General features: G+C 55.2%; 112 protein-coding genes, 3 tRNA genes and 1 pseudogene (1 of these 116 running past the window's edge). 70 read left to right on the top strand and 46 right to left on the bottom strand.

The annotated features are described in order from the left end of the window. Positions 1–724: the 5' portion of a hypothetical protein gene (locus AC3GOJ_RS03300; protein WP_488236039.1), read on the bottom strand. Its footprint begins 221 nt before the window's first position; the window shows 724 of its 945 coding nt (coding positions 1–724); it begins with the start codon at positions 722–724; its stop codon lies off the left edge, out of view. Further along, positions 721–1,959 (bottom strand): glycosyltransferase family 2 protein, encoded by a 1,239-nt coding sequence (locus AC3GOJ_RS03295; protein ID WP_488236038.1) that lies wholly within the window; start codon positions 1,957–1,959, stop codon positions 721–723. Before AC3GOJ_RS03295 ends, AC3GOJ_RS03300 begins: the two co-directional genes overlap by 4 nt. 201 nt (positions 1,960–2,160) lie before the next feature. Here AC3GOJ_RS03295 and AC3GOJ_RS03290 point away from each other — a divergent pair. Then, positions 2,161–3,302 (top strand): IS3 family transposase gene (locus AC3GOJ_RS03290; protein WP_488236037.1). Its coding sequence is split into 2 segments (ribosomal slippage): positions 2,161–2,404 and positions 2,404–3,302, totalling 1,143 coding nucleotides; the frame shifts between segments, so codons are not numbered across the junction. A gap of 335 nt (positions 3,303–3,637) precedes the next feature. On the opposite strand, the gene AC3GOJ_RS03285 is transcribed toward AC3GOJ_RS03290, so the two are convergent. From AC3GOJ_RS03285 to AC3GOJ_RS03275, 3 genes and pseudogenes are all read right to left on the bottom strand, one after another. Then, positions 3,638–4,075: a hypothetical protein gene (locus AC3GOJ_RS03285; RefSeq protein ID WP_488236036.1), complete on the bottom strand. Its 438-nt coding sequence runs from the start codon at positions 4,073–4,075 to the stop codon at positions 3,638–3,640. An 88-nt stretch (positions 4,076–4,163) separates the two neighbouring features. Next, on the bottom strand, positions 4,164–5,159 hold the full coding sequence (locus AC3GOJ_RS03280) for an NAD(P)/FAD-dependent oxidoreductase (protein ID WP_488236035.1): 996 nt from the start codon (positions 5,157–5,159) through the stop codon (positions 4,164–4,166). A 96-nt stretch (positions 5,160–5,255) separates the two neighbouring features. Continuing rightward, positions 5,256–5,718 (bottom strand): annotated as a pseudogene (locus AC3GOJ_RS03275) (SOUL family heme-binding protein). Between the two features lie 87 nt (positions 5,719–5,805). On the opposite strand from AC3GOJ_RS03275, the gene AC3GOJ_RS03270 reads away from it, so the two are divergent. Then, the gene (locus AC3GOJ_RS03270; protein ID WP_488236034.1) at positions 5,806–7,062 is read left to right on the top strand and encodes a DASH family cryptochrome; all 1,257 of its coding nucleotides are present in this window, start codon (positions 5,806–5,808) and stop codon (positions 7,060–7,062) included. 40 nt (positions 7,063–7,102) lie between these two features. Here AC3GOJ_RS03270 and AC3GOJ_RS03265 read toward each other — a convergent pair whose 3' ends face one another. From AC3GOJ_RS03265 to AC3GOJ_RS03255, 3 genes are read right to left on the bottom strand one after another with little or no spacing between them, the layout of a single operon-like run. Beyond that, positions 7,103–7,726 (bottom strand): ABC transporter permease subunit, encoded by a 624-nt coding sequence (locus tag AC3GOJ_RS03265; RefSeq protein ID WP_488236033.1) that lies wholly within the window; start codon positions 7,724–7,726, stop codon positions 7,103–7,105. After that, complete coding sequence (locus AC3GOJ_RS03260; RefSeq protein WP_488236032.1) at positions 7,726–9,366, bottom strand: transporter substrate-binding domain-containing protein; 1,641 nt, start codon at positions 9,364–9,366, stop codon at positions 7,726–7,728. The genes AC3GOJ_RS03265 and AC3GOJ_RS03260 overlap by 1 nt, the downstream gene beginning before the upstream one ends. Continuing rightward, entirely contained in the window at positions 9,359–9,826 is a 468-nt protein-coding gene (locus tag AC3GOJ_RS03255) for a formyltransferase family protein (RefSeq protein ID WP_488236031.1), read from the bottom strand. Before AC3GOJ_RS03255 ends, AC3GOJ_RS03260 begins: the two co-directional genes overlap by 8 nt. A 110-nt stretch (positions 9,827–9,936) precedes the next feature. Here AC3GOJ_RS03255 and AC3GOJ_RS03250 point away from each other — a divergent pair, with 110 nt between their 5' ends. Then, positions 9,937–11,472 (top strand): TAXI family TRAP transporter solute-binding subunit, encoded by a 1,536-nt coding sequence (locus AC3GOJ_RS03250; RefSeq protein ID WP_488236030.1) that lies wholly within the window; start codon positions 9,937–9,939, stop codon positions 11,470–11,472. A 26-nt stretch (positions 11,473–11,498) separates the two neighbouring features. Here AC3GOJ_RS03250 and AC3GOJ_RS03245 read toward each other — a convergent pair whose 3' ends face one another. The 5 genes from AC3GOJ_RS03245 to AC3GOJ_RS03225 all read right to left on the bottom strand — a co-directional run bounded on the left by AC3GOJ_RS03245 (position 11,499) and on the right by AC3GOJ_RS03225 (position 15,023). Beyond that, positions 11,499–12,119 carry a hypothetical protein gene (locus AC3GOJ_RS03245; RefSeq protein ID WP_488236029.1) on the bottom strand — a complete coding sequence of 207 codons (621 nt, stop codon included), beginning with the start codon at positions 12,117–12,119 and terminating at the stop codon, positions 11,499–11,501. Next, entirely contained in the window at positions 12,109–12,702 is a 594-nt protein-coding gene (locus AC3GOJ_RS03240) for an RNA polymerase sigma factor (RefSeq protein ID WP_488236028.1), read from the bottom strand. Before AC3GOJ_RS03240 ends, AC3GOJ_RS03245 begins: the two co-directional genes overlap by 11 nt. A 93-nt stretch (positions 12,703–12,795) precedes the next feature. Beyond that, entirely contained in the window at positions 12,796–13,104 is a 309-nt protein-coding gene (locus tag AC3GOJ_RS03235; RefSeq protein ID WP_488236027.1) for a P-II family nitrogen regulator, read from the bottom strand. Continuing rightward, positions 13,101–14,042, bottom strand: a complete 942-nt coding sequence (locus AC3GOJ_RS03230; RefSeq protein WP_488236026.1) for a sodium-dependent bicarbonate transport family permease — start codon at positions 14,040–14,042, stop codon at positions 13,101–13,103. Before AC3GOJ_RS03230 ends, AC3GOJ_RS03235 begins: the two co-directional genes overlap by 4 nt. 162 nt (positions 14,043–14,204) lie before the next feature. Continuing rightward, complete coding sequence (locus AC3GOJ_RS03225) at positions 14,205–15,023, bottom strand: DUF2189 domain-containing protein (protein WP_488236025.1); 819 nt, start codon at positions 15,021–15,023, stop codon at positions 14,205–14,207. Positions 15,024–15,141: 118 nt separating this feature from the next. Here AC3GOJ_RS03225 and AC3GOJ_RS03220 point away from each other — a divergent pair, with 118 nt between their 5' ends. Next, positions 15,142–15,477 (top strand): hypothetical protein, encoded by a 336-nt coding sequence (locus tag AC3GOJ_RS03220; RefSeq protein ID WP_488236024.1) that lies wholly within the window; start codon positions 15,142–15,144, stop codon positions 15,475–15,477. Positions 15,478–15,588: 111 nt separating this feature from the next. Here AC3GOJ_RS03220 and AC3GOJ_RS03215 read toward each other — a convergent pair whose 3' ends face one another. Further along, the gene (locus AC3GOJ_RS03215) at positions 15,589–15,975 is read right to left on the bottom strand and encodes a BLUF domain-containing protein (RefSeq protein ID WP_488236023.1); all 387 of its coding nucleotides are present in this window, start codon (positions 15,973–15,975) and stop codon (positions 15,589–15,591) included. 218 nt (positions 15,976–16,193) lie between these two features. Between AC3GOJ_RS03215 and AC3GOJ_RS03210 the strand changes: the two genes are divergently transcribed. Then, positions 16,194–17,243, top strand: coding sequence for an NAD(P)-dependent alcohol dehydrogenase (locus AC3GOJ_RS03210; RefSeq protein WP_488236022.1), 1,050 nt, complete (start codon positions 16,194–16,196; stop codon positions 17,241–17,243). 83 nt (positions 17,244–17,326) lie between these two features. Here the strand turns inward: AC3GOJ_RS03210 and AC3GOJ_RS03205 are convergent, their stop codons facing one another. The 4 genes from AC3GOJ_RS03205 to AC3GOJ_RS03190 are packed head-to-tail and all read right to left on the bottom strand — an operon-like array spanning position 17,327 to position 19,931. Then, positions 17,327–17,602 carry a YMGG-like glycine zipper-containing protein gene (locus tag AC3GOJ_RS03205; RefSeq protein WP_488236021.1) on the bottom strand — a complete coding sequence of 92 codons (276 nt, stop codon included), beginning with the start codon at positions 17,600–17,602 and terminating at the stop codon, positions 17,327–17,329. Between the two features lie 23 nt (positions 17,603–17,625). Beyond that, a complete protein-coding gene (locus tag AC3GOJ_RS03200; protein WP_488236020.1) occupies positions 17,626–17,988 on the bottom strand; it encodes a Rap1a/Tai family immunity protein in 363 nt (120 codons plus the stop codon). 44 nt (positions 17,989–18,032) lie between these two features. Further along, positions 18,033–19,265: a DUF3300 domain-containing protein gene (locus AC3GOJ_RS03195; RefSeq protein WP_488236019.1), complete on the bottom strand. Its 1,233-nt coding sequence runs from the start codon at positions 19,263–19,265 to the stop codon at positions 18,033–18,035. A 60-nt stretch (positions 19,266–19,325) separates the two neighbouring features. Beyond that, on the bottom strand, positions 19,326–19,931 hold the full coding sequence (locus AC3GOJ_RS03190; protein ID WP_488236018.1) for a COG3904 family protein: 606 nt from the start codon (positions 19,929–19,931) through the stop codon (positions 19,326–19,328). Positions 19,932–20,238: 307 nt separating this feature from the next. On the opposite strand from AC3GOJ_RS03190, the gene AC3GOJ_RS03185 reads away from it, so the two are divergent. From AC3GOJ_RS03185 to AC3GOJ_RS03175, 3 genes are all read left to right on the top strand, one after another. Then, complete coding sequence (locus tag AC3GOJ_RS03185) at positions 20,239–20,445, top strand: hypothetical protein (RefSeq protein ID WP_488236017.1); 207 nt, start codon at positions 20,239–20,241, stop codon at positions 20,443–20,445. A gap of 39 nt (positions 20,446–20,484) precedes the next feature. After that, on the top strand, positions 20,485–21,222 hold the full coding sequence (locus AC3GOJ_RS03180) for a prepilin peptidase (RefSeq protein ID WP_488236016.1): 738 nt from the start codon (positions 20,485–20,487) through the stop codon (positions 21,220–21,222). A 95-nt stretch (positions 21,223–21,317) separates the two neighbouring features. Continuing rightward, on the top strand, positions 21,318–22,607 hold the full coding sequence (locus tag AC3GOJ_RS03175; protein WP_488236015.1) for a patatin-like phospholipase family protein: 1,290 nt from the start codon (positions 21,318–21,320) through the stop codon (positions 22,605–22,607). A 133-nt stretch (positions 22,608–22,740) separates the two neighbouring features. Here the strand turns inward: AC3GOJ_RS03175 and AC3GOJ_RS03170 are convergent, their stop codons facing one another. Then, complete coding sequence (locus tag AC3GOJ_RS03170; RefSeq protein ID WP_488236014.1) at positions 22,741–23,616, bottom strand: Tim44 domain-containing protein; 876 nt, start codon at positions 23,614–23,616, stop codon at positions 22,741–22,743. Between the two features lie 191 nt (positions 23,617–23,807). Between AC3GOJ_RS03170 and tig the strand changes: the two genes are divergently transcribed. From tig to AC3GOJ_RS03130, 8 genes are all read left to right on the top strand, one after another. Further along, positions 23,808–25,139, top strand: a complete 1,332-nt coding sequence (tig, locus tag AC3GOJ_RS03165) for a trigger factor (RefSeq protein ID WP_488236013.1) — start codon at positions 23,808–23,810, stop codon at positions 25,137–25,139. A gap of 236 nt (positions 25,140–25,375) precedes the next feature. Next, complete coding sequence (gene clpP / locus AC3GOJ_RS03160) at positions 25,376–26,029, top strand: ATP-dependent Clp endopeptidase proteolytic subunit ClpP (protein ID WP_488236012.1); 654 nt, start codon at positions 25,376–25,378, stop codon at positions 26,027–26,029. 34 nt (positions 26,030–26,063) lie between these two features. Then, on the top strand, positions 26,064–27,338 hold the full coding sequence (gene clpX, locus AC3GOJ_RS03155; protein ID WP_488236011.1) for an ATP-dependent protease ATP-binding subunit ClpX: 1,275 nt from the start codon (positions 26,064–26,066) through the stop codon (positions 27,336–27,338). A gap of 261 nt (positions 27,339–27,599) precedes the next feature. After that, on the top strand, positions 27,600–29,975 hold the full coding sequence (gene lon / locus AC3GOJ_RS03150) for an endopeptidase La (protein ID WP_488236125.1): 2,376 nt from the start codon (positions 27,600–27,602) through the stop codon (positions 29,973–29,975). Between the two features lie 226 nt (positions 29,976–30,201). Next, on the top strand, positions 30,202–32,001 hold the full coding sequence (locus tag AC3GOJ_RS03145; RefSeq protein ID WP_488236010.1) for a DEAD/DEAH box helicase: 1,800 nt from the start codon (positions 30,202–30,204) through the stop codon (positions 31,999–32,001). A 159-nt stretch (positions 32,002–32,160) separates the two neighbouring features. After that, complete coding sequence (locus tag AC3GOJ_RS03140) at positions 32,161–33,216, top strand: DnaJ C-terminal domain-containing protein (protein WP_488236009.1); 1,056 nt, start codon at positions 32,161–32,163, stop codon at positions 33,214–33,216. 8 nt (positions 33,217–33,224) lie between these two features. After that, entirely contained in the window at positions 33,225–33,545 is a 321-nt protein-coding gene (locus AC3GOJ_RS03135; protein ID WP_488236008.1) for a chaperone modulator CbpM, read from the top strand. A gap of 28 nt (positions 33,546–33,573) precedes the next feature. Beyond that, positions 33,574–33,649: transfer RNA gene (locus tag AC3GOJ_RS03130), tRNA-Val, on the top strand. 23 nt (positions 33,650–33,672) lie between these two features. On the opposite strand, the gene AC3GOJ_RS03125 is transcribed toward AC3GOJ_RS03130, so the two are convergent. Genes AC3GOJ_RS03125 through AC3GOJ_RS03115 form a run of 3 tightly spaced genes read right to left on the bottom strand, consistent with a single transcriptional unit; the run spans position 33,673 to position 36,438 of the window. After that, positions 33,673–33,990 carry a hypothetical protein gene (locus tag AC3GOJ_RS03125; RefSeq protein ID WP_488236007.1) on the bottom strand — a complete coding sequence of 106 codons (318 nt, stop codon included), beginning with the start codon at positions 33,988–33,990 and terminating at the stop codon, positions 33,673–33,675. Positions 33,991–34,009: 19 nt separating this feature from the next. Beyond that, entirely contained in the window at positions 34,010–35,248 is a 1,239-nt protein-coding gene (locus AC3GOJ_RS03120) for an MFS transporter (protein WP_488236006.1), read from the bottom strand. 8 nt (positions 35,249–35,256) lie between these two features. Then, complete coding sequence (locus tag AC3GOJ_RS03115; protein WP_488236005.1) at positions 35,257–36,438, bottom strand: MFS transporter; 1,182 nt, start codon at positions 36,436–36,438, stop codon at positions 35,257–35,259. Positions 36,439–36,616: 178 nt separating this feature from the next. On the opposite strand from AC3GOJ_RS03115, the gene AC3GOJ_RS03110 reads away from it, so the two are divergent. Further along, positions 36,617–37,354, top strand: coding sequence for a 3-ketoacyl-ACP reductase (locus AC3GOJ_RS03110; RefSeq protein ID WP_488236004.1), 738 nt, complete (start codon positions 36,617–36,619; stop codon positions 37,352–37,354). A gap of 56 nt (positions 37,355–37,410) precedes the next feature. On the opposite strand, the gene AC3GOJ_RS03105 is transcribed toward AC3GOJ_RS03110, so the two are convergent. The 11 genes from AC3GOJ_RS03105 to AC3GOJ_RS03055 all read right to left on the bottom strand — a co-directional run bounded on the left by AC3GOJ_RS03105 (position 37,411) and on the right by AC3GOJ_RS03055 (position 46,447). Continuing rightward, positions 37,411–37,836: a DUF1841 family protein gene (locus AC3GOJ_RS03105; RefSeq protein WP_488236003.1), complete on the bottom strand. Its 426-nt coding sequence runs from the start codon at positions 37,834–37,836 to the stop codon at positions 37,411–37,413. A 9-nt stretch (positions 37,837–37,845) separates the two neighbouring features. Continuing rightward, positions 37,846–38,505 (bottom strand): endonuclease III, encoded by a 660-nt coding sequence (gene nth, locus AC3GOJ_RS03100; RefSeq protein WP_488236002.1) that lies wholly within the window; start codon positions 38,503–38,505, stop codon positions 37,846–37,848. A gap of 29 nt (positions 38,506–38,534) precedes the next feature. Then, positions 38,535–39,224 carry an electron transport complex subunit E gene (locus tag AC3GOJ_RS03095; RefSeq protein WP_488236001.1) on the bottom strand — a complete coding sequence of 230 codons (690 nt, stop codon included), beginning with the start codon at positions 39,222–39,224 and terminating at the stop codon, positions 38,535–38,537. A 15-nt stretch (positions 39,225–39,239) separates the two neighbouring features. Next, on the bottom strand, positions 39,240–39,902 hold the full coding sequence (gene rsxG, locus AC3GOJ_RS03090) for an electron transport complex subunit RsxG (RefSeq protein WP_488236000.1): 663 nt from the start codon (positions 39,900–39,902) through the stop codon (positions 39,240–39,242). Continuing rightward, on the bottom strand, positions 39,899–40,930 hold the full coding sequence (locus AC3GOJ_RS03085) for an RnfABCDGE type electron transport complex subunit D (RefSeq protein ID WP_488236124.1): 1,032 nt from the start codon (positions 40,928–40,930) through the stop codon (positions 39,899–39,901). The genes rsxG and AC3GOJ_RS03085 overlap by 4 nt, the downstream gene beginning before the upstream one ends. Before the next feature lie 44 nt (positions 40,931–40,974). Continuing rightward, positions 40,975–42,651 (bottom strand): electron transport complex subunit RsxC, encoded by a 1,677-nt coding sequence (rsxC, locus tag AC3GOJ_RS03080; RefSeq protein WP_488235999.1) that lies wholly within the window; start codon positions 42,649–42,651, stop codon positions 40,975–40,977. 1 nt (position 42,652) lies between these two features. Continuing rightward, positions 42,653–43,237: an electron transport complex subunit RsxB gene (gene rsxB / locus AC3GOJ_RS03075; protein ID WP_488236123.1), complete on the bottom strand. Its 585-nt coding sequence runs from the start codon at positions 43,235–43,237 to the stop codon at positions 42,653–42,655. Positions 43,238–43,247: 10 nt separating this feature from the next. After that, positions 43,248–43,829 (bottom strand): electron transport complex subunit RsxA, encoded by a 582-nt coding sequence (gene rsxA, locus AC3GOJ_RS03070; RefSeq protein ID WP_488235998.1) that lies wholly within the window; start codon positions 43,827–43,829, stop codon positions 43,248–43,250. Positions 43,830–43,984: 155 nt separating this feature from the next. Then, a complete protein-coding gene (locus AC3GOJ_RS03065; RefSeq protein ID WP_488235997.1) occupies positions 43,985–45,034 on the bottom strand; it encodes a quinone-dependent dihydroorotate dehydrogenase in 1,050 nt (349 codons plus the stop codon). After that, positions 45,031–45,795 (bottom strand): arginyltransferase, encoded by a 765-nt coding sequence (locus tag AC3GOJ_RS03060; RefSeq protein ID WP_488235996.1) that lies wholly within the window; start codon positions 45,793–45,795, stop codon positions 45,031–45,033. The genes AC3GOJ_RS03065 and AC3GOJ_RS03060 overlap by 4 nt, the downstream gene beginning before the upstream one ends. An 82-nt stretch (positions 45,796–45,877) precedes the next feature. Beyond that, a complete protein-coding gene (locus tag AC3GOJ_RS03055) occupies positions 45,878–46,447 on the bottom strand; it encodes a C40 family peptidase (protein WP_488235995.1) in 570 nt (189 codons plus the stop codon). A 279-nt stretch (positions 46,448–46,726) separates the two neighbouring features. Between AC3GOJ_RS03055 and AC3GOJ_RS03050 the strand changes: the two genes are divergently transcribed. From AC3GOJ_RS03050 to AC3GOJ_RS03015, 8 genes are all read left to right on the top strand, one after another. After that, positions 46,727–49,336, top strand: coding sequence for a bifunctional aconitate hydratase 2/2-methylisocitrate dehydratase (locus AC3GOJ_RS03050; RefSeq protein ID WP_488235994.1), 2,610 nt, complete (start codon positions 46,727–46,729; stop codon positions 49,334–49,336). 136 nt (positions 49,337–49,472) lie between these two features. Further along, positions 49,473–49,724, top strand: coding sequence for a type II toxin-antitoxin system CcdA family antitoxin (locus AC3GOJ_RS03045; protein ID WP_488235993.1), 252 nt, complete (start codon positions 49,473–49,475; stop codon positions 49,722–49,724). 3 nt (positions 49,725–49,727) lie between these two features. Then, a complete protein-coding gene (locus AC3GOJ_RS03040) occupies positions 49,728–50,039 on the top strand; it encodes a CcdB family protein (protein WP_488235992.1) in 312 nt (103 codons plus the stop codon). Between the two features lie 29 nt (positions 50,040–50,068). Continuing rightward, positions 50,069–50,470 (top strand): surface-adhesin E family protein, encoded by a 402-nt coding sequence (locus AC3GOJ_RS03035; protein ID WP_488235991.1) that lies wholly within the window; start codon positions 50,069–50,071, stop codon positions 50,468–50,470. A 121-nt stretch (positions 50,471–50,591) separates the two neighbouring features. Further along, positions 50,592–50,873 (top strand): helix-turn-helix domain-containing protein, encoded by a 282-nt coding sequence (locus AC3GOJ_RS03030; protein WP_488235990.1) that lies wholly within the window; start codon positions 50,592–50,594, stop codon positions 50,871–50,873. Continuing rightward, positions 50,870–52,174 (top strand): HipA domain-containing protein, encoded by a 1,305-nt coding sequence (locus tag AC3GOJ_RS03025; RefSeq protein ID WP_488235989.1) that lies wholly within the window; start codon positions 50,870–50,872, stop codon positions 52,172–52,174. Before AC3GOJ_RS03030 ends, AC3GOJ_RS03025 begins: the two co-directional genes overlap by 4 nt. A gap of 50 nt (positions 52,175–52,224) precedes the next feature. Continuing rightward, the gene (locus tag AC3GOJ_RS03020) at positions 52,225–52,626 is read left to right on the top strand and encodes a hypothetical protein (protein ID WP_488235988.1); all 402 of its coding nucleotides are present in this window, start codon (positions 52,225–52,227) and stop codon (positions 52,624–52,626) included. Next, positions 52,619–53,755, top strand: coding sequence for a patatin-like phospholipase family protein (locus AC3GOJ_RS03015; protein WP_488235987.1), 1,137 nt, complete (start codon positions 52,619–52,621; stop codon positions 53,753–53,755). The genes AC3GOJ_RS03020 and AC3GOJ_RS03015 overlap by 8 nt, the downstream gene beginning before the upstream one ends. Positions 53,756–53,763: 8 nt before the next feature. Here the strand turns inward: AC3GOJ_RS03015 and AC3GOJ_RS03010 are convergent, their stop codons facing one another. Both AC3GOJ_RS03010 and AC3GOJ_RS03005 read right to left on the bottom strand, forming a co-directional pair. Further along, complete coding sequence (locus tag AC3GOJ_RS03010; RefSeq protein WP_488235986.1) at positions 53,764–55,656, bottom strand: potassium transporter Kup; 1,893 nt, start codon at positions 55,654–55,656, stop codon at positions 53,764–53,766. 131 nt (positions 55,657–55,787) lie between these two features. Continuing rightward, complete coding sequence (locus AC3GOJ_RS03005; RefSeq protein ID WP_488235985.1) at positions 55,788–58,664, bottom strand: adenosylcobalamin-dependent ribonucleoside-diphosphate reductase; 2,877 nt, start codon at positions 58,662–58,664, stop codon at positions 55,788–55,790. A gap of 382 nt (positions 58,665–59,046) precedes the next feature. Here AC3GOJ_RS03005 and aroC point away from each other — a divergent pair, with 382 nt between their 5' ends. The 21 genes from aroC (at position 59,047) to acuI (ending at position 80,054) form a co-directional block, all read left to right on the top strand. Continuing rightward, a complete protein-coding gene (gene aroC, locus AC3GOJ_RS03000) occupies positions 59,047–60,165 on the top strand; it encodes a chorismate synthase (protein WP_488235984.1) in 1,119 nt (372 codons plus the stop codon). A 32-nt stretch (positions 60,166–60,197) separates the two neighbouring features. After that, complete coding sequence (locus tag AC3GOJ_RS02995) at positions 60,198–61,397, top strand: MFS transporter (protein WP_488235983.1); 1,200 nt, start codon at positions 60,198–60,200, stop codon at positions 61,395–61,397. A 51-nt stretch (positions 61,398–61,448) separates the two neighbouring features. Next, positions 61,449–62,870 (top strand): 3-isopropylmalate dehydratase large subunit, encoded by a 1,422-nt coding sequence (gene leuC / locus AC3GOJ_RS02990; protein WP_488235982.1) that lies wholly within the window; start codon positions 61,449–61,451, stop codon positions 62,868–62,870. After that, positions 62,870–63,511 (top strand): 3-isopropylmalate dehydratase small subunit, encoded by a 642-nt coding sequence (gene leuD, locus AC3GOJ_RS02985; RefSeq protein WP_488235981.1) that lies wholly within the window; start codon positions 62,870–62,872, stop codon positions 63,509–63,511. The genes leuC and leuD overlap by 1 nt, the downstream gene beginning before the upstream one ends. An 18-nt stretch (positions 63,512–63,529) precedes the next feature. Then, the gene (gene leuB / locus AC3GOJ_RS02980; RefSeq protein ID WP_488235980.1) at positions 63,530–64,609 is read left to right on the top strand and encodes a 3-isopropylmalate dehydrogenase; all 1,080 of its coding nucleotides are present in this window, start codon (positions 63,530–63,532) and stop codon (positions 64,607–64,609) included. A 45-nt stretch (positions 64,610–64,654) separates the two neighbouring features. Further along, positions 64,655–65,794 carry an aspartate-semialdehyde dehydrogenase gene (gene asd / locus AC3GOJ_RS02975; protein ID WP_488235979.1) on the top strand — a complete coding sequence of 380 codons (1,140 nt, stop codon included), beginning with the start codon at positions 64,655–64,657 and terminating at the stop codon, positions 65,792–65,794. A gap of 69 nt (positions 65,795–65,863) precedes the next feature. Further along, the gene (locus tag AC3GOJ_RS02970; protein ID WP_488235978.1) at positions 65,864–66,091 is read left to right on the top strand and encodes a hypothetical protein; all 228 of its coding nucleotides are present in this window, start codon (positions 65,864–65,866) and stop codon (positions 66,089–66,091) included. A 4-nt stretch (positions 66,092–66,095) separates the two neighbouring features. Further along, positions 66,096–66,758, top strand: coding sequence for a CbiQ family ECF transporter T component (locus AC3GOJ_RS02965; protein ID WP_488235977.1), 663 nt, complete (start codon positions 66,096–66,098; stop codon positions 66,756–66,758). Next, positions 66,755–67,615: a tRNA pseudouridine(38-40) synthase TruA gene (truA, locus tag AC3GOJ_RS02960; RefSeq protein ID WP_488235976.1), complete on the top strand. Its 861-nt coding sequence runs from the start codon at positions 66,755–66,757 to the stop codon at positions 67,613–67,615. Before AC3GOJ_RS02965 ends, truA begins: the two co-directional genes overlap by 4 nt. Before the next feature lie 18 nt (positions 67,616–67,633). Next, entirely contained in the window at positions 67,634–68,269 is a 636-nt protein-coding gene (locus tag AC3GOJ_RS02955) for a phosphoribosylanthranilate isomerase (protein WP_488235975.1), read from the top strand. A gap of 35 nt (positions 68,270–68,304) precedes the next feature. Then, the gene (gene trpB, locus AC3GOJ_RS02950) at positions 68,305–69,579 is read left to right on the top strand and encodes a tryptophan synthase subunit beta (protein ID WP_488236122.1); all 1,275 of its coding nucleotides are present in this window, start codon (positions 68,305–68,307) and stop codon (positions 69,577–69,579) included. Next, entirely contained in the window at positions 69,579–70,388 is an 810-nt protein-coding gene (gene trpA / locus AC3GOJ_RS02945; protein WP_488235974.1) for a tryptophan synthase subunit alpha, read from the top strand. The genes trpB and trpA overlap by 1 nt, the downstream gene beginning before the upstream one ends. A gap of 36 nt (positions 70,389–70,424) precedes the next feature. Next, a complete protein-coding gene (gene accD, locus AC3GOJ_RS02940; protein ID WP_488235973.1) occupies positions 70,425–71,291 on the top strand; it encodes an acetyl-CoA carboxylase, carboxyltransferase subunit beta in 867 nt (288 codons plus the stop codon). Further along, positions 71,291–72,634 carry a bifunctional folylpolyglutamate synthase/dihydrofolate synthase gene (locus AC3GOJ_RS02935; RefSeq protein WP_488235972.1) on the top strand — a complete coding sequence of 448 codons (1,344 nt, stop codon included), beginning with the start codon at positions 71,291–71,293 and terminating at the stop codon, positions 72,632–72,634. Before accD ends, AC3GOJ_RS02935 begins: the two co-directional genes overlap by 1 nt. Then, entirely contained in the window at positions 72,631–73,443 is an 813-nt protein-coding gene (locus tag AC3GOJ_RS02930; RefSeq protein ID WP_488235971.1) for an SPOR domain-containing protein, read from the top strand. Before AC3GOJ_RS02935 ends, AC3GOJ_RS02930 begins: the two co-directional genes overlap by 4 nt. A 49-nt stretch (positions 73,444–73,492) precedes the next feature. Continuing rightward, positions 73,493–74,041, top strand: coding sequence for a CvpA family protein (locus AC3GOJ_RS02925; RefSeq protein ID WP_488235970.1), 549 nt, complete (start codon positions 73,493–73,495; stop codon positions 74,039–74,041). A gap of 12 nt (positions 74,042–74,053) precedes the next feature. Continuing rightward, positions 74,054–75,604, top strand: coding sequence for an amidophosphoribosyltransferase (purF, locus tag AC3GOJ_RS02920; protein ID WP_488235969.1), 1,551 nt, complete (start codon positions 74,054–74,056; stop codon positions 75,602–75,604). An 11-nt stretch (positions 75,605–75,615) separates the two neighbouring features. Then, positions 75,616–76,809 carry an O-succinylhomoserine sulfhydrylase gene (locus AC3GOJ_RS02915; protein WP_488235968.1) on the top strand — a complete coding sequence of 398 codons (1,194 nt, stop codon included), beginning with the start codon at positions 75,616–75,618 and terminating at the stop codon, positions 76,807–76,809. Positions 76,810–76,890: 81 nt separating this feature from the next. Further along, positions 76,891–78,864 carry a DEAD/DEAH box helicase gene (locus AC3GOJ_RS02910; RefSeq protein ID WP_488235967.1) on the top strand — a complete coding sequence of 658 codons (1,974 nt, stop codon included), beginning with the start codon at positions 76,891–76,893 and terminating at the stop codon, positions 78,862–78,864. Positions 78,865–78,888: 24 nt separating this feature from the next. Further along, positions 78,889–78,976: transfer RNA gene (locus tag AC3GOJ_RS02905), tRNA-Ser, on the top strand. Positions 78,977–79,070: 94 nt separating this feature from the next. Further along, a complete protein-coding gene (acuI, locus tag AC3GOJ_RS02900; RefSeq protein WP_488235966.1) occupies positions 79,071–80,054 on the top strand; it encodes an acrylyl-CoA reductase (NADPH) in 984 nt (327 codons plus the stop codon). On the opposite strand, the gene AC3GOJ_RS02895 is transcribed toward acuI, so the two are convergent. After that, positions 80,044–81,042, bottom strand: coding sequence for a GSU2403 family nucleotidyltransferase fold protein (locus tag AC3GOJ_RS02895; RefSeq protein ID WP_488235965.1), 999 nt, complete (start codon positions 81,040–81,042; stop codon positions 80,044–80,046). The two genes, acuI and AC3GOJ_RS02895, sit on opposite strands and share 11 nt — an antisense overlap. A 100-nt stretch (positions 81,043–81,142) precedes the next feature. Between AC3GOJ_RS02895 and AC3GOJ_RS02890 the strand changes: the two genes are divergently transcribed. Beyond that, positions 81,143–81,550 (top strand): PGDYG domain-containing protein, encoded by a 408-nt coding sequence (locus AC3GOJ_RS02890; RefSeq protein ID WP_488235964.1) that lies wholly within the window; start codon positions 81,143–81,145, stop codon positions 81,548–81,550. 14 nt (positions 81,551–81,564) lie between these two features. Here the strand turns inward: AC3GOJ_RS02890 and queD are convergent, their stop codons facing one another. Then, entirely contained in the window at positions 81,565–82,032 is a 468-nt protein-coding gene (gene queD, locus AC3GOJ_RS02885; RefSeq protein ID WP_488235963.1) for a 6-carboxytetrahydropterin synthase QueD, read from the bottom strand. A gap of 50 nt (positions 82,033–82,082) precedes the next feature. On the opposite strand from queD, the gene AC3GOJ_RS02880 reads away from it, so the two are divergent. Further along, positions 82,083–82,958: a radical SAM protein gene (locus tag AC3GOJ_RS02880; RefSeq protein ID WP_488235962.1), complete on the top strand. Its 876-nt coding sequence runs from the start codon at positions 82,083–82,085 to the stop codon at positions 82,956–82,958. Positions 82,959–82,976: 18 nt separating this feature from the next. Here AC3GOJ_RS02880 and AC3GOJ_RS02875 read toward each other — a convergent pair whose 3' ends face one another. Beyond that, the gene (locus AC3GOJ_RS02875; RefSeq protein WP_488235961.1) at positions 82,977–83,321 is read right to left on the bottom strand and encodes a transcriptional regulator; all 345 of its coding nucleotides are present in this window, start codon (positions 83,319–83,321) and stop codon (positions 82,977–82,979) included. 189 nt (positions 83,322–83,510) lie between these two features. On the opposite strand from AC3GOJ_RS02875, the gene AC3GOJ_RS02870 reads away from it, so the two are divergent. The 10 genes from AC3GOJ_RS02870 (at position 83,511) to AC3GOJ_RS02825 (ending at position 90,864) form a co-directional block, all read left to right on the top strand. Further along, positions 83,511–84,746, top strand: a complete 1,236-nt coding sequence (locus AC3GOJ_RS02870) for an aspartate kinase (protein WP_488235960.1) — start codon at positions 83,511–83,513, stop codon at positions 84,744–84,746. A gap of 79 nt (positions 84,747–84,825) precedes the next feature. Next, positions 84,826–84,916 (top strand) — tRNA-Ser (locus AC3GOJ_RS02865). Between the two features lie 442 nt (positions 84,917–85,358). Next, positions 85,359–86,243 carry an SDR family NAD(P)-dependent oxidoreductase gene (locus tag AC3GOJ_RS02860; protein WP_488235959.1) on the top strand — a complete coding sequence of 295 codons (885 nt, stop codon included), beginning with the start codon at positions 85,359–85,361 and terminating at the stop codon, positions 86,241–86,243. 178 nt (positions 86,244–86,421) lie between these two features. Beyond that, positions 86,422–87,045, top strand: a complete 624-nt coding sequence (locus tag AC3GOJ_RS02855; RefSeq protein WP_488235958.1) for a carbonic anhydrase — start codon at positions 86,422–86,424, stop codon at positions 87,043–87,045. A gap of 26 nt (positions 87,046–87,071) precedes the next feature. Further along, a complete protein-coding gene (locus tag AC3GOJ_RS02850) occupies positions 87,072–88,454 on the top strand; it encodes a TAXI family TRAP transporter solute-binding subunit (protein ID WP_488235957.1) in 1,383 nt (460 codons plus the stop codon). Between the two features lie 39 nt (positions 88,455–88,493). Beyond that, positions 88,494–88,946, top strand: a complete 453-nt coding sequence (locus AC3GOJ_RS02845) for a hypothetical protein (RefSeq protein ID WP_488235956.1) — start codon at positions 88,494–88,496, stop codon at positions 88,944–88,946. After that, positions 88,947–89,294, top strand: a complete 348-nt coding sequence (locus tag AC3GOJ_RS02840) for a nucleotide pyrophosphohydrolase (RefSeq protein ID WP_488235955.1) — start codon at positions 88,947–88,949, stop codon at positions 89,292–89,294. Next, entirely contained in the window at positions 89,284–90,057 is a 774-nt protein-coding gene (locus AC3GOJ_RS02835; RefSeq protein WP_488235954.1) for an N-acetylmuramoyl-L-alanine amidase, read from the top strand. The genes AC3GOJ_RS02840 and AC3GOJ_RS02835 overlap by 11 nt, the downstream gene beginning before the upstream one ends. A 151-nt stretch (positions 90,058–90,208) precedes the next feature. Continuing rightward, positions 90,209–90,403 carry a hypothetical protein gene (locus tag AC3GOJ_RS02830; protein WP_488235953.1) on the top strand — a complete coding sequence of 65 codons (195 nt, stop codon included), beginning with the start codon at positions 90,209–90,211 and terminating at the stop codon, positions 90,401–90,403. Continuing rightward, entirely contained in the window at positions 90,400–90,864 is a 465-nt protein-coding gene (locus AC3GOJ_RS02825; protein WP_488235952.1) for a hypothetical protein, read from the top strand. The genes AC3GOJ_RS02830 and AC3GOJ_RS02825 overlap by 4 nt, the downstream gene beginning before the upstream one ends. Here the strand turns inward: AC3GOJ_RS02825 and AC3GOJ_RS02820 are convergent, their stop codons facing one another. After that, the gene (locus tag AC3GOJ_RS02820) at positions 90,865–91,323 is read right to left on the bottom strand and encodes a c-type cytochrome (RefSeq protein ID WP_488235951.1); all 459 of its coding nucleotides are present in this window, start codon (positions 91,321–91,323) and stop codon (positions 90,865–90,867) included. 118 nt (positions 91,324–91,441) lie between these two features. Between AC3GOJ_RS02820 and AC3GOJ_RS02815 the strand changes: the two genes are divergently transcribed. The 8 genes from AC3GOJ_RS02815 (at position 91,442) to AC3GOJ_RS02780 (ending at position 102,112) form a co-directional block, all read left to right on the top strand. After that, entirely contained in the window at positions 91,442–92,335 is an 894-nt protein-coding gene (locus AC3GOJ_RS02815) for a LysR substrate-binding domain-containing protein (protein ID WP_488235950.1), read from the top strand. 134 nt (positions 92,336–92,469) lie between these two features. Beyond that, positions 92,470–95,274, top strand: coding sequence for a phosphoenolpyruvate carboxylase (ppc, locus tag AC3GOJ_RS02810; protein WP_488235949.1), 2,805 nt, complete (start codon positions 92,470–92,472; stop codon positions 95,272–95,274). Positions 95,275–95,378: 104 nt separating this feature from the next. Further along, positions 95,379–96,839, top strand: coding sequence for an FAD-linked oxidase C-terminal domain-containing protein (locus AC3GOJ_RS02805; protein ID WP_488235948.1), 1,461 nt, complete (start codon positions 95,379–95,381; stop codon positions 96,837–96,839). A 17-nt stretch (positions 96,840–96,856) separates the two neighbouring features. Beyond that, positions 96,857–97,972, top strand: coding sequence for a glycolate oxidase subunit GlcE (gene glcE / locus AC3GOJ_RS02800; protein ID WP_488235947.1), 1,116 nt, complete (start codon positions 96,857–96,859; stop codon positions 97,970–97,972). A gap of 10 nt (positions 97,973–97,982) precedes the next feature. After that, positions 97,983–99,227, top strand: a complete 1,245-nt coding sequence (gene glcF, locus AC3GOJ_RS02795) for a glycolate oxidase subunit GlcF (protein WP_488235946.1) — start codon at positions 97,983–97,985, stop codon at positions 99,225–99,227. 7 nt (positions 99,228–99,234) lie between these two features. After that, positions 99,235–100,008 carry a (Fe-S)-binding protein gene (locus AC3GOJ_RS02790; protein ID WP_488235945.1) on the top strand — a complete coding sequence of 258 codons (774 nt, stop codon included), beginning with the start codon at positions 99,235–99,237 and terminating at the stop codon, positions 100,006–100,008. Next, complete coding sequence (locus AC3GOJ_RS02785) at positions 100,005–100,676, top strand: LutC/YkgG family protein (protein WP_488235944.1); 672 nt, start codon at positions 100,005–100,007, stop codon at positions 100,674–100,676. Before AC3GOJ_RS02790 ends, AC3GOJ_RS02785 begins: the two co-directional genes overlap by 4 nt. Further along, on the top strand, positions 100,673–102,112 hold the full coding sequence (locus AC3GOJ_RS02780) for a LutB/LldF family L-lactate oxidation iron-sulfur protein (RefSeq protein WP_488235943.1): 1,440 nt from the start codon (positions 100,673–100,675) through the stop codon (positions 102,110–102,112). The genes AC3GOJ_RS02785 and AC3GOJ_RS02780 overlap by 4 nt, the downstream gene beginning before the upstream one ends. Before the next feature lie 16 nt (positions 102,113–102,128). Here the strand turns inward: AC3GOJ_RS02780 and AC3GOJ_RS02775 are convergent, their stop codons facing one another. The 4 genes from AC3GOJ_RS02775 to AC3GOJ_RS02760 form a co-directional block, all read right to left on the bottom strand. Next, on the bottom strand, positions 102,129–102,914 hold the full coding sequence (locus AC3GOJ_RS02775) for a sulfite exporter TauE/SafE family protein (RefSeq protein ID WP_488235942.1): 786 nt from the start codon (positions 102,912–102,914) through the stop codon (positions 102,129–102,131). 67 nt (positions 102,915–102,981) lie between these two features. Continuing rightward, positions 102,982–104,079: a TRAP transporter substrate-binding protein gene (locus AC3GOJ_RS02770; protein ID WP_488235941.1), complete on the bottom strand. Its 1,098-nt coding sequence runs from the start codon at positions 104,077–104,079 to the stop codon at positions 102,982–102,984. 35 nt (positions 104,080–104,114) lie between these two features. Continuing rightward, on the bottom strand, positions 104,115–105,623 hold the full coding sequence (locus AC3GOJ_RS02765; RefSeq protein ID WP_488235940.1) for a TRAP transporter large permease: 1,509 nt from the start codon (positions 105,621–105,623) through the stop codon (positions 104,115–104,117). A gap of 12 nt (positions 105,624–105,635) precedes the next feature. Then, positions 105,636–106,226, bottom strand: coding sequence for a TRAP transporter small permease subunit (locus AC3GOJ_RS02760; protein ID WP_488235939.1), 591 nt, complete (start codon positions 106,224–106,226; stop codon positions 105,636–105,638). 395 nt (positions 106,227–106,621) lie between these two features. Here AC3GOJ_RS02760 and AC3GOJ_RS02755 point away from each other — a divergent pair, with 395 nt between their 5' ends. Both AC3GOJ_RS02755 and AC3GOJ_RS02750 read left to right on the top strand, forming a co-directional pair. After that, the gene (locus AC3GOJ_RS02755) at positions 106,622–108,421 is read left to right on the top strand and encodes an AsmA family protein (protein WP_488235938.1); all 1,800 of its coding nucleotides are present in this window, start codon (positions 106,622–106,624) and stop codon (positions 108,419–108,421) included. Between the two features lie 14 nt (positions 108,422–108,435). Beyond that, positions 108,436–108,819 carry an MliC family protein gene (locus tag AC3GOJ_RS02750; protein WP_488235937.1) on the top strand — a complete coding sequence of 128 codons (384 nt, stop codon included), beginning with the start codon at positions 108,436–108,438 and terminating at the stop codon, positions 108,817–108,819. Here AC3GOJ_RS02750 and AC3GOJ_RS02745 read toward each other — a convergent pair. Further along, on the bottom strand, positions 108,788–109,660 hold the full coding sequence (locus AC3GOJ_RS02745) for a fused MFS/spermidine synthase (protein WP_488235936.1): 873 nt from the start codon (positions 109,658–109,660) through the stop codon (positions 108,788–108,790). The genes AC3GOJ_RS02750 and AC3GOJ_RS02745 overlap by 32 nt on opposite strands. Positions 109,661–109,711: 51 nt before the next feature. Here AC3GOJ_RS02745 and AC3GOJ_RS02740 point away from each other — a divergent pair, with 51 nt between their 5' ends. Together AC3GOJ_RS02740 and AC3GOJ_RS02735 are read left to right on the top strand one after the other, a co-directional pair. Beyond that, positions 109,712–110,254, top strand: a complete 543-nt coding sequence (locus tag AC3GOJ_RS02740; RefSeq protein ID WP_488235935.1) for a TIGR00645 family protein — start codon at positions 109,712–109,714, stop codon at positions 110,252–110,254. 16 nt (positions 110,255–110,270) lie between these two features. Further along, on the top strand, positions 110,271–111,104 hold the full coding sequence (locus AC3GOJ_RS02735) for a hypothetical protein (protein ID WP_488235934.1): 834 nt from the start codon (positions 110,271–110,273) through the stop codon (positions 111,102–111,104). Here AC3GOJ_RS02735 and AC3GOJ_RS02730 read toward each other — a convergent pair whose 3' ends face one another. After that, positions 111,105–111,434: a DMT family transporter gene (locus AC3GOJ_RS02730; protein ID WP_488235933.1), complete on the bottom strand. Its 330-nt coding sequence runs from the start codon at positions 111,432–111,434 to the stop codon at positions 111,105–111,107. Between the two features lie 8 nt (positions 111,435–111,442). Beyond that, positions 111,443–112,858 carry a DUF2252 domain-containing protein gene (locus AC3GOJ_RS02725; RefSeq protein WP_488235932.1) on the bottom strand — a complete coding sequence of 472 codons (1,416 nt, stop codon included), beginning with the start codon at positions 112,856–112,858 and terminating at the stop codon, positions 111,443–111,445. Positions 112,859–113,042 lie beyond the last annotated feature (184 nt).

Below are 113,042 nucleotides of genomic sequence, written 5' to 3'. Positions count from 1 at the left end.
TCTTGCGAATACCAAGCGCCAGCATGCCTTCGTAATAGTCTTCCGGATTAAAGTAGTTGTTGGTCACGTTGACATTACTGTCATGATATTGACGATATCGTGCCTGAAGCGTCACCCCATAATCCGGGATCAGATCATAGACAGCCTTTAGACGCATAAACGCTCTGGTATTTGTATCCGAAAAGAACATGTCGCCGCCCATACCAATCAGCGTGAGCCGTTCGAATGGCTTGTATTCAAGACTCGCGCCGGTCATGGTGTAGTAGACGTTGTTGTTGATCGCATTTTGAGTTTCTACCCGATCACGGGTCACCATAAGCTCAGCATTGACCTTATCAGTCAGGTTAAGACTGTACTGACTGTCGGTAGTTAATAGACCGAAACTGTTTTCACGGTTGTAACCAAGATTCAGGTTGTATCCAAGTCCAGAGCGTGGATTTATGGCCTTGGTGACAATTCGGGTTTCGTTAGCAAAGGAGTGCCAGCCGTTCTGGGAAAACTGATTGCGCTGATATTCAACCCCTGTATAGCGGTCGCCGTGTTCATAAAGGGGGAGTATCCCTGTTTTGTAACGATAGGTACTGAAACCTTCACTATCAGCCATTCCAAAAAAACTGGGTATCAATATTGCCTGTCGCCAGTTTGTGCTGTCGTTCGGTTCATCGGCCTGTGCTGCTATCGTTGCCGATAGCAGCAAGCAAAGCACTATAAAATGGCGACTCACTTTGTGCCCCAAGACTTGCGTAGCTTCAGCAGTTCAGAGAGATAACCGAAAACGCACGCCGGTTGCAGGATCATGCTATACGCCAGCATGTAAAAGAGAAAACCGAATAAATTTTTACGAATCACAAGACCTTCAGACCTGAACATCTTTTCGCTGGCATGCAGCATGATCCGATTAAGAACGGCTGCTACTGGCAAAAGTGCCAGTGTCATCGGACCAACAATCCAGAAGTAACCGAAGCAGGCAAGCAAGATCCCTGGAATAAATCCAATGGTGTAGGCCAGATCCATCAGCGGGAATAGAAGGTTCCACCAAATAAATATCGTGGTCATTCTGGGTTTGAAAAGGATACAGGGGTTAGCATTGAAGGCTTCTATAAGCCCACGGGACCAGCGTTGCCTCTGGCGAACAAAGCCTTTTAGGGTATCTGGGCATCGTGTAAACACGCAGGCATCTTCCGCATGGCCCACCCGGTAGCCTGCATCAAGAATCTTCCAGGTAAGCACAATATCTTCGCCGACCGTATTCGGCCAGCCTCCCAGAGATTCAATGACCTTTCGGTCATAAAGTGAAAATGCGCCCTGTGCGACGAGCGTGCCCTGAAATAGTGATTGAATTCTTTTAATTGATGCAATCCCAAGAAAATAATCCCATTCCTGAGCTTTAGTAATCCAGTTTTGGCGCGAGTTTCGTATCAGTATTTCACCGGCTACGGCAGCCGTGTTGGTGGGGTCTGATAAATATCGCTCCACGAGGTTTCTGACAGCATTGCTTTTCACATAGCAGTCTCCATCCACGGTTAGAACAATGTCCGTAGTGGCATTTTTTAGGCCGATATTGAGTACGTAGGCTTTGCCGTGGTTCTGGTCGAAATTAAGAATTTGTAACTCATCGCTTTCCCGTTGGCATGACCTTGCAATGCTCGCCGTTTCATCTGATGAGCCATCGTTCAGAACAATAATACGCATAGGCGCAGGGTAATCTTGGCACCCAAGGCTCGTTAGGGTGTCGTGGATGCCCTTTTCTTCGTTGTATGCGGCAACAAGCACTGTAATGGGTGGAAATAGCCGTGGCAGGGTATGTGTCGGCCGACGATCCAGTATGAGTGATGCCACAACAAAAGCATTCATGAAGCCAGGAATAATGGCAATAAAACCAATCAGGTAGGCCGCTACCCATGGTCCTGTCACAGCCGTTAGATCATTAAACCAGGGTTTGGCCAGATATAAGGACAAGATCGCCCACCAGCTGGCAAGCAGCAGTACGATGATAAATTTAGTTCTGATTGAAATGTAAAGTAGGCTCAGACACTATTCCTTGAAGTGAAAATCTAAAAATTTAAGACGCACTAGATTCTTGTAACAGTCTATACCTATTGGACTTCACCCGTTTCGGTAGACAACTCATAATGTCTAAAACGGAATGGAGGAAGCGGTATGAAGGGAATGAGATATCCGGACGAATTTAGGTCCGAGGCAGTCAAGCAAATCACGGAACGCGGTCACTCAGTGGCCGATGTTGCCAAGAACCTGGGTGTTTCTACCAAAAGTCTTTACAAGTGGCGGAAAGAGTTTGCGGCACTCAATGAGCCGAAGTTAAGTTCCGATGTAATTGCTTTGAAACAAGAGGTTACCAGACTAAATGCAGCCTTGCGGCGCGCTACTGAAGAGCGAGATATATTAAAAAAGGCCGCCGTGTACTTTGCCAGTCAGCCAGAGTGAAGTACACGTTCATAGAACAGCATCAGACGCAATTTAAGATCAGCAGCATGTGCCGTGTCTTAAAAGTGCATCGTAGCGGGTATTACGCCTGGAAAGCTGCACCGCTATCCAATCGGGCACTTGAAGACGAACGTATCTTGATTGAGATCCAGCGGTCTTATGAAGATAGCTATGGCATCTACGGTAGCCCACGCATCCATCGCGATTTGCGTGAAGCTGGACATCATTGTGGTGTTAAACGGGTGGCTCGCTTGATGAGCGAAGCTAAAATCAAGTCAGTACGGGGTTACAAACGACCCCGTCACCTATCCGGGAAGCCCGCAAAAGCAGCGCCCAACCGCCTATCGCAGCAGTTGACGATGGACAAACCAGACGCAGCTTGGGTCACGGATATTACCTATATCCGCACCTATGAGGGCTGGTTGTATCTGGCGATAGTGATTGATCTGTACTCGCGAACGGTCGTCGGTTGGTCAATGAAGCCCACCATGAAGACGGACATTGTTCTGGATGCATTACTTATGGCGGTTTGGCGGCGCAAGCCTAAGCAACCTGTCATCATTCATTCAGACCAAGGCAGCCAGTTCGCAAGCGATGACTTTGCAAGATGGTGCAAAGACAACCGACTCATCCCCAGCATGAGCCGTCGCGGCAACTGCTATGACAATGCCGTTGCTGAATCATTCTTTAGCAGCTTGAAGAAGGAAATCATCAAGAAGAAGATTTACGCAACCAGGGAGGAAGCCCAATCAGAAATCTTTGAGTACATCGAAGTGTTCTACAATCGCAAGCGGCGTCACAGCCACCTGAATCAGCTCAGCCCAATGCAGTTCGAGCAGTTACAATTTGGAAGCTGATATTTGTCTAGTAAAGCGGGTGAAGTCCATAGATCAAAGTCTGAAACTCAACACAGAGGCGGGTTTCAGAAAAATGAATTTCTCAGTATTTAAGATTTAGGTTCTGGCGCCGTAAGGTGTGGAGGTTCGAGTCCTCTCCTGGGCGCCATAAAATTAAAACAATAAAAACAAATACTTAAACAGGTGAGATGCGACGTAATCACCGAGTCGCTTTTGTCAACCTCCCACAATTTATCATTCAACTTTACGCATGATCACCCATTTTCAGGGGGCGAGTGTGGAAAGACTGTGGGAAACTCCCTTGTTCCGCAGAATAAGAAATTTGGGTTTTTAGGCTAAGTGGTTCCAAGCATTCTTCTTAGAAGCGAGAGATCTTTCTCATACTTGGATTTGTCAATTGCGGACTCTGTTTTGGAAAAATGGTCGAGAAGAGCAATAATTGAATTGTGAAACTGCGAATTAGCTTTCACGGCAGGTACGATCTTGCTGAAGAAGCTGTCCAATGACTGATGCTGCCCTTGCTTCTGAGCTTCATAGACGTAATCAACCAAGGTCCTCAGCGCGGTCACTTCTCCCGCGTTTTTAGAAGATTCCGCACGGACACGTTTATCGTCAATAGTGATGGCAAATTTGATGGCATTGTCGAACAGCGCTGCAACTAAACCGTTGATTTCTTCCTCGTCAAAGCGTTCAGACTCCAGGACCAGTAGCCATGCCTTTTCATGAGCCGCCATCATGTATGGGGCTGCTTTTTTTGCGATCTCGTCACTCATTGGCTAAAACTCAAAAGTATTCATGCGGATAAAAATAGGCTGACTCAGAAAACAGTGGGCTTACAGGATTCTGAGTTGGCCACCCTGATCAGGTTTGTGAATGGTGCTTCGGCTCGCACTTGCTAATTGTTTCCGACAAATTCAAGCCACTCAGCCAGGCACCTTCGACCTTGCCACCATTGATCCAGTCGCCACAAATTCCGAGCTTGCTTGAATCATCCCAAAAACAGGCTTCCGTCAGCGGGGTCGGGATGTCTGCATAGCGCCAACGATGAGCGATACATTCTTGTGGGTCTGTGCCGCCTAAATCCTTGAAGGCAGCCAAGAGTTCAGGAATGACAGCCGTAGGAGTTGCCTCGATGTAACGTTCGCTCCACGTGGCAGAGGCTTGCAGAACCCAGGTTTCGTTGTCAGCGTTGCGTCCAGGCTTACTGCTGTCGCGAGCAATCCAGCTAAGTGGGCCTTGATTGATGAATGCTGCGTCAAAACCGATATTCTGGCGTTGCTGATAACGTAGCATCAGCGTCCAGCTACCAACCATTTTGACACTGGCTGTTTGCTCGGCGAACGGGTGATCCAGTGGTGTTAGCAAAGGGGTGGCCTGAGGTGCGGGAATGGCCAGCACCAGTACATCAAACAAGGTACCCATGTCACCCTGCTCGAGCGTTGTCACTAACCACTTGGAGCCAGTCATCCTCACTGAAATAACGGTATGTTGAAGTTCAAGCGTCAAGGATTCAGACAGCCACTTTCCCGGCGAGGTCATTCGAGGAGTGCCAACATATCGAACGAGACCGGCTTCTTGAACATGAGCCGCTGCTTCTCCAATCACCGCGATATCAATTGGCCAAGGGGCTACGGCATCACCTTGGATCCAACGGAAAACCTCCGCCTTAAAACGCGGATCACGCGCAGTAAAATATTGGGCACCATGATCCCATTGAGAATGATCCGCTCGTCGGGTACTCATGCGACCAGAGGGCCCGCGGCTCTTATCAACAATAACGACCGTATGCCCCGCTGACTGCAAAGAACGGGCACAGGATAAGCCAGCGATACCGGCACCAACAACAATGACATTCATTTTGTTCGTTTCTGAAAATTATCTTTGGTGACCAAGTGCCGATAAAATAAAATGCTGGTCGACCGCCATGGATTTTCGACCCTCTGCCCGAGGCGATTAGTTAGGAAGACTGGATGAGGTTGCTGGACTGTTAATAATGGGAATCAGGATTTCATTGCGCCTGAACATCGGCAAAGTCCAGGGCGGGTTGTATCTGGCTAATTCAGGGGTTCCGATCGCATGCACCTTCTGGCTACCGATCCAGTCAACTAGCCGTCGTGTTTCTTGATTGATCCGATGTTCTGTATTTAATCCGGCGTAACGAACGACGGCATAAGTGCTCGTAGGAATCTCTTTGATGTGTATAGCGGAATTGTTGGGTGTAGGCAGGGTTTTCATGGTGTACTGACGAGGCATTGTAAACTCAAATGAAGCTTGCCAGTGTACGGAATCCCTCACTGGAGGCGGCATCAATGTCTCCAGATACGGATATTTCGGCGATGATGCGCGGCTCGTACTGACGTATTTCAAAATCGCCGTCTTGAACGATTACTGCATATTTAGGGGTTTCAGTGGCCATGGTCATTGTTGTTGCATGATGCTCTCCGGCATTCGGTGTGTACAGGGATCTGCGAAAATCTGCACCTATCTTCAATAGGAGTGTCTCGTGAGTTTAACGGTTTTCTGGTTTAGAAATGATTTACGTCTTGCGGATAACCCGGCGTTTGTCAGCGCCTGTGACGCGAGTCAGACATTGTTGCCGATGGTCACTCACGATCCGCAGATTTTCATGCATACCCCATGGGGCTTTGTGCGCGAAGGTCAGCATCGTAGGCGATTTTTTCAGGAATCTATCCTGGATCTCCGCTCACAGTTAGAACAGGCTGGCTCCGGATTGTGGGAGTTTTACGGAAATCCTGCCGATATATTTATGAGCCTCGCATATCAGTACGGTGCTCTGACCATATATACCCAAGAGATCGAGGCTCCAGAAGAGAAAGCGCAGATTCAGATACTCAAAAACCTCGGAATAAAGGTGCATACATTCTGGCAATCCAGCATGCTTGAGCCGAATGATCTCCCCTTTGCGTTGACCTCAATGCCGGATGTCTTTTCCCTGTTCCGGAAAAGCATTGAAGCGGAAAATCTGTATGCAGCAGACCCGCTCTCGATACCCAGAATGATTCCGCCACCACCTGCTGATACACCCTCATCGGCATGTAACCATCAAACCCGGTATGGAAGATCAGGTGATCGTCTTTTCAGCGGCGGTACCACAGCGGGCTTGGCCCACGTCCACAGCTATTTTCTCAGGCGTTTACCTGACACCTATAAACAGACTCGCAATCAGATTATCGGTTTTGATGCATCAAGTAAGTTTTCACCCTGGTTGGCGATGGGTTGTGTGTCGGCCAGACAGATCGCCAGAGACCTCAAAGCCTATGAGTCTCACTATGGTGCCAACGAGGGGACCTATTGGCTTTGGTTTGAGTTGCTTTGGCGGGATTATTTTCAATTTCTGGCGACCAAATATGGCATTTCGCTTTTTAATGCACGGGGTTTGAGTCATGAACCCGTCAATAGAAACTCACCATATGCCCTTGAACAATGGACTACGGGCGAGACCAATGAACCATTCATCAATGCCGGGATGAAAGAACTTTCTGAAACGGGGTTCCTGTCAAACCGTATGCGGCAGATCGTGGCGAGTTACTGGATATACGATATGCACGGAGACTGGCGACAGGGTGCTGCATGGTTCGAGTCGCAACTCATGGACTTTGATGTCTATAGCAACCAGGGAAACTGGCTGTATATCGCCGGTCGTGGCACAGATCCCCGAGGTGGCCGTCATTTCAACGTGGGCAAACAAATGAACGAACATGACCCACTGGGCATGTATCGCAAGAGGTGGCTAGGTTGACCAATACAAGCTATCAAAAAATCGCTGATAACATATAGCGTTAGATGCGTGATCGCATGATGACACGTCTAAGTTGGCCGAGTAGGGCGCTGACACTGAAGCAGAAACCGAAGAACATGCACATGGCCAGCAGGTAAACCGGGATCATGTAGCGGTTATCTGTTGCATTGATCACACTATTGCTGCGCCCAACAAGCTCATCCACGCCAACCAGCGACGACACGCTTGAAGCAAGCGTGGTGACCAGAAATGCACCCATCCAGTTAGGGATAAAAAGCATGGCTGCATGATGATCTCCCTTTTTCCAGTTCTCGATGGATGCAAAAAGATTCCATGCGGTAAAACCGAGAGGTGAGCTGGCGAGTGCCAGGCTGGCCTTCAAGGACGGAGACAAGGGAATAACAAAGCCATCCATCAGCGTCCAATGATTCGGTAGGAGTGTCGCAAGGTAGAACAGAATGACCAGTGTGGGCACATTACGAAAAAATGACGTTGTGGCATCTACGGAAAGCTGAACACTACGTTTCGGGGAGAATCTCAACAGCGCTAATAGCGCCCCGAGAACACTGCCAATCGCCATGGCGAGGAGTGCGATATGGATGTTTTTGAGGAAGCCGCCCAGCAGATAGGGAAGCCAGGTTAGCAGGGTGTTCAAGGTCTCCATTAGCGGCCTCCCTGGCTCAGAAGTATGACTCTACGTTCCACCCAGAAAACGACCGATAACCACATCGCGGAGAGGAGATAAAAAACGATGAGCAGTAGATTCATCATCACGTCGGCGTTGCCCTGGTCTGCAATGATGGCAATTGTTGCCGTCAGCAACTCAGGGACTGCTATTGCAGAGGCGATGGTTGTTGCTTTCGTCAGATTGTTCACGGCTGTCCGCAGACCAATCGCCGAGTGTTCTATAAGACTGGGCAAGTTTGCTAGGGTCAGTCGGAAGTCCGGCGCAGATTTCTGCTTAAGCCTGGCCGATTCCAGGAAGGTAAAGACGATCATCCCGCCGTGATAGAAACTGAGCGCCCACACAGCCACCAGAAAGGGTGAAAGTGTGATGTCAAAAGCGTTATGCAACAGACCTCCTAGGCCAAAAAAGACCAGATACATCTGAAGCAAGGGGGGCGTCATACGCGCAAAATTGGCAATGAGCTTAACGATCCCGTTTGTGAGTCGCGAACCCGTTATGATTCTTTGAGCTCCCCAGTAGCCTAGCAGCAGAGCACCCAGAATGGAGAATGCCGACAACGCCAAAGTCCAAAGTGCACCAAAAACGTACCGCTGCGCGTCAAAAGGGTCATAAATGATGGAGAGTGGTAAACCCAGCGTCTCCTTAATCCAAAGACCAAATCCGGTGATGCCCGAGACCTGTTCGGAGGTAACGAATGCCTTATTGCGACACTCAACCGGCCATTCTCCGGACGAGTTTCGTTGACATACGTAGTGTCCGGCAGCATCTTTCTGGTTCCAAAGCAGATGTGCCTGTTGCAAAAAAGGGGTCGGTTGCAATCCCCAGGTGGATTCAAGTTTGATCAGCGTTTGATCCCGATGCCACTGGCCAACCAGATTTCCCAGGCGTTGATCTAGTTCAGTGCCCTTTTCGGATCGATTGAGGTAAATGGCCCATGGCGCGTTCATGCTGGGCGGCAGCGTTAAGACATAATCGGACCATTCGGGTTGTTTGATCAGGTATTGAAGTGCCGAGTTGGTATAGAGAAAACCGCTGCACCGCTGGTCGCGAAGCGCCATCTCTGCATCACGTACGTTGCGGTACATCTGCAATTCAATGATGTGACGCTGCGAAATCGGTTTATTGAAATAGGCCCCTTGAAGCGCGCAAAGTGTTTGCCCACGGATATCGGACCATTCTCTCGCTCTTGTGTTTTTGGGCAGAAGAACATTAACGCTTTCGGCATAATAGTTGGGTTCAATGGCCGTTGCGATACTCCGGCGCTCTTTGGTATCCGCCGCTGTTGCCAGAAGAATGTCGATGTTCCCTTGTTCCAGACGTTGAAAGCGGTTTTCAGCTGATACACCCTTAGTCACGAGCCGAACATTAAGTGCATCGGCAATTTTTTTGGCTAATTCGATCTCCATGCCAATGGGTTTGCCTGAGGTATCGACAGAGCCAAAGGGTGCCAGATCGGATTTAACACCGATCGTAACTTCGCCACGGGCGCGGATGTTTTCCAGGGTCGGGCTTGGTAAAAATGCGGACGATCCGGCCTGAGCAAAACCACAAGCCAACAACGTGACTGCAAAATGGAGAATGTTAAGGATTGCGCGCGGTCGTAAGAATTTAGACATGATTCGTCGACCCTGTGAACGAAGATGATTGAAGCGTACTTTTCAGGTGGGCGCGAACAAGCAGTGCTGCCAGAGGTGAGGTCGCTTTGTGCATATCGGTTACGCTCGCCCCCGGCGGAATATAGATACGATCTGAAATGGCAATCCGTTCTCCCGTATCAAAACCATCATCAACGCGATGAAGCGTCATCACGCAATCACGGGCGCCGTCTTCAATCAGCTGCTTGAATGGATTGCCACCAGCATAACGCGATGGCCACACATCATCATCACTCGGGTGCAGGTTGTAAAAGCCGGCATAGGGGTACGAGAACAACCGTTGGTCAATCCGCTGACCGAACGTTGCCATAATGCAGTATTCGGGGTGCCAAACCTGCTCAAAAAGGTCGTAAAACTCAGGTGATTTAACGCGGCCGGTAAAAACGGGCACGTCATGCTGATAGGCTAGGTCAGCCACCATCTGGGCTTCTGCAGGTGTATGTGGGTATTGCCAAACCCGTTTGTCACGACTGATAAAACTGGATCCAGTGTTGTCGGTAGCGACGCCAACCAATTCCAGTTGGTCATGCAATGGACCATAAAGAATTTCATTTAATACATGAAACCCACGGTAATAGCTTCCAAACAGAGCGACTTTTATTTTCTTATGAGCGTTTGTCACCAGACTTCTCTGCAAAATTGGGGAGTTTTTTTACTCGTTTATCAATCTTCTTTATAATTATACGGGGCAAAAGCAAAGGTGTGCGGATGAAAAAGAAAGACATATTGCAACCGGATCACATGGGGCATCTCAAAGAGATTGCCAAGGATGAGTTGCGGGCGATTCGAATCATGTTGCTTAATCAGTGGCAGTGGCTTTTGCTATCCCTCGTCGGCTTGCTAGCGCTACTCTATTTCTTTAGTCCTTTACCACCTTCTAAGATCACCATTGCCAGTGGGCAGCCTAACTCATCGCTGGAGATCTGGGCAAAGCGTTATCAGAAATATTTCAGTGATAACGGTGTTCAACTCGAATTGGCAACAACAAATGGTGCCGCTCAGAACATCGAACTCCTTGAAAGCAAAAAGGTGCACGTGGCCCTTTCGCAGGGGGGTATGACTGTCAAGCGTGAAGGTATTTATTCGCTTGGGAGCATCGGCTATATGCCGCTCTGGCTCTTTTACCGTAATGGGAACTTTGATGATCCGAACGAATTTCTAGCTAAGAAAAAAATCTCCATTAATGTTCCGGGCAGTGGGACTCATACGCTCGTTGAAACTATTTTAAGACAGCACGAACTCAATCTTCCACAACAGGCCAACTTTATAGAAATCCCTTCGGTTGCAAGCGTTAAGAAATTGCTGGCTGGTCAAATTGATGCGGTCGCTCTGGTTGCCGGGATGGAATCGGGCAACGTACTGAATATTCTGCAAGACCCTGAAATCAAGATTTATGATTTCGGTATGGCAAAAGCTTACGCGAAGCATCTCGACTACATCGATGTGGTGACCGTGCCACGGGGTGCGCTCGATATGAAGCCTGTCACCCCCGCTCAAAATGTCGAAATGCCTGCCACAACGACCGTCTTGCTTGTTGATGACGACATTCACCCGGCAATTGAATATCTGTTCCTCAAAGCATCAAAAGATCTGAACAAGGAATACAAACCTTTTTTTAATCGCCCTGGTGGATTTCCTGTCTACATGGACCCGACAGTTCCTGAAAGTGATATTGCCGAACGTTTCTACGAGCATGGGCTTCTGCCATTAGATCGCTTCGTTCCTTTCTGGCTGGCGAGTTTTCTAGATCGTGCCTGGTTTTACCTCGTAGCGGGGTTGGCAATAATTTATCCCTTACTTCGCATTTCTCCCCAGTATCGGCTGGTCGATTTCAAACTCTCCCTCGATCGTGCTTATAGCGTTCTTAAAGGAATCGAAAAAGAAGTTGCTAAGTCAGAAACAGTGGTCGAGCTTCATGCCCAAGAGCACGAGCTTGACCAGTTGATTCTCGCGTCGCAGAAACTCTGGGTGCCCAATGGCTGTAAAGAAGCGTACTTCCAGCTTATGCAGAATATCGGCATCGTGGAAGACGAAATTCACAAGAAGCTGAAAGAAAAGACCCCCTAGGCTTTGGGCAGCGGTTCCGATTGCAATTACAGCAAAACGGCTACAGATTCGATCAGGCCAATTTCTAACAGTGCATCGATCAGTGCCTGAATCTGTGTTTTGTCTACAATAGAAACGATGAGCTTGGCACCCTGGGTGGCCATGTCGGAGTGAACAATCTGTGCCCCAAACCGATCGAGAACAGCGACAACAGCGGCGATTTCAGAGCCGCGCTTCAGCGTAATACGAAGATCCCCTTTGGCGGGCGCTGTGAGTGTCGTCTCTGTTTGACTGAACAGCCCCATCTTGTATGCGCCATAGCCAATCCCTTGTCCAAGTATCACAAGGAAGGCAACTGCTAAAGGTGTTGATATACCAAAAGTCCGCAGCTTGGCTAAAATGCGCTGGCGTAAACTCAGGCGTCTTCCTGGTTGAATATGACCGAGTAGTCTTTGTAAAGCCTGATCTGGATTTCGGTGTGCGCCAGTTTCTCGGATGATCTTCCCCAGCCGTTCGGTAAATACTAGTGCTTTACGTGCCTCGGGATTCTGCACAACATAAGTTTGCACAAATAACATGTCAGCATCTTGTAGTCGACGAGTGACATAGAAAGGCAATAACGCTTCAAAGCGCGCTTTGTCTTGGGGTGTCGTTAATTCAGGTGACACAGGCAGTTCCTTCCCCGAAAGCATTTTTTACGCAATCAGCAATTTTTGCGCGCGCATTGAACAAACGACTTTTTATCGTCCCAACGGGGCAGGACAGACGTTCCGCAACGAGGTCCATGGGTAGTTCTTCAAACCAGGTCCAGAAAAAAGCCTCACGATGCGTGATGGGGAGACTGTCGATACATTCTCGCAGAATCTCATCCATTTCCTGGGACTCCAGGCGTGAGACCACGTCCCAGTCTGGATCAGGGAGATTATCGAATAGCGCTTCGTCGATCTCGATGGTAGCGCGGGCCATACCCGTGTTCTGTTTGCGGATCCAGGTGCCACAGACATTTTTGGCAATACCGAATAGCCAAGTTTTGAACTCGGATTTGCCGTCGTACTGAGCCGTTTTCTGAAAAGCGATCATAAAGGTATCGTTAAGAATCTCTTCGGCAGCGCTATCGTCTCTTACCCGCAGACGGATAAAGGCAAACAGGGCTGACTGATAATGACGAAAAATAACTTCTACCGCTTTATTGTCACCAAGGGCAATTTGGTTCAGCAGTTTTGTCACATCTTCTGGCGGCAGGTTTTTCATGCAGAACTGGCTTGTTGGTGAATCGGCCAGAATTTAGCACAAAAGCTCAGTTAGCCCTTTATATCTTTTTTAAAAAGACTGAAAAATCACGGATCAAAATTTGGTAGGCCTTAAGACACCCACATCGCTGACAAACGTCACAAGGGTGTAGTGCGAGTAATAAGTATCGATTAGTAAATCGAGAATCCGGCGGGCAATCGAGTCATCGCACAGAACTTCAATACGGATATTGGCATTTTCAGGCCATGAAGCATCACGTACACCGTGAGCCCCTTTGCCACGAGCGTCACTTACGGTGTAACCGCTGGCACCAAGTTTCGATACAGCCTGAGTTAGCTCATTTTCAAGCGTGCTTTCACAAATTAACGTTATCAGTTTGCGAACCACAAGACGAGATGTCATCCTGCTACTCCAAGTAGCCATTGGCTTGCCGCATAGTAGAGCGGTATACCGATAGTGATGTTGAACGGAAAGGTGATGCCAAGACTGGCACCAATCGAAAGGGAAGGATTCGCCTCAGGCACGGCCATGCGTACGGCGGCTGGCGCTGCAATGTAAGAAGCGCTGGCAAAAAGTGTTGCAAGTAACGTTGCACCACCCACACTCAAATTGAGAGCCATAGACGTGATAAGACCCAGGGATGCTGCCACTAGTGGCATGACAACGCCGAAGCCGACAAGAAAAATACCGGAGCGCTTTAGATCGGTCATGCGTCCTGCTGTCACTAGACCCATTTCCAGCAGGAAAATCGCCAATAAACCTTTGAAAAGACCGAAGAAAAGTGGGGAAATCGAAGTGGTGCCCTCTTCACCGGACAGATAGCCAATCACCAATCCACCGACCAGTAAGACAATGCTCTTACCTGTTACGATTTCGTGTATCAAAGGCTGCCATCGGGTTTTGGTGGAACCAATGCGCGCAAGCGCAACGCCGATAAGTAGCCCCGGGATCTCGAGAATCACTAGAAACACCGGCATGTATCCTTCGAATGCTACTGCCTGACGAATCAAAAAACTTGAAGCCACCGCAAAGGTTACAACACTGACAGATCCATAATGAGCGGCGAGGGCACCTGCATTGGCTCGGTCGTAACGACCTACGTAACGAGTAACCAGAAAAGCAATGATTGGCACCAGCGATGCTGCGCTTACGACCAAGGCTATTGGACCAATAAGTTCCCCAGGCTGCTGCTTGGAGAGCGCCACACCTCCTTTGAGCCCGATCGCCAGAAGTAGAAAAATACTCAGGCTATCGTACAGTACACCCGGTATTTTCAGGTCTGAGCGGATTAATCCTGCTCCTAAGCCAAGGATGAAGAAAAGTATTACAGGGTCAGACATAGTGCCAAGCCAAAAAACAACGTCAATAATTTACTAAAATAGTGGGATTTGTAAAAGATATGTCCCCAACGCTACCGCACACTTTTTATAAATTGACCGCCAACAATGCGGTGACGATAGCAATAAAGAGGCTTCAACGGATTGGATGATTAAGACTTTTCATCATGGGCTAGGGTTGTTGCCATTCTTTACAATAAGACTTCGGTAAGCATGCCAAGTGGCATGGCCAGCAATGGGTGCCGTGTAGATTAAGCCGAGAAATCCAGTCAAGAAACCAATCGAGATAAGAATAACCAGAAGCGCTGCCCAGATCAGCATGGCCATCGGATTTTTAGCAACAACTGCAAGGCTTAGTAACACGGAAGTGACGGCATCTCTTCTTTGATCATACATTAGAGGAACAGCAATGACGCTAATCGCGAAAATGAATCCGGCGAATAACAAACCAACACCAAAATAGACCACAATGAAATCCAGATTATCAAGTGTGAGAGCGGCATTTGCGAACTCACCCATACTGGGAAGACTTGTATTGTAGAACACAGCAAATATCACAGCCGAGGCTCGAGCCCAAACCAGAGCAACAATAAGACTCACCAATCCAAATAATGCAAGATTGTTCATGTTGCCACGCCAAACGGTCAGAGAAGCTTTGAGGCTGGGGGGTTTACCTTCTTCTATCTGGTCTGATAAGTTATACAAACCAATAGCCAAAATTGGTCCGAGTAACATGAATGCGCTTGTGGCCGCTAAAGTCAGCCCGAACGATGCACCGTTGAAGAATGCGATCGTCCATCCCATCAAAGAAAAACAAACCCCATAAAAAAGACTGGAAAACTGTGACCTCAACAGGTCTTGGAATCCATACTTGAGCCAGTGAAAAGGCGTTGCCCAGCCGATTTTTCGAATGCTTGGCCATTGAGAACGTTCCTCTGGATGGGGAACTTGGTCGCGCGGGGCTATTGGATTCGCATTACTCATGGCGTACTCCCACTAAAAACACCGTCATAGCATAGGCCTTGTTCTTCAATTTGTCTAGGACAAATTGACAATCGATCTATTTATGCCTACCTTATAAAAGAATGGAGGCAAATCAATCATGCAAAACTTGGGAACACGTTTACCTGGACCACGTCCAGAACCACCAGGCCGAGAAACTCGTATCCTCAGATCGCTTCCATGGTGGTGGCTTTGGGGCTCGCTTTTCCTTGTCGAACCCTCAATTTTTTCAAGACTTTTTCAATGGAACCCACGTCTCATAGACATTGAACTCACCCACATCAGCATTGATATTGCCGTAATTGCAATCTTGGTATTTTACTGGACGGCCTTGTTTACTGTTGCAATTGTGGCTGTCATTGTCAAAGTTATGAAAGGCCATGGTTACGTTGCAGATCAATATCCGCTTCAGGATTCGGAGCGCCCCTATCTTTGAAGCAATTTCAAAGTAAGGTGTCAGAGGGTTTCAGTAGTTCAGGCGATGTACGTCATAAAGATCAATAGGTGGTGTGAATAATCGAAAACGCAGGCGTTCTCTCGAGTCCTACTAATCTATGGGGCTTGTAAGACCCTCTATCGCTTGCTGAATCGATGCTTGATCTACAGGAAAGAAACCCGAAATTTTGAAGTTGTTAAGCGATGAATAACTGCTAAAAGCCATGGTCCACGATCCAAATCGGCGCTCGTCTGTGGCTGTACGAGAAATCAGCATAATCTCCGTGTGTCGCTCGTCTTTGAGCAGAGATTGCCAGAGCGCATCCAGAGACGCACTTGGGCCTTCAATCCATTGCGTAAAATACTCCCCGTCAAAAATGAGATGCCCTGTAATATCGAGTTGGGCATTTTTGACGCGCGCTTGCGAAAGCAGATTAAAAAGGCTCAGGCTTCCAATGCTGCCCGCACCTTTGGAGCGGTAAACCAGTCTCTCTAACATAATATTAAGTCAATTTATTGTTCTGTAAAGAATATTGAAGAATAGTTGGTTTGTCCATCCAAAAATTGAACATTTTGATAAAAACACCCAAAAATATCTTTTTTGAGCAATAGGGTGTGTTTCAAATGAAAGTGAGAAGGCAGTCACTTATCTGATACTGAAGAGGCTTAGGGGAACTTGCAGTATCATCAAAATTTTTAAAGTGGTAGGGTGAGTTCATGCGTAAAGTAAAAGCCTTTGGCGCACAAAGCGCTTCCAGCCCTCTGGCATTCATGGAGATTGAGCGCCGCGCACTGTCTGCCGATGACGTTCAGATTGATATTCTTTTCTGTGGTGTCTGCCACTCCGACCTGCATACTGCCCGTAACGAATGGAAGAACACCATCTACCCATCGGTGCCGGGCCACGAAATTGTTGGCCGTGTCACGGCGATTGGTGCGAATGTCACCAAATTCAAAGTCGGTGATCTGGCGGGTGTCGGGTGTATGGTCGATAGCTGTGGTCGTTGTGTTTCCTGCACAGAGGGTGAAGAACAATATTGTGAATCCGGTTTCACGGGCACCTATAACGGCCCCGTCTTCGGTGGCGAGAACACGTTTGGCGGCTATTCGCAGCAAATTGTGGTCAAAGAGTCCTTTGCCCTCCAAGTCACCCATGACGAAAAGGACCTCGCTGCCGTCGCGCCTTTGCTCTGCGCAGGTATTACGACATACTCACCGCTTAAGCATTGGGGGGCCGGTCCCGGCAAAAAAATTGGGATCGTTGGTCTGGGTGGGTTAGGGCACATGGGTGTTAAGATCGCCCATGCTATGGGGGCTCACGTAGTGCTATTTACTACATCCGCCAGCAAAGTCGAAGATGCGAAACGCTTGGGGGCCAGTGAAGTTTGTATCTCTAAGGATCCGGTGCAGATGGCCAAGTATGCCGGTCAATTGGATTTTATACTCAACACCGTTGCCGCCCCGCATGAGCTGGATCCCTATATGCAGCTCCTGAAAAAAGACGCCACCATGACATTGGTTGGCGCACCCGATCGACCCCATCCCGGTTTTCAAGTATTTAGCCTGATCTTCAAGCGCCGTCATCTTGCCGGCTCACTGATTGGCGGCATTGCAGAAACGCAGGAGATGCTTGATTTCTGTGCAAAGCACGGCATCGTCTCGGATATTGAAACAATTCCGATGGACTATATCAATAAAGCATATGAACGTATGCTGAGAAGCGATGTCAAATACCGCTTTGTCGTGGATATGCAGTCTTTAGGATGACATCTCGTTGACGTTCACATTGACATAAAAACATAGGCACCCTCAGGTGCCTATGTTTTTGTTGGAACTCACAACAAGAAGACTTAATTCGAACTCTTGCCGGCTTGGTAGCCTTCGTTGTATTCACGTTGCTTGGACTTCTCGTACTGGTCATACACGTAACCACCAGCGGCACCGACAACCGCACCACCCAGGGCACCCCAGATCGGATTGGCGCCGGCAATGGCGACGATGCCAGCTCCGGCGGCTGCGCCAATAGCACCACCTGATAGCGTGCGTTGTTGTGTGTCACTCATACCTGAGCAACCAGTCAGAGCCAGTGCGGCAACAGGCACCATTAACAGGGATTTCTTAATCATATTGAATGTTCCAATCTAAATGCTTACTTGCCAGCCTTGCCACAGGGGAAGCGACCACCCAGAAAGCGCAGGATAGTGTCGGCTGCCGGTGCCTTGGCATATTTCGGGTTGGCTTTAGCCCAATTGACGTATTCCTGGATGACCTCTTTACGCGGGGGAGCTGGCTGGTTTACGCAGATGAACTTGGGTGATTTTCTGTGCTGGCTGTAAACCAGATAGGTGTCGTACACAGCTTGGCCGTAGATTTCACAAGTGACAAAGGTGCCGTCTGTGCCCGAACAATAGCTGACCAGCTCTTCGGTGCTCATCGCTTTATTGGCGTGTGCGCTGGCAGTAAAGCCCAGCGTCAGTGCTGCAGCAGTAGCGGTGAGAAGTGTTTTTTTCATGGGATATTCCTTATCTGAAAGATTATTCTGTATACATAGGGAGATTAGCGACGTCCGCCGCCGCCAAAGTGACCGCCACCACCGCCGCCACCGCCGAAGTGAGATCCACCTCCGCTACCACCACCGCCGAAGTGAGATCCGCTGCCACCAAAATTGGCATGGTGTGTGTCACCGAATCCGCCTGGGTCTCGGCTGCCGCCCGTGCGGTCGCCACCCGAGCGATCACCCCCGCTAAATCCACCACGGTCACCACCAGTGCGCTCTCCACCTCGATCAGCGCCTGAGCGATCACCGCCACTCAGGCCGCCGCGATCCAGATTCTGCCGTAGCTGGTCTCGTTCAGCGTCGCGGCTGCCTGCGCCGCCACCCGACCCACCCATACGATTGCCGCCACCACTCATGTTATTTGCACGGCGTTGGGAATCGGCTTGCCAATTACTCGTGCCACTGCGGTTACCGCCGGACCAGTTGTTATTGGTGTTGCGGTTAAAGTTGTTAAAGTTGTTGTTGTTGACGGTGAGAGAGTTCCCGCCCCCCCAACCACCACCACCCCAGTGGCAGCCACCCCAGAGAGCCGCGCCAACTGCCATGCCGACACCAAAGGAAAGCAGGGCGGTGCCAGCGACATAACCAGGCGGGTAGTAGGCATAGGGTGGGTAGGCAGGGTAAGGCCATCCACCGTAAACAACGCTCGGGTTATACGAAGGAACGTATACCACCTGCGGGTTAGCCGGTTGAATCACAATGGTTTCATTGCTGCCGCTGCCCTGAGTGCTGACAGTCTGCTGGCTGTTTGACTGGAGTGCACCCGAGGCCTTGGCCTTGGCCCGCAGCGCCTGAATGGCGTTCATGACATCGGATTGCTGGGCCAGAACGGCATTACCAAGCTCCTGCGTCCAGCTCAGCTGTGATCCCATCATGCCAAGTACTGGCGGGAAGGATACGAGCGACTTGACGCTGGCATCCCAGTTCTGCTGTTGCAGCGCCTGGTTGAGCGCATCACCTTTAAGGCGACTGTTGGCTTTCTGCCAGTTATACGCTTCAGCCACTTCCAGCGGGTAGGTGGATGCCATCAGTACCTGAGCAACAAGCGGATCCGGGTAAAGCGCAATCGGTGCGACCAGAGCAGCCAGTTGAGCCTGGCTCATCTGCGAGTTGCCGGATTGTTGCGTATCTTGTGCGTAAGCAAGTGGGGCTGTTGCCGGCATTGCCAGAGCGACCGACATCAGTCCTACCAGCAGGCGCGAAGGCATGGAGAATTTTATGTGTTGAGACATATGTTCATCACCTGATCTCTGTTAAGTTGAGTAATTCTATCTGAATAAATCTGATGGATTCTATGGGTTGGACGTGTTTTCAATCACTTGCTGATAGCAGGAAATAAAGGCAGCGTTGTTGGCGATATTCTCGCGGCATTTCACCGGCACATTCATCGTACGGCTCAGGAGCTTGGTTTGATTGATGTTGAGGCTTTCATAGGCTTTATTGTAGAAAGTGACCCGTTGGTTCAGGTAGTGAGTGTCAAAACCATAAATGTTGTACCGGGAGATTTCATCGGGGCTTAGGCGGTATACCGATTTTGTCTGGTGCGCGAGCATGAGATCCAGGAGGCCGGGCCCGATACCCATGTCCCGGAAATAATGCCTGACCTGGCTGTTGAAGTCGGTCAGCCTGAAAGAATCGTTCAGGTTCTGCCTGGCATCGATTTCGCGAGTGATGCGGCCTTCTGGGTTGGTTTGTGTGAGTCGGCCGGCATGCACCCCAAGGGCACCGGGGATGCCGGCACGAACTACGCCACCGGCCAGAATGAAGACACAGGCGCTGTCACAGCGGCCTGTTACGAAAATATGTGCATTCGACTGACGTAATCGTCGTCCGATGGCCATGGCAACTTCGCCATCGCCTCCGGCGCTGTTAAGCAGGACGATCAGGCCTGCGGGCAAAGGCTCATCTATAAACGCGCTGACGCTTGACCTTTTGCCTAACTGTTCGGAGAGTTTGCTTTGGGTCTGCGCCGTAATGGGCCCATGTATCCTGATTATCTGGGTGTCAGACGGTGCAGCTTTACAGGGGGTATTTACCAAAAATCCGAGTATGAGCACCAAGATGCCGCAGGATAATTCAAATGAGCTGTGACGTCTCAGCATCTCTGCGCTCATAAAGTAGGTTTCAGCATGCGCTTTGATGTCAGTCTTGTTTTGATTGAATCACGTGAATTGATGGTCTAACCAGTTACAATGTCGAATCTGCATGCGCCATTCTATTCAATCTGCGCTCCAAATTATGGACCTTAGCCGTTTTAGTCTTGAAGAACTCGAAGAATTATTACAAATTCTGCCGGAAGAGATTCGTCGACGTGAATCAGTTGACGATGAAGCCGAGCTGCGTAAACGCCGGGTGTTCCTCGATTTTCAGGAGCTTGCCGCTAAGCAGGGCGTTGATCTGAGTAAGCTCTGATCACTGTTGTCGTTCGAAGCTGCCTGAGGAGGGCGGGTCATGAGCAGTCCGTGGTTCTGGTGCCTTTGGATTATTGCTGGTGGCTGGTGTGTATCCCGTCTTATTGTCTGGTATCCCGAATGGCTGCGCTTTGAAGAAGCTCATTGGCGCAAAGCCGTTCTTCTGGAGCAGGCAGTGGACCCGTCTCTGACTATGCCGACTGCTCTAGCCCCTGAGCCCTTTGTCCGCATTCCCTCGTTGAGTAAAAAATCCCTCGTTGCCGTTACCCTAGTCACAACGATTGCGCTATGGGTGCTTTGGCAATATCCGGAAACTGTCGTCGCTATGCTCTGGATGATCAATGGGTGGACGCTGATCGCACTGGCGCTTATTGATTACCAGACCCGTTTATTACCGGACATGATGACCCTGCCCTTACTCTGGCTCGGCCTGCTGATCCAGCTTTGGCCGGAAACCAGCACGGTAGGGCTGGAAATGGCAGTCATCGGGGCCGTCGCAGGATATCTCCCGCTTTGGCTGCTGGCACATGTCTATCGCCTGATTCGTCAGCGTGAGGGGTTGGGAATGGGTGACCTGAAATTACTGGCGGCGATGGGGGCTTGGTCAGGGCCATGGTTGCTGCCGTATGTCATGCTGGTCGCGGCAATACTGGCCATCACGGGTGTTTTGGTGTGCCGGTTTCTGGCTCGTCGCAAGATCGGTATACAGGAAGAATTCCCTTTTGGGCCAGCCATGATTCTTGCGTACGGAATCATGCTTTTTGCAACGACCAGATGATATAAAATCGTGAATAGATTAATGACCGATCATAAATCGGTTGCCGATTTTCGCCCAATTTATCGAGTGACTAGACCATGATCCTAAGAATCCGGATGCCGAAGTTGCGCCATGCGTTGGCCTGGTGTGTCCTTGTCACCGGTCTGACGGCATGTACTACGTTGCCACGTGAAAGTGCCGTACCGAAGGCGCTGACTTCCGACACGATGATCGAGAACATGCCGGGTGTGCGCTATAAGATCTGGTCTCAGGCCGGCATCGAAGACATGGTTAACGATATGCGAAAAGGCATCACCGATGTCCAATATCAGCGGAATGCCAAAGTCGCCAACTATCTGGCATTGTCGGGTGGGGGCGATAACGGGGCATTTGGTGCAGGTCTGCTAAGTGGTTGGACTAAACGAGGCGATCGACCAGAGTTTTTTCTGGTGTCCGGCGTCAGCACCGGTGCCATGATTGCCCCTTTTGCTTTTCTGGGCTCTGAATACGATTTTGTCCTGAAGCGAACGTTTACTGAAGTTGATCAAAATAATATTTTCATTGAGCGCGGTTTGACCGGCGTGTTGTTCAGTGATGCCTATGCCGATACCTCACCGCTCTATAAGCTAATTTCGGAATATGTTACTCCGGAGCTGCTTCAGAAGATTAGCGATGAATACACCCTGCGCAACCGCTGGTTAATTATTGTGACCACCAATCTGGATGCGGGCGTGCCGGTCGTCTGGAACATGGGTCGATTGGCGGGCGTAGGGACGCCGGAATCCTTGCAGCTCTTCCGCAAGATTCTATTGGCTTCCGCCTCGATTCCTGGTGCTTTTCCGCCGGTGATGATCGATGTCATCGCTGACGGGAAGCGTTATCAGGAAATGCATGTCGATGGTGGGGCCAGTGCCGAGCTCTTTCTCTATCCAACAGCCTTGAGTGTGGCTGCTCTGCGCGAGGGCGTGGTTAGCCCCTACAAGGACCGTCAGGCCTATCTCATCCGCAACTCCCGGCTTGATTCCGACTGGCGTCAGATAGAGCGCAATACGCTTAACATTATGGCGCGTGCCGTTGATCAATTGATACAGGTGCAGGGGCTCGACGATATTGACCGAACGTACCTGTTGACCCAGCGTGACGGCGTGGGTTTTAACCTGGCCTATATCGGTCCAGATTTCGATATGCCGCATACCAAGGAATTTGATCCGAAATACATGAATGCGCTTTACGACTATGCGTTCAACCTGGGGCTTGCCGGTTATCCTTGGGCGACGGTACCGCCAGGTTACAGCCATGCTCTGAATGCGGCCGTTCGCGCCCATGTAATCAGGCAGGATGCTGCCCTCAAGAAAGCAGGTTTGCCGATTCCGAAACCTGCCACGCCAGCCAAACAGGGTAATTAAACAGATCGACCCAAGAAAAAGCCCCTGGCTGCATGAAGCAGCACAGGGGCAAACCGGGAAATCGCTGTTGGGAGGTTAGGGTGAGCTCTGATGCAATGCTCGTTGATTTCCCGGGGTAAACCGTGAGTGTCTGTTACTGAACCTGCTGGATGCCCGCCAATACCCAGCCACCCTGGGCGCTGATCGGCTTGGTCAGATGCCAGATTTCGTCAATGGCAGCCGGTGCGGCATTCACTTCTTCACGCAGCATGCCGGTGAAGCGGACGCTGACGACATAACGGCTGGCTTCCTCAGCCACTTCCAGTATCTCGGCGTTCAGCGAGACGATATCGGTTTTCTGAGCTGTGCCTTGGCGTTGGTCCAGGTCCATACGGATCTCGGCGAACATTTCCGGCGAGGTAAATTCGCGAATGTCTGCCAGGTCGCCGGCATCGTGCGCCGCTTGCAGGCGAATGAAACCCACCTTGGCATTGCGGATAAACCCATCGGTGTCAAATTCGGCCGGAATATGGCGGGCGGCGGCATCGCTGCTGCCCATGGCCTCACTCGGGTTCTGGTACATCGACGTCGGCGCGTTATAAGGTGCACCGGCACCGGCCATGGCCGGTTGCTGGCTGGCTGCCCGCTTACGCAGGAAGAAGCCGATAACCGCCATCACGGCAAAAGCAATCAGCGCAATCATCATGATGTTGGCCATTTCTTCGCCAAAACCCAGATAGCTGGCTAGTGCGGCCAAGCCCAAGCCAGCCGCCAGACCGGCCAAGGGGCCCATCCAGGAACGCTTGGGTTGAGCGGCTGGGGTTTGTGCACCCGGCGTTTTGGCCGCGCTTGCCGCGGGCGCCGGCGCAGCTGTCTGGGGTGGGGCTGCTGTTGCGGGTTTGCTGACCGGGGCCATCTGGCGTTGCATACCAACGGATTTGCCGCCGCCGATGCGGGCGGCTTCTGCATTGCCAGCGGCCATGGTCAGGCCGACGGCCACTGCGGCTACGAATAAAGCGAGTCGTTTCATCATGGTCTCCATGGGTGTCATTAGTTATGAGTGTGAGCATAGCGTTAAATTGGCAAGAATTATTAGGGCAACCTTAAGTCAGGTGATGCGTTGTAATGCCGGGCCCTTACATCCGGCCGGCGGCTTCGGATATAATCAGCGGTTTGGCAAGTTTTGCCGTTGTTTTGCCCTCATTCTTTAGGAACGAATTCATGAGCACCACCGAAACCGTGCAGGAAGCCCCGGTCGCCCAGGTTGAAGTCTCGCCGCTAGAGCGTACGATTGATCTGACTGTTGATGCCAAGGAACTGGAAGCCGCGACTGACGCACGTCTGGCGCGTATGGGCAAGACCCTGAAAATCGCCGGTTTTCGCCCGGGTAAGGTCCCGGCCAAGGTGGTCAAGCAGCAATATGGCCTGCAAGCCCGTGATGAAGCGCTGAATGAGATCGTTGGCCGCGCTTTTGGCGAAGCTATTACCCAGCAGAAGCTCAAGGTTGCCGGTTACCCACGCATTGAACCGAAGGGTGATGCCCTGGGGGAAACCTTGACCTTTGCCGCCACTTTCGAACTGTATCCGGAGTTTACGCTGGCCGATGTGACCAGCGCCGACATCGAGCGCCCGGTTCACGAAGTGACTGCCGACGACCTGGAAAAAACCATCGACATCCTGCGTAAGCAGCGTGTCCGTTATGAAGATGCCGCCCGCGCCGCCCAGAAGGAAGACCGTGTTGTGATCGACTTCCTTGGCAAAAAGGACGGCGTGCCGTTCGCCGGTGGCGAAGCCAAAGATTACCCGATGGTCGTGGGCAAGGGGACGCTGCTGCCCGATTTTGAAGCCGCCATTGAAGGTTCCACGGCTGGCACCAGCAAGACCTTTGATCTGACCTTCCCGGCTGATTACGGTAATGCTGACCTGGCTGGCCAGACCGTGCAGTTTGATCTGACCGTCAAGCAGGTGCAGGGTCCGGTGATTCCCGAGCTGGACGAAGAATTCGTTAAGGCCATGGGTATTGAAAGCGGCAAGGCCGATGACCTCAAGGCAGAAATCGAAAAGAACCTAAAGGGTGAAGTGAAGAAGCGTATTCACCAGCGTCTGCGTGAAGCCGTGATGGAAAAGTTGGATGCCCTGAACCCGATCGCCGTGCCGAAGGCGCTGGTCGAGCAGGAAATCTACCGTCTGATGCAGGGTACTCGCGAAGACATGAAGCAACGCGGCATGAAGGGTGATATTCCGCTGCAGCCGGAGTGGTTCCAGGAGCGCGCACTGCCGCGCGTTCGTATGGGCCTGATCCTGGCCGATCTGGTCGAGAAGGAAAATCTGATTGCGACCGAAGCCCAGATGGATGCGCGCATTGCCGAGATCGCCGAAACCTATCAGCATCCGGAAGAAGTGACCCAGTGGTACAAGCAGGATCGCCAGCGCATGAGCGGTATCGAGTCGGACGTTCTGGAACAGAACGTGGTTGACTGGTTCCTGGCCCGCGCCAAAGTGACCGACAAAACCATCGATTTCGATGACATCATGGGTCAGCAAGGCCTCTGATCGGCTTTTAGCAGATTCTTGGCAGTGAAAACCGGCCGGGTTTGTCCCGGCCGGTTGCTTTTTCAGGGTACTACCCCCATCTAAGTCCTTGATTTGAGCTGCGACGTCGCTGTTGTGCCATTTCTCAGTCGTTTTTGTTGGCAAATTCCCCCAAAAATGCGATAAAAACTGCCGCATTTGCGGCATGATTACGTTCAATCGTCTAATTTAGTGATCGTTTTACCCCAGGAGCACACATGTATACCCATAACAGCCTTGTCGAGACCCTAGTACAGTCGCATCCAGACCCGCAAATGGTGGGGTTGGTGCCCATGGTGGTTGAACAAAGCGGCCGTGGCGAACGTGCATTCGATATTTACTCGCGTCTGCTGCGTGAACGCGTCGTCTTCCTGGTCGGGCCCGTCAATGATCTGAGCGCCAACCTGGTGGTAGCCCAGCTGCTGTTCCTTGAGGCTGAAAATCCCGATAAGGATATCCACCTGTACATCAACTCGCCTGGCGGATCGGTGACGGCTGGTCTGTCGATTTACGACACCATGCAGTTCATCAAGCCGGATGTCTCTACCCTGTGTCTGGGGCAGGCTGCTTCCATGGGGGCGTTCCTCCTGACTGCCGGTACCAAGGGCAAACGTTTCTCGCTGCCGAACTCGCGTGTGATGATTCATCAGCCGTTGGGGGGCTTTCAGGGGCAGGCCTCGGATATCGAAATCCACGCTAAGGAAATCCTTTCTCTGCGCGCCAAGCTCAATAACATGCTGGCGGCTCACACGGGGCAGGATGTCGAGCGTATTGAACGGGATACCGACCGCGACAACTTCATGTCGGCCGATGAAGCCGTCACTTACGGTCTGATCGACAAGGTACTGGGTAAGCGCGGCGAAGCGGCCTGAGCAAGGTCATTAGAAGAGTTTGAAGGAATGATTCATGAGTAAAGATAAACCGAGCGATACCAGCAAAGACGCTGACAAGGCCTTGTACTGCTCCTTCTGCGGCAAGAGCCAGCATGAGGTCAAAAAGCTGATTGCCGGACCGTCCGTCTTCATCTGTGATGAGTGCATTGAGTTGTGTACCGACATCGTTAAGGACGAGGTTGAAGAAGAGGTGCGTGCTGCAAAAGAAGGGCTGCCCACACCGCGTGAAATCCGCGAAACGCTCGACGAATATGTCATTGGTCAGGATGCCGCCAAGAAGATTTTGGCCGTGGCCGTCTATAACCATTACAAGCGCCTGCGCCTGCCACAGGCTAAAGATGATGGCGTCGAGCTTTCCAAATCCAATATTCTGCTGATCGGACCCACCGGTTCCGGCAAGACGTTGTTGGCCCAGACGCTGGCACGCCTGCTCGATGTGCCGTTTGTCATGGCGGATGCCACCACCCTGACCGAAGCCGGTTATGTGGGTGAAGATGTGGAAAACATCATTCAGAAGCTACTGCAGAAATGCGATTACGATGTTGAAAAGGCACGCCAGGGGATTGTCTACATCGATGAAATCGACAAGATCTCACGTAAGTCGGATAACCCCTCGATTACCCGCGACGTGTCGGGTGAGGGCGTGCAGCAGGCACTGCTCAAACTGATCGAAGGGACGGTGGCATCCGTTCCGCCGCAGGGGGGGCGCAAGCACCCGAACCAGGACTTTGTCCAGGTGGATACGACCAATATCCTGTTTATCTGCAGTGGTGCTTTCGAAGGGATCGACAAGGTCATTCGTAACCGCACAGAGAAGACCGGTATCGGTTTCGGTGCTGAGGTCAGTGGCAAAGAAGAAAAAGCCATCACGACCTTGCTCAAGGTGATTGAACCGGAAGACATTATCAAATACGGTCTGATTCCGGAACTGATTGGTCGTCTACCGGTGGTGGCCACGCTTGATGAGCTCGAAGCCGATGCGCTGATTCGCATTCTGACGGAACCTAAAAACGCACTGACCAAGCAATACCAGAAGCTGTTCCAGATGGAAGGTGTTGAGCTGGAGTTCCGTCCGGAAGCGCTGAAGGCCATTGCCCGTCGTGCACTGGAGCGCAAAACCGGCGCACGGGGTCTGCGTTCAATCGTGGAAGCCACCCTCATCGACACCATGTACGAATTGCCCGGCAGCACCGACATCGCCAAAGTCGTGGTGGAAGAAGCTGCTATCACTGGCGACAGTAAACCGCTGTACGTCTTGCAGGAAGGTGCCCAGGCCCAGGCAGGTTAATCTGAATGGCGCCTGGCCGCGCATCTGGGGAGCTCCTTGAAATAGACAGTAGCACCCCCAATTGCGGCAAGGTACCCCGGAACGGGGTGCTCCCCGAAAGAGAACAGAAAGTAGAAGGCCACCGCGATGACCGATAAGATCGAAAACCCCGAAGAGCAACAGGACGACGAGCGCATCGAGGACCAGGAAACTGGCCAAGGCGCAGAGAAATCCGTCTCCAAAGCAGCCCAGCTGCAGCCGGGCGAACAGGTCCGCCTGCCGATGCTGCCGCTGCGCGATGTCGTGGTCTTCCCGCAAATGGTGATTCCGCTGTTTGTTGGCCGACCCAAATCAATCAAGGCGCTCGAACTGGCTATGGAAGACGGCAAGTCCGTCGTGCTGCTGGCCCAGAAATCGGCTGCGGATGATGATCCCGCTGCCGATCAGCTCTATGACGTCGGTTGTGTTGCCAGCATTCTGCAATTGCTCAAACTGCCCGATGGCACGGTCAAAGTGCTGGTCGAAGGCATACGCCGCGTTCGTGTGAACAGCATTGAAGCGCAGGACGATCTGTTCTTTGCGCAGCTCACCGTTCTTGATAGCGAAAACAATGACGACAATGAAGTTGAAGCCATGCGCCGCGCGCTGGTCGCCCAATTTGACCAGTACATCAAGCTGAACAAGAAGATTCCGCCGGAAATTCTGTCGTCCATTTCGGGTATCGAAGACACCGGCCGCTTGTGCGACACCATTGCCGCCCATCTGCCGCTTAAGCTGGAGCAGAAGCAGGAAGTGCTGGAGCTGCTCGGCGTGCGTGAACGTACCGAGCGACTGCTTGGCCAGCTGGAATCCGAAATCGATATCCTGCAGGTGGAGAAGCGTATCCGTGGTCGCGTCAAGCGCCAGATGGAGAAGTCGCAGCGCGAGTACTACCTGAACGAACAGGTGAAGGCCATCCAGAAAGAGTTGGGTGAGGGCGAAGAGGGGGCCGATCTCGAAGAACTCGAGAAAAAGATCAAATCCGCCGGCATGAGCAAGGAAGCGCAGAAGAAAGCCGAATCCGAACTCAAAAAACTCAAGCTGATGTCGCCGATGTCGGCTGAAGCCACCGTGGTGCGTAATTTCATCGACACCCTGGTCGGCCTGCCGTGGAAAAAGAAAACCCGCGTGAGCAAAGATCTGGCGGGCGCTGAAAAGATTCTCAACCAGGATCACTACGGCCTCGAGCGTGTCAAAGACCGCATCATTGAATACCTTGCCGTGCAGCAGCGCGTCGATAAGGTGAAAGCACCGATCCTCTGCTTGGTTGGCCCACCGGGTGTGGGTAAAACCTCACTGGGTCAATCCATCGCCAAAGCCACGAACCGCAAGTTTGTGCGTATGGCCCTGGGCGGCGTGCGTGATGAAGCCGAGATCCGCGGTCACCGCCGCACGTACATTGGTTCTATGCCGGGCAAGATTCTTACCAGTCTGACCAAGGTCGGTGTGCGCAATCCGCTCTTCCTGCTCGATGAAGTCGACAAGATGGGCCAGGATTTCCGCGGTGACCCATCGTCGGCATTGCTCGAAGTGCTCGATCCGGAACAGAACCATACCTTCCAGGATCACTACGTGGAAGTCGACTTTGACCTGTCGGATGTCATGTTTGTGGCCACGGCCAACAGTCTGAATCTGCCGGGCCCGCTGCTCGACCGGATGGAGATTATTCGCCTCTCGGGTTACACCGAAGACGAAAAGGTCAGCATTGCCACGCGCTATCTGCTGCCCAAACAGATCAAGAACAACGGGCTAAAGAAGACCGAAATCACGGTCAGCGATGCGGCCATCCGCGACATTGTCCGTTACTACACGCGTGAAGCCGGTGTCCGTTCGCTGGAACGTGAGCTTTCCAAAATTTGTCGCAAGGTGGTTAAGACCCTGCTGCTCAAGAAGAAGACACCCACAGCCCGCGTACTGGTGACACCGAAGAACTTGGATAAGTTCCTGGGTGTCCGTCGTTTCACCTTCGGCATGGCCGAAAAGGAAAATCAGGTCGGACAGGTGACCGGTCTGGCCTGGACCGAAGTCGGCGGGGAGCTGCTCACCATCGAAGTGGCTTCCATGCCGGGTAAGGGTGTGGTGCAGCGTACCGGCTCCATTGGTGATGTCATGAAGGAATCAGTGGAAGCGGCACGCACGGTTGTCCGCTCCCGCGCCCGTCGTCTGGGTATCAAGGACGACGCGTTTGAAAAGACTGATCTGCACGTGCACTTCCCCGAAGGGGCCACCCCGAAAGATGGCCCGTCGGCCGGTATCGCCATCACCACGGCGATTGTCTCGGCGCTGACCGGCATACCGGTGCGCTGTGATGTCGCCATGACGGGCGAAATCACGCTGCGTGGCGAAGTGCTGGCCATCGGTGGTCTGAAAGAGAAGCTACTGGCGGCCGTTCGCGGTGGCATTACCAAGGCGCTGATCCCGCATGAGAACGTGAAAGATCTGGTTGAGATTCCTGACACCATTAAGGGTCGTATCGAGATCATTCCCGTGAAGTGGATTGATGAAGTTCTGGAAAACGCCCTAGCCTGTGCGCCAGTCGCCTTGCCAGAGCAAACTGAGACGGTAGAAGCAGTACCTGCAACAACGCCTGCCGCTGAAGCACCGGCAATTCGTCATTAATTCAAACAATTAGGCAATAGGGCGAACTAGTGGTATAGTTCGCCCCGTTGTTGAATGACGCGGCGCAATATGCGCTTCGCATCAAGTAATTAGCATCGTCCCCAGCCGCACCCACAGGGTGTACCGGAAGCCGGAATTGCCGGCATCTGTCTGATGGTCGATGTTCTTTTGACCACAGACCATCGCGTTAAACAGGCGCGACCGGTTTTCCTTAATGGGGATAAAAATGACTGAACAAACAAATAGCTCGTTTGCGAGCATGGGCTTGGCTGCGCCTTTACTCAAGGCCATCGAAAACCTGGGTTTCACCCAACCAACACCCGTACAGGCCGAAGCTGTGCCTGCTGCCATTAAAGGCGGCGACTGGATGGTGAGCAGCCAGACGGGGAGCGGTAAAACCGCGGCCTTCCTGCTGCCGGTGATCAATGCCATGATGGCAGACGGCAATAACTCGCCGATCGACCTGCACCGCGTGATCGGCCCGGCAGGCCTGGTGCTGTGCCCGACCCGTGAGCTGGCGCAGCAAGTGGCCCAGGATGCGATCGACCTGCTCAAAAACAGCAAGGGCATTCGTGTGGCTACCGTTATGGGTGGTATGCCTTACGGTAAGCAAATGGCGGGTCTGCGTGGCGCGCTGCTGGTGGTTGCGACACCGGGCCGCCTGCTGGATCTGGCACAACGTCGTCAGATTCACCTGGCCGATGTAAAGACACTGGTCGTGGATGAAGCCGACCGCATGCTGGATCTGGGCTTTGCCGAAGATCTTGAAGACATTAATCACCTGTGCCAGAAGCGTGATCAAACCATGATGTTCTCGGCGACCTTTGCGCCGCGCATCATGTCGCTGGCAGCTCGCCTGATGAAAAACCCGGGTCGTCTGGAATTGGCCAGCGCGTCGGATCGTCATACCCAGATTACCCAATCGCTGCACTGGGCCGACAACCTGATTCACAAAGAGAAGCTGCTTGACCATTACCTGCGTGATGCCGAGCTGGAGCAGGCGGTTGTGTTCGCCAGCACCCAGGTAGAAACAGATCGCCTGGCCGATGCACTGGCCGAGCAAGGTCACGCTGTGGCTGCACTGCATGGCGCCATGCCACAGAAAGTGCGTGCGCATCGCCTGAAGCAACTGCGTAGCGGTCATGTGCGTGTGCTCGTCGCTACTGATGTGGCTGCGCGCGGTATCGACGTACCGACCATTACCCACGTATTTAACTTTGGCCTGCCAATGAAGGCAGAAGATTACGTACACCGTATTGGCCGTACCGGCCGTGCGGGTCGTACCGGTAAAGCCATTACCTTTGCCGAACACCGTGATCGTATGAAGATCCGCACCATTGAAGCGCTGACTGATCAGCGTATTCCGGTGGCTGTGGTGGAAGGCCTTGAGCCTAAAACACCAGAACGCTCGGAGCGCGGTGGTCGTGGTGAAGGCCGTGGTCGCCCGGGTGGTTTTGGTGGCGGCGGTCGTGGCGTCTTCGGTGGCCATGGCCGTAGCGGTGGCGGTGGTCGTTCGGGTGGTTGGGAAAAACGTTCTGATAGCCCACGCGGCGATTTCGGCGGCGACCGTAAGCCACGTGAATTTGGTGACCGTCCACCACGTTCGTTCGAAGATCGTCCAGCGCGCTCATTTGATGATCGTCCTCGTTCGTTTGACGACCGCCCGCGTGAAGATCGTCCGCGCAGCTTCGATGATCGCCCCCGGTCATTTAACGACCGTCCGCGCGATGACCGTCCGCGTTCCTTTGGTGATCGCCCGCGCCGCGAAGGCGATGCGGGTAAATCCTTCGGCGATCGCAAGCCCTGGGGTGACAAACCCGCGGGCAAATTTGGTGATAAACCGGCCGGTAAGTTCGGCGATAAACCGCGTCGTGAAGGTAAACCCTCGGATAAACCCGCCGGCAAATCTTTCGGCAAACCGGGTGGTAAACCCTTTAGCAAACCGGCAGGTAAGCCGGGTGGCAAGGTGTTCAGCAAACATGCGGGCACCGGTGGCCATGGCGGTTTTGGTAGCCGCGGCCACTAAGTAACCCCTTGCACCTAAAAGCATGCCGGTCAGGTTCGCCTCACCGGCATGTTGCTTTTGGGCGCCTTGATTTCTCGCGGCTTGCCCCAAATTGGTTAAAATAATCCGAGTGTGATGAGCACGCAGCAAATAACGAGAAGAAACGAGAAGACAGCCGGCATGAAATTCAAGGACTATTACGAAACTCTCGGCGTTGCCCGCGATGCGTCGGCCGATGAGATCAAGAAAGCATTCAAAAAGCTCGCGCACAAATATCACCCGGATATCTCCAAAGATCCCGAGGGTGAAGAGAAGTTCAAAGAGGTGAACGAGGCGTACAAAACCCTCAAGGACCCGGAGCTTCGTAAAGCCTATGACCAACTGGGTCGTCACAACCCTGGTGAGCAATTCCGGCCGCCGCCCGGCTGGGAGCAGTACGCCCAGGGTGCCGGCTTCAATAATGCCCATGGCGGTGCCGGTGGCTTTGGCGGTGGTGGTTTTGGTGCCGGTGGCTTCGAGGGGGCCGGTTTTGAAGATATCGACCTCTCCGAACTCTTTGCCCAGATGGGGCGCGGGCGTACGCATCGTGCACATGCAGGGCCCGGCGCGCAGGGGGCGCACACCGCCGGTGGACCGGGGTATCAGGCACCGGGTCAGGACTTCGAAGTCACCGCCCACATCTCGCTGGACGATGCGGCCAAAGGCACTACACTTGAGCTCAATCTGGAAATGCCCGAGTACGATGCACAGGGGCGTGTCCATCGCGTCCCCCAGGTATTCAAGGCCCGCATCCCCAAGGGGGCAACGGATGGCCAGAAAATGCGGCTGCCCGGCAAGGGCGGTAAAGGTTTTAATGGTGGCCCGAATGGCGATCTCTATCTGAACATCGCCTTGCACCCGCATCCACTGTTTCGGGCGGATGGCCATGACCTGTTTCTTGATTTGCCCATCACGCCCTGGGAAGCCGCGCTGGGCGCAGAGATCGATGTGCCGACGCTGGATGGTGCCGTGCGTATGAAGATTCCTGCTGGCACGCCGGCTGGTCGCAAGCTCCGGTTGGGCGGGCGCGGCCTGCCCAAACCCAAAGAGGGGCAGGGGGATCTGTATGTCATCGTGCAGATTGCCAGCCCGACGGAGCTCAACGATGCTGAAAAGGCCTTGTATCAGCAGCTGGCTGAAGCATCCACCTTTAATCCGCGCGGTCACTTCGTGGCCGAAGCGCATCGCCAGGCTTGAGGTTGGCCATGACAGAACAAATAACGACATTTGAAGCGACCTGGCTCAGCGTCAGCGAATTCACCCAAGTAGCCGGCTTACAGCAGACGGATGTCATTACTCTGGTGGAAGTCGGCATTCTTAAACCGGTCGGGCAGAGTGTGAACGACTGGGCCTTTGATAATGAGGCCATGACCCTAGCGCGCCGTCTGCGCCGTATCCGCGAGGATTTGGAACTGGATCTGGATGTCCATGCCCTGGCTCTGGGTTTCCGATTGCTGGAGCGCATTACCGAGCTGGAAGCTGCGTTGCGGAGAACACAAACAGCGCAGCTGCAGAATCAGCCGTAATCAGGTATAATATTGCCTGCTTCAGGGAGGGTCGTTAGCTCAGTTGGTAGAGCGTCTGCCTTACACGCAGAATGTCGGCGGTTCGAGCCCGTCACGACCCACCAAAAACAGCCTTGATGCAAAACAATCAACCCGCTCTCGGTAACGACGGCGGGTTTTTTAACGTCCGTAGATTCTGCCGGTATACCGATAAGCTGATAAACGTACTACTGCACAGGATGCCGATGATCATCGCGAATAGTTGATCTGCCATCATGTTGTTCAGTATCCAGGCAAAAAGTGGCAGATAGATCAGTAGCATACTCAGGCCACAGAAGCGTTGTGCGCTGCCCTTGCTCAGGTATTCGCAGAATCCGCTGATCACTGTCGCCACGGCCAGGCTGATCAGCAAACCAATAATTAGGCCGGCAAAACCCAGCGAGAGCCAGAGTGTCAGGTGCGCCATCTCGGATGTTCTATGAGTTTCAGGTTTTCAGTGCGGGTTCGCGAATCGGTAAATTGACGAGGGCCGCTAGCGCAGCCAGTGCCATATCGGCAATCCACATGGCATCCAGATTACCCCATTCCGCCAGTGCCACACCACCCAGATAGGCGCCAAAAAATGCGCCAACCTGGTGGGACAGCATGGAGACGCCAAAGAGAGTGGCCAGATACCGCAAGCCGAAGAGCTTGCCAACAATCGATGCGGTCGGCGGTACGGTGGCGAGCCAGGTAAAACCCAGACCCGCCGCAAACAGGTAAAACGTCCATTCATTTTTGGGGAGCAGCAAGTAGCCGGCAATCAGTAGGACACGACTACCGTACATGGCCGCCAGAATGTATTTACTTTTATAGCGGGCCACACACTGGCCGGCATACAGGCTGCCGAAAATATTGCTGAGGCCGATGATGGCGAGTGCACCACCAGCCACTGAGGCAGGCAAGCCGCATAGACTCACTTCGCCCGGCAAGTGAGTCACTAGAAACGCAATATGAAAGCCACAGGTAAAAAAACCCAGATTGAGCAGAAAGTAACTGGGGTTGCTCAAGGCATCACGGATCGTTTTACCGAACGGGTCGTTGTCCGCCAGGTTGTGTGCGTGGACTTTGGGAATATGCCGGCCGGTGAGTTTGCCGATCAGCGGCAGGGCACTGAGTGACAGCAGTGCCATGGCCCACAGCGAGCCTACCCAGCCAATGCTCTGGATCAGTCCCTGAAAAATCGGAGCGCCAATAAATTGCCCCAGCGAGCCACCGGCATTAATGACTCCGGATGCCGGGCCGCGTGCCTCGGTTGCAATGCGTTGGGCCGTTGCACCGATCAGTACGGAAAAACTGCCGAAGCCGGAACCCATGGCCGCCAGAATGCCCAGTGTGATGATCAGACCCATGCCGGTGAGTAGATAGGGTGCCAATGCACAGCCCAGCGCCAGAAGGACGATACCGGTCACCAGCACGCGGGCTGGTCCGTACCGGTCCGACAGCCAGCCGGCGACCGGCTGTGCCAGACCCCAGCTGAACTGGCCGATGGCCAGCGCTAGGCTGATGCCAACAATTCCAATCTCCGTTGCCGAGTTGATGGGGGATACGAAGAGTCCTAGCGACTGCCGGGTACCCATGGTCACCATCAGGATGCCGGCGGCAGCCAGAGTGACGGTCATGGCGTGGGGGCTAGAAAGCGCTGTATGTAGATTGCGGAACATGATGGAATTCTGGTCTTCCATTTATCAATTTATGGCTGAACCGGTTTGCGCCACAGCGGCTGCAGTGCCCAGAGTCCCAGCAGCGGTCCAGGAAGCAACAGCCAGGCAATCGAGGTGCCCAGTTGGCCGACAATGGCGGTACCCAGTTGAATGGAAATCATCCCGATGCTGAAACCGATAGCGGTTTGTAACGCCAGGGCACTGCCGACAATGTCGGGTGGGCAGGCCTTGGCAGACAAGGCAGAAAACTGGGGTGAATCGGCAACAACCGTGGCCCCCCAGAACAACAGAATCACCAGGAGCCAGGCGCTTTGATCCAGCGGTACAATTGGGAAGAGGGCACAGCTGCTAGCAGATCCGAGCAGGGCGAGCGCTGCCACACGTGCGCTGCCAATCCGTTGGCTTAGTTTGCCACCGAGCATGCAGCTGAGGGTGCCAATACCCAGAACAAGAAACGATAAACCAGAGAGTGCGGGTGTATTCGGTTGCGCCAGGCCGCTAGCGATGATGAGTGCCGGTATCAGCGTCCAGAAGGCATAGACCTCCCACATATGACCAAAATAGCCCAAGGCCGATGCGCGGTACTGGGGAATCGTAAACGCGGTGAGCACATGACCAAGGTGAATCCTTGAGGCACCGGTTCGCCGTTTCAGGTGCGGGCCATCACCCAGTGTGAAGATCATGCCGGCGGCCAGGATGGATAAAGCAGAGGACACCAGTATCGGCGCTTGCCATGGCCAGTCGGCCCCCAAGTAACGGATACCGTGGGGCAGTGCTGTACCCAGGGTGAGCATGCCTAATAACTGAGCCAGTGCCTCACCGGCCCGATCCGGTGCCCAACTCACAATCAATTTCATACCGAGCGGATACACCCCAGCCAGGCAGAACCCCACCACAAACCTTAGCGGAAGCGCTCCTGCTAGGCCGTCGGCAATGATTGCAAAAAGGCCGTTGGCGATGGCCCCGAGAATCGCGAAGACCGTAAAGATCCTACTAGCTTCAAAACGGTCGGCGAGCCCGGTAAGCGAAAACGTCAATGTGCCGACAATAAAGCCAAGCTGCACGGCATTGGTCAGCCAGCCAAGATCGGCTTCGCTGATGCCCCAGGCCAGCATCAGGTTGCCCGCGGCACCATTGGCTGAAAACCATAGCGATGTGCCGAATAGCTGGGCAATCACAATGGTTAATACCGGAGCGCGAGAAAAATTCATCCAGGCATCCTACAGGATCGAACTTGTCAGTTAGCTGAAAGTTTTTGCGAGGAAAGTGGTTGTTGTCAAAGTGAGTTTCACACTTTGTGCTGTGCATATTTACAAATGCGTGGATTTGTTACAGGATGCAAAAACGGTCGCCATAATTATGGCGCACAAACAATCGGGAGACAGAAGTATGAGCAAGCGCGTAGCCTACGTAACGGGTGGTATGGGTGGTATCGGAACCGCTATTTGTCAGCGTCTAGCCAAAGATGGCTTTACGGTAGTCGCTGGCTGCGGTCCGAATTCGCCGCGTAAAGACAAGTGGCTGGCCGAACAGAAGGCGCTGGGCTTTGACTTCATTGCTTCCGAAGGCAACGTTGCCGACTGGGATAGTACGGTTGCAGCGTTTGAAAAAGTTAAGAAAGAAGTTGGTGAGATCGACGTTCTGGTTAACAACGCCGGTATTACTCGGGATGGCATGTTCCGCAAAATGACCCGTGAAAACTGGGATGCGGTTATCGACACCAACCTCAACTCCATGTTCAACGTCACCAAACAGGTCATCGACGGCATGGTGGATCGCACCTGGGGCCGCATCGTCAACATCTCGTCGGTGAACGGGCAAAAGGGCCAGATGGGTCAGGTGAATTATTCCACCGCCAAAGCAGGTATGCACGGCTTCACCATGGCCCTGGCGCAGGAAGTCGCCAGCAAAGGCGTGACGGTGAACACGGTTTCTCCGGGCTACATCGGCACCGATATGGTGAAAGCCATTCGTGAAGATGTGCTGGAGAAAATCATCGCCGGTGTACCGGTCAAGCGTCTGGGGACGCCGGAAGAAATCGCTTCCATCGTCTCCTGGCTGGCTGGCCCTGATGGTAGCTTCTCGACCGGTGCGGACTTCTCGCTGAACGGCGGTATCCACATGTAATCGGTTTGCCGATCATGTGAAAACGGCTCGCTCAGGCGGGCCGTTTTTTATAGGGGTCAGAGTTTACGCAGCCGTTCTTGGTACGCCTCGGTGTCAAATATCCCGCCCGGCTGCTGGGCGTGCCAAACGGTCTCGCCCAAACATTCTAGTAATCGGTGTAGCGCTTCATGTGCATCGCCCAGCTTGGCCGCCTGCTGTTCGAAGATCGCACGAACACCGGGTGGCGAATCGACTGAAATCTGTTCAAACAGTGCCATGTGCAATGAGAGATGCAGCATCGGATTCATGGTGCCCTGTTCGGGTGTCCATTCGCCGGCCAGTGCCGCTTCGGAGTCATCAAGCAGCGCATGATATTCCGGGTGCAAGGCGATCACATCAGCCGCGATGATTTCGGCGCCATCGAGCGGCAGATGATCTCGCTGTTTACGACGTGATTCGCAGAAAAAGTGGCGGACCTGGTCTTTGGTGGGCGTAAAAATCATGGGGTTATTCTACTGGAGCGGGGTCAGTTTCTTGCGGGCGGCTTTGGCTTCGGGTGCACGGCAGAGATCCACGACCGGGCAGCGTTCACATTCCGGTTTACGGGCTTTGCAGATATAGCGGCCCAGAAGAATCAGCCAGTGATGCGCATCCAACAGAAATTCCTGCGGCACATTTTTCAGGAGCTTCTGTTCTACCGCCAGCGGGGTTTTACCCGGTGCCAGACCGGTACGATTCGAGACACGGAAGATGTGGGTGTCCACCGCCATGGTCGGGTGACCGAAAGCTGTATTCAACACCACGTTGGCCGTCTTTCGACCAACCCCTGGCAAGGCTTCCAGCGCGACTCGGTCTTCCGGCACTTCGCCGTTGAATTGTTCCACCAGTATCCTGCAGGTGGCGATCACATTTTTCGACTTGGTCGGATAGAGCCCGATCGTCTTAACGTAGGGGACGAGGCCTTCAACCTCCAGGGCGGCCATGGATGCCGCATCGGGCGCATCCTTGAACAGCTGGCGTGTGGCCAGATTCACTCCTTTGTCGGTGGCCTGTGCCGACAGAATCACGGCGATCAGCAGCTGAAAGATTGAGCTGTATTCCAGCTCCGTGGTCGGGTGCGGATTCTCCGCCTGCAAGCGCCGAAAAAACTCGACACGATCCGCCGCTTTCATGGTGACTGATGCGCCAAGCGGCTTTTAAATTAATGACAACCGCCCGTGCTGACCGGTACTGCCTCGGTCAGCGCACGTGCTGCACTTCTGGCATCAATCCAGTTTTTGGTGGCAATCATGCAGCCCAGCACAATAAAGGCCCCGGGAGGCAGAATGGCCAGAAGCAGGCCCGGGTAATCTTCCGGTAGCAGATGCAACGGGGTTGCACCAGGAATCACCAGGTCGATCCCCGAGAACAGTGTGCCACCACCGATCAGCTCGCGCAGGGCGCCAATCAGTGCCAGGGTCCAGAGCATCCCTACACCCATCATGGCACCGTCAGCGGCCGCCGGTGCCGGGCGGTTCTTGGCAGCAAAGGCCTCGATACGGGCGAGCACAATGCAGTTGGTGATGATCAGCGGAATAAAGATCCCCAGCACCACATATAGACCATGCAGATAGGCGTTCATTGCCAGATCCACAATCGTCACCAGAGCCGCCGCAATCAGAATGAAGACCGGAATACGGATTTCATAAGGAATGAAATGCCGCAGGCTGGAAACGGCCAGGTTCGACAACGACATGACCAGCAGCGTGGCCAGTGACAGCATGACACCGTTGACCAGATTGGTCGTCACCGCCAGCAACGGACACAGCCCCAGAATCTGTACCAGACTGGTGTTCTGCTTCCAGATGCCCTTGTTGGCAATATCCTTGAATTCGGCGCGGGTGATCCACATGATCGACTGTCCTGATTAATTGGTATTTGCCGCTGGCGTAAACAGCACCTGGCGGTTATCCATCACAAAATCCTGGGCGTGATGCACGGCCTTGACCACAGCGCGCGGTGTCACTGTTGCACCCGCGTACGCGTCAAATTTGCCGCCATCCTTTTTGACATGCCAGTCCTGTGGGGTCAAGGTGGTCGGCACGTTGTTGAACTGGTTGATCCACGGCGAATCCTTGTTCTTGTCTTTACGCGGATCGATGTAGTCACCCAGGCCCGGTGTTTCCTTGTGTTCGACGACGCGCGCACCCAGCACCTGACCGCGGGCATTGAACGCCACCAGCAGTTTGATGGCGCCGCTGTAGCCGTCTGGCGCCACCACATCCATCACCAGGGCGGCTGGCTGGCTGTTAAGTCGGGCCCGGTACACCGTGCTCGGTGACTTGGTACCCAGCGCGGGTTCAGCGGGCAAGGTGAGTGTATCGTTCAGCGGATCATTGTTGTACAGGCTCGCCGGCAGGATCTGGTTGAGGACCAGCAATTTTTCATTCCTGGCCGATTGTTCGATGACCGGGCGTGAGAATAGATACACCCAGGCCAGCATCGCCGTAAAGAACACAATAAACGCCAGCAGCGTCAGCGCTGTTTCACCCGAGACGCGGAAGGCGTGTTTTTCGGCAGGCGTGCTCATGCCTTGGGCCCCCGGGTTTTTTCACCGAAGATCGGCGGTTGGGTATACATATCGATCAGCGGCACGCACATATTCAGAATCAGTACGGCAAACGCAATGCCATCGGGGAAGGCACCAAAGACACGGATCAGGTAGGCCAGTGCACCAATCGATATGGCAAAGATCAGTTTGCCGCGCGGCGTGGTGGCACCACTGACCGGATCCGTGGCAATGAAGAACGCCCCGAGCAGGGTAGCGCCCCCCAGAATATGAAAGACCGGATTCGCATAATGCGCCGGGTCAATGGCCCACGCCAGCAGCGCCAGTGTGCCCATGCCAGCGATCAGGCCCGTGGGAATATGCCAGCTGATCACCTTTTGCTGAATGAGCCACAGCCCACCCAACAGCCAGGCCAGTGTTACCCACTCCCAGCCGTTGCCGCCGCCCACGCCGTAAATGGTGTGGTCTTTGAGTATGTTCTGTACGGTCAGCGTGTCATTGCCGGTGGCCAGACGCAGTGTGGTTTTCAGATGGTCCAGCGGCGTCGCCCCGGCCCAGGCATCAATCCGTTGCGGCATAAAAATTGCGGTGATCTGGTCCATGGCCGGTAGGCCACCGTTGGAGAGCGGATGCGGCCACTGCGACATCAGCGCCGGAAAAGAGACGATGCACAGTGCATAAGCCACCATGGCCGGGTTGAACGGATTTTGGCCGAGACCACCATAGAGATGCTTGGCTACCACAATGGCAAACAGTGTACCGGTCACGATCAGCCACCAGGGGGCCATCGGTGGGAAGGAGAGGGCAATCAGCCAGGCAGTGACTACCGCCGAGAGATCGCTCAGCGCCGGGGCTATGGGGCGGTGACGTAAACGCAGAAAAGCAGCTTCGGCAACAACGGCTGTGATGGTGGCTAGTGACAGTTGCACCAGAATGCCGGGGCCAAATAGCCAGGCGTAGATGGCAATTCCCGGCACCAGTGCCAGCAATACCTTCAGCATGATCTTGGTTACACTGATCGGTTGCACCAGATATGGTGACTGCGTCAGGACGTTAGGCATTTCAAAAGACACGGTCTGGGCTCTTCACTGGGTTAGGCAGCATCGCCACCGGTTTTGCCGCCGCTGGTACCGGCATGATGCTCTCGCTTGAGGCGGGCGCGTTCCACCGCGGCCGCAATGGCCGCCTGCTTGGCACCGGCATCCAGCACTGGGTGGTTATCCACTGCAATGGGCGTGGACGCCTGGTTCGGATGGCTCGATAAATCAGGTGCGGCGTCCTCAGTCTTCACAACAGCCTCTGCCGTCGTTGCGGCTGCCGCCTGTTCGGCTTTCTCGGCGGCTTGTCGGGCCGCATTGGCCTTGGCCAGGCGTTCGGCCTTTTCCCGCTTCTCGCGTTCGGCCCGTTCTTCACGGAACTCGAAGCGCTCGCGGGCGGCATCTGCCACCCGCTTCTCGCGTTCTTCCGCCAGGATTTCACTCTTGGCAAAACGGAAGTAATTGACCAGTGGAATATGGCTGGGGCACACGTAATCACAGCAGCCGCATTCAATGCAGTCAAAGAGTTTGTATTTCTCCAGCTGTTCGAACTTGCTGGCACGAGACCACCAGTACAGCTCAAAAGGTTGCAGTTCCTGAGGGCAGGCTGTCGCGCAGCTACCGCAACGGATGCAGGGTAGCTCTTGAGGTTTGGGTGGAAACAGGCCGGGCGCATGCACAATCAGGCTGTTGGTCGCCTTGATCACCGGTGCTTCGGTCGTGGAAACACGGAAGCCCATCATCGGGCCCCCCATGATCACGCCGTCCATGGTGGATTTGGCTTGTGCCAGTGCCAACAGATCCTTGATCGGCATGCCGATCGGTACCGACCAGTTACGGGCTTCGCCCACGGCACCGCTTATCGTCACAATGCGGGAGATCAATGGTTCGCCATAGGTGATCGCACGCCAGGCCGACTGTACCGTCGCCACGTTAAAGACCTGCACACCGAAATCAGTGGCGCGTTTGCTACCGGGCACTTCCTTGCCGGTCAGCACACGGATCAGCTCTTTGGCACCGCCTGTCGGATAGATGGTGGGTACCGTAATTACCTCAACCGGCGCATTCAAAGCTTGCTGTGCGGATTTCAGGGCGGCAATCGCTTCCGGCTTGTTGTCTTCCACGCCAATCAGTACACGACCGGCCTGGACCAGGCGACCAAACAGGGCGCTACCCTGAATGACCTCTGCCGCCTGCTCGCGCATCAGGCGATCGTCGCAGGTGATAAAAGGCTCGCACTCGGCACCGTTGATGATCAGCTGCTCGATCACTCGACCTTGGGGGACCGACAGCTTGACATGGCTCGGGAAGACGGCGCCGCCCATGCCCACAATGCCCATGTCGCGCAGATATTCGCGCACGGCCTCTGGCGTGGCATGATTCAGATCAAAGGGCTGGCATTCAATCCAGGTGTCCTGGCCATCCGCCATAATGACCACGCAATCCGTCGGTAAACCCGACGGGTGTGGAATGATGTGCGGGCCAATCTCCACCACAGTACCCGAGGTCGGTGCATGAACCGCCGCCGACACCCAGCCATCGGCCTCGCCGATGCGCTGGCCTTTGCGGACCGTATCGCCCACTTGCACCATGGGGCGCGGCGTGCCGCCCACACTCTGATGCAACGGCACAATATAGCGTTGGGCCAGCGGCGCCTGGGCAATCGGTAGTTGGGTCGATTGCGATTTGTTCGGATCGGGCTTGACGCCCCCCTTGAAGGAAAAGAGCTTCATGTCAGGCCGCCTGCGCACTTGCCGGCACCGGCACAATGGGGATCACGCGTTTTTTGCTGCCGGGCTTCTGCCATTTCCAGGTGTCTAGCGTGTCGCCCACGGTCTCCATACTGATGCATTCGACCGGGCAGGGCGGGATGCACAGTTCGCAACCCGTACACAGGTCAGCCACAATGGTATGCATCTGCTTGGCGGCGCCCACAATCGCATCAACCGGGCAGGCCTGAATACACAGCGTGCAGCCGATACAAACGTGTTCATCAATCAGCGCAACCTGTTTCGGCTTTTCCACACCATGCTCGGCCGACAGCGGCTTGTATTCTTTCCCTAGCAGCTCGGCGAGTTTGTGAATGTTTTCATCGCCACCCGGTGGGCACTGGTTGATGTCGGCCTCGTCCTTGGCAATCGCCTCGGCATAGGGGCGGCAGCCTGGAAACCCACACTGGCCGCATTGCGTCTGCGGCAGAATGCTATCGATCTTATCGACCAGGGGGTCGCCTTCCACCTTGAAGCGGGTCGAGGCATAACCGAGCAGGGCACCCAGCACCAGGCCGCCCAGCGCCATCACGGCGATTGCGTACAGAATACCGTCCATCTCAGTAACGATCCAGACCGGCAAAGCCCATGAATGCCAGGCTCATCAGACCGGCAGTAACCATGGCAATTGCCACGCCGCGGAAGTAGAGCGGCACATCAGCCGCTTCCACACGTTCACGGACGCCGGCAAACAGAATCAGCGCCATTGAAAAGCCCATCGAGCTTCCTGCGCCAAACAGTAGCGAGGCAATAAAGCCGTTGTCCTGGCTCACATTGATCAGTGGAACGCCCAGCACGGCGCAGTTGGTCGTAATCAGTGGCAGGTAAATGCCCAGGACCTGGTGCAGCATCGGGCTGGTTTTCTGGATCACAAGCTCAGTGAGCTGGACCAGCGCCGCAATCGTGACGATAAACGAAATCGTTCGCAGATATTCCAGGCCAAAGGGGACCAGCAGGTAATGGTCAATAATGTAACTGGCGCCGGTGCCCAGGGTCAGCACAAAGGTCGTCGCTGCACCCATGCCATAGGCCGTGCTCAGCTTCTTGGAAACGCCCATAAACGGGCACAGGCCCAGAATACGGACCAGCACCACGTTATTGACCAGTACCGCACCGATCAGAATGAAGAGATATTCGGTCATCAGCCCACGTTCATAGGGGAAATTACGATGTATGGCGGCATTATCCGCCCCGTTCTGGTGTGCTGCAACACACTTTCGCTATAAGCATATGCACTTTAGTTGCAAAGACCGCAGTTTTTATGCGGTCTTTGTGCATAAACCCTGGCTGTGCTGGTCTAGACGCTGGGCCGATGTTGCTGGCGTCGATATTGAATCATCGCTTCACCAACATCGCGAATCAGTGCAGGTCCCTGGTAAATCAACCCGGTATAAATTTGCACCAGTTCAGCCCCGGCCTGACGTTTGGCAATTGCATCTTCGCCCGAAGCAATGCCGCCGACGCCGATGAGCGGCAGTTCACCGGCCAGCTTCTGGTGCAGGGCGGCCAGAACGGCGGTAGATTTTTCAAACACCGGTTTGCCCGAAAGGCCCCCGGTTTCACCGGCATTCGGGTCGCCCATCACGGCGGCACGCTCCAGCGTGGTGTTGGTGGCAATCACCGCATCAAAGCGGTGGCGGCGAACGGCCGTGGCAATCGCCGCCACCTGCAGGTCATCCAGATCCGGGGCAATCTTCAGTGCCAGCGGCACGTAGCGACCATGGATATCGGCCAGTCGTTGCTGCTTATCCTTCAGGCCGGCCAACAGGGCTTCCAGCGCATCATCCTGTTGCAGGGAGCGCAGATTCTGGGTGTTCGGGCTGGAAATATTGACTGTCACGTAGTGCGCATGGGCATACGAGGCCTCCAGAGCGAGGAGGTAATCGTCATTGGCGCGATCGATCGGGGTGACGGCATTTTTACCGATGTTGATGCCGATAACACCGCCGTTCTTCACAAACTGGCTGGCCTGCACATTGGTCACCAGATTAGCCACGCCCTGGTTATTAAAACCGAAACGATTGATCAGGGCACCATGAGCGGGCAGACGAAACAGACGCGGTTGCGGGTTACCCGGTTGTGGCTTCGGTGTCACCGTCCCAATCTCGATAAAACCGAAGCCCATTGCCGCCAGGCCGTCAATATGCGCACCATCCTTATCCAGACCCGCGGCCAGACCCACCCGATTCGGGAATTGAATGCCCATCACCGTGACCGGATCCGACGGCAGTGTCTGCTTCAGCACGCCCAGACGCGATGCCTGATCCAGGGCGTTCAGGCTCAGATTGTGGGCGGTTTCCGGCGGCAGACTAAAGAGCAGGGGACGGAGCAGCGGGTAAAGGTTCATGGTGTCTCAAGGTCGCCGTCAGGGCGCCCGTAAAGTTGATCGGCACAACCCGGCATTTTAATCCAGCACCCGTCGTCCAGCATCTCCATGGGCTGAAATCGCGCTTTGTAGGCCATCTTTTTACTTTCGGCGATCCAGTAACCCAGATAAAGATAAGGCAGGTTGTTGTACTGACACTGAATGATCTGCCAGAGGATGCCATAGGTGCCGTAGCTGGCCTTGGCATCGTTCGGATCGTAAAAGGTATAGACCGCAGAGAGCCCATCACCCAATACATCCATCACGGACACCATGACCAGGCGTCCCTCGACCCGAAACTCGATGAGACGGGTATCGACCCCGCTGCTCAGCAAAAACTGCGTGTACTGATCCGCATCATCGTCATCCATGCCGCCTTGGGGATGACGCGACTGCTGATAAGCGCGATACAACGCATAGTGTTCCGGATCAAAAGCCAGCGTGCGTTCCCGCACCTGCATGAACCCCGCCTGGTTGAAACGATTGACGATCTTGCGCTGGGTGCGGTCTGGCACAAAGTCCCGGGCAAGCACACGCACCGCAATGCAGCGCTGACAGCCATCGCAATGCGGGCGATAGGTAAACTGACCACTGCGCCGGAAGCCGCGCTGGATCAGCGTACTGTAGGCCTGGTCGTCAATGTGCTCCGGCGGAATCGCCACTTGCGAACGAGCCTGTCGGCCGGGCAAATAGCTGCAATCGTAGGGGGCAGTGGTGTAGAAATGAATCAGTGCTTCGGACATGGTCTCGTGACCTCGAAAACACTTCAACAAAAACGCCGCCGGTCAGTAACGCGGGCGGCGTTTTGTGGCGCGTACGCTGCAATTAAAAAGACAGCGCACGGCTCGGTGCGGCAGACACCCCATCCAGACGGCGGGCACCATTATATTTATTGACCCAGTAAGACTGCTGCATATTCTCGACGCGGATTTCTGCACCCGGCTTCGGTGCATGGACGAACTGGTTATTGCCGAGGTAAATGCCTACATGCGAATAAGCGCGACGCATGGTGTTAAAGAACACCAGATCGCCGGGCTTCAGCTCTTCAGCACTGACATTGGTACCCACGTGCGCCTGTTCGGCAGCCGTGCGGGGGAGGTCGATGCCATTCGAATCCAGAAAAACGAGACGCGTAAAACCACTGCAATCCAGACCGGATTCGACAGTGTTGCCGCCACGGCGATAGGGCACGCCCACGAACTCCAGACCTTTAATCACCAGATCCTGAATGTTCACGGTATAGCGGTGCAACAGACCCGGCTTCTCCAGCTCGTCGGCACGGACGGCGGTGGATACAGGGATCAGGGCACTCGTCAGGGTAATGGCTGTCACAGCCTGAACCAGGACTTTGCGCGGTAGCTGAATCGCTTTGCGAGGGGATTTCACCTTTTGCATGAGGTTTACTGTAACGCAAACCTCTGTCTAGGGCAAGCCTTTCTTTCGTTCGCTTTCTGGCACGCTTTGAGGGTATGGGCTCATGTCGAGCTGCCCAATTATTGGGCATCTAACGACCCATTTCAGAGCAAAAATCAACTCTTTTATAAGAGTTCGTGAATTTTGCGCCAAACCCTCTCGCTTCTGGGGTCACCTTGTGTTACAAATCAGCTTTGCGCCGTATTATTCCGGCAGCTGTCTTTTGTCTGCCGTCCCCCTGTCTTTTGAAAGGAAACCGCCGTGTTAGAAGCTTACCGCAGCCATGTTGCCGAGCGTGCCGCCCTGGGGATCCCCCCGCTGCCGCTGAATGCCCAACAGACCGCTGATCTGGTCGAACTGCTGAAGAACCCGCCCAAAGGCGAAGAAGATTTTCTGGTTGAGCTGATCACCTACCGCGTGCCGGCGGGTGTGGATGACGCAGCCCGCGTCAAGGCCGGTTTCCTGGACGCCGTTGCCAAGGGTAGCGTCAAGTGCGCGCTGATCTCGCGTGTACGCGCTACCGAATTGCTGGGCACCATGCTCGGCGGTTACAACGTTAAGCCACTGATTGATCTGCTGGGCGATGCCGAATGTGGCGCCGCTGCTGCTGAAGGCCTCAAGAAGACCCTGCTGGTATTCGATTTCTTCCACGACGTAAAAGAACTGGCCGACAAGGGCAATGCCAACGCCAAGGGCGTTCTGCAATCCTGGGCTGATGGCGAGTGGTTCACATCGCGTCCTGAAGTGCCTGCTTCGCAGAAGCTGACCGTGCTCAAGGTTACCGGCGAAACTAATACCGATGATCTGTCGCCAGCACCCGATGCCTGGTCGCGTCCGGATATTCCGCTGCACGCACTGGCCATGCTGAAGAACCCACGTCCGGGTATCGATGCCGATGAGCCGGGTACCCGTGGCCCGATCAAGCAGCTAGAAGCGCTGGCCAAGAAGGGTAACCAGATCGCCTACGTCGGTGACGTGGTCGGTACCGGTTCGTCGCGTAAATCGGCCACCAACTCGGTGCTGTGGTTTACCGGTGAAGACATTCCCTACGTGCCGAACAAGCGTTTCGGCGGCGTCTGTCTGGGTTCGAAGATCGCCCCGATCTTCTTTAACACCATGGAAGATGCCGGTGCATTGCCGATCGAAATCGATGCCGGTCAAATGGACATGGGCGACGAGATCGAGCTGAAGGTTGATCAAGCCACAGCCAAGGTTACTGCACTCAAGAACGGCCAAGTCATTGCCGAATCGCAACTGAAGACCCCGGTCATTCTGGACGAAGTCCGTGCCGGTGGTCGTATTCCGCTGATCATTGGTCGTGGTCTCACCACCAAGGCCCGCGAAGCACTGGGTCTGCCCGTATCGACTCTGTTCCGTCTGCCACAAGATCCTGCCGATTCAGGCAAGGGCTTCTCGCTGGCCCAGAAGATGGTTGGTCGTGCCTGTGGTCTGCCGGAAGTAAATGGCAACCAGCGGGGCATCCGTCCGGGCACGTACTGTGAACCGAAGATGACCACCGTGGGTTCGCAAGATACCACTGGCCCCATGACCCGCGACGAGCTGAAGGATCTGGCTTGTCTGGGCTTCTCGGCCGATATGGTCATGCAGTCGTTCTGCCACACCGCCGCTTATCCGAAGCCGGTCGATGTGAAGATGCACCACGAGCTGCCCACCTTTATCGAAAACCGTGGCGGCGTTGCCCTGCGTCCGGGTGACGGCGTCATCCACTCGTGGCTCAACCGTCTGCTGTTGCCGGATACCGTCGGTACCGGTGGTGACTCGCACACCCGTTTCCCGATTGGTATTTCGTTCCCGGCTGGTTCGGGCCTCGTAGCCTTCGCCGCTGCCACCGGCGTGATGCCGCTGGATATGCCAGAATCGGTACTGGTTCGCTTCAAAGGCAAACTGCAGCCTGGCATCACCCTGCGCGACATGGTTAACGCCATTCCGCTGGCTGCCATCAAGCAAGGTCTGCTGACGGTTGAGAAGAAGGGCAAGAAGAACGTCTTCTCTGGCCGTATCCTCGAAATCGAAGGCCTGCCCGATCTGAAGGTGGAACAAGCCTTCGAACTGTCGGATGCTGCTGCTGAGCGTTCGGCTGCTGCCTGTGCCGTTCAACTGAACCCAGAGCCAATCGCCGAGTACCTGCGTTCGAACATCACCCTAATGAAGTGGATGATCGCCAACGGTTACCAGGACAAGCGTACGCTGGAGCGTCGTATCAAGGCCATGGAAGCCTGGATCGCCGATCCTAAGCTGCTGAAGGGCGACGCTGACGCAGAATACGCCGCCGTGATCGAAATCGACATGGACCAGATCAAAGAACCGATCGTGGCCTGCCCGAACGATCCGGATGACGTGAAGCTGCTGTCGGAAGTTGCTGGCGACAAGATCGACGAAGTATTCGTTGGTTCGTGTATGACCAACATCGGTCACTTCCGTGCCGCTTCCAAGCTGCTGGAAGGCAAGAGCGATATCCCGGTTCGCCTGTGGATCGCCCCGCCAACCAAGATGGATCAGCACGTGCTGACCGAAGAAGGCCACTACGGCGTTCTTGGTCGCACCGGTGCCCGTATGGAAATGCCGGGTTGCTCGCTGTGTATGGGTAACCAGGCACAGATCCGCAAGGGCTCGACCGCTATGTCGACCTCGACCCGTAACTTCCCGAACCGCCTCGGTATCGACACCCGCGTGTATCTGGGTTCGGCCGAACTGGCTTCGGTTTGTGCACTGCTGGGCAAGATTCCAACCCCGGCCGAGTACATGGAACACCAGGGCGTCATCAGCAAGAACGCAGACTCGATCTACCGCTACATGAACTTTGATCAGATCAAAGAGTTCAAGGACGTGGCAGATACGGTTAACGTCTAAGTTGATCTAGCTATAAGAAGAACCCGCCGCTCGCAAGACCGGCGGGTTTTTTTATGGTCGTTCAGCAAATGCTTGATTTTGTGTTTGTTGATGCGTATGATCGTACGTAATATAATGCGTATGATGAGGTGTGTATATGAGCAAGCTTTATGATGTTGCGGCTAAAAAAGGGCGTGTGACACTAAGCGTTAACCAGGATCTGCTGGAAAAGCTAGAACCCTATAAACAGCAGATTAATCTCTCTGCGCAGGCAGAGCAGCTCTTTGGGGATTTGCTTGTGCGTCTAGAACACAAAGCATGGGCTGAACGAAATAGCGGTGCGTTACAGCAACATGGGAAAGAGATTCTGATGAACGGTTTGGCTGGCTCAGAGTTCATTCGCGTGTGATCCATGGCGCAATTTGATATCTATAAAAACCCTGGTTCGAAAGCCAAAGAAGTCCCGTTCCTGGTCAGTGTGCAGAATGACCACATAACCAGTAGAACGGGAGCAACGGTTGTTATCCCCTTACGCGTAAATATGACGCCGGTCGAAACGCTGGCACCCGTAATGCATGTCTCCGGATTTGGAGCATGTGTTTTATCAACAGATGAGTTGTTTGCAATTGATACCACGCTGCTGAAGAAGCCTGTTGCAGTATTGTCTGCAGAAGATCGCACTAAGATTCGCCCGGCACTTGATAAAGTGTTTGGTGATTACTGACCATGGCTTATTTATGAAGGAGTGATTCCATGAAAAAATCGACCTCGATCGCAATCGTTGCTTTGCTTGTCACAGCAACCAGCCTTTCCCACGCCGAAACCCTCCGCGCCATTACGGTAGAGCAGAACGCCAGCTACGCCCTCGATACCGACAGCCTTGTGCAATCCAATGGCAAAACGGCTTTTAGCGTTCAGACGGTTTACACCAGCAAAATGAAAGCGCCGAATGGTGCGGAATACACCAAAGCCACCAACACCTTCCTGGCAGACTGCAAAGCCAAGACCCAAGCCTTAACAGGTGTGTCGCTCATGGAAGGCACGGGCAAGGTGGTTTACAGCTACAACCCAACCGTTACCGAAGCACCCATGATCACCCCCGAAAGAAATTCGCTCGATGCAAAGATCATGCAGACGGCGTGTGGGTTAAAGTAGTCTGTAGCAATACGAGCCCGCTGTAAATTTTCAGGCCACTAATCGTCAGAATTTTGGCGATAGTTGTGTTTTTTGAGATTGGTTGTTTATAATCGTCAAAAATCTAACGATTGGGTGGCTTATGTTACGCATCAAATCCGCATCAGACCTTGGTGCCGTTTTGCGGCAAACCAGAACTGTGCAGCAAATTCGGGCGGAAGATCTGGCGGCCATACTGGCCATTTCGCCGACGACACTGCGTCGGCTGGAGCAGGGGGCACCGCCTACGGCGGCCATAGCAACACTGTTCAATCTGCTTGACGAATTAGGGATCGAGTTACACCTCAGCCCACCGTCAGGCATTGGCACGGTCCCTTTGCCGGCTGCTCAGCAACCACCTGTTCGAACGCGCGTCAAAACATGATGGCTAAGGAACAAAGCGGGGGGCGCTTCCTTCGTGTGCTCATTGAAGGCCAGCCAGTCGGTCGCCTGTTTGAAAACTCGGGCGTCTGGGCCTTCGAGTACGAGGTTAGCTGGTGTGACACAGGTTTTGCATTAGCGCCTGGCTTGCCGCTACAACAGAGTCGCATTACTGACACGGGTAGTGAAAGACCCGTTCAGTGGTTTTTTGACAACCTGCTACCAGAAGAAATGGCGCGTCAGCGTCTTGTGGCATCACTGGAAAAAGGCGAATGGGATGCCTGGAGCCTGCTGGAACGATTTGGCAGCGAGTCTGCCGGTGCTATTACTTTACTGGCACCGGATGCCACGCTTGCAGCACCCGGTTTACAGTTAATGACCGACGCACAGCTAGAAGCGCGTATTCAGAAAATGCCCTTTGTTGCGCTCGGTAGCGAAGCGCCAAAAAAAATGTCTCTGGCGGGCGCGCAAGAAAAACTCGCCGTAGTTGTCGATGCGCAGGGCCTGATCTATGAACCAGTTGGTTCACAGCTATCAACGCACATACTCAAACCTAATGCGCTCAGCGAGCATTACCCGGCCAGTGCAGTCAATGAATGGTACTGCGCTCGTATTGCGCAATTACTCAAACTCAATGTGCCATCGGTCGCGCTGCGTTACGTGCCATCTTCTGTGTACATCATCGAACGTTTTGACCGACAGATCGTTGATGGGGCTCTAGCCCGGCGTCATGTGCTGGATGCCGCCCAGGCGTTGTCGTTATCCTCCGGCTCCAAATATACGTTGGCTGGCGCCGTAGCATTGAATAGCATCGTCGCTTTGTGTCGAGCCAAAGCACCCACCCGAATCGGATTGTTTCGCTGGACTGTGTTTAATGTGCTCATTGGTAATCACGATGCCCACCTGAAAAATCTATCTCTGTATGTCGGGCGAGAGGGTTACAGCCTTGCGCCGCATTATGATTTTGTGAGTACCGTATCCTGGGCTCGGCCAGATTTGGTAACCGTAGGCCCCCGCTGGCCAGATCTGGAGCTAACCCATCCTATAGGAGACGCACGCTTCTTCTCAGATCTACGACGTCAGGATGTTCTGGATTTTGGTGCAGCAATTAACTTGCCCATAAAATTAATTGAGCGCGAGCTGAATCGATTAGTGAACCAGATTTCAGACATCGCAGATCGCGTCTATCAGGAGTTCGAATCGCGAACAGATGTGCCTCACCAGCAGCGTGCTGGTCAACTTTACATGATCAACACCATACGACAGTTGCCCATCAAAGAAATGGTGGCGCAGTTGCGCAATTAATGATTGGATACTTAAGCGCCCTTTAAGGTATAGAGCGCATAAATACCATCATGCCTAAACACTCAGCTCATTTGCCATTTGGTCAATTTCAAGCACAAACGCTTGATAGCACCATTACGCATGAGAAATTAATGGCCCAGCTCAGTAGCTGGTCATCGCATTACAAGCCGCAGGATGTGAGCGAACGTTTCTACACGAAGCTGATCACTGCGCAGATCAACGGTTTAAAGCTGGTGGGTGTTGCCTGTGCACCCATACATACCGATCTGGTTGCCAAAGATTCGGCCATGGTTTGTGTAACGTTCAGTGGTGCCGAAAACCACTCGATTATCAACGGCAAGGATTATCACTACAGACCAACCGAGGCAGCAGTCTATGGCCCGGAGTGCCGGGCTGATGCGGATAAGCTTTGTGACAGTGCCAGGCCACAAGTAAAATGGGCGAATGAATAGAACCTCTAAAATTAATCGTGTGGCTAACCCCCGTAAAAAAATCGCCATTGCCTGTCAGGGCGGGGGGAGCCAGACGGCTTTTACGGCCGGTGTGTTGCAGGGTTTATTTGCCGCCGATATACAGAATTCTCACGACGTTCTGGCGTTGACGGGTACCTCTGGTGGTGCGTTAAATGCAGCGTTGGCCTGGTACGGTTTGTTGCAGAATGCGGCCGGTGATAAAACCCCGGTCGATCAGCGCATCGCCAACTTCTGGGATGAGCTCAAAGCGTCTGAGCCGATGGAGCAGTGGGTCGATATGATCGCCACCCAGATGCTTCGTGCCTCGGGTGCTGGCTATCTGCCCAAACTGGAAAGCAGCCCGTCATCGCATTTTAGCCAGATGCTCCAGAAATCCATGAGCTATCTGTTGCCGCGCACGAACTACACCGATTTCAAGGGCTTGATTGAGAGCCATATTGATTTTGAAGTAGCCGCCAGATTGAATCAGCCGGACAGTACGACATTGCTGATGGGGGCGGCTGATGTGCTGAAGGGTAAGATGAAAATCTTCAACTCGCGTGAAGATGCCATCACCCCGGAAACCATTATGGCCTCAGCAGCGATTCCGAGCGTGTTCCCGGCGGTACAGATTGGTAACGATTATTACTGGGATGGTTTGTTCTCTTCGAACCCGCCATTAAGCCCCTTGTTGCGGCCAATCCGTATGGGCAATAGCCGCATGCCAGAAGAGATCTGGATTGTGATGATTGATCCATTGGAATATCACAAAGTCCCAACATCACCCGATGAGATTCTGGAGCGGCGCACGCAGATGACGAGCAATATCTCGCTCGTTCAGGATATTGAAAAGATCGCCATGCAGTGGATCATGGTCAATAACGGCGGCGTAAAGCCGGAGTACCTGGAAGGTATCGGGTTTGGGCATGCCCAGCAGTTGCGTATTCGCTTTATCAAGATCTCCGAAGATATCCAGAAAACGCTGGATTACTCGAGCAAGCTATCGCGCAGCCCGCAGCTGATCGATGGTCTGATTGCCGAAGGTAAAGCGCAGGCCGAGCAGTTTCTGCGATCGCTCAGCGAACCGGGTCTGACGCCGTTGGAGGCACTACAGCAGATATCCGCCTAACGGCACAATCACAGATCAACGCGCACACTCATGATCATCGAGTCAGCAGTTGGCAGGCTGAGAAACTCCTGGGGTTGCTGGGCATTGCGATACATAACGCGGAAGAGGTAGCGGCGCCAGAGCCACATACCAGGGGCCGGGTTGATGCCTATAGCCCAGTGACTGATAAAAAACGAGACCGGGTCGGGGTGAGCAGTAATGCCAACCGGCCAGTGGGCCTGGATCTCATCAGGAATGGATATCCGTTCCATGAACCCGCAGTTCATCTGTAGCTGGAGAAATCCTTTATTGCACAGGGCAACCTGCAACCGGTCTTCCGGCGCAACATAGGGTGTTAGTGCATATTTGATACAGAGCAGGGCGACCTGTTCGTGCACCACGCCAAAGTGATGCATGGTGGCCCGTAGTCCTTTGGGTGTGAGGTGCAGGTCGTTAACCAGATAGACCGCTGCGCCTTTAACGCGTGGGGTCTGATCGGTGATTTCTTCGGCGATGAATGTCGTGATCGGGATCACATCGGCTTTGTTACGCTGAATCAGGGTAATGCGGCCACGGTTCCAAGTGGTCATGATGATGATCATGCCGAGGCTCAGTAATAGCGGTAGCCAGCCACCCTCTAACAGTTTGAGGGTATTCGAGGCAAAGAACACCGTATCAATGAGGATGAAAGCGCTGGCCCCCAGAATGGCGCGCCAGGTATGCCAGCGCCAGATGTTGATGACGGCCACAATAGCCAGGAAATCGGTAATGAGCATGGTGCCCGTGACGGCAATGCCGTACGCAGAACCCAGGGCGCTGGAGGATTGGAAAATCAGTATCACAGCCACGACACATATCGCCAGCAGCGTATTGACGATGGGTACGTAAACCTGCCCGAGGGATTCTGCGGATGTCTGCATAATCCGCATATGTGGGAGAAAGCCGAGCTGCCAGGCCTGGCGCGTCATGGAGAAGGCCCCGGAAATCACGGCCTGCGAGGCAATCACCGTGGCGATGGTGGCCAGAATGATCAGCGCCGGGTGCAGCACGGCGGGAGCCATCATGTAGAACAAATTGCTCAGCGCATCCGGTTGCGTCAGGAGTAGTGCGCCCTGGCCAAAGTAGTTGAGCACCAGCGAAGGCAGCACCAGCCCGATCCAGACAATGCGGATGGGCAGCGGGCCGAAGTGACCCATGTCGGCGTAGAGTGCTTCTGCACCGGTAAGACAGAGCACCACGGCACCGAGGGCAAAGAAGGCCAATGGACCATGGGTGAGCAGGAATTCGATGCCGTGCAGGGGGTTCAGGGCGGCTAAAACGCCTGGGTGCTGCAGAATGTTGAAGACACCGAGGGCACCAATGGCAATAAACCAGATCAGCATGATCGGGCCGAAGAAGAGGCCGATGGTGCCGGTGCCCCGCCGCTGTGTCCAGAAGAGTGCGAGCAAAATGCCGAGCGCTACGGGGATGACCATGTCTTTGAGGTCTGGCGAAATCAGTTCCAGCCCTTCAACCGCCGAGAGGACGGAAATGGCCGGTGTGATGACCCCATCGCCATAGAAAAATGAGGCGCCGAGCAGGCCAAGAATGAGCAGGATGCGGCGCTTTGCAGAGTCCGAATCCTCGCGAATGTGGCGCATGGCAAGCGCCATCAGCGCCATGATGCCGCCTTCGCCGTGGTTGTCGGCTCGCATCATGAAGATGACGTACTTAAGCGTCACCACCATCATGAGTGACCAGAAGAATAGGGATAGCACGCCGTAAATGTTAGCTTCACTCACCGGCACCGAATGGATGCCGTTGGCGAATACCTGCTCAAAGGCGTAGAGCGGGCTGGTGCCGATATCACCGAACACAATACCCAAGGCGGCGAGACTGAGTGCCTGCAGGGATTTTTTGGTGGTTGCTTCAGAACTGCTCATGGTTTGGCTTAGACGATTGTATAACTGTCGATTATATCAATCGAAGCTATGCATCTACTTCGGGGTAAAATATAAAAAAGCCCCGGAGTTTTTAACCGCCGGGGCTTTTTATGACTGCTTAAGCAGGTTGCTTAGCCGCAGGTACCCACGGCACCACAGGCGGTGCAGAAGTCGCAACCATCCTTGCGGATCATGGTGGTGTTGCCGCATTCGCCACACAGTTTGCCTTGTACTGGCTTCACGGCACCATCTTCCGTTGGCGCTTGCAGAATACCCATCTGCTTCAGCGGGAAGCCATTCTCATCGAGAATGCCCAGCATGGCGTAGCGATGCAGGATCAGGTGGGCCAGGTAGGCAATGGTCGACGGGTAGGTCTGTTGCTTACGCGAACCCGGTACGAAGGCCAGCATGTCGCCCAGGGGTTCCGGGTAATCGAGCAGCTTGCGCAGCTTCATGCCGATCCAGGCAGGGTCAATGACGCGCATGTCGGTCGATAGCAGTTTTGACAAACCATCCAGGGCGCGTGGGTAGTTACCTGACAGCCACATCGAGTAGGGTCGGCTGACGCCGTCCGGCAGGGTGATTTCCTTCAGGCCCAGTACGAAGTCTTCACCGGTATTCGGGTTGAAGATGTCGACGGTCCAAGACAACGTGCCGTCGGTGCCGGTTTTCGGTTCTTTGGCGCTCATCAGGGCGTCGTACACCGGAGTCGGTAGATCCTGCTTGAACCAGCCGAGTTGCTCGACGCGGTAACGCACCAGTTGAGCGAAGGCCGACACCGAGGAGGACATCAGCTGACGCTCACCGTTGGGCGGGAAGGCCATGTCAAAGGATTCGCCGGCCGACGGGGTGTTCGACAACGAGTCGAGCTTCAGCTTCAGCCAGGCCGGGTCGTTGGCGCGCATGTCCATCGACAGGGTTTTGGCCACGGCACCCAGGCCGCGCGGTTGATCCGGGCCATTGACCCACACTTCGAATGGCCAGTTTTTGGCCTCCTGCTCAACGTGACCGACAAACAGCGCGAATTTGCCGAACGGGCCGTCAATCATGTAGGTCCAGGCCAGGTTGCCTTCAGGCAGGTTCGGGCGGTTCGGCCAGCGCAGCGAGGAGAGTACGGGTGCTGGCAGATCCTTGATGTGCAGACGACGGTTGGCGTCGTTGGTCACAAAGTCCTGTGGCTGCTTCTGCGCTTCTTCCTGCTTCGGCGTATCGACCGACAGGACCGAACCCAGCACGCTGTTCGGACGATAGGTGGCCAGACCCTTCAGACCAGCCTTCCAGGCTTGCATGTACAGATCCTGGAAGTCTTCGTACGGGTAGTCGGCCGGGACGTTCACCGTCTTCGAGATCGAGGTATCGATGTACGGGGCTACGGCAGCCACCATATCCTTGTGCGCCTTGGCTGACAGTTCCAGCGCCGTCACAAAGTAATCCGGCAGGTTATTGACGTCGCCGCCCAGATGGCGGTACAGACGCCAGGCGTGATCTTCAACGGCGTATTCTTTAATGGTGCCGTCGGCCATGCGCTTCTTGCGGGTGTAGGTCCACGAGAAGGCTGGTTCGATACCGTTCGATGCGTTATCGGCAAAGGCCAGCGAGATGGTGCCGGTCGGTGCAATTGACAGCAGGTGCGAGTTACGCAGACCGTGTTTACGAATCTCGGCTTTCACCTCGCTCGACAGTCGCGAGGCAAAGTTGCCGCCCGACAGGTACAGCTCGGCGTTAAACAGCGGGAAAGCGCCGCGCTCTTTGGCCAGATCAACCGAAGTCAGATAGGCGGTGTCGCGCATGAACTCGGAAATCTTCGAAGCCATGGCCAATGCTTCTTGCGAGTCATAACGCAGCTTAAGCATGTACAGGGCATCACCCAGACCGGTGAAGCCCAGACCGACGCGGCGTTTGTTCATGGCTTCCTGGTGCTGATTCGGCAGCGGCCAGTGGGTGGCGTCGAGCACGTTGTCCAGCATACGGGTCGAAATCTTGACCACTTCACCGAAGGCGGCGAAATCGAACTCAGCCTTCTCGCCAAAGGGATCAATCACGAAGTGGGTGAGGTCGATCGAACCCAGACAGCAGCAGCCGTATGGCGGCAGCGGTTGTTCGGCACACGGATTGGTGGCTTCGATCAGCTCGCAGTAGTTGAGGTTGTTGTCCTTGTTCATGCGATCCAGGAACAGGATGCCCGGCTCGGCATGATCGTAGGTGGACTGCATGACCTGATCCCACAGATCACGGGCGCGTACCTTGCGATAGACCCAAAGGCCGTCTTCACGCTTGTAGGCGCCATCAGCAATGATTTCTTCGTTTGGCTCGGCCACATGCACGAGTTCCACGAAGTCATCGCCTTCCACGGCCTTCATGAATGGGTCAGTAACGCCGATCGAGATGTTGAAGTTGGTCAGGTCGCCTTTGTCTTTGGCGTGGATGAACAGTTCGATATCCGGGTGATCGCAACGCATGACCCCCATCTGGGCACCACGGCGTGCGCCAGCCGACTCCACGGTTTCGCACGAGCGGTCGAACACACGCATGTACGAGACAGGGCCCGAAGCGCGGGAGTGGGTGCCTTTAACGCGGGCGCCTTGTGGGCGGATCGACGAGAAGTCGTAACCCACACCACCACCGCGACGCATGGTTTCGGCAGCTTCGGCCAGGGCGGTGTAGATGCCCGGGCGACCATTCACGGTTTCAACGACCGAATCACCGACCGGCTGCACAAAGCAGTTGATCAGTGTGGCCTGCAGGTCGGTCCCGGCCGCCGAGTTGATACGGCCGGCTGGGACGAAGCCATGCTCTTGCGCCCAGAGAAATTTACCTTCCCACTTGGCACGGTGCTTTTCATCTTCGACCTTGGCCAGGGCGCGGGCTACGCGGGCACGGACTTCAGCGATCGATTGTTCGTTACCTTTGGCGTACTTTTCTACCAGAACCTCAGTACAGATTTCCTGAGGGGGCAGGGTGGCACGTGCGCTGGCGGCGGTCTGCGGGGCGTTTGTCTCGGTTGTCATTATGTTGTCCCTGATGAAATGGTTGGCGGGCAATACAGAGAAAATTCGTATGACTGAAATTTACTACATCTAGTGTCCAACTACAAACTTTTCTCTATATATAGTGTTTGCAGCCAAACTCTGCTGCATCAAGGACTTGCGCCGGGCAGCCCTTGGAAGCCCTTGATTTGTCTGCCTGAAAATTTTTTTTCACGTTGGAACAACGGTGGTGGGCGGATTTTTCAGCCAGACACGCCCGGCAGGTGCGTCGTTAATATGTTTGTTGCATGGCAACATGGCTGAGCCCATGCTGGACAGGGAAGCCGGGCCCCGCGTGCTAGAATCTAGCCCATATTTCGTCTGTTTTTTTGTTGGTTGTTCGTTCACTCAAGCGCTAAATTCTATGTCCGGAAATACGATCGGTACCCTGTTTACAGTCACCTCGTTTGGCGAATCCCACGGTCCAGCGATTGGCTGCGTGGTTGATGGTTGCCCCCCGGGCTTGGCGATTACCGAAGCCGATATTCAGGCAGAACTGGATCGCCGTAAACCGGGTACGTCACGTCATGTCACGCAGCGTCGAGAACCCGATTCGGTAGAAATTCTGTCGGGTGTATTCGAGGGTAAAACCACCGGCGCGCCGATTGGTTTGCTGATTCGCAATACCGATCAGCGGAGCAAGGACTACGGCAACATCTCGGAGCAGTTCCGCCCTGGGCATGCCGATTACACCTATTGGCAAAAATACGGCATTCGCGACTACCGCGGCGGCGGTCGTTCATCGGCCCGTGAAACTGCCGTGCGTGTTGCCGCCGGGGCTGTTGCCCGCAAATGGTTGTTCGAGCGTTATGGCATTACGATCCAGGGCTGGATGGATCAACTCGGCCCGATTGAGATTCCCTTTGTTGCGGCAGATCAGATCGACCAGAACCCGTTCTTTGCGCCGAACAATGAGATTGTTCCCGAGCTTGAAGCTTATATGGATGCCTTGCGTAAAGACGGCGATTCGGTAGGTGGCGGCATTACGGTCGTTGCCCGCGGTGTACCCGCCGGTTGGGGTGAGCCTGTTTACGACCGATTTGACGCGGACCTGGCGCATGCGCTTATGAGCATCAATGCCGTTAAGGGTGTAGAAATCGGTGCCGGGTTTGATTCGATAGTTCAGCGTGGTACCGAACATGGCGATGAAATTACGCCGCAGGGTTTCTTGAGCAATAACGCCGGTGGTGTGCTGGGGGGTATTACAACGGGGCAAGATGTCGTGGCGCGCGTCGCGATTAAACCAACCTCGAGCATTCGCACGCCGCGTCGGAGTATCAACGTCCGTAACGAGGAAGTGCTGGTTGAAACTTTCGGCCGTCACGATCCATGTGTGGCGATTCGTGCCACACCGATTGCCGAATCCATGATGGCGATTGTGTTGATGGATCACGCCTTGCGGCATCGTGCCCAATGTGGCGATGTGGATTCGGGTTTACCAGCGGTGCCAAATGCGGTACCGGCTTCGGCACCGCGTGCCTGAGCCATTGAACGTTCTTTAGGTTCCGTTCTCTGATGACTGGCGTGCCGCTCCCGTATTGGCGGCTCTCGCTCTATTACTTTTTCTACTTCGCGTTTATCGGCGTTTTTTCGCCGTATTTCACACTCTATCTGCAGGGCTTGAGTCTCAGTGCGGCGGATATTGCCTTGCTGATGTCGCAGATGCAGTTGATGCGCCTGCTGGCGCCCACGTTCTGGGGCTGGCTGGCCGATAAGCGGGGGCGTCGGGTCGACATCATCCGGCTATCTGCCCTGTGTGCCTGTGTGGGGTTCACGGGTTTCTTCCTGACGGATGATTTTATTCATCTGTTCATCCCCATGACGCTGATGGCCTTCTTCTGGAGCGCTTCGCTGCCACTGGTGGAAAGCCTGACCTTTGTGCACCTCAAAGACCAGCCGCAGCGCTATAGCCAGATCCGCGTCTGGGGTTCGGTGGGGTTTATTGTGGCCGTTCTGCTGGGCGGTGCCTTGCTCGATGATCTGCCCATCTCCGATGTGCCGATGATGGTCTTTGTGGTGCTCATTGGCATTCTGGTCATGGCATTTAAAGTACCGGAGGGGTTGCACCTTCCCCGAACCGGCGCCGCCGAGGCAGCAGATGAGGCGCTGGCGTCACTGGGTTCGGTCATGCGTGAGCGTCGTGTCTGGATGCTCTTGCTTGCCTGTTTTCTGATGTCCTCGGCGCACGGCGTGTATTACGTGTTTTATTCCATCCACCTGGATGCACTGGGGTATAGCAAGGGCATGATCGGTTTGCTCTGGTCGCTCGGGGTGCTCGTCGAGATTGGCCTGTTTATGGTGATGGCACCCTTGATGAAGCGCTATAGCTTGCGGCTCTTGTTGCTGGTGACCTATGCAGTTGCAGTCGTACGTTTTCTGATGATCGGGTGGGGCGGCGAATCGCTGATTCTGTTGCTGATTGCCCAGACGATGCATGGCGTGACCTTCGGGGTGCATCATGCGGCATCGATTGCGGCAGTGAATGACTGGTTCCCAAAACATATCCATGCCAGGGGGCAGGCGCTGTATTCGAGCCTGTCTTTCGGGGGTGGCGGTTTGTTCGGTGGTCTTGTCAGTGGCCTGGTCTGGGATCCGCTCGGTGCGGGTTGGGCGTTCACATTGGGTGCATTTTTTGCACTGGCCGGCTGGTTCTGTATTGCTAAGGGCATGTCTGTAGCGGCTGAAACCCCAAACAGCGCGCCCCTTGTGCGATAATTTCCGGCTCTGGGCCGTGCTTGGCACGGCATTGCATCTACGGAATTCGCCATGGCAAAAACACTTTACGATAAATTGTGGGAAAACCACGTTGTCCGTCAGGAAGAAGACGGCACAGCGCTGATCTATATCGACCGTCATCTGGTGCACGAAGTGACCAGCCCGCAGGCCTTTGAAGGTTTGCGCCTGGCGGATCGCAAGGCATGGCGGATTGAGTCTGTGGTTGCCACGGCAGACCACAATACACCGACCGATGGCTGGGAAAAGGCCGAAGGCACAGCCTGTATTGATGACGAAATCTCCCGCCTGCAGGTCGATACCCTCGATGCCAACATTCGCGCAAACGGCGCGTTGGCTTATTTCCCCTTCAAAGATGTGCGTCAGGGCATCGTGCACGTGGTTGGTCCGGAGCAGGGCGCCACACTACCGGGTATGACCGTCGTTTGCGGTGATTCGCATACATCAACGCATGGTGCGTTTGCTGCACTCGCTTTTGGTATCGGCACCTCCGAAGTCGAGCACGTGCTGGCCACGCAGACACTGGTTTCCAAAAAATCCAAGTCGATGCTGATTCGCGTTGATGGCCCGGTTGGTAAGGGTGTCGGCGCCAAGGACATCGTGCTGGCCATCATCGGCAAGATCGGCACCGCCGGTGGTACGGGCTACGCCATCGAATTTGCTGGCAGCGCCATTCGTGGTTTGTCGATGGAAGGTCGTATGACCGTTTGCAATATGGCCATTGAAGCGGGCGCACGTGCCGGTATGGTGGCGGTGGATGATACGACCATCAATTACGTACAAGGCCGTAATTTCGCGCCAAAGGGCAGCGATTGGGATAAGGCCGTGGCTTACTGGCGCACGCTGCACACCGATGAGGGTGCCAAGTTCGACAAGGTGGTTGAGCTTGATGCACGCGCGATTCAGCCGCAAGTGACCTGGGGTACCTCACCGGAAATGGTGATCGGCATCAACGAGATGATTCCTGATCCGGCGAAGGAGCAGGATCCGGTGAAGCGCGAAGGGATGGAACGCGCGCTGGCCTATATGGGCCTGAATCCGAACACACCGATTGCCGGTGTGCCCGTCGACAAGATTTTTATCGGTTCTTGCACCAACTCACGTATCGAAGATTTGCGTCAGGCGGCTGCCATTGTGCGCGGCCGTTCGGTCGCCGCGACTGTGAAACTGGCGCTGGTGGTGCCGGGTTCGGGTCTCGTTAAGCGTCAGGCCGAAGAAGAGGGTCTGGACAAGATTTTCAAGGCCGCAGGCTTTGAATGGCGTGAGCCGGGTTGTTCGATGTGTCTGGGTATGAACGCCGATCGTATGTCACCGGGTGAGCGTTGTGCCTCGACCTCGAATCGTAACTTTGAAGGCCGTCAGGGTCCGATGGGTCGTACCCATCTGGTGAGCCCGATCATGGCCGCCGCTGCGGCAATTGCCGGCCGCTTTGTTGATGTGCGGGAGGTGCTGTAATGGATAAGTTTGTTGTGCTGGATGGCCTGGTGGCGCCGCTGGATCGCGCCAATGTCGATACCGATGCCATCATCCCGAAGCAGTTTCTGAAGTCGATTAACCGTTCGGGTTTTGGTCCGTTCGCATTTGACGAATGGCGTTACATGGATGTGGGGCAGCCAGGCCAGGATTGCACCAACCGCCCATTGAATCCGCAGTTCTCGCTGAACCAGCCGCAGTTCAAGGGCGCCTCGGTGCTGCTCACCCGCCAGAACTTCGGTTGCGGCAGCTCACGTGAACATGCGCCATGGGCGCTGCTCGACTATGGCTTCCGCGCCATCATTGCCGAATCTTTTGCCGACATTTTCTTCAACAACTGTTTCAAAAACGGCATTCTGCCGATCGTATTGCCAACGCAAGTGGTCGATCGCCTCTTTGCCGAAACGCTGGCAACGCCAGGTTACCGCCTGGTGGTAGATCTGCCGAATCAGGTGGTGCGAACACCATCGGGGGATGCGATTCCTTTTGACGTGGATGCTTTCCGCAAGGAATGTCTGATCAACGGTTGGGATGATATTGGCCTGACCCTACGTCATGCTGATGCGATTCACGCCTATGAAGATCATCGCCGTAACGAACAGCCCTGGTTGTTTGCTAAATAATTCTCTGGAGTATTTCTGATGTCTCGCAAGATTCTCGTACTGCCGGGTGACGGCATTGGCCCTGAAATCACTGCCGAAGCGGTGCGTGTGCTTGAAGCACTGAATAAGGATGGCCTTGGTTTGGAAATCAGCACCGGTCTGCTCGGCGGCTGTGCCGTTGATGCCACCGGTGAACCGTATCCGGCCGAAACCCGGTCTAAGGCCGAAGCGGCCGACGCTGTGCTGTTGGGTGCAGTGGGTGGCCCGCAGTGGGATACGTTGCCGCGTGAACAACGCCCGGAGCGTGGTCTCCTCGGCATTCGCAAGCACCTGAACCTGTTTGCCAACCTGCGTCCGGCGATTCTGTATCCCGAACTAGCTAATGCCTCGTCGCTCAAGCCTGAAGTCGTATCGGGTCTGGATATCCTGATCGTGCGCGAACTCACCGGTGACATCTACTTCGGTCAGCCACGTGGCGTTGAAGAACGCGATACGGAGTGGGGCCGCCAGAAGGTCGGCTTCAACACCATGGTCTACGCCGAGAGCGAAATCCGTCGTATCGCCCATGTGGCTTTCCAGGCCGCTCAGAAGCGCGGCAAAAAACTGTGCTCAGTCGATAAGATGAATGTGCTGGAATGTACCCAGTTCTGGCGTGATATCTTCGAAGAGATCGCCAAGGAGTATCCGGACGTTCAGCTATCGCACATGCTGGTCGATAACGCCGCCATGCAGCTTGTTCGTGCGCCGAAGCAGTTCGATGTGATGGTCACCGGCAATATGTTCGGCGATATCCTGTCGGATGAAGCCTCAATGCTCACGGGTTCGATCGGCATGCTGCCGTCGGCCTCGCTGGATGAGAACAACAAGGGTCTGTACGAGCCATCGCATGGTTCCGCCCCGGATATCGCCGGTAAGGGTGTGGCCAACCCGTTGGCCACGATTCTGTCCGCCGCCATGCTCCTGCGCTACACTTTCGGTTTAGAAGCCGAAGCGGTGCGTATCGAGAATGCGGTGCGTACGGTGTTGGCACAGGGTTATCGTACGGCCGACATTTATGAAGAGGGCACCCGCAAAGTCGGTACCCGCGAGATGGGCGATGCTGTTCTGGCAGCACTGTAATTGAAGTTATATCAATAAATAGCAGTTCACACGGAGATAAGAGTCATGGCAAAGCCTGTCGTTGGTCTGGTCGGTTGGCGCGGTATGGTGGGTTCGGTCCTCATGCAGCGCATGCAGGAAGAAAAGGACTTCGCCCACATTGAGCCAGTGTATTTCTCGACGTCGAATGCAGGCGGTGATGCGCCGGCGTTTGGTGGTGTGAGCTCGGGTGAAAAGCTACAAGACGCCAGCAACATCGAAGCGCTCAAGAAGATGGACATTATCCTGACGTGTCAGGGTGGCGACTACACCAAAGAGGTGTATCCGAAGCTACGCGCTGCCGGCTGGAACGGTCACTGGATTGATGCTGCTTCGGCATTGCGTATGGCTGATGATGCCGTGATCGTGCTCGACCCGGTAAATCGTGATGTGATCGATGCCTCGCTGGGCAAGGGTGGTAAAAACTGGATCGGCGGCAACTGTACCGTCTCGCTGATGCTGATGGGTCTGGGTGGTCTGTTCGAGCACAAGCTCATTGACTGGGTCTCGTCGATGACTTACCAGGCGGCCTCGGGTGCCGGTGCGCAGAACATGCGTGAATTGATTGCGCAGATGGGCGCGATCCATGAGTCGGTGGCCGATCTGCTGGCTGATCCGAAGTCGGCCATTCTCGAGATCGACCGCAAGGTTGCCGAAACGATTCGTTCGGATGCGTTCCCGAAAAAGAACTTCCGTAACACCCCGCTGGCCGGTTCGTTGATTCCTTGGATCGATGTCCCGGTGGAGCATGGCCAGTCGAAAGAAGAATGGAAGGGCGGCGCCGAGTGCAACAAGATCCTCGGTAACCCGGCATTCCGTTCGGCGGGCTCGATCCCCATCGATGGCCTGTGTGTTCGTATCGGCGCCATGCGCTGTCACTCGCAAGCGCTGACCATCAAGCTGAAGAAGGATGTACCGCTGGATGAAGTGAACGACATCCTGGCCAAGGCCAATGATTGGGTGAAAGTGGTGCCGAATGATCGCGAGATCAGCGAGCGTGAACTGACCCCGGCTGCCGTGACCGGTACGCTGACCGTACCGGTGGGCCGTCTGCACAAGATGGCCATGGGTCCGGATTATCTGGCCGCCTTCACCTGTGGCGATCAGCTTCTGTGGGGCGCCGCAGAACCACTGCGCCGCATGTTGAGAATCTTGGTTACTGGTTAAACCATGCTTCCGTAGTGATGCATACGCCTCGCTTCTGCGGGGCGTTGTCTTTGTTAATTTCTGGTATTTATGAATATTCCTGATTGGGTCTGGGTCGTCATCTGTCTGACGCTGCTGCTGCTCGGATTGCAGCTGGGGGTTTCGCTCGGCCGTACCGGTGAGAGCGCCCGCCACGGCAAGGACCCCAAATCCGACCACGATGACCGGCCGCGTGCCGGTGCGCAGCCCAAGGTCGATTGGGGGTCAATCAATCTGGATCTGTCGGCACCCACTCAAGACAAACCCCGCGATCGATAGATTGATGTCCCTGATGACACTGCACCACGCTTCACTCTCGCCGGCGATGAAACTGATCGCGGTGCTAGCGATGGCGGTGGTGTTGCAGTCAACGCCGGGCTTGGTGCTGGCTGTCTTGTTGAGTCTCTGGATGCTGGCGGCGCACCGCGCCCGTTTCCTGAAGTTGTTGCGGCGGGTGCGTTTGCTGATACTGGTGCTTTTTGCGGTGACCCTGTTGATGACACCTGGGGCTGCACTTTTCCCCGCCTGGGGCTTGTACCCGACGGCCGAGGGCGTGGTATTGGCGCTGACGCAGCTGCTGCGACTGCTAGGCATGCTGGCAGTCGTGACCTGGTTATTGGAGACGACGGACGATGAGGCGCTGGCTGCGGGTTCGCTGGCCTTGCTTCAGCCGCTGGCGGGGAAGAGGGATTGGCCCGAGCGGGCCGTGGCCCGCTTGCTGTTGGTCTTTCATTACCTCGAAGCCGCGCCAAAGCCGCGCAACCTGCACGATATTCTGGCGCTGGCGCGCGCCGGGGATGGTAGGCCGCACGACGGGGCAGCGCTCGAAGGCGTGCCTCATCAAATTACGCTGGATGGTGCCGTGCTCACGGCGCGTGATTGCGCCTTTGCTGTCATCGCTTTCACGGGTGCGGCCTTGTGTCTGTTGCTCGGAGCGCAAGGATGACTCAAGAGCGCGTTCAACGATGGGCTCTGGGGGTCGAGTATGACGGGGCGGCCTTTCATGGCTGGCAGCGTCAGCCGCCTTCGGCACAGGCGGTGCTGGGTCGGCCGGCGGGGGCTATGCTGGCCACGGTGCAGGCGGCTTTAGAGACGGCTATGTCGCAGATTGCCGCGCATACGGTGCAGATTGTCTGTGCCGGTCGTACTGATGCGGGTGTGCATGCCACAGGTCAGGTGATTCACTTTGACGCCCCGGTGCTACGGCCGGAAACGGCCTGGGTCCGTGGTGTCAATGCCTTGTTGCCGGATTCCTGCGCGGTGCGCTGGGCGCAACCGGTACCGGATGCGTTTCATGCACGCTTCAGTGCCACTGGTCGTCGCTATCGCTATCTCCTGCTCAATCGACCGGAACGACCGGCGGTGTTTGCTGGTCGCGTCGGTTGGTACCACCGACCACTGGATGCCGGTCTGATGGCCGAGGCTGCAGCATCGATTCTCGGCACGCATGATTTCAGCGCCTTCCGGGCGGCTGAATGTCAGGCCAATAGCCCGGTGCGGACGCTGACCCGTGCCCACGTGGTCCGACAGGGGGATTGGCTGGTGTTTGATTTCGCGGCCAACGCTTTTTTGCAGCATATGATCCGTAACCTGGTGGGCGCGCTGGTGCAGATCGGTAAGGGTGGTGCGCCTGTGATGGCAATGGCCGACTGGCTGGCGCAGCGTAACCGGACACTGGCGCCGCCAACCTTTATGCCGGATGGTCTGTATCTGACCGGGGTCGATTATGATGCTATGTGGCATTTGCCAGCGGCAACGGCCGATGGTGGGCAGGGCGACCCCCTGCAGATGTTCAATTGCTGAATTTTGACGGATAGCCTGATGAGCCCTATTGCACAAAATACTGTCTGCCGTATCAAAGTCTGTGGCCTGACCCGCACGGAAGACGTGCAGGCTGCCGTGGCGGCAGGCGTGGATGCGATTGGCCTGGTTTTCTATGCCGACAGTCCGCGTCATGTGACGATTTCCCAGGCCAAAGACCTGTGTCGCCACATTCCGCCCTTTGTCACGGTGGTGGGGCTGTTTGTCAATGCCTCCCGGGCCGAAGTTCATCGTGTGATCGAAGACGTGCCCCTCAATCTACTGCAATTTCACGGGGATGAAACGGTGGCGCAGTGTGAGGGCTTCGGTCTGCCTTATCTGCGGGCGGCACGGGTCCGGCCGGGGGTGGATCTGTTAGAATTCGCTTCGCAATTTCCCTCGGCGCGCGCGCTGTTGCTCGACACCTGGACCCCGGCTTACGGCGGGAGCGGTGAGTCGTTTGACTGGGCGCTGGTGCCGTCTTCCTGCCCCTTGCCGGTGATTCTGTCCGGTGGTCTGAACCCGGAGAATGTGGCTGCGGCCATTACCCAGGTGCAGCCGGTGGCGGTGGATGTGTCTTCCGGGGTCGAAGTCGCCAAAGGCATCAAGGATGCCGACAAAATTCGTGCTTTTGTCAGCGCTGTACGCGGTGCCTGACGGGAGCAAGCTCCTAGTGGTGTGAAAGACGGATGATGAAACCCTACGATTTTCCTGATGCGCGTGGTCATTTTGGTCCTTATGGCGGCTCGTTCGTCTCCGAGACGCTGGTTGCAGCGCTGGAACAGCTGAAGCATGCGTATGCGCATTACAGCCGTGACCCCGAATTTATTGCCGAGTTCCAGAATGAGCTCAAGCATTTCGTGGGACGTCCTAGCCCGATTTATCACGCCAAACGCTGGAGCGAATTACTCGGTGGTGCGCAGATCTATCTGAAACGGGAAGACCTTAACCACACTGGTGCGCACAAGATTAACAACACGATCGGCCAGGCATTGCTCGCCAAGCGCATGGGTAAGCAGCGGGTGATCGCTGAAACCGGCGCCGGTCAGCATGGTGTGGCATCGGCGACGGTGGCCGCCCGCTTTGGCATGACGTGCGTGGTGTATATGGGGGCCGAAGACGTGGGCCGGCAGTCGGCCAACGTCTACCGTATGAAGCTCCTGGGTGCCGAAGTCGTGCCGGTGGAAAGTGGTTCGCGGACCCTCAAGGATGCATTGAATGAAGCCATGCGTGACTGGGTGACGAATGTAGAAGATACCTTCTACATCATCGGTACCGTTGCTGGGCCGCACCCGTATCCACAGATGGTGCGTGATTTCAATTCGGTGGTCGGTAAAGAGTGCGTCAAACAGATGCCGGAGATGGCCGGTCGACAGCCGGATGCCGTGATTGCTTGTGTGGGCGGTGGTTCAAACGCCATGGGCATCTTCTATGACTACATTCCGCACGAGCAGGTGCGCCTGATCGGTGTCGAAGCCGCTGGCGATGGCCTGGATACCCCGCGTCATGCCGCTTCGCTGCAACTGGGTAAGCCCGGTGTGCTGCACGGTAACCGGACCTACCTGCTGCAGGATGACAACGGCCAGATTATTGAAACCCATTCGGTCTCAGCTGGTCTGGACTACCCCGGTGTGGGCCCGGAGCACGCCTGGCTGAAAGATATCGGCCGTGCCGAATATGTCGGGGCGACCGATCAGGAAGCCCTCAAAGCCTTCCACGATCTGTGTCGTATCGAAGGCATTATTCCGGCGTTGGAATCGAGTCATGCACTGGCCTATGCCGCCAAGCTGGCACCAACGCTTGCGAAAGATCAGATCCTTCTGGTTAACCTGTCAGGTCGCGGCGACAAGGATCTGCACATTGTTTCAGAGGCCAGTGGCATGGAATTCTATTGCCGCCAGAGCTGCCGTACCGCCTTTGCCAAAGCCGGCATGCGCGTTAACGACAGCAACGTGGAGGCTAAATAATGGGCCGCATCACCACGACATTGACTGCGCTGGCTGGTCAGGGCAAAAAGGGGCTGATCCCCTACATTATGGCCGGTGATCCCTCGGCTGGATTGACGGTTGACCTGATGCATACGCTGGTTGACGGTGGTGCTGATATCATTGAATTGGGTGTGCCGTTTTCCGATCCGATGGCCGATGGTCCGGTGATTCAGCGTGCTGCTGAACGGGCCATTGCCAACGGTGTGGGGCTGCACCAGACCCTGGTCATGGTGGCCGAGTTCCGCAAGACGAATCAGGAAACACCGGTGGTGCTGATGGGTTATGCCAATCCTATCGAATGCCAGGGGCGGGCGGCCTTTGTGGTGGCCGCTAAGGCTGCCGGTGTGGATGGTGTGCTGGTGGTGGATTATCCGCCCGAAGAGTCAGACGAGTTTGCCCGTCTGCTGCGCGCCGAGGATATGGATCCGATCTACCTGCTGGCGCCGACCTCGACCGAAGAACGTATTGCCGCTGTGGCCAAGGTCGCCAGTGGTTATCTGTACTATGTCTCGCTGAAGGGCGTGACGGGTGCCGGGCACCTGGATCTGCACGAAGTGTCGCAGCGGATTCCGCAGATCCGTCAGCGTACCGGTTTGCCGGTGGGCGTTGGCTTCGGGATTCGTGATGCCAGCACGGCCGAGCGTCTGGCCGGTATGGCCGATGCCGTGGTGGTGGGTAGCCGCCTGATCGATGCCATGACGGATGTGCCGCAAAGCGATGCCAAAGCCGCGCTGCTGGCCGTGATGAAAGACATCCGGGCTGGTGTCGATAAAGCCAGCGCCCATTGATTGAAGCACTGAAGAATTGAACGATAGGAGCACACGATGAACTGGGTCAACAAACTGCTACCCCCGAAAATCAAGCGCGCCGATGGTCAGCGCAAGAATGCCTTACCCGAGGGTTTGTGGTGCAAGTGCCCGAACTGCGAAACCGTGCTCTATACCGCAGATCTGGATGCCAACATGCAGGTCTGCCCGAAGTGTAACCATCACAATCGTGTGAAGGCGCGGGCGCGTCTGGAGATGCTGATGGACGCACATGGTCGCGTTGAGATTGGCGCGGATGTCCGACCGACCGATGCGCTCAAGTTTGTCGATAGCCGTCCGTACCCGGTGCGTGTGGAAGAGGCCCAGAAGCAGACGAGTGAAACCGACTCGCTGGTTGTGATGCATGGGAGCATTCAGGCTGAGCCGGCGGTGGTGGCCTGTTTCGAATTCGAATTCATGGGCGGATCCATGGGCTCGGTGCTTGGCGAGCGTTTCGTGCGCGGCGTTCGTGCAGCCATTGAAGCCAAGTGCGGTTTTGTCTGTATCACCGCTTCGGGTGGTGCCCGGATGCAGGAAGGCCTGTTCTCGCTGATGCAGATGGCCAAGACCACGGCGGCGATTTCCGAACTGGCACGTCACGGCCTGCCGTTCATCACGGTGCTGACTGATCCGACTATGGGTGGGGTGTCGGCATCGTTTGCCTTTGTGGGTGATGTGGTGATTGCCGAGCCGAATGCCCTGGTAGGTTTCGCCGGTCCGCGCGTGATTGAACAGACGGTGCGTGAAAAGTTGCCGGAAGGTTTCCAGCGTGCCGAGTTTCTGCTTGAAAAGGGCGCCATCGACATGATTGTTGATCGTAAAGCCATGCGTGATGAACTGTCGTCGCTGCTGCGCTTGCTGCGCAAGGAACCTGTCAGCTCCTGATGAAGCACACACTGGAGCAGTGGCTGGCCCACATCGAGGCTATGCATCCACGGGGTATTGCCGGTATTGAGCTCGGTCTGGATCGTGTCCGTGCCGTGAGTGAACAGCTAGGGCAGCAGACTGCATTGAGTGCAGCCGGTACGTCGGTGTTCATGGTGGCCGGTACCAATGGCAAGGGCTCGGTGGTTGCCTATCTGTCGAATATTCTGGATCGTGCCGGCTACAAGGTAGGTTCCTACACGAGCCCGCACCTGGTCCGCTTTAACGAACGTATTCGCCTGAACGGCGAGCCGGTGGATGATGCACCGCTGATCAGCGCTTTCGAGACGGTGGAAGCTGCGCGCATCGCGGTGGATATGGCGCTGACCTATTTCGAGTTCACGACGCTGGCCGCCATGCAGGTGTTTCTGGCGGCGGGATTGGATGCGCTGGTACTGGAAGTTGGACTCGGTGGCCGTCTGGACGCTGTGAACATTTATGAGCCGGATGTCTCGATTGTGACCGGCGTGGCGCTGGATCATCAGGATTATCTCGGTGATACCCGTGAGGCGATTGCGCTGGAAAAAATCGGTATTGCCCGTCGTGGCAAGCCGGTGGTGATTGCCGAACCGGATCTGCCCGTACCAGCGTTGAAAGCGCTGGCGGCCCGCCAGGCGCAGGTGTATCTAATTGGCGAAGCTTTCGGTTTCGAACCGTTGCCTGGTGAAGAGGGTAAGCCGAGCATCCAGTGGCGTTACTGGTTGCGCCACCCTGGTGCATCGCTGGAAAGCGTGCAGCGTCGTGGTGGTCTGGCGTATCCGGGTTTACGGGGCTGGATTCAGCTACGCAACGCGGCGGCGGCCATGACGGCTATTGAATGTTTGCAAAACCGTCTGCCAATCGCCATGGGTGCCATTCGGCGGGGTTTGCTGGAAACCGAGCTGGCCGGTCGTTTCCAGGTCATTCCCGGTCCACCGGATCTGGTGTTGGATGTAGCGCATAACCCTGAGGCAGCCAAAGTGCTGGCGCTCAATCTGGGTCAGCTCGCCTTTGCTCATACACAGCATGGTGTGGTGGGACTGATGGCTGATAAGGATATGGCCGGTGTCCTGGCACCCCTGGTCAAGGGCATCACACGCTGGTACCTGACACCACTGGATAACCCGCGATCAGCATCAACTGATGAGATACGAGCGATCCTGCTGACCCTAGGCGTTAAGGGTGAGCAGATCGAATCCTATGAAAATCCGCAGGTGGCCTATGCTGCGGCACGAAAAAATGCGACTGAGAGTGATAGAATCGTAGTCTTCGGATCTTTCCTAACAGTTGCTGACATCCTACGGGATTTGGGCAGAACGGCATGAAGCCAGACACTCCGGAATCAGACATTCAGCAGGACCTCAAGAAACGCGCCCGTCGCCGTTTACTGGGGGCTGTGTTCTTTGTAGTGGTTGTAGCGGCCGTCCTCCCGTTGGTGATGGACGCCGCGCCACCGCCACAACTTAATGACTTCCGTATCGTGACGGAAGATGAAAAACGCGCTGCAGCTGCGGCAGCGGTGGTGCCACCGCCCGAGGCGATTCCGCCGGCACCCAGCGCGTCATCTGGCCCGGTAGCACCCGTGGTGATCAAGGACGTACCGGCCGATGCCAAGCCTGATGCCGTTTCTGCAAGCGCATCCGTACCTGCTGCTAATAGTTCGCCAACAGCGCCGGTGGTCGTGGCTGCGAACGAGACGAAAGCGCTAGAAGCCGCCAAGACGCCTGAGACAAAGCCGGAGCCCGTGAAGCCTGCTGAAAAGCCGCTTGAGAAGAAGCCGGTTGAAAAAGTCCCGGAAAAGAAAGCAGCCGACAAGCCGGTTGAAAAGCCTGCGGATAAAAAATCCGCTGAGAAGCCATCCGAGGCCAAAAAAGACAGTAAGGATGCCAAAGAGCCTGTGCAGGCCGGTCAGTACTATATTCAGGTGGGCGTGTTTGCCGATGCGGATAACGTCAAGCAGGTACGCGCCAAGCTGAAGGCCCAGGGTATCGCCAGCTGGACAGAAGAAGCCTCGGGCAACCTGGCCGGCAAAACCCGTGTCAAGGCGGGCCCGTTTGCCAGCAAGGATGCCGCCGACAAAGCGTTTGCCAAACTGTCCAAGGCCGGTTTGAACGGCCTCGTCGTCAAGAAATAATGACCAAGCAGGCTGGCCTGATAACGTCTGATCTCGCTGCGCCACACCTATGACTGGTTTTGACTACGCCATCATTGCCATCCTGGCTGCTTCGGTACTGCTCGGTGCCTGGCGCGGTATGGTCAGCGAAGTCATGTCGCTGGGTTCGTGGATTGTGGCGTTTCTGGTGGCCCGCGAGTGGGGTGAACAGGTGGGGGTGCAGCTGCTGGCACCGTACCTGACTGTCAGTTTCTGGCAGATTGCCGGTGGCTGGGTCTTGGTGTTTGTGGCGACAATTCTGGCGGTATCCATCTTCCGTGTGCTGGCACGCAAAACGCTGCATGCCATCGGTCTCGGTTTCTTTGATCGTACCCTCGGTATGGTCTTTGGTGCCATCCGTGGTGTGTTACTGATTCTCCTGCTGGTCGCCATTGGCGGCATGACCAAAATGCCTGAAGAGCCCTGGTGGCGTCAGGCACGGCTGGCACCGCTGGCCGAGCAGGGCGTGACCTATATCAAACCCTGGTTGCCCGATGATCTGGCCAAGCATATTGCTTATGCCGATTCGATCAGCCAGATGGCGCCGGTACTGGCGCCCCAACTTCTTCTTATCAAGTAATCGAGACGAACCATGTGCGGGATTATTGGCGTTGTAGCCACCACTCCGGTTAACCAGCTTCTGTATGATGGCTTGATGGTGCTCCAGCACCGCGGCCAGGATGCAGCGGGTATTTCCACGGCGGAGGGCAGTACCTTCCATATGCACAAGGGACCGGGCCTCGTCCGTGATGTGTTCCGTACCCGTAACATGCGGGCGCTGCCGGGTAACTGGGGGATTGGCCACTGTCGCTATCCGACAGCGGGTTCGGCCTATAACTTTGCCGAAGCCCAGCCGTTCTACGTGAACTCGCCGTTCGGTCTGATGCTGGCCCATAACGGCAACCTGACCAATGCCGAAGAATTGAAGCAGCAGTTGTTCAAACTGGATCTGCGTCACATCAATACCAATTCGGATTCGGAAGTCCTGCTCAATGTGTTGGCCCATGAGCTGCAGCGGGCAGCGCATGGCACGGTGCTCGATGAGAATGCGATTTTCAAGGCGGTGCGGGGTGTGCACAAGCGTGTACGTGGTGCCTACGCGGTGGTCGTGATGATTGCCGGTTATGGTTTGCTGGCCTTCCGTGACCCGTTTGGTATTCGTCCGCTGGTACTGGGTAAGAACGAAGCACCGGAAGGTACCGAATGGATGCTGGCATCGGAATCAGTGCCCCTGGATACCATGGGCTTCGAGCGTGTTGACGATGTCGCGCCGGGTGAAGCCGTGTTTGTGGACCTGGATCGCAAGATGGTGCGCCAGCAATGTGCGGACGATGCCGTGCTGTCGCCCTGTCTGTTCGAGTATGTGTATCTGGCCCGGCCGGATTCGATGCTGGATGACATCTCCGTGTACGAAACCCGCCTGCGCATGGGGGAGGCGCTCGCCGCCAAGGTTCGCAGCATCATGGATCCGGCAGATATTGATGTGGTGATTCCGATTCCGGATTCGTCGCGCCCGGCAGCAATGCAGATGGCGCAGGCTCTGAACATTCCGTTTCGCGAAGGTTTTGTTAAAAACCGTTACATCGGCCGTACCTTCATCATGCCGGGCCAGGCGACGCGCAAGAAGTCGGTCCGCCAGAAGCTGAATACCGTGACACAGGAGTTCGCCGGCAAGAACGTGATGCTGGTCGACGACTCGATCGTGCGCGGTACCACCAGCCACGAGATCGTGGAAATGGCCCGTGCCGCCGGTGCCAAGAAAGTGTATTTCGCATCGGCGTCGCCGCCTGTGCGCTACCCGAACGTCTACGGTATCGACATGCCGACCCGCAGTGAACTGATCGCCACGGGTCGTACGGATGCGCAGATTGCCCAGTTGATCGGTGCGGATGCACTGATCTATCAGGATCTGTCGGCACTCGAAGACTCCGTGCGGACCTGTAATCCGAAGATCAGCGGTTTTGATGCCTCCTGTTTTACCGGTCGTTACATTACCGGAGATGTCGATGAGGCCTATCTCAACGCGATCGAGCAATCGCGCAAGCAGAAGTCGGACAAGCCAAGTGGTTCGGGTGATGACGACGAGGGCGGCAATGCGGCCCAGCAGATCGAGATGTTTGTGCGTCGTCCGGGTCAAGAATAATCAGAGTGCTTATGAGCGAATCAAAAAAATCGTTGCCGGCCGGACTGGCGCTTGAAACACTGGCTGTGCGTGCCGGTATGGACCGGACGCATCACAAAGAGCATAGCGAAGCACTGTACCTGAGCTCCAGCTTCGTGTTCGACAGCGCCGAGCAGGCTGCTGCCCGGTTTTCCGGTGAGGAAGAGGGCAACGTTTATGCCCGTTTTACCAACCCGAGTGTGACGCTGTTTGAAGAGCGACTAGCGGCACTGGAAGGTGCGGAAGACTGCATCGCCACCGCCAGCGGCATGGCGGCCATCAATGCCATGATCATGGCCAACCTGAGCGCCGGTGATCACATTGTGGCGTCAAGCTCGATGTTTGGTTCCACCATTCAACTGCTGGGCAACATCCTGCCGCGCTTCGGTGTTGAAACGACGTTTGTGCCGTTGACCGATGCGGCTGCCTGGGCTGCCGCTGTGCGCCCGAATACCAAATTGCTGTTTTGTGAAACACCATCGAACCCGCTAACCGAAGTGGGTGACATCCGCGCACTGGCAGATATTGCCCGTCAGCACCAGCTCCTGCTGGCGGTGGACAACTGTTTCTGCACGCCCATTCTGCAGCGTCCGCTCGATCTGGGTGCCGACATTGTGGTGCATTCGGCGACCAAGTATCTTGATGGTCAGGGCCGTGTGCTGGGTGGGGCAGTCTGCGCTAACAAAGCCATCGTTGAAAAGATTTTCATTTTTCTGCGGACGACCGGTCCGACCCTCTCGGCTTTCAATGCCTGGGTACTGGGCAAGGGACTGGAAACCTTGGCTATCCGTATCAAGGCCCAGTCGGCATCAGCCCTGTCACTGGCGCAATGGCTGGAAAGCCATCCGGCCGTGGAGCGTGTCTACTATCCGGGTCTGGCATCCCATCCGCAACATACATTGGCGATGCAGCAGCAGAAAAGCGGCGGTGCCATCGTCAGCTTTGAAGTGAAGGGTGGTCAGGACGCCGCCTGGCGTGTGATAAACTCTTGCCAGTTACTGTCGATCACCGCCAATCTGGGTGATACCCGGTCAACACTCACGCATCCGGCGACCACCACACATGGTCGTATTTCTCCGGAGGCGCGCGCCGCAGCAGGCATTCATGACAATCTGCTGCGTGTTGCAGTGGGCCTAGAGTCGATCGACGACATCCGTCAGGATCTGGAACGCGGTTTAACCGTTTAACGATGCCGGTTAATCGGGAATCGAGGTCTGGCGGTTCCCCGTTTTAGTTAAGATGCCGGCTTGCCCTTGAGGCCCATAATCATGTCTTTTGAACAGTTTTCTCTTTCCGAGCCGCGCCTGAAGGCAATTCAGGATGCTGATACCTCCGGCACACCCGTGCCGACCCCGGTACAGGCGGCACTGATTCCGCTGATCCTGACGGGTAAGGACGTCCTGGTTTCTGCCCCGGCCGGATCGGGTAAAGCGGCGGGTTATGCCATACCAGCACTGGATCTGCTGCAGCAGGATGGCGAAGCCGCCACCCAGGTGCCGGGCCGTGGTCCGCGTGTGCTGGTTCTGGTGCCGACCCGTGAAGTGGCCTTGCAAGTGCTGGATGCCTTCCGCACCTATGGCCGTCATGATGCGTATTATTCGTTCGCCGTTTACGGTGGTGTCAGCATGCATCCACAGGTGCAGGCGCTGCAACGTGGGTTGGATATTCTGATTGCCACGCCAGGCCGCCTGCTCGATCATCTGGGCCAGGGCCACGTCAATCTGGATGCGGTGCGCGTCCTCGTGTTCGATGAAGTCGATCGCATGATGGATATGGGGCAGGCCACCGAGCTGGAACGGTTGTATCCGCTGCTGCCAGCGATACGTCAGACCATCGTCGTGGCCAGTGCCATGGGTGACGATATCCGTGGTCTGGCCGCCGGTCTGCTCAACTATCCGGAAGAAGTGGTCATTGACCGGGGTGACGATGTCACCAGTCGCGTCCACCAGCGTTTCATTGCCGTTGATCCGCACCGCAAACGTGACCTGATGACCCAGTTGTTCCGTGATGAATCCTGGCCGCGTTCTCTGGTTTTTGCCCGTACCAAGTTCGGTGCTGAAGGTCTGGCACGCAAGCTGGCCAAGGGTGGGGTGACAGCCAATGCACTGCATGCCCATCGCGGCCAGCAGCCACGTGGCCGCGCCCTGGACGAGTTCCAGAATGGTCTGCTCGGTGCCCTGATTACCACCGACATGGCCTTGCGTGGTTTCGAGATGGATGGCATTCAGCGTGTTGTCCATTACGATCTGCCTGCCGTGCCGGACGATTATCCTTCGCGTCTGAATCGTGTACTCAATGGTGAGGATGGTCGTGTCGGCGACACGGTGGCATTTGTCACCCATGATGACGCCGTGCTGCTCAAATCCATTGAGCGTCTGCTGGGTAGCGACATCGTGCCGGAGGTGATTCCCGGTTTCGAACCCATGTCGCCCGAAGATCTGGCGGTCTACCAGGCGGAACAGGCGGCAAAATACGCGGCCGATCCGCGCAACGCCCGTCATCAGCCGGCGGAAGGCAGTGAAGAGGCTACCGAGGGGAGCGAAGCCACTCAGGAGCTGGACGACGCAGAAGAAGAGCGTCAACCGCTAGAGCTGGATGAAGATGCCAAAGCCCGCGCCGAAGGCGATGCCTGGCTGTATGCCCGGCAACAGGCCAATCAGCGTCCGCCGCGTGGGCGTAAGCCGCGTGATCCGGATGCGCAGCCGTATTTCCCGGATGATCGGGACCCTTGGGAAAACCTCCCCGAAGAAAAGCTCTACATTCTGGATGCGATGTATAACGGAAATCAGCTGGCACCGGGAGAAACTGATCCTCTGACCGCGCTGCAATTCATCGATGACGATGAAGCCTGGGAAGATGATGACCGCCAGCCGCGTGGTCAGAATGCTCACGTACGTGACATCGTGGCCGAGTTCCGTCGCGAGGCGCGGGAAGACCGCAATCTGCATCGTGAGCTCGCCGGTATGCCGGCACTCAACAGCTTGCGTAAAAGCCACCGTGGTAAAAAGCCCTTTGGTAAATCCTCGCAATTTGGTAAGGGGCAGGGCGGTAAGTCCGCTAGCGGTAAAACACCACGCGGTGGGCAAGGATCCGGTGGCTATCAGGGTAGTAAGCCGGCGGGTGCTGGCGCTTCGGCACCTCGTGCTGCGGGTGGCCCGCGTTCCGGAGCGGCCAAACCTTTTGGTCGCAAACCGGGTGGCGGCCCGCGTCGTTCGCGTCCCCCCAAAGCCGATGCAAGCTGATAGAATCTCGCCTGAATGAAATAAGGGTCTGTGGCAGAGCGGTTGAATGCACCGGTCTTGAAAACCGGCGTGGGGAAACCCATCGTGAGTTCGAATCTCACCGGACCCGCCAGAATAGAACGGCTCGTCGCGACGCGACGGGCCGTTTGCTTTTTCAGAGCCTGCACATAGAATAAGCGCATAACAACGACTCACGGAGACACCCCATGTATCGCGCCCTACAGATCAATAAAGATGACGCTGGCTATCGTACCGAGCTGAAAGAGCTCGATGAATCTGCGTTGCCTGAAGGTGATGTTACGGTTCAGGTGGCGTGGAGTACGCTGAACTACAAGGATGGCCTGGCCATTACCGGTAAAGGTCCGGTGGTTCGTAGATTCCCACTTACCCCCGGTATCGATATGGCCGGGACAGTATTGGAAAGCAGCCATCCTTGCTGGAAGGCAGGAGATAAAGTCATTTTGAATGGCTGGGGTGTGGGCGAAACGCATAGCGGTTGTTTGGCGCAGAAGGCGCGTCTGAATGGGAACTGGCTGGTGCCATTGCCGCCAGCCTTTACCGAGCGTCAGGCCATGGCCATTGGCACGGCCGGCTACACCGCCATGCTCTGTGTGCTGGCGTTGGAAAAGCACGGCGTCAAACCGGCGGATGGTGAGATTCTGGTGACCGGTGCTAATGGGGGCGTGGGCAGTGTGGCCATCATGCTCCTGGCTAAACTGGGTTACACCGTCATTGCGTCTACCGGCCGTCCGGAAGAAGCGCCGCATCTGAAGGCGCTGGGTGCCGCCGGCATTATCGACCGCAAAGAACTCTCGGAGCCGGGTAAGCCACTCGGCAAAGAGCGTTGGGCGGGCGTGGTTGATTCTGTTGGCAGCACTACACTCGCCAATGCCTGTGCCACAACGAAGTACAGTGGTGCGGTGGCGGCCTGTGGTCTGGCAGGTGGCGCGGATTTTCCGTCGACGGTGATGCCGTTTATTCTGCGGGGTATCACCCTGTATGGTATCGACAGTGTGATGGCACCCTCCGAGAAGCGTATGGAAGCCTGGCAACGATTAGCCCGCGATCTGGATATCGCCAAACTGGAAGCCAATACCACCGAGATTAGTCTGCAAGAAGCGCTTGGCGTTGCCGGCCAATTGCTGGAAGGCAAAGTGCGGGGTCGTGTGGTGGTGGACGTTAATCGCTAGGGTGTTTATCTGTCCAGTCTTTAACAAGTTGTCTGGGCAGATAACGCAGATGCTCTGCCTGCACAGGGTAATTAGGTAAGTGTTCGCGGAGCGTTTCGAACACTAATTCCGCCTGCAGCAAATCTCGAGACTTTTTGACTGGGTTGCGATTGATCTGTTGAGATAGCCAGGCTTTGTGCACCATAAAGGCTCTCGGATCAGGTACGCGTACACGTATAGGCATACCGTTTGCACCGACAATCACTACATCGGCTGTCGGTGCGTTGCATAGCCACTGTAGCGATGGCACTTCAGCGGCGCATAGATCATCTTCGGCAAATTGTACGATTTCGTTATTCCACATTTCCCGTTCCGGAATGATGAGATCCACCATGTAGCCATCATCATTCACTGCACGGAAGCCATTTTTTTTCATGGGTTCGAAAGTTTTATCTGCTTTACGCAATAGCCCTATTAATCCTGTGTCATCCATTCGCTTTCTCACCAAGGCTAGTTTCTTTCTTGGGTCGTACAGCAAATCGACATCACCGGAGGCCAAAAGTTCTTTACGATACGCCACGGCAGCCATTGTTTCGTAAGCCCACAGAGCGTGCGTGCCAACCAGCCGAAAGTCATCACGTGCTTTTGATTGATCGATTTGGGCGAGGATCTTGGAAACAATGCTGGGCATTCTGCCAAGACGGGCTGCGCGATTAAGCCGTGCTTGATCTTCAATACGTTGTTTGATTCGTTCGTAACGCTCACTGGCTCTATGCTTTCCAGCGCAGAACGCTTCGTAAGTAGCTTCTGTTTCGGCTGATCTAGGTCCGAGCGATTTGCCTGATCCTTTAGCGTCTGAGACACGGATTAAATATTCGTAGTCCTTTGTCTTCTTCCACTTCATGCCATACTTGTGGCTCTGAACCTGCAGACGCACAAGCTGCCAGGCTTCATAAAGCTGTGTCGAGTCAATCAGAAATAGACGCTGTTGTTCATTTAACGGGATCATACGATTTGTCCGTAAAAACCAATAATCAGAATTTACGGGGAAACTCTAGTAAAAGCAATGGATTGCAATTGATAAAATGCTTCATTTGACCGAAATAAACTTGGAAATTGACCCGCTAGCCGCTCGCTTCATTAAGACCGAAGTGGTACAAGTGATGTTCGCTCGCGCGCCGGGTGAACTGATCAGCCTGGAAGGCCCGAACAACTATCAAGTCGGCGATGCCATCATCACCGGTTGCACGGGAGATCGATGGAGTGTTGACCGGCATAAATTTGATGCCAAGTATCAGCCGGTGGCGCCCACGCTGGATGGGCAGGATGGTGCCTACACGGCCAAACCAGTTCCGGTGCTGGCGAAACAGATTCATGAACCGTTTACCGCCGCCCGTTCGGCCGGGCGTGATGTCCTGAAAGGCGACGCAGGGGATTGGTTGATGCAATACGGCCCGGGTGATTTCGGGGTGTGCGGTCAGCGCCGATTTGCCAAGGTGTATCAGCGGGTTGGCTGAACCCGCGTTAAAGCTTAGGGCTTGGGTTCGACAAAGTCGAGCGGTGCAATCGCATCAGCCCAGCAGTTGGGCGTTTCATAGAGGCGAACGCGCTCAAGTTTCAGATTGTTGCCATAGGTATGCGTGTACTTTGGCGCCAGGATGCGGAATGCTGCTGTGGCCAGATTCTCTGCCGTTGGCACCACATCGAGCACTACTGTCTTGTGATCCGGCATGCTGTCAAGAAAAGCACGAACCGCCGTGTCACCGGCATACACCAGAAAGGCATGATCCCAAAGGGAAACCACTTCATTCATGGCAATGGTTTTAATGTCCCCGAAATCCATGACCATGCCGTTGGCGGGATCACCATTACGCTCGATCACGTCGCCCGAGAGGGTGATTTCCATGGCATAGCGATGCCCGTGCAGGTGACGGCACTGGCTACGATGGTCAGGGATGCGGTGGCCGGCGTCAAACTCCAGCCGGCGAGTAATACGCATGATCAGGCGATTTCCGGTCTAAAACTGAGCGCAGATTGTATCATTGCAGCATGACGAAGCCGATTGATTCTGTCCAAGCACCCGCCCAACCCCTGCGCTGGCTCACCTTTAGCGACCACGATCCGGATTTTCTGAATCTTACGTATGTGTATCCGGTGCTCTCACGCCGGATGCAGGGCATCTCGATCGGCATCAATCTCAATACCAATAACGCGTGTAACTGGGCCTGCGCCTATTGCCAGGTGCCCGGTCTGCATCGGGGCGATGCCCCCGAGGTTAATCTGCCGTTGCTCGAAGCCGAGCTTAAAGGTTTGCTGGATAACCCGGCACTAAGCCCGATGATTCCACCGGACACACCAGCGCCCATGCGCGAGATCCGGGATATTGCCTTTTCAGGCAACGGCGAACCCACCAGCTCGCCGCAGTTTCTCCAGGCGGTCGAGATTGCCGCACGTCAGCGCGATGCCCATGGTCTGCAAATACCGTTGGTGCTCATTACTAATGGCAGTCTGATGCTGCGTCCGGAAGTGCAGACCGGTGTCCGTGTGCTCAATGATGCCGGTGGTGTCGTCTGGTTCAAGGTGGATCGTCTGCTGCCCGAATCCATGAAACAGGTGAATGGCATCAGCTACAAGCCCGAGCAGATCCAGCATCGGCTGGACGTGGCGTGCAGCCTGGCCAAAGTCTGGTTACAGACCTGCTGGGTGGCCTGGGATGGCCAAGCCCCCGGTCCGGAAGATCAAGCGGCCTATCTGGCATTTGTTGCTAAAAATGCGCACCAGATCCAGGGGGTGCATCTTTACGGACTGGCCAGGCCTTCATTGCAACCGGAGGCACCGCATCTCCAAGCCTTGAGCATGGAAGTGATGAACACCTGGGCTGACCGTATCCGCGCAACCGGTGTCAGCGTGCAGGTGAGCGTTTGATCGCTCCGCAGTCTAGTTTTACAGGGCTTTCGCCGCAGCTAGCAAAGTAGCAAAGGTCTTGGGTTCCTGTTGACGTAGATACTGACCAACGAGTACATCGTCACCGGTGAGCGTTGCCAGGTCAATGTGCTCGACGTGAACCAGATAGAGCAGGGTGCTGATGGATACCGGCAGCTTGCGGCCCGATTCGTAACGTGATCCACCACTTTGGGAAACCCCCACGGGGGCCCAGAACTCAGACTGGGTTAAACCCAGTTTGATACGTAAATCTTTCGCAGACACAGTAAATCGGGCCTGCAGGGTTTTAGGCTTCGCCCCTTTGTCTCCTCGGGCCTTGAAGCGCTTCTGGTCAGATTGTTTCATTTTTATTCTCCCGCGCCATTAATCAATTTAGGCAGTCTTTGATCAAAGTCAAACTTTTATGCACTTAAATGGTGCGGCGCGGCAAATTGCAGATACCCTGGTTATGGCGGATTCCCTTGCTGTATATGGGTTTGAAACAAAAGTAGGCTATAATTTCCGGGCTTTGTTCAACCTCTAAAAGACCTACTGATGGCTCTCATCGTTCAGAAATACGGCGGCACCTCGGTCGCCAACCCCGAGCGCATCCAGAACGTTGCCCGTCGTATTGCGGCCTTCCGCAAAGACGGACATGATGTCGTGGTCGTGGTATCCGCCATGAGTGGCGAAACCAACCGCCTCATCGCTCTGGCTAAAGCGCTACAAGACAACCCGGACCCGCGCGAAATGGATGTCATCCTTTCGACCGGTGAGCAGGTCACCATTGGCCTGCTGGCCATGGCACTCAAAGAAATCGGCGTCGATGCCGTCAGCTATACGGGCGGTCAGGTCAGGATTCTGACCGACAGCAGCTTCATGAAGGCCCGTATTCTGTCGATTGACGACGCCCCCATGCGTGCCGATCTGAATGCTGGCCGTGTTGTTATCGTCGCCGGCTTCCAGGGCGTTGATGAAGACGGCAACATCACCACGCTGGGTCGCGGGGGTTCGGACACCACGGGGGTGGCACTGGCCGCAGCCCTTAATGCGGATGAATGCCAGATCTATACCGACGTCGATGGTGTCTACACCACCGATCCGCGCATCGTGCCCGAAGCCCGCAAGCTCGACACCATCACCTTTGAAGAGATGCTGGAAATGGCCAGCCTCGGCTCCAAGGTGCTGCAGATCCGCTCGGTGGAATTCGCCGGTAAGTACAAGGTCAAGCTGCGCGTTCTTTCCAGCTTTGAAGAATACGGTCAGGGTGGCGAAGGCACCCTCATCACTGTTGAGGACAACACGAACATGGAACAACCCATCATCTCCGGTATCGCCTTTAATCGCGACGAAGCCAAGCTCACCGTTTTGGGTGTGCCCGACAAACCCGGTATTGCCTATCAGATCCTGGGCCCGATCGCTGAAGCCAACATCGACGTCGATATCATCATCCAGAACACCAGCCATGACGGCACCACCGACTTCTCGTTTACCGTGAATCGTGGTGACTTCGAAAAGGCCAAGGGCATTCTGGCAGAGGTATGCAAGCACGTTGGCGCCCGCGAAATCGTTGGCGACAACAAAATCTGTAAGGTCTCGGCCGTTGGCGTGGGCATGCGCTCGCACCCGGGCGTTGCCAGCCAGATGTTCCGTGCACTGGCCGAAGAGGGTATCAATCTGCAGATGATCTCAACGTCGGAAATCAAGATCTCCGTGATCATCGACGAAAAGTACCTGGAGCTGGCCGTTCGCGTCCTGCACCGTACCTTTGGTCTGGACCAGACAAAGTAATTCGTTAATTAGGTTTGACCGGGCGGGGCTGACCCGTTAGAATTCAGCCTCCGGTTTTGACCAAAAGTTGAATCGGATTGGAGACGTGGCCGAGTGGTCGAAGGCACTCCCCTGCTAAGGGAGCATACCCCAAAAGGGTATCGGAAGTTCGAATCTTCTCGTCTCCGCCAATAACTGAATTAAGCCCTTGATTTCAAGGGCTTTTTTCTTTTGGCGTGATTGGTTTCTACAAAATTTCCCACAAATAAAACGGAAAATACAGCCTCATCTCTGATCTATCACCCGTCCATTGCCATCCGTATGCACGGTACGCGTAATGATTCGCCCACTAATCTTGATCGTTTGCTGCGACTTTTCCTTGCGTTCCAAAATCTGCATCAGCAGCCATACGATAAACAGGGGGCTACTGATAATCGACAGAACCACTGCTGAGGGGCTCCTGGCTTGTCACGGCATCTGCCGCTTTGTCATCTCGGTGAAAACCAATCCTGATAACCTCTAAGAGCGCACTCGTAAAAGCCAGCCGCTTTCAGGGGCAGGGTAAAACGCTGCGCCTGATCGGCCGTCATCGCCCGAGACCGCTCTTGAATCATTTTTTGAGGTAGGTACTGCATGATTGAAGAACCTGTATTAGGCAAAATCCCCACGGCTCAATCATGCCGCATTGCATTAATTACCGGTGCTACCTCTGGTATAGGCCGTGTGACTGCGATTAAGCTTGCCGAGTCTGGCTACCGTGTATTTCTGGCGGGCCGCTCTAAAACCGATGCGCAGCGGGTTATGAATGAAATCCAAGCGCGCACGGGGCGTACAGATACCCGGTGGTTATCTCTGGAGTTATCGGACTTGGCCTCTGTACAGCGCTGCGCACGTGAATTTCTGGCGACAGATTTGCCCTTGCACCTTTTAATCAATAACGCAGGGCAGGGGGGGATTAAAGGTCTGACACCCAATGGGTTTGAAATGGCTTTTGGTGTCAACCATCTGGGTCACTTCTTACTGACAAATTTACTGCTTGATCGTTTGAAGGCCTCTGGCCCGGCACGCGTTGTCACCGTGGCCAGCAAGGCTCACACGCGGGTTAGAGGTATTGACTGGTCTGCATTACAACGACCCCGGAAAAGCCTCACTGGTGTGCCGGAATATGCGGCTTCTAAACTGGCCAATATTCTATTTAGTGCAGAACTGGCCCGGCACCTTCAGGGTTCTGAGGTTTCGGCGTACGCCTTACATCCGGGCTTGATCTATACCAGAATCTGGCGGACGGTGCCGCTACTGATCAGACCTCTATTAAAGCTGCGGGGCATGATCTCTGAAGAGGCGGGCGCGGCCACCACCCTGTATTGCGCAACAACAGCCCCCCAAACTGAATCAGGCTTGTACTATGCTAATTCACAAGTCGTTACGCCAGCGCTATGGGCGCAGGATCAGGCTGCGGCCCGGCGGCTGTGGCGCGAGAGTCATGCCTGGGTGGCTGACTTTATGAGCCTCATCTGACGCACAAAAAAGCCGAGGCTTCTTCCAGGGGTTCTATTGACGCATTCGTCATCATGGCTGATTCCAGGTGATCCTCAGCTAAGTACCCCCCGGCGTTGAATATTTTTTCTGATTTACGGGATAATCACTCACTTTAGTATTCGCACGGCATGATTATTCGTTTTTTTAGGAGTCTGTGATGGGTTCTAGCACCGCCAAACTTGAAAATGTTCTCAACCCGGATGAAGCGCTAGCCCGCTTGTTAGAGGGTAATGCGCGCTATCTTTCGGGTGTTGATACGCCGGACAGCTTTCAGTTTCAGCCACATAGCCTGGCGCATAGCCAGAACCCCTATGCCTGTATTCTAGGATGTGCCGATTCCCGGGTCAGTCCAGAACACTGTTTTGATGAGGGGCAGGGCGATCTTTTCGTGACGCGGATTGCAGGTAACTTCGTGACTCATGAAATTCTGGGCAGCCTGGAATATGGTACGGCCGTTCTGGGGGCAACCCTGATCTTGGTGTTGGGCCACACCGGTTGCGGTGCCATTGGCGCGGCATTTCGTGCGGTGGAAGTGGATGAGGATTTTCCCGGACACATCCAGGGCCTTGCTACGGCATTGACACCGGCGGTTTTACAGTCGATGGAAGATCCGGAACACCAGCGGGTGCATCGGGCCACGCATCACAACGTGGTTGCCAATGTTCATAAACTGCGCAGCCTTTCTCCTGTTTTAAGAAAACTTGTCCGGGAATCCCGCCTGCGTATTGTCGGTGGAATCTACCATGTTGAGACTGGCAAGATTGAGATTGTGATTGATTGATCTGATATGACGAACGAGCTGTTGCCATGAAACTGCCACCCCAATTTGATCGTCCGGATTATTCCCGTCAGCTCAAAGCCAATTCGCTCGACGAATATCGTGCACTGATTAGCTTTGTCCGGCACTACTGGTATCTCGTGATTATTCTAGTGCTTGGCATTGTCCTGCTGTTTTATACCGCAAGGCCCATTCCACCGAGTACGGTCGTCATGGCAACAGGGGAGTCTCAATCGATCAACGATCAGCTCGGTCAGTGGTACAAGGATTTTTTTGCAGAGCATGGCGTTGATCTGGTTCTGGTGCCCTCTCATGGCTCGATTGACAATCTGGGCCTCCTGGAACGGGGTGAGGTGGATGCAGCCTTTACTCAGGCAGGTATGGCAATTCCCAGATCGGCACACTTGTACTCTTTGGGAAGCGTTCAGTATGAACCGCTCTGGTTTTTCTTCCGGGGAAATGTCGATCTTGAAAACGCTGCGATGAGTTTTCTATCCAACAAGCAGGTTTCTATCGGACTTCGCCATAGTGGTACACAGTTCATGGTTCGTGACATGCTTAAGGAGTTTCATGTCGCAGTTGAAGATCATCCCAATTTGCGTGAACTCAATACCAAGGAATCGGTCGAGCTGCTTTTAAAAGGGGAGCTTGATGGGCTCTTTGTCATGGCTAACCCGGACTCGGTTCTGGTTCAGCAGCTGCTGTCTTCGCCGGATGTGCACTTGTGGAACTTTAAATCAGCGAGAGCGATTGCTGGTCGGATCCATTATGCGGACGCGGTGGTGTTTCCTACCGGTGGTGTCTCATTAAGTCCGTTGCGTCCATCAGAGGATATCAATCTGGTAACAACCTCTTCGACGATTACCGTCCAGAAGAATCTGCACCCGGCGATCCAGTTCCTGTTCATGCTGGCTACCGAGACGCATTATAAAAACAAGGCCAACTACTTCCAGCGGCCGGGTGGTTTTCCGGCATTCCTGGATCAAACCCAGAAGAAGAGCCCTGTTGCTGTGAAGTATATCGAGAATGAAGGCTCGGTTTTCAAGCATGACTCGCCATTCTGGTTGGCTAGCCTGTTTGACCGGGCTTGGCTGTTGATTGCTGCGCTGTTTGCGATTTCCATTCCTTTGATGAAACTGGTGCCAACCTACCGTAAGTTCCACTTGACACTGATGCTTTATGATCATTACGGTGATATGTGCATTTTGCTACGCAAAATTAAAGGCGCTGAAAATATCGAAGAGCTTTCAAAATGCGAACTTGAATACGAAGTGCTCAATGATCTGATTGAAAACACCTGGGCGCCAGCAGGCACCAAAGAGAAATTCTTTTTCATACTTAATGGATTGGCGACGCTCAACAAGATCATTGAGCGCCGTAAGGGTGAATTACAGGAACCCAATGTGAGTTGATCTTGATGTTTCTTGCAGTTTTTAACGTAGAGGTGATGTATGCAATATTCAATCCGTAAGTTCTTCTCTGTCCTGTTGCTAGGGGTTGCTTTTCTGGCAACTGCTGCCTATGCCGCAGATACACCTAAGCAACCTGCAGGTACGGTTAATATTACCGAGACCCAGTTTGCGCTGATTGTTGGTGGTAGCCGTGGGAGTGGCGTGCTGAACTACCAGGGTAAAACCTACCCGTTCAAAATCAGTGGGATGAGTGTGGGTGCCAACGTGGGAATTTCCAAGGTATCCCTGGCGGGCGAAGTCTACGACATGTCGGATATCTCGAAGTTCTCCGGTACATTTACCAAGCTGGAGAGCAGTATCACGCTGGGTGGGGGTGTTGGCGGTACGATCCTCAAGAACCAGAATGGCGTGATCATGCGCCTGACCAGCACTTCGGAAGGCGTTCAGCTGAATCTGAGCAGCAGCGGCGTTACCGTCAAACTGGAGCAGTAATTGTCTGAACCCATGCTGCTGGATGTGCGCCGGCTTGAGCTGGCGCTCGCAGCATTTGCCAGTGCGCGAGACTGGGAGCCGTTTCATACGCCCAGAAATCTGATCATGGCCCTGACGGGTGAGGTGGGTGAACTGAGCGAGATATTTCAGTGGATGACCGATCAGGAGGCTCGTGAAGCCGGGCGTTCGCCAGAAACGGCCGAGCATGTGGGTGAGGAGCTTGCGGATGTTCTGCTCTATCTGGTGCGTTTAAGCAGTGTGCTCGGAGTGGACCTGAATGCGGCAGTGGTCGATAAACTGGAAAAGAATGCCATCAAATACCCGGTGTCTCAGGGTCGTGCTTTCTAAGACATTGTGTCTGGCCTTATGTAGCATTGTGGTGGGCTGTGCCGGCTTCAGGCCAGATACGGGGCTGCCCCTCACGGTGGTGCCGAGTCCGAATTTTGATGAGCGGCGGCCAGTGATGGTGGTCCTGCATTACACCAGCAATGACGATGCTGCGCATTCGCTGAACACGTTGACTTCAGCCGAACGGCAACAGCGGGTGAGTGCCCATTATCTGATTGAGCGTTCCGGTAAGCTGATTCAGCTGGTACCGGAGCATAAACGTGCCTGGCACGCCGGGCAATCCTATTGGGCCGGGGTGGAAGATGTGAACTCGGCCTCGATTGGCATTGAACTGGATAACAATGGGCACGAACCCTATGCCGCACCGCAGATTGAGACGCTGCTGGCTTTGTTGCAGGATCTGCGGGTACGTTATCGGATCAGTTCATTCAACTTTGTTGGGCATTCGGATGTGGCGCCGGGGCGAAAGATTGACCCCGGCCCGTATTTTCCCTGGGCGTATCTGGCCGGATATGGCTTTGGATACTGGTGCCCGCCATCGGTGGGCGCGGGCGGGGTAGAAACGACGTCGGATGCGCCGGGTATGAGCCAGATACTGGTGCTGCTGGGGTATGACCCGCGCACACCGGAGGCATCCCGTCAGGCGTTCCGTTTGCATTATCTGTCTGATGGACAGGGGCTGGTTACGGAAGATCCGACGCGAGAAGCCTACGTGGCTGCCTGCCTGGCGTCGAAAAAAACCGGACAGGCTTCTGTTCCGTAAATGTAATGTGGTGATGCTGTCTCTGTAACGGTTATATCCGTTACAGAGATGTTGATGTCATTGCGGCCAATAAACCTCTGTAACGCTTATACCCGTTACAGAGGGCAATCGCGTATCATCTCCGTAACGAATATTTATAATGGAGCAATAAGTGAGCGCCCATTGCTGGACGTGTCTGGCGAGCTTTGTACCCAAGCGCAGTGATGCTCGCTACTGCTGTGTGGCGTGCCGAGTACGCGCGCATCGTCTGGCCATGTCACCGGCCAAACGAGCCCGTGTGCGCATGAAGGATGCCGCACGTCACCGCATGGCCTATGCGTTAACCGTTAAGGGGGAGGTCCGATGATTCGGCGTTATCTGTTGCTGTGCCTGTTCGGAATCGTCTTTGCCGGCGATGTTGCAGCTCAAGATGATGCTGGCTTGTCGAATGCCCAATTGGCCAGTGCGGTGTGTGCGAATCTGGCTTTGGAGACCCAAGCGGTGCTCAATGATGCAGGTGATACACACAAGTATCTTTCACCCTATATTGCCCAGGATCTGTATCAGGGTGTGATCCATCGCACCATGGCCGCGTTACCCGCCGTGGCAGCGGCCCACGTAGTGGTGCCGGAGATGTCGGCGCTGCCCTGTCAGGATACGGTCTCGGATTTCATGATGGGGATCAAGCAGCGCATGGAATATGGCCGTTTTGACCGTATGCTGTTGGATAACCGAGTGCGCATTGCCCTGTTCGGGTTCCTGGCCGTGGCGGGCTTCGCCGCTTACTGGCGTTGGTGGCGTCGGCCTAAGACAGCTGGATCTGCCTGATTATCGGGCGTTCATCTTTCCGGTTTTCTGAACGTAGGTCAGGTAGGCGACCAAGTCGGCCTGTTCCGGTGAGCCCCATTCCAGTGGGGTAGCACGAAGCGGACCTTGCAGACAGACCTGGATGACTTCGTCCAGATGAAGTTGGGCCTTGCCAAAGCGGGCCTGGGAGTTCATCGCCGGATGCGGATACGGCTTGGTAAAGTTTGGACCAAAGGTGCTGGCATCGGCATGACAGGCACTACAGGCGCGGCCATTCGTCGACAGCTTGTCACTTCGGAACAGCGTTTCGCCACGGGCAATACTGGCCGGGTCTGCGGGGTATTTGGCTTTGTAGTTGGCCGGTCGGAGGGTGGTTGGCATACCGTCATCCAGCGGGGCAGGTTTCGCCGCGAAGGCGCTGCTGACGGCGAGGATGAGGCTTGTGGCGCTGATCAGTGCAAACTGGCTTGGCAACTTCATACCACCTCCGGTGCGAATGAATTCATAAAATAGACGTTTGTGTATAAACGGCTAACCTGATGCAGTCTACAATAAAGTATCCATAAATTAACGATATCCATGGCAAGTGAGGTCGCTGGTGATTTTTCCGCGTGTTCCGAATATTCAGGGCTTGCTGGCGTTCGAAGCGCTGGCCCGTCATCGCAATGTGACGCAGGCCGCTGATGAGCTGTTTATTACCCCCAGTGCGGTGAGCCACCGGATTCGCCAGATCGAGGAGCAGCTGAAGTTCAAGCTGTTTATCCGCAAGGACTTCAGCCTGACGCCGGAAGGCGAAGCCTATCTCAAGCGCGTACGCGAAGCGCTGACCATCCTGCAGGTGACCGAGCCCCTGGGCCCAATGGGCAACCGCACGACACTGCGATTGGCTGTGACGCCGACCTTTGCCCGCCAGGTACTGATGCCACGTCTTGGGCTGTTCCGTTATGCCTATCCGGAAATCGATCTGGTGCTGCAGGTTTCGATTCCCCTCTTCAATGTGGTATCGCAGGAAACCGATCTGGAAGTACGTTTCGGACAGGGACCCTTTGCTGACCGCGAGTCGGTACACCTGATGTCGGACCATGTGTCGCCTGCCTGTAGCCCGAACTACCTGAATGAAGTTGGCGGCCTGGCCGGCTTTGATCAGGATGAGATCGTGACGCGGGCATTGCTGATTCATAGCGAGCTGGAGCCCTGGGAAGGCTGGTTTGATCACTATGTCCTGGATAAGCAGCGCCTTAAGACCACGGCCAAGTTCAATGACCTCGGCTTGCTCTATGATGCGGCCGCCGCCGGGCTGGGCGTGTGTCTGGCGCGTAGCCGGCTGGGTTCTGCCTGGCTGGAAAGTGGCCGGTTGATCCGTTTGTCTGACCATGTGATTCCGGCCTATAACCATCACTATTTATGCTGGAAGCCGGGCGTGGCCGAGCGATGGGAATGCGCCGCGTTTATCGAGTGGTTTACCAACGAGATGCGCCAACTGGCTGAATAATTCTCATCACTTGCCCAATTGTTTTCACATGCAGGGGTGCTATGGCTGTCTATAATTTTTAAAGGCTGTCTGGTGCGGGTGCCGGCAGCCCTTGCCATATTTGCAATGAAGAATAAAAGGGTAAAGGGTGAGTCATGGAAGTACGCCGTCAGAAGCAGGATGCCGAAAAGCCACTGATCGATGATATCCGTTTGCTCGGACGCATTCTGGGCGATGTGATTCGCACGCAGGAAGGTGCCGAGGTCTTTAATCTGGTCGAAGAGATTCGCAGCCTGTCTGTGGCTTTTCGCCGGGATGCTGATCAGGCGGCTGATCGCCGTCTGAAAAAACTGCTGAAGCATCTGAGTGATGAAGACTCGGTACGGGTGATCCGCGCCTTTACCTATTTCAGCCATCTGGCCAATCTGGCGGAAGACCGGCACTACATTCGTCGGCGGGCCGTGTACGAGCGGGCAGGGTGTTTGCAGCCGGGCAGTATTGATGCCGCCCTGCAAAAGCTGCACGACCATGGCAAAAGCACCAAAACCATTGCCCAGACCCTGGCACAGGCCTACGTGTCGCCGGTACTGACGGCTCATCCGACCGAAGTGCAACGTAAAAGTATTCTGGATGCCGAGCGGGACATTGCCGAGTTGCTGGCCGAGCGCGATACGATCCGAGGTGAAACCGCTACGTTGAAAAAGCCGAACCCTTTGCTCGAACGCCGCCTCCAGAGTAACGAGCAGCAGATTCGCGGGCGGGTCACGCAACTCTGGCAGACCCGTCTGCTGCGTTTTACCAAGCTGACGGTCATTGATGAAATCGAGAACGCGCTGAGTTACTACAACAGCACGTTCTTGACTGAAATTCCGCGTCTGTATGCCAATCTGGAAATGGATCTGCCGGGCAAGACGATCGCAAGTTTTTTCCGGATGGGGCACTGGATCGGTGGCGACCGGGATGGCAATCCGAACGTCACGGCAGCCACGCTGGCCTACGCCATCCACCGCCAATGTGAGGTGGCGCTGCGCCACTATTTGACAGAAGTGAAGGCTCTTGCGCGAGAATTGTCGCAATCCTCCATGATGACAGACTTTACGCCGGCGGTGGTGGCCCTGGCCGCGGCTTCGGCCGACCACAGTGAACACCGGCTTGATGAAATCTATCGTCGGGCACTGACCCGCATTCATGAACGTCTGCAGGCGACGCTGCACACTCTGGTGGTTGGTGGCGTTGTTGCAAATGAGGCGGCATCCTTGGCGTATCCGGATGCCGGCGCGTTCAAGCAGGATCTCGAGGCCATTGAAGTCTGTCTGCAAACTCAGGGCGCAGAATCCCTGGCGCTACAACGCCTGCATCCGTTGCTGCGGGCAGTGGATGTATTCGGTTTCCATCTGGCCACCGTTGATTTACGCCAGAGTTCGGACAAGCATGAAGCCGTGGTGGCGGAACTATTCGCCACGTCCGGTCTGTGCACCCACTATTCGGCGCTGGATGAACAGGCGCGCCAGGCTTGTCTGTTGAATGCGCTGAATGATGTGCGCCCGTTGCGGGTACCGACAGCGACTTATTCTGTGTTGTTTAACGACGAGCTGGCGATTTTCGAGATGGCGCGTGAGGTCATTGCCCGTTATGGCCGTATGGCGATCCGCCATTACATCATCAGCCACACGGAGACGGTCAGCGATCTGTTGGAAGTCCTGTTGCTCTGTAAGGAAATCGGCCTGATGCGGGGCACGCTGGATCGAGGAGCGGTGGTTGATCTGATTGTGGTGCCGCTGTTCGAAACCATTGCCGATTTGCGCAACGCCACGCCGATCATGCGGGATTTCTATGCATTGCCCGGTATTGCCGATCTGGTGAAGCGTTCCGGCGGCGAGCAGGACATCATGCTGGGTTACAGCGACAGCAATAAGGATGGTGGTATCTTCACCAGCAACTGGGAGCTGTACCGTGCCGAGATTGCACTGGTGAATCTGTTCGAGCAGTTGGCAAATAGCTATAACATCCAGCTGCGGATGTTCCATGGCCGTGGTGGTACGGTCGGTCGTGGCGGTGGCCCCAGTTATGAGGCCATTCTGGCGCAGCCACCGGGTACAGTGCGCGGCCAGATCCGCCTGACCGAGCAGGGGGAGGTGATTGCCTCCAAGTACGCCAATCCGGAAATTGGTCGCCGGAATCTGGAGACGCTGGTCGCCGCGACACTGGAAGCCACCTTGCTGCAGCCGACGAAGACTGCGCCGGCTGCCTTTCATGAGGTGGCCGCGGACCTGTCGGCATCCAGTACGCAGGCCTACCGTCAGCTGGTTTACGGTACAGCCGGCTTTACGGATTATTTCTTTGCGGCCACACCCCTCAAGGAACTGGCGCAACTCAATATCGGTTCGCGACCGGCATCACGAAAGGCGCTCGAGCAGATCGAGGATTTGCGGGCCATTCCCTGGGGCTTCAGCTGGGGTCAATGTCGCCTGACCTTGCCGGGCTGGTATGGTTTTGGTTCAGCGGTGGCTGATTATCTGGCGGGTGACAATACAAAACTGGCGGGTCGCAAGGCGCGCCTCGCTCTGCTGCAACGCATGTACAAGGAGTGGCCGTTTTTCCGGACGCTACTCTCCAATATCGATATGGTCCTGGCCAAGAGTGATCTGGCACTGGGCTCCCGCTACGCTGAACTGGTGCCGGACAGCCGTTTACGCAAGAAGATTTTCAAGGCCATAGAAGCGGAGTGGCAGCGCACCGTCGAGGCACTGGCTCAGATCACCGGTGAAAAACACCGGCTGACCGGCAACCCCGGTTTGGCCCGTTCGATCCGTCACCGCTTCCCGTACATTGATCCACTGCATCATCTGCAGCTGGAACTGATCCGCCGTTACCGGCTGGGGCAGGCCGGTGAGAAGGTGCAGCGTGGCATTCACCTGAGCATTAACGGGATTGCCGCCGCGCTCAGAAACACGGGTTAATGACGGCGTGAATTTTACTCATGTTGGCCGGCAAAAGGATTCATGTTGGTGCGCGAAGTTCGTTTCTATAATCACAAGATGTCATCATCGTGCAGGCACCACTTATGAACGACTCGCAACAACGTCTGATTCATGCGCTCGGGGAGGTTATTCCCGTGGCTAATCTGCTGTGGAAGCAGGAAGACACGGCGCCTTATGAATGTGATGGCCTGGCCGCTTACCGGCAACTGCCGCTTGCCGTCGCCTTGCCCGAGAACGAATCCCAGGTGCAAGCGATTCTGCGTCTATGCCTGGCGCACGGCGTGCCAGTGGTGCCGCGCGGTGCCGGCACCGGTTTGTCGGGCGGCGCCATGCCCATGGCCGAAGGGATCGTCCTGTCTACCGCCAAGATGAACCGCATTCTGGATATTGATCCGCTGAGCCGGCGTGCCATCCTGCAGCCGGGTGTGCGTAATCTGGCGATTTCGGAAGCCGCAGCCCCGTATGATCTTTACTATGCGCCGGATCCATCGAGTCAGATCGCCTGTTCGATTGGCGGCAACGTGGCCGAGAATTCAGGGGGGGTGCACTGTCTCAAATACGGCCTGACTGTGAACAATGTGATTCAGGTCCGTGCCGTACTGATGGGCGGCGAGGTGGTTGAATTTGGCACAGAAGCCCTGGATGCGCCGGGACTGGATCTGCTGGGAGTCATGATCGGTAGTGAGGGCATGCTGGCGGTCGTGACCGAGGTCGTGGTGCGCCTGGTACCGAAACCCCCGGTGGCCCGGGTGATTATGGCCAGCTTTGATGATATGACCAAAGCCGGCAATGCTGTGGCCGATGTGATTGCCGCCGGCCTGATTCCGGCCGGTCTGGAAATGATGGATAAACCGGCGACCCGTGCCGTGGAAGAATTTGTACATGCGGGGTATGACCTCGATGCCGAAGCCATTCTGCTCTGTGAATCCGATGGAACGGCTGAAGAAGTCGCCGAAGAAATCGAGCGGATGAGTGACGTACTGCGTCAATCGGGTGCCACCCGTATTCAGGTATCGGAAACCGAGGCTGAGCGCATGGTCTTCTGGAGCGGGCGCAAAAATGCGTTTCCGGCTGCCGGCCGTATCTCGCCAGACTACTACTGTATGGATGGCACCATTCCGAAGAAACATATTGCCACCTTGCTGAAGCAGATCAAGGCGATGGAAGACCGTTATGGCTTGCGCTGCATGAATGTGTTCCACGCGGGCGATGGCAATATGCACCCGCTGATTCTGTTTGATGGTTCGGATGCGGATCAGTGGCATCGGGCCGAATCCTTTGGTAACGAAATTCTGGAAGCCTGTGTGGCCCTGGGCGGCACGGTAACGGGTGAACACGGGGTAGGGATCGAAAAGATCAACACCATGTGTATGCAATTTAACGAGAAAGAGCGGGATGCCTTCTTTGGTGTGAAAGCGGCTTTTGATCCGGCCAAGCTGCTGAATCCGGACAAGGCGATTCCGACCCTGCACCGTTGTGCCGAATATGGTCGCATGCACGTGCATCATGGCCACATGCCCCATGCGGATTTACCGCGCTTCTAGATGCTGGAAGAACACCCATGAGTGATTTGACAAACGAATTGATCACGCAGATTCGCGATACCGCGGCTGCGGGTGGTCGACTATCGATTGAAGGCGGCGGCAGCAAGCACTGGTATGGCAATGCGGTCAGCACATCGACCGTGCTGCGCACCACGGGGCATAGCGGCATTGTGGATTACGATCCAGCCGAACTGGTACTGACGGCCCGTGCCGGGACCTCGCTACGCGAGCTGGAACAGGTGCTGGCTGATCGTGGCCAGATGCTGGCCTTCGAGCCGCCACGCCATCGTTGCAGTGGTGTTTCAGAGGCCACGTTGGGAGGCACGATTGCGACGGCGCTTTCCGGGCCGTCTCGACCCTTTGCCGGTGCGGTTCGTGATTTTGTGCTGGGCATGCACGTGATTGATGGCAAGGGTGACGTGCTCAAGTTTGGCGGCCAGGTGATGAAGAACGTCGCAGGCTATGACGTCTCGCGTTTAATGACGGGTTCATTAGGCGTGCTGGGTCTGATCTCCCAGGTGTCGCTCAAGGTGTTGCCGGTGGCCCCGTCGACGGCGACCTTGCGCTTCGAGATGGATGCCGCTCGTGCCAACGAACAGGTCAATGCCTGGTCGGGTCGCCCATTACCGCTTTCGGCAACCGCCTGGCAGTCCGGGGTGTTGCACGTGCGACTGTCGGGTGCGCGGGCGGCGGTCGATTCGGCGATCCAGCAGCTGGGCGGTGTTCGTCTGAATGAGGTTGATGCGGCTACGCTATGGGCGGGGTTGCGCGATCAGACGGCACCATTTTTCAGCCAGGGGTCGGCACCGGCCGTGCTCTGGCGTTTGTCGCTACCGCAGACGGCACGAGTTGTCACCGCGCAGGATCTTCAGGGTGCGGATGATCCACTGATCGAGTGGGGCGGTGCGCAGCGCTGGGTCTGGTCCACGGATACTGCAGAGAAAGTACGCGCTCTGGCACGAAGTCTGGGGGGACATGCCATGTGCTTTGATAATCGCCAGGCGCAAGGTATCGGCTTGGTCGAGGTATTCGATCAACCGTCCGCGGCATTGATGGCGGTGCATCAGCGTCTGAAACAGACCTTTGACCCGCAGGGGATTTTCAATCCCGGTCGCTTGTACCGGGATTTGTGAGGGTGATGCCATGCAGGTAACTATTTCGCCCGGATTCCGGAATGTCGACGACATCGACACCGTCAAGTCGATTATCAACAAGTGTGTGCACTGTGGCTTCTGTACGGCAACATGTCCGACTTATCAGGTACTGGGGGACGAGCTGGATGGCCCTCGCGGCCGCATCTACCTGATGAAAGAAATGGTCGAAGGTGCGCCGGTGACAGCCAAGACCCAATCGCATCTGGATCGTTGTCTGACTTGCCGTAACTGTGAGTCGACCTGTCCGTCCGGCGTTCGCTATGGACGCCTGGTAGATATCGGCCGGCGTTATGTGGAAGAACGTGTCCCCCGTCCGTTATACCAGAAGGTGCAGCACTGGCTAATTCGCGAAACACTGAGCCGTCGGGCCCTGTTTAGTGGTCTATTCGGGATTGCCCGTCTGGTGCGGCCGTTGATGCCGGCCGCGCTTAAGAAAAAAATCCAGGTGGTGCCGCCGGCAGGTGTCTGGCCAGTGAATGCGGCGCGCCAGCCGAAAGCGCCTCAGATGCTGTTGCATCTTGGTTGTGTGCAGCCGGCGCTGATGCCCAATGTGGATGCGGCGACGGCACGGGTTTTTGACAAGCTGGGTATTCATTTAATCATCGCATCCGATGCCGGGTGCTGCGGCGCCATTCGCCAGCACCTGAATGACCATGAGGGTGCACATGCCCAGATCAAGGCCAATATCGATGCCTGGTGGCCCTATGTGGAACAGGGCTTAGATACCATCGTGATCAATGCCTCGGGCTGTGGCGTGATGATCAAAGATTATGCCGAGCTACTGGCCCATGATGCCGGGTATGCCGAGAAGGCGAAGCGTATCTCGGCCATGACGAAAGATCTGAGTGAGATTCTGCCGGCCTATGCGCCAGCGCTGGAGGCACTGGTGACTGCGAAGCAGGCGGCGGGTCTACCTGAGCAAGTGACCTACCACCCGCCGTGTACGCTGCAGCATGGGCAGAAGATTCGTGGCGCGGTGGAAGTCTTGCTCGGCAAGCTGGGTGTCAACGTGCGCCTCTGTAACGAAAGCCACCTGTGCTGTGGGTCGGCCGGTACCTATGCCATGCTGCAGCCCGCTATGTCACAAACCCTGCTGGATCGGAAACTAGCCAATATTCTCAAAACATCGCCCGATGAAATCGTCTCGGGTAATGTGGGGTGTATTAACCACCTGCAGTCGGGCACCGATCTACCGGTGCGTCACTGGGTGGAACTGATTGATCGCATGATCTGAGGTTTTTATGAGTAAAAACACCACGCCGCCGTGCACCGATGTTTATTTTTTCTGCACCTGCCTCGTTGATCTATTTGTGCCTCAGGCCGGGCTGGATGCCGTGACCTTACTGGAGCGGGCCGGGGTACGCGTGCATTTTCCGGAAGATCAGACTTGTTGCGGCCAGCCGGCCTACACCAGTGGCCAGCCGGATGAGGCGAGGGCAGTCGCGCGCCAACAGCTGGATCTTTTTCCCGAGCCGTGGCCGATTGTGCTCCCTTCAGGCTCATGTGCAGGCATGATGCGGCATCACTATGCGGCTTTATTCAAAGACACCGCCGATGCTGAAGCGGCCAGCAATGTATCCAGCCGTGTCTGGGAGCTATCTGAGTTTCTGGTATCGGTATTGGGTGTTCAATTGACGGATGGCGGTGTGCCTGCGAATGTCGTCTTGCATACATCGTGTTCGGCGCGTCGGGAAACAGATGCCTTGCAAACTACCCGTGCTTTGCTGGGCCAGCTGAATCAGGTGACGCTGAAGATCCAGGATCATGAATCGGAATGCTGTGGTTTTGGCGGGTTGTTCAGCGTGCGCCATCCGGAAATCTCCGGGGGTATTGTGCGCGACAAGGTGACAGCCATTGCACAGAGTGGGGCCGATGTGCTGATTACCGGAGATTGTGGCTGCATGCTCAATATTACCGGCCATGCCAAAAAAGTCGGTACAGACATCCAGGGTTTGCACCTGGCGAGTTTTCTTCTGGCGCGCAATCTGGGTCTCAGCACGAAAGAACAATCATGACCCATGCTACAACGACTGCCCGCGAACAGATTCTGAACCGGTTGCGCTCCGCTCAACCGCCCGCATTAGCGCAACCCGATGTGTCTGGCTTCTATGCCGACCAGCCACAGGAAGATCAGCAGACGCTGATTGAGCGGCTGGTTCTGAATCTGACCAATGCCATGGCCGAGGTGCATCGCACCACATCTGCGTGTCTGGCCGGTGCCTTGACGGCGGTGATTCGGCAGAAAAAACTACAAACACTGGCGATTGGCCCGGAGATCCTGTCAGATCTGGCCTTGAGTGAATCGCTCTGTGCGGCCTGTGGCGTATTACCGGTGGTTGCAGCACATACCGAGACACCTGCACTCTTAAATGGGATTGATGCCGGGCTGACCTTATCGCGGGCATCGATTGCCGAAACGGGCACCGTGGTGCTCTGGAGTGGCCCACAATCACCACGCTTGCTATCGCTGGTGCCGCCGGTGCACATTGTGGTGGTCCAAGCCCGTCAGGTCGTTGGCTCACTGTTTGATCTGATGCAGCAGCAAGGCTGGTCAGAAGGCATGCCGACCAATGTGGTGCTGGTTTCCAGCCCGTCTAAAACAGCTGATATTCAGCAGACGTTGGCCTACGGTGCTCATGGCCCGAAGCAACTGGTCGTCATGCTCGTGGAGGATGCACGATGAGTCAACCTTTGCATTTTGTCCCGGTCAGCGAGTTTCGTGAACGCGCCAAACAGGTGGTCGCCAATCCGGATCTGCAAAAGAGCCTGCGCGGCGCTATGGATTTTCTGCAGGCCAAGCGGTCAGCACAGTTCCCTGATGATGCAGCGCTGCAGCGGCTGCGCTCGCTCGGTGAACAGATCCGGAAGTACAGCCTGGCCAGATTGCCGGATCTCCTGATACAACTCGAAAGCAAACTCACGGCGAATGGTATCCAGGTGCACTGGGCATCAACACCGGCCGAAGCCAACCGGATCTTTGTCGATATCGCCAAGCGTCATGGTGCGCGTTCGGTCATCAAGGGTAAATCCATGGTGAGCGAGGAAATTGAGCTGAACCATGCCCTCCAGGAAGTCAACATCGACGCGCTGGAATCTGATATGGGGGAATACATCGTCCAACTGGCCGATGAAAAACCGTCTCATATCATCATGCCGGCCATTCACAAGACCAAGGTGGAGATTGCCGAGCTCTTTGCCGAGCGTATTCCCGGTGTGGATTACACCGACTCCGTAGATGAGCTGATTCAGATTGGTCGTCGGGTACTCCGGGAAAAGTTTGCCGCGGCCGATATCGGCGTCTCCGGCGTTAACGTTATGGTGGCCGAGACAGGGACTCTGTGCCTCGTTGAGAACGAAGGGAATGGCCGTATGAGCACTACGGTACCGCGTGTGCATATCGCGATCACGGGTATCGAGAAGGTGGTTGAGAAGCTTGAACATGTGCCGCCCTTGCTCAGCCTGCTGACCCGCTCAGCAACGGGGCAGGCCATTACCACCTACGTGAATATGATTTCGTCGCCGCGCAAACCGGATGAACTGGATGGCCCGGATGCGGTTCATCTGATTCTGCTCGACAACGGGCGTACTCAGGCTTACGCAGACGATCAATTACGTGCCACCCTGCAATGCATTCGCTGCGGTGCCTGTATGAACCACTGCCCGGTCTATACGCGGGTCGGGGGACATGCGTACGGTACGACGTACCCAGGTCCTATCGGTAAAATTATCTCGCCCCATCTGCTGGGACTGGATGCTACTTACGGTCTGGCAACTGCCTCGACCTTATGTGGTGCCTGTGCCGAAGTGTGCCCGGTCAAGATTCCGATACCGGATCTATTGATCCGTTTACGGACCGAGGCCTATCAGAATCCGGCAACAGCCAGTGATGCGGTACGCGGTGCCGGTTCGGCCTATTCTTCCGTGGCCATGGCGCTTTGGCATGGCTGGGCGGCTACTTACCGTTACCCGAAACTCTACCGCTTGTTTACGTGGTGTGCGTCACGTTTCCGTTTTCTAACGCCACGGAAGCAAGGCGGCTGGACCATCAATCATCAGGCCATGCAGCCGGCATCGCGGCGATTCAGGGATCAGTTCAAAAATCGGGGCAACCAGGACTAGTGTCCCGGTTGTCCATTTATTTGAGGAAGTAGATGACGGTCATTGCGCTACCCACGCCGATGACCAGTCGCTTGAGCCAGATGGCCGGTAGGTAACGCGCGATGTGGGCACCGACCATACCGCCCAGTGTGGCCGTCACGACCATAAGCAGGGTATAGGGCCAGTCAATCGCACCGGCGATGATGAAGGTCAGTGCCGACACGGTATAGGTCACAGCAGAGATCCAGTTTTTCAGCGCATTGAGCTCTTGAACGTTTTCAATACCCTGGATCGCTAAGGCAGCGAGTGTCAGGATACCCTGGCCGGCACCGAAGAAGCCCCCGTACACGGTGACCAGAAACTGGAAGAAGAGACCGCCTTTGCTATGCGGCTGGTCTTCCGTTGAATGAATGCCGAGGCGGGCCTTGGTTTTGGCAACCAGGCCGCTGATCTGTTTACTAAAAGCGAAGAGGGCGGTGGCGACCAGGAGCAGCCAGGGGATGAGCTGGGTGAAGGCCTTGTTCGAGATGGCGAGCAGTAGCAGTCCGCCAGCAATCCCACCAATCGCTGCAACAATCGTCAGAGCGATTACCCATTCCCGATGTTTCGCCAGTTCACGACGATAAACCCAGGCGCTAGACAGGCTTGCCGGCCAGAGGGCCACTGTATTGCTGGCGTTAGCGGTGACCGGTGGGACACCGGCCGCCAGCAGCGCTGGGAATGAGAAGAAGGTGCCACCGCCGGCAAGCGCGTTCATCGCGCCGGCTAGGAAGGCACCGCCGGCTACCAGTAGCAGCCCCAACGGGTTGGCAAAGAAATCCATAATGACATTCTAAGTAAAAAAATGGGGTCGCAAAGCGACCCCAAATACTCCAGAGGGAGAGCGGGAGTTACTTGCCGAGTTTCCTGTGGAATGCAAACTTCGCATAGGCTTGCTCGGTGACGTTGAACCACTGGAATTCCAGGTTACGGAACTGGCGCCACGGTTCGTAAATCTTCTTGAAGTCCGGGTTCTTCGCAGCGGTTTCTTCCAGAACCTCGTTGGTGGCCTTGAAGCCGGCTTCCAGGATTTCGTTAGAAAATGGGCTGAGCTTGGCACCGGCCTTTTGCAACTTGGCGAGAGCGATCGGGTTTCTGTAATCGTACTCGGCCAGCATACGCACGTTGGTTTCGGCAGCGGCGACTTCCAGAATCTGCTGATAGATCTTTGGCAGTTTGTCCCATTCTTTCTTGTTGATCATGATCGAGAACTGGGTTGACGGCTCCCACCAGGCCGGGAAGTAGTAGTTCGGGGCAACTTTGTACAGACCCAGCTTTTCATCATCGTGCGGACCGATCCATTCAGCGGCATCGATCGTGCCTTTTTCTAGCGAGGCATAGATGTCGCCCGCAGGAATCTGCTGAGGCACAACGCCCAGCTTTTCCATGCAGCGGCCAGCGAAACCACCGACGCGCATCTTCAGACCCTTGAGGTCGGCCACAGTTTTGATGGGTTTGCGGTACCAGCCACCCATCTGGCAGCCCGAGTTACCAGCGGCCAGGCTGACGATGTTGTACTGGGCGTAAAAATCTGCCAGCAGCTTTTGACCACCGCCGTAGTACATCCAGGCATTCTGGGCACGCGCGGTCATGCCGAACGGTACCGAACAGTCGAAAGCGAAGGCTTCGTTTTTGCCGAAGAAGTAGTAGGGCGCGGTATGGCAGCACTCAACGGTGCCGTCTTTAACGGCATCCATGACCTGCAGGGCCGGCACAATTTCACCACCAGCAAAGGAACGAATTTCGAAGTTACCTTCGCTCAGTTCACCGACACGCTTACAGAAATCTTCGCCACCACCATACACGGTGTCGAGTGTCTTGGGAAAGCTTGAAGCCAAGCGCCATTTGACCTTGGGGGTGGCCGCAATTGCGGGCGCCGACGTGATCAGGGTTGCCGTGCCGGCAGCGGCGCCGATACCGACATTCTTAAGAAAATTACGACGATCCATGTTGTGTCTCCTGAGGATTTTTTGGTTGAGCCTGATTACTTCTTCTCACCGGGCTCTTCGGTTGAGAATTTGAGATTGGGTGAGCTATCGCTGCTTGGTGCAGGCGCTGTTTCCTGATCGATTTCAAGGACGATTTCGGCGTTACTGTCATCAAACACTTCCTTCTTCTCGACCGAGACGAGATCCGGGAAGGCGATGATCAGCGCGACCATGATGATCTGAATGACAACGAAGGGAATGGCACCCCAGTAAATCTGGCTGGTGGTGACCGGTTCCATGGATTTGCCGGTGATCTTATCGATGTATTTTTTGCCGGGTGCCACGGAGCGCAGGTAGAAGAGAGCGAAGCCAAACGGTGGGTGCATGAATGAGGTCTGCATGTTGACGCCAAGCAGCACGCCAAACCAGATCAGGTCGATGCCCATCTTCTCGGCCACTGGCCCAACCAGCGGTACCAGAATGAAGGCCAGCTCGAAGAAGTCTAGGAAGAAGGCCAGCACAAAGAACATGATGTTCACGGCGATCAGGAAGCCCAGTTCGCCACCGGGTAGCGAGGTCAGCAGGTGTTCAACCCACAGATCACCGTTGACACCTCGGAAGACCAGACCGAAGACCGTGGCGCCGACCAGAATGAACAGGACGAATGACGACAGTTTGGCTGTCGAGTCCACGGCCTGACGCACCAGACTCCAGTTCAGCTTCTTCTTCGACATAGCCAGCAGCAGCGCACCGCTGGCACCCATGGCACCGCCCTCGGTGGGGGTGGCAATACCGAGGAAGATGGTACCGAGCACCAGGAAGATCAGGAACAGCGGGGGCACCAGCACCAGCAGCGAGCGAACCAGCAACTTGCTACCACTAAGAGAGCGGGCTTCCAGTGGCAGCGCCGGGGCATTGCTAGGCTTGAAGAAGGCCACGAGTGCGACATAACCGACGTACATCCCTGTGAGCACCAGACCCGGAATCATGGCACCCGCGTACATATCACCGACGGAACGACCTAACTGGTCGGCCATGATGATCAGCACCAGGGATGGTGGAATAATCTGAGCCAGCGTACCTGAGGCAGCGATGACGCCGGTTGCCAATTTACGGTCGTACCCATAACGCAGCATGATCGGTAGTGAGATTAGACCCATCGAGATCACCGATGCGGCAACCACACCCGTGGTTGCGGCCAGTAGGGCGCCCACAAAAATGACGGCAAAAGCCAGGCCACCACGGATCGGGCCAAATAACTGGCCAATCGTGTCGAGTAGGTCTTCCGCCATGCCGGAGCGTTCGAGAATCAATCCCATGAAGGTAAAGAACGGAATGGCCAGCAGGGTATCGTTGGCCATAATGCCAAATACCCGGTTAGGCAGCGCCTGCAGGAAGTCCGGCGTAAACATGCCCATGCCGATACCCAGGAGGGCGAACATCAGGCCATTGGCAGCCAGGGCAAAGGCCACCGGGTAACCGGACAGCAGGAAGACAACGAGGCCGATAAACATGATCGGCGCCATGTAGTCGCCGATGAACGGGGTTAGAAAATCTAATGGCATTTTGGCGCTCCCTTATTTGTTGCCGGTTGTTGCTTCGGCAACTTCGACAGCGTCCGGCGTGGCCCCATGGCCACCACCCTTTTCAAATTCCTTACCGTCAATGAGGCCCTGCAGGAAGGCAAAGCGCTTGATGACTTCCGAAATGCCCTGCAGCAGCAGGAGCGTAAAGCTCACCGGGATCAGGAGTTTGGCTGGCCAGACAATCAGGCCGCCTGCATTGCTGGAATTTTCCATGGTGGCGATGGAGTCCCAGGCAAAGGGAATGGCCGACCACAGGATGACCAGACACATCGGAATCAGAAAGAGTAGACCCCCAATGATGTCGATCCAGGCGTGGACACGGGGTGAGTAACGGCCTGTAACCACATCAATACGGATGTGTTCGTTGCACTTTAGCGTCCAGGGGGCGCAGAGCAGGAAGGTGCCTGCAAAGAGATACCACTGCAACTCTAGCCAGGCGTTAGAGCTCATGCTGAAGCCGTATCGGATGAGTGCATTAACGGTGCTGACCAGCACCGCACCAAGAATCAGCCAGGCAGCGGCTTTGCCAATCCTGGTGTTGATCGCGTCAATCAGGCGCGAGAAGGACAGAAGTGCGTGCACGTAGAGTCTCTCTGTTATTAGGTTGTTTATAGTTGCAGCGTAGATCTCACTATAAGAGTAATCGATTACGCAAGCCATGAAAAATATTCAATACCGTTACTAGGGGTATGAAAAAAATTAGCCGGTTGAGATCTCACGCTGTAAAAAAAGAAACCCCGGCCATCAGGCCGGGGCTCCCATCGGGCCCGATTCTTATCTTAAAAGTGGGTTAGGCCGGATTCTCCTCGTCCGGGATACAGCTTTACCGGACAGCACATCCTCTCCCGTGGATGTGATAGACACTATACAGAGATAAGCTTACTGAATTATGACAAATTGGCCATGAGCTGATAAGTTATTGGTATATGAGCGCCGATAAATTGGCGCTTTTTCAAAGACACGTTGAGCAGATACCCATGAACTTGAGTAAGCACCAAAAAATCGGGCTCGTGATCGGGTTGCCTATCCTCGGGCTTGTGGCCACCTTTTTTTATCTGGCTCTTAGCCTTGATGCCGGCAAAATTGTGCAGATCGCAGCGCATCAAGTGAAATCGGTGACCGGGCGAGCGCTACAGATCCGTGGGCCGGTCGCAATCTCGTTGTTTCCACGTATTTCTGTGTCTGCTGAACAGGTGACGCTGTCGAATCCCTCGTGGGCAGCAGATCCGGATATGGTCAGTGCTGGCCGTGTGGCCATGACACTACGCTGGCTGCCGCTATTACATAAACGGATCGAGGTCGACAATGTGACCCTGGAAAAAGCTGTGGTCTCACTGCAAGCGGCACCGCCGGGACAGAACGTGGCAGGTAACTGGCTACTGGAATCTACTGCGCCAGCATCGGCACCGGGTGCTGATGACAATAGCTTTGTCTTTGATGTCGATCAGATTCATCTCAACCAGGTTCAGATTGATTATCGTGACCAGACGCAGGTGCGGTCTGAATCCGTAGCGATCAATCGCCTCGATATTTCGGCGTCCGGAATGCAGTCCGCTGTGGATGGTGCCTTCACCCTCAACAATCTACCTATAGTCCTGAAGGGTAAAACAACATCATTTTCGCGTCTGATGTCGGGTGTTGGTAGCGCTGGTGTGCCACTGGAGCTTGATCTGAATCTGACAATGGCGGGTCAGGCCGCCCAGATGCAGGGGTCCTTGAACCTGGGGTCTTCTAGCGCACCGCTGGTTGATTTGAAGATAAAGAGCCAGGCTCTAGATTTACGGCCACTCTTAGGCCCAAGGGCTAACGCGCATGCACGCCAGCAGAACCGGTCCGGACGGGTATTCAGTGATTCCCTGATCGGATTTGATCAATGGCCGATATGGCAGGGCAACCTGTCGCTCGATATTGCCGCACTCACACTACCGGATGGCCTGCTGCTGCAGCAATTGAGTGCCAAGATCATTGCGGATACGGGGACTCAGCACCCCCCCCAGGACAAGCTCACCATTGCGCCCCTGAGCTTTCAACTCGGAGAAGGGCGGGTAACGGCGACCGGTTTGGTGTCGGATATGCATGGTACGCAGCCAGCCATCCAGGTGCGCGGTTATGCCACCGGATTTACCCTCGGGCACCTGATGGCCCAGTTGGGGGAAAGTAAACAATTATCTGGTGGCCCGACGGTGATGGCGTTTCATCTGAATAGCCGCGGCGCAACACCCCATGCCATTGCCTCTCGTGTATCTGGTGAAGCACAGATCTCGGTTGGACCGGCGGTGGTGAGTAGCGCGTTGTTCAATAATAGTGGTGATTTTCTGGTTAGCGTGCTGAATGCGGTGAACCCCTTGAGGAAGAGCACTGATCAGAACGATATTCAGTGTCTGGTGGCTTATCTGCCTTTCCAGAACGGCCAAATGCGGATCAACCAGAGTGTGGGTATGCGCTCTGATCGACTGGATGTGACGCTGGATGGGAACATCGATCTCGGTGCAGAAAAGTTGGCGCTAAAAATTTACCCGCAACAACGCTCCGGACTGACAACCGGGGTCAATCCGGCCGGCCTGGTTCAGATCAACGGAACGCTGATGAATCCCAGCATGGGAATCAATAAAAGCGGTGTCGTTAAACAGGCCGCCGGCGTGGGTCTGGCCATTGTGACCGGCGGCGTCTCGCTGATCGCTCAAAATGCGGCATCTGTGGTGACGCGTTCTAATCCCTGTGATAACGTCTTGCGGCCCTGGCCACAGGTGGCTGGTGGCCTGGCCATTACTCATTGACAAGGAAGATTGTCTTGAAAGTTCGTATTTCTGTTCTGGTGTTGTCTGCTCTGGGTTCGTGTTCAACCGTCACCACTGTTAATGCACAGCAGGCACAGGCTGTAGAACTACGCCCATCGCCGGTATCAGAAATTCCACCGCAGTATCGTGCCGATGCCCCGCGTCCACGCAAGCCCTATGTGGTGCGTTATACCTGCCCGGAAAGCGGACGGCTCTTCGTGACGTTTGATAACGCCCAGCAAACAGCGACCATCGAAAGTGGTAACACCACCCGTTACCTGCGCCAGGCGTTGAGTGCAAGTGGTGCGCGTTACGTGAATTCGGACCAGTCCTTTGTCTTCTGGATCAAAGGTCAGGATGGCACGATTAATGGTCGCGAGACCTGCGTGGCAGATTGACGGCGCGTCGTTCGTTTTTTTGTAGCATCTCCAGATACCACGGAAATTCCAGACACAGCTTGCGTTCCAGTTCTACAGCGACCGGTTTCAGCCGGTGCCACATGGGATGAAAGTCCGGATTCTTGAAGGCAAAGGCAATCTGGTTGCCCCCATCACGGACTTTGAGTGACAGTACACGGTCATCAAAACAATGGGCCAGCTGCGCCAGCGGATCGTCGTATCCGGCTTTGTCGCCGGCCAGGTTCATGACCAGAATGCCGTTAGCCGAGAGTTTATTGTAAGCCTGTGCGTAGAAATCCGGGCTGGAGAGTTCGGGCGCAATCCCCAGACCATCAAAGGCATCAACCAGAATGATATCCGTCCGCAGATCATGTGCGGGTAGATAGGCGGCGGCATCGGCACAGAGAATCCGGAAGCGATCATTATCTGCCGGTACCCTGAAGGCATCACGGAAGGCGATCACATCCGGATCGATTTCTACGACCGTGATATCGGCTCTTGGCAGATGCCGGTGGCAGAATTTAGCCAGCGAACCGCCGCCCATGCCGAGTAACAGCAAGCCTTTGGGCCGTGGATAAAACGGCAGGAAGGCCATCATTTTGCGTGTATAGGCCAGATCAAGATGGTCCGGGCGATTGATTTGCATGCTGCTCTGCACCAGACTCAGCGTGAAATACAGGCTGAGTAGCCCGTCGTACTCCACCAGAAAGGGCCGTCCGTAAGTGCCGCGCTTCAGTTGTTCGGTCAGCTTGGCGGCATCAGAGGTCGGTGGTTCGAGGAGACGAACCACACCCAGTTCGGTATCAAATGGGCTGGGGAGTTCGAAAAGCGCAGCAGTCATACCGACAGTATAATCGGGGGTCTTTTACGAAACACAGGTAGGATGTGCTCTATGGCAAACACCCGATCCAAACAGATGGAATCCCTCATTTTTGCCAGCCGCTGGTTGCAAGCGCCGTTGTATCTGGGTCTGATCGTTGCCCAGGTCGTTTATGTCTATCAGTTCATGATCGAACTGAAGCACCTCGCCGTTGGCGCATTTACAGAGCATATTAGCGAAACCGTCATCATGCTCTCGGTACTTGGCCTTATTGATGTGGTCATGATCGCCAACCTGCTGATCATGGTAATTGTTGGCGGCTACGAAACCTTTGTGTCGCGTCTGCATCTGGACGACCACCCGGACCAGCCCGAGTGGTTGTCGCATGTCAATGCCGGGGTGTTGAAAATCAAACTCTCGACGGCCATCATCGGGATCTCATCGATCCACCTGCTCAAAACCTTTATCAATGCCGCCAATCTGGATAACCATACGATCCTGTGGCAGGTCATCATTCACATCGTGTTCCTCTTCTCGGCACTGGCCATGGTGCTGGTCGACAAGCTCATGAACCAGTCGCTGCTGCTCAGTCGGGCGGCACATGAAGCGCACTGACTTTATTGGAGTGGGTATGTCCAAGAACACTTTAGCGCATTTGCGACGCCTGGTCCGACAAGGTGCGATTGGATTCATGGCAGGGGCTGCCGTGTTCGCCTCAGCTGCCGATGTGTCGCTGCCCAAACCCGGTGTCCACCTTGATGGTTTGATCTCTGCACCGATTACGGTGATCGAGCCACACCGTTCAACCCCATTGAAACCTGTCGAAGCGACCTACACAGGGTATCCGGCAGTGCCGTTACTTGATACTTGGCTGGGTGAGGGCTGGCGCAGATCCGATGCACGGATCGGCTTTGAAGCGATGGATGGATATCTTTCCATCGTGCCGGCCGCCCGTTTGTTAAAGTACCCGGCCTATCTGGTCTATGCGCGTGCTGACGGCGATGATTTCAGTGTGGAAACGCCGCCCTTAAATCACCGGGTCAGTCTGGGGCCGTGGTATCTGGTCTGGGATAATCTCCTGCATCCGGAACTGCAAGCGGACGGCGCCACTTATTGGCCCTATCAGGTGACTAAGGTGACCGTCATGGATGCCAACCGTCTGGCACGGTTATATCCACCGATGTTGCCGGAGCGTTACCGTGCCGGAGCGGCGCTCACCGAGAAATATTGTCTTTCGTGCCACCAGATCAACGGCGTTGGCGGCAGCAAATTGCCGATTGACCTGGGGCAGTGGGCTAGCGGGCAATCGTTTGCCCGTTTTGCCACCTGGGTACTGGATCCTTCGGGTAAAAATCCGCTGACGGCCATGCCGGCACTTGCGCCAGAACGCCCGGCCGCTGAGCGCCAGATGATGGCCCGGCAGATTTATGGCTACTTGCGTGCTGTTGGTGCCCTCGGTAGGTAATTACTGGCCGGATTTGAGAATAATGACGCCACCAATAATCATGGCGGCACCCAGCCAGCGGATCAGAGATGACTGCTCGCCAAAGAGCAAAATGCCCAGCATGAAGGTGCCAGCTGCGCCGATGCCGGTCCAGACTGCATAGGCTGTGCCAATGGGAATCGCCTTCTGGGCCAGCCAGAGTAACCATGCGCTCAGCACAATGGACACGCCGGAGAACCCGAACCAGGCGATCTGACGGAGACCGTCATTGGCTTGCGCCAGTTTATAACCGAGCGGCCAGCCAATTTCACAGATGCCGGCCAGAATGAGTAGAAACCAGGGGTTGCTCATAGAGATTCTCAGTAGCCGGATTGCGCACAGCTGAGCGTGCCGGCTCGAATGGCACGCATAAAGACGTCGTAATCGGCCAGATTCTGCTGGGCGTAGGCTTTGGCAAAGCGGACGAGGGCATCGTCCAGACGTTCGCTTTGGCCGCAATACCCAGCCAGCAGCGCCGGGTCGCCGGAGCGGGCATGGGCATTGGCCAGGGCCCAGCCGAATAGGGATGCATAATCCGGGAATTCGGCAACGCCAATATCCCCCTTGCCACTACCGATCGATATCCCGCCCTTCATGTCGCGTAGTTGGCGGACATAAAAGTCGCTATCCCGGGTCGTGCCATAGCCTAGAAACAGATCTGGTGCTCCCTGGATCAGCCGTTGGCCATGAACAACCCGTTCTCCCTGCGAACGGAACTGCTTGTCCGGAAAATAGGGTGCCAGCACCGAGCGTAGCGAACGCTTAGTCTGCAGGAAGAGCGGGTCTGAACCATCAATACCCTCCATGTAGAGGATCCAGCAGCCCAGACCGACACTGCCGATGCCAACCACTTTACGCGCGTTGTCAACGAGCCGGTAGCGCTCCAGAATATGACGACGGTCGGATGGCAGAGAGCGGGCATAGGTTCTCAGCCCTTCGTCCATAACATCCGGGATGGGGGTGCCGTACATCGTTTTGTCCAGATGCATGACAAAAGGCGGGTTCTCGATAAAGCGTTGTTGAGAATCGACAGTTTCTATCAGCTTACCGAGCACACCCTGGTTGGTATTTTGACGGGCCTTGGACATCTGGCTTTCGACGTAGCGGCATGCGGCATCAGTTGCTCCGGTTGTTTTGGCACGGTGCATAATGCGCTCATCATCAATATACGATCGGGCGAGCTCAATATAGGGGGTTTCTGCATAGCGTGCCAGATATTGGCGATACTTGACGCTCATGCGCCTGATGATGAGCTCCCCGAAGACATCATCCTGCCCAAGCGCATGGGCGGCAATCATGGCGCTGGCCGCCAACCGTTTCAGATCCCAATCAAAATTTCCGGGGAGTGTTTCGTCAAAATCGTTGATACCGAAGACCAGCCGCCGCTCTGCCGTGGAAAAAAAACCGAAGTTGCTGACGTGCATATCACCGCAGAGCTGCACGTTGATGGGCACGGACGGTAAGGGGGCTAGATCGTGGGCCATGATGGCTGCGCCGCCCCGGAAGAATGCAAAAGGATCCGCAGCCATCCGGGCGTGACGGATGGGAATCAGTTCCGGGATTCTCGATTCGGCCTGACGGTGGATGATATTGACCGCATCCAGACGACCATGTTGTGCTCGGTAATCGCCCAGCGACGTGCGTGGCGTTTTCTGGCGATAGGCTTTGCCCATGGCCAATCGCGTTTTAATCGAGCTGGGTGTTCGCAGGAATGATTTGAGGGTGTCGTGTGCCATAGCGTCATGATGCCGCAAGCCGGGCTAACTGGGAAATGTCGCAGTGTGTGGTGGTGATACAACATTTTTGCTGTATTGCACAAAATTTTCTTGACAGGGGATTTGGGGGCTCTATAATTCATTATGTTGCAGCGCACAATTCAGTGCTTTAACGAGTTCTGAGATAACGCTGTAAAGATGAAGA

The sequence above is a fragment of the Fluviibacter sp. genome (genome assembly GCF_057744235.1).
This window is presented reverse-complemented; position numbering and strand designations above follow the sequence as displayed.

Bases quoted from the DNA above. Each gene is read 5' to 3' on its own strand.
- lon (WP_488236125.1), top strand. From the start codon at position 27,600: ATGCTGCCGCTGCGCGATGTCGTGGTCTTCCCGCAAATGGTGATTCCG.
- AC3GOJ_RS03060 (WP_488235996.1), bottom strand. From the start codon at position 45,795: ATGTCCGAAGCACTGATTCATTTCTACACCACTGCCCCCTACGATTGC.
- purF (WP_488235969.1), top strand. From the start codon at position 74,054: ATGTGCGGGATTATTGGCGTTGTAGCCACCACTCCGGTTAACCAGCTT.
- AC3GOJ_RS02850 (WP_488235957.1), top strand. From the start codon at position 87,072: ATGAAACTGCCACCCCAATTTGATCGTCCGGATTATTCCCGTCAGCTC.
- AC3GOJ_RS02725 (WP_488235932.1), bottom strand. From the start codon at position 112,858: ATGGCACACGACACCCTCAAATCATTCCTGCGAACACCCAGCTCGATT.
- AC3GOJ_RS03265 (WP_488236033.1), bottom strand. From the start codon at position 7,726: ATGGAGACCTTGAACACCCTGCTAACCTGGCTTCCCTATCTGCTGGGC.
- accD (WP_488235973.1), top strand. From the start codon at position 70,425: ATGAACTGGGTCAACAAACTGCTACCCCCGAAAATCAAGCGCGCCGAT.
- AC3GOJ_RS02790 (WP_488235945.1), top strand. From the start codon at position 99,235: ATGAGTAAAAACACCACGCCGCCGTGCACCGATGTTTATTTTTTCTGC.
- AC3GOJ_RS03115 (WP_488236005.1), bottom strand. From the start codon at position 36,438: ATGAATTTTTCTCGCGCTCCGGTATTAACCATTGTGATTGCCCAGCTA.
- AC3GOJ_RS02755 (WP_488235938.1), top strand. From the start codon at position 106,622: ATGAACTTGAGTAAGCACCAAAAAATCGGGCTCGTGATCGGGTTGCCT.
- AC3GOJ_RS03280 (WP_488236035.1), bottom strand. From the start codon at position 5,159: ATGAATGTCATTGTTGTTGGTGCCGGTATCGCTGGCTTATCCTGTGCC.
- trpB (WP_488236122.1), top strand. From the start codon at position 68,305: ATGAAACCCTACGATTTTCCTGATGCGCGTGGTCATTTTGGTCCTTAT.
- AC3GOJ_RS03175 (WP_488236015.1), top strand. From the start codon at position 21,318: ATGCCGAAGTTGCGCCATGCGTTGGCCTGGTGTGTCCTTGTCACCGGT.
- AC3GOJ_RS03195 (WP_488236019.1), bottom strand. From the start codon at position 19,265: ATGTCTCAACACATAAAATTCTCCATGCCTTCGCGCCTGCTGGTAGGA.
- AC3GOJ_RS03105 (WP_488236003.1), bottom strand. From the start codon at position 37,836: ATGATTTTTACGCCCACCAAAGACCAGGTCCGCCACTTTTTCTGCGAA.
- asd (WP_488235979.1), top strand. From the start codon at position 64,655: ATGGCAAAGCCTGTCGTTGGTCTGGTCGGTTGGCGCGGTATGGTGGGT.
- truA (WP_488235976.1), top strand. From the start codon at position 66,755: ATGACTCAAGAGCGCGTTCAACGATGGGCTCTGGGGGTCGAGTATGAC.
- AC3GOJ_RS03135 (WP_488236008.1), top strand. From the start codon at position 33,225: ATGACAGAACAAATAACGACATTTGAAGCGACCTGGCTCAGCGTCAGC.
- AC3GOJ_RS03230 (WP_488236026.1), bottom strand. From the start codon at position 14,042: ATGTCTGACCCTGTAATACTTTTCTTCATCCTTGGCTTAGGAGCAGGA.
- leuB (WP_488235980.1), top strand. From the start codon at position 63,530: ATGTCTCGCAAGATTCTCGTACTGCCGGGTGACGGCATTGGCCCTGAA.
- leuC (WP_488235982.1), top strand. From the start codon at position 61,449: ATGGCAAAAACACTTTACGATAAATTGTGGGAAAACCACGTTGTCCGT.
- AC3GOJ_RS03015 (WP_488235987.1), top strand. From the start codon at position 52,619: ATGAATAGAACCTCTAAAATTAATCGTGTGGCTAACCCCCGTAAAAAA.
- AC3GOJ_RS03035 (WP_488235991.1), top strand. From the start codon at position 50,069: ATGAAAAAATCGACCTCGATCGCAATCGTTGCTTTGCTTGTCACAGCA.
- AC3GOJ_RS03040 (WP_488235992.1), top strand. From the start codon at position 49,728: ATGGCGCAATTTGATATCTATAAAAACCCTGGTTCGAAAGCCAAAGAA.
- AC3GOJ_RS02880 (WP_488235962.1), top strand. From the start codon at position 82,083: ATGACGAAGCCGATTGATTCTGTCCAAGCACCCGCCCAACCCCTGCGC.
- AC3GOJ_RS02770 (WP_488235941.1), bottom strand. From the start codon at position 104,079: ATGGATCGTCGTAATTTTCTTAAGAATGTCGGTATCGGCGCCGCTGCC.
- AC3GOJ_RS03010 (WP_488235986.1), bottom strand. From the start codon at position 55,656: ATGAGCAGTTCTGAAGCAACCACCAAAAAATCCCTGCAGGCACTCAGT.
- AC3GOJ_RS03120 (WP_488236006.1), bottom strand. From the start codon at position 35,248: ATGGAAGACCAGAATTCCATCATGTTCCGCAATCTACATACAGCGCTT.
- AC3GOJ_RS03065 (WP_488235997.1), bottom strand. From the start codon at position 45,034: ATGAACCTTTACCCGCTGCTCCGTCCCCTGCTCTTTAGTCTGCCGCCG.
- AC3GOJ_RS03170 (WP_488236014.1), bottom strand. From the start codon at position 23,616: ATGAAACGACTCGCTTTATTCGTAGCCGCAGTGGCCGTCGGCCTGACC.
- tig (WP_488236013.1), top strand. From the start codon at position 23,808: ATGAGCACCACCGAAACCGTGCAGGAAGCCCCGGTCGCCCAGGTTGAA.
- aroC (WP_488235984.1), top strand. From the start codon at position 59,047: ATGTCCGGAAATACGATCGGTACCCTGTTTACAGTCACCTCGTTTGGC.
- AC3GOJ_RS02970 (WP_488235978.1), top strand. From the start codon at position 65,864: ATGAATATTCCTGATTGGGTCTGGGTCGTCATCTGTCTGACGCTGCTG.
- clpP (WP_488236012.1), top strand. From the start codon at position 25,376: ATGTATACCCATAACAGCCTTGTCGAGACCCTAGTACAGTCGCATCCA.
- AC3GOJ_RS03215 (WP_488236023.1), bottom strand. From the start codon at position 15,975: ATGTTAGAGAGACTGGTTTACCGCTCCAAAGGTGCGGGCAGCATTGGA.
- glcF (WP_488235946.1), top strand. From the start codon at position 97,983: ATGCAGGTAACTATTTCGCCCGGATTCCGGAATGTCGACGACATCGAC.
- AC3GOJ_RS03180 (WP_488236016.1), top strand. From the start codon at position 20,485: ATGAGCAGTCCGTGGTTCTGGTGCCTTTGGATTATTGCTGGTGGCTGG.
- AC3GOJ_RS02925 (WP_488235970.1), top strand. From the start codon at position 73,493: ATGACTGGTTTTGACTACGCCATCATTGCCATCCTGGCTGCTTCGGTA.
- AC3GOJ_RS02845 (WP_488235956.1), top strand. From the start codon at position 88,494: ATGCAATATTCAATCCGTAAGTTCTTCTCTGTCCTGTTGCTAGGGGTT.
- leuD (WP_488235981.1), top strand. From the start codon at position 62,870: ATGGATAAGTTTGTTGTGCTGGATGGCCTGGTGGCGCCGCTGGATCGC.
- AC3GOJ_RS02915 (WP_488235968.1), top strand. From the start codon at position 75,616: ATGAGCGAATCAAAAAAATCGTTGCCGGCCGGACTGGCGCTTGAAACA.
- AC3GOJ_RS02875 (WP_488235961.1), bottom strand. From the start codon at position 83,321: ATGAAACAATCTGACCAGAAGCGCTTCAAGGCCCGAGGAGACAAAGGG.
- AC3GOJ_RS03055 (WP_488235995.1), bottom strand. From the start codon at position 46,447: ATGCAAAAGGTGAAATCCCCTCGCAAAGCGATTCAGCTACCGCGCAAA.
- AC3GOJ_RS02870 (WP_488235960.1), top strand. From the start codon at position 83,511: ATGGCTCTCATCGTTCAGAAATACGGCGGCACCTCGGTCGCCAACCCC.
- AC3GOJ_RS03205 (WP_488236021.1), bottom strand. From the start codon at position 17,602: ATGATTAAGAAATCCCTGTTAATGGTGCCTGTTGCCGCACTGGCTCTG.
- AC3GOJ_RS02740 (WP_488235935.1), top strand. From the start codon at position 109,712: ATGGCAAACACCCGATCCAAACAGATGGAATCCCTCATTTTTGCCAGC.
- AC3GOJ_RS02780 (WP_488235943.1), top strand. From the start codon at position 100,673: ATGAGTCAACCTTTGCATTTTGTCCCGGTCAGCGAGTTTCGTGAACGC.
- AC3GOJ_RS03255 (WP_488236031.1), bottom strand. From the start codon at position 9,826: ATGGTGGCTGACCTAGCCTATCAGCATGACGTGCCCGTTTTTACCGGC.
- AC3GOJ_RS03095 (WP_488236001.1), bottom strand. From the start codon at position 39,224: ATGTGGATCACCCGCGCCGAATTCAAGGATATTGCCAACAAGGGCATC.
- AC3GOJ_RS02910 (WP_488235967.1), top strand. From the start codon at position 76,891: ATGTCTTTTGAACAGTTTTCTCTTTCCGAGCCGCGCCTGAAGGCAATT.
- AC3GOJ_RS02995 (WP_488235983.1), top strand. From the start codon at position 60,198: ATGACTGGCGTGCCGCTCCCGTATTGGCGGCTCTCGCTCTATTACTTT.
- AC3GOJ_RS02730 (WP_488235933.1), bottom strand. From the start codon at position 111,434: ATGAGCAACCCCTGGTTTCTACTCATTCTGGCCGGCATCTGTGAAATT.
- AC3GOJ_RS02935 (WP_488235972.1), top strand. From the start codon at position 71,291: ATGAAGCACACACTGGAGCAGTGGCTGGCCCACATCGAGGCTATGCAT.
- AC3GOJ_RS03030 (WP_488235990.1), top strand. From the start codon at position 50,592: ATGTTACGCATCAAATCCGCATCAGACCTTGGTGCCGTTTTGCGGCAA.
- AC3GOJ_RS02820 (WP_488235951.1), bottom strand. From the start codon at position 91,323: ATGAAGTTGCCAAGCCAGTTTGCACTGATCAGCGCCACAAGCCTCATC.
- AC3GOJ_RS03125 (WP_488236007.1), bottom strand. From the start codon at position 33,990: ATGGCGCACCTGACACTCTGGCTCTCGCTGGGTTTTGCCGGCCTAATT.
- AC3GOJ_RS03025 (WP_488235989.1), top strand. From the start codon at position 50,870: ATGATGGCTAAGGAACAAAGCGGGGGGCGCTTCCTTCGTGTGCTCATT.
- AC3GOJ_RS02805 (WP_488235948.1), top strand. From the start codon at position 95,379: ATGAACGACTCGCAACAACGTCTGATTCATGCGCTCGGGGAGGTTATT.
- acuI (WP_488235966.1), top strand. From the start codon at position 79,071: ATGTATCGCGCCCTACAGATCAATAAAGATGACGCTGGCTATCGTACC.
- AC3GOJ_RS02965 (WP_488235977.1), top strand. From the start codon at position 66,096: ATGTCCCTGATGACACTGCACCACGCTTCACTCTCGCCGGCGATGAAA.
- AC3GOJ_RS02785 (WP_488235944.1), top strand. From the start codon at position 100,005: ATGACCCATGCTACAACGACTGCCCGCGAACAGATTCTGAACCGGTTG.
- AC3GOJ_RS03140 (WP_488236009.1), top strand. From the start codon at position 32,161: ATGAAATTCAAGGACTATTACGAAACTCTCGGCGTTGCCCGCGATGCG.
- AC3GOJ_RS02735 (WP_488235934.1), top strand. From the start codon at position 110,271: ATGTCCAAGAACACTTTAGCGCATTTGCGACGCCTGGTCCGACAAGGT.
- AC3GOJ_RS02855 (WP_488235958.1), top strand. From the start codon at position 86,422: ATGGGTTCTAGCACCGCCAAACTTGAAAATGTTCTCAACCCGGATGAA.
- AC3GOJ_RS03045 (WP_488235993.1), top strand. From the start codon at position 49,473: ATGAGCAAGCTTTATGATGTTGCGGCTAAAAAAGGGCGTGTGACACTA.
- ppc (WP_488235949.1), top strand. From the start codon at position 92,470: ATGGAAGTACGCCGTCAGAAGCAGGATGCCGAAAAGCCACTGATCGAT.
- AC3GOJ_RS03250 (WP_488236030.1), top strand. From the start codon at position 9,937: ATGGACCATAAAGAATTTCATTTAATACATGAAACCCACGGTAATAGC.
- AC3GOJ_RS02765 (WP_488235940.1), bottom strand. From the start codon at position 105,623: ATGCCATTAGATTTTCTAACCCCGTTCATCGGCGACTACATGGCGCCG.
- AC3GOJ_RS03260 (WP_488236032.1), bottom strand. From the start codon at position 9,366: ATGTCTAAATTCTTACGACCGCGCGCAATCCTTAACATTCTCCATTTT.
- AC3GOJ_RS03225 (WP_488236025.1), bottom strand. From the start codon at position 15,023: ATGAGTAATGCGAATCCAATAGCCCCGCGCGACCAAGTTCCCCATCCA.
- glcE (WP_488235947.1), top strand. From the start codon at position 96,857: ATGAGTGATTTGACAAACGAATTGATCACGCAGATTCGCGATACCGCG.
- queD (WP_488235963.1), bottom strand. From the start codon at position 82,032: ATGCGTATTACTCGCCGGCTGGAGTTTGACGCCGGCCACCGCATCCCT.
- AC3GOJ_RS02955 (WP_488235975.1), top strand. From the start codon at position 67,634: ATGAGCCCTATTGCACAAAATACTGTCTGCCGTATCAAAGTCTGTGGC.
- AC3GOJ_RS03185 (WP_488236017.1), top strand. From the start codon at position 20,239: ATGCGCCATTCTATTCAATCTGCGCTCCAAATTATGGACCTTAGCCGT.
- AC3GOJ_RS03240 (WP_488236028.1), bottom strand. From the start codon at position 12,702: ATGAAAAACCTGCCGCCAGAAGATGTGACAAAACTGCTGAACCAAATT.
- nth (WP_488236002.1), bottom strand. From the start codon at position 38,505: ATGAAAGCGGCGGATCGTGTCGAGTTTTTTCGGCGCTTGCAGGCGGAG.
- AC3GOJ_RS02930 (WP_488235971.1), top strand. From the start codon at position 72,631: ATGAAGCCAGACACTCCGGAATCAGACATTCAGCAGGACCTCAAGAAA.
- AC3GOJ_RS03005 (WP_488235985.1), bottom strand. From the start codon at position 58,664: ATGACAACCGAGACAAACGCCCCGCAGACCGCCGCCAGCGCACGTGCC.
- AC3GOJ_RS03285 (WP_488236036.1), bottom strand. From the start codon at position 4,075: ATGAGTGACGAGATCGCAAAAAAAGCAGCCCCATACATGATGGCGGCT.
- AC3GOJ_RS03220 (WP_488236024.1), top strand. From the start codon at position 15,142: ATGCAAAACTTGGGAACACGTTTACCTGGACCACGTCCAGAACCACCA.
- rsxA (WP_488235998.1), bottom strand. From the start codon at position 43,829: ATGACCGAATATCTCTTCATTCTGATCGGTGCGGTACTGGTCAATAAC.
- AC3GOJ_RS03200 (WP_488236020.1), bottom strand. From the start codon at position 17,988: ATGAAAAAAACACTTCTCACCGCTACTGCTGCAGCACTGACGCTGGGC.
- rsxG (WP_488236000.1), bottom strand. From the start codon at position 39,902: ATGAGCACGCCTGCCGAAAAACACGCCTTCCGCGTCTCGGGTGAAACA.
- AC3GOJ_RS02860 (WP_488235959.1), top strand. From the start codon at position 85,359: ATGATTGAAGAACCTGTATTAGGCAAAATCCCCACGGCTCAATCATGC.
- AC3GOJ_RS03145 (WP_488236010.1), top strand. From the start codon at position 30,202: ATGACTGAACAAACAAATAGCTCGTTTGCGAGCATGGGCTTGGCTGCG.
- AC3GOJ_RS03210 (WP_488236022.1), top strand. From the start codon at position 16,194: ATGCGTAAAGTAAAAGCCTTTGGCGCACAAAGCGCTTCCAGCCCTCTG.
- rsxC (WP_488235999.1), bottom strand. From the start codon at position 42,651: ATGAAGCTCTTTTCCTTCAAGGGGGGCGTCAAGCCCGATCCGAACAAA.
- AC3GOJ_RS03235 (WP_488236027.1), bottom strand. From the start codon at position 13,104: ATGACATCTCGTCTTGTGGTTCGCAAACTGATAACGTTAATTTGTGAA.
- AC3GOJ_RS03020 (WP_488235988.1), top strand. From the start codon at position 52,225: ATGCCTAAACACTCAGCTCATTTGCCATTTGGTCAATTTCAAGCACAA.
- AC3GOJ_RS03110 (WP_488236004.1), top strand. From the start codon at position 36,617: ATGAGCAAGCGCGTAGCCTACGTAACGGGTGGTATGGGTGGTATCGGA.
- trpA (WP_488235974.1), top strand. From the start codon at position 69,579: ATGGGCCGCATCACCACGACATTGACTGCGCTGGCTGGTCAGGGCAAA.
- clpX (WP_488236011.1), top strand. From the start codon at position 26,064: ATGAGTAAAGATAAACCGAGCGATACCAGCAAAGACGCTGACAAGGCC.
- AC3GOJ_RS02825 (WP_488235952.1), top strand. From the start codon at position 90,400: ATGATTCGGCGTTATCTGTTGCTGTGCCTGTTCGGAATCGTCTTTGCC.
- AC3GOJ_RS02895 (WP_488235965.1), bottom strand. From the start codon at position 81,042: ATGATCCCGTTAAATGAACAACAGCGTCTATTTCTGATTGACTCGACA.
- AC3GOJ_RS02745 (WP_488235936.1), bottom strand. From the start codon at position 109,660: ATGACTGCTGCGCTTTTCGAACTCCCCAGCCCATTTGATACCGAACTG.
- AC3GOJ_RS02775 (WP_488235942.1), bottom strand. From the start codon at position 102,914: ATGGATTTCTTTGCCAACCCGTTGGGGCTGCTACTGGTAGCCGGCGGT.